108 protein-coding genes and 3 tRNA genes (2 of these 111 cut by a window edge) are annotated in these 115343 nt (G+C 29.4%); 57 read left to right on the forward strand and 54 right to left on the reverse strand.

Annotated elements, in window-relative coordinates; all coding sequences use genetic code 11:
* The 4 genes in view from BX611_RS08215 to kduI are tightly spaced (at most 27 nt apart) and all read right to left on the reverse strand, a layout consistent with a single transcriptional unit that may run on beyond the window.
* On the reverse strand, nucleotides 1-269 hold the start of the coding sequence (locus tag BX611_RS08215) for a sugar kinase (protein WP_115880023.1). The gene continues 772 nt to the left of window position 1, outside the view; 269 of the gene's 1041 nt are visible here — the first part of the coding sequence; the start codon lies at nucleotides 267-269; the stop codon falls past the left edge of the window.
* 27 nt (nucleotides 270-296) lie between these two features.
* Nucleotides 297-1697 carry a glucuronate isomerase gene (gene uxaC, locus BX611_RS08220; RefSeq protein ID WP_115880025.1) on the reverse strand — a complete coding sequence of 467 codons (1401 nt, stop codon included), beginning with the start codon at nucleotides 1695-1697 and terminating at the stop codon, nucleotides 297-299.
* Between the two features lie 19 nt (nucleotides 1698-1716).
* Nucleotides 1717-2505, reverse strand: a complete 789-nt coding sequence (locus tag BX611_RS08225; RefSeq protein WP_115880027.1) for a gluconate 5-dehydrogenase — start codon at nucleotides 2503-2505, stop codon at nucleotides 1717-1719.
* A gap of 13 nt (nucleotides 2506-2518) precedes the next feature.
* Complete coding sequence (gene kduI / locus BX611_RS08230) at nucleotides 2519-3358, reverse strand: 5-dehydro-4-deoxy-D-glucuronate isomerase (RefSeq protein WP_115880029.1); 840 nt, start codon at nucleotides 3356-3358, stop codon at nucleotides 2519-2521.
* 347 nt (nucleotides 3359-3705) lie between these two features.
* On the opposite strand from kduI, the gene BX611_RS08235 reads away from it, so the two are divergent.
* From BX611_RS08235 to BX611_RS15300, 9 genes are all read left to right on the forward strand, one after another.
* Nucleotides 3706-4518, forward strand: coding sequence for an SDR family oxidoreductase (locus BX611_RS08235; RefSeq protein WP_115880031.1), 813 nt, complete (start codon nucleotides 3706-3708; stop codon nucleotides 4516-4518).
* A 267-nt stretch (nucleotides 4519-4785) separates the two neighbouring features.
* Nucleotides 4786-6048 (forward strand): tyrosine-type recombinase/integrase, encoded by a 1263-nt coding sequence (locus BX611_RS08240; protein WP_115880033.1) that lies wholly within the window; start codon nucleotides 4786-4788, stop codon nucleotides 6046-6048.
* A 15-nt stretch (nucleotides 6049-6063) separates the two neighbouring features.
* Nucleotides 6064-7026, forward strand: a complete 963-nt coding sequence (locus BX611_RS08245; protein WP_115880035.1) for a hypothetical protein — start codon at nucleotides 6064-6066, stop codon at nucleotides 7024-7026.
* A 132-nt stretch (nucleotides 7027-7158) separates the two neighbouring features.
* Complete coding sequence (locus tag BX611_RS08250; protein ID WP_115880037.1) at nucleotides 7159-7494, forward strand: helix-turn-helix domain-containing protein; 336 nt, start codon at nucleotides 7159-7161, stop codon at nucleotides 7492-7494.
* Nucleotides 7494-8867: a DUF3987 domain-containing protein gene (locus BX611_RS08255; protein ID WP_115880039.1), complete on the forward strand. Its 1374-nt coding sequence runs from the start codon at nucleotides 7494-7496 to the stop codon at nucleotides 8865-8867. Before BX611_RS08250 ends, BX611_RS08255 begins: the two co-directional genes overlap by 1 nt.
* A 216-nt stretch (nucleotides 8868-9083) precedes the next feature.
* Nucleotides 9084-9674, forward strand: a complete 591-nt coding sequence (locus BX611_RS08260; protein ID WP_115880041.1) for a DUF1643 domain-containing protein — start codon at nucleotides 9084-9086, stop codon at nucleotides 9672-9674.
* A 189-nt stretch (nucleotides 9675-9863) separates the two neighbouring features.
* Complete coding sequence (locus BX611_RS08265) at nucleotides 9864-11468, forward strand: site-specific DNA-methyltransferase (RefSeq protein ID WP_162879988.1); 1605 nt, start codon at nucleotides 9864-9866, stop codon at nucleotides 11466-11468.
* Between the two features lie 2 nt (nucleotides 11469-11470).
* Complete coding sequence (locus tag BX611_RS08270) at nucleotides 11471-12289, forward strand: NotI family restriction endonuclease (protein ID WP_115880045.1); 819 nt, start codon at nucleotides 11471-11473, stop codon at nucleotides 12287-12289.
* Nucleotides 12290-13439: 1150 nt separating this feature from the next.
* On the forward strand, nucleotides 13440-13844 hold the full coding sequence (locus BX611_RS15300; protein ID WP_115880047.1) for a DUF6943 family protein: 405 nt from the start codon (nucleotides 13440-13442) through the stop codon (nucleotides 13842-13844).
* Between the two features lie 663 nt (nucleotides 13845-14507).
* Here BX611_RS15300 and BX611_RS08280 read toward each other — a convergent pair.
* The 5 genes from BX611_RS08280 to BX611_RS08300 form a co-directional block, all read right to left on the reverse strand.
* Nucleotides 14508-14581 (reverse strand) — tRNA-Arg (locus BX611_RS08280).
* Nucleotides 14582-14588: 7 nt separating this feature from the next.
* Nucleotides 14589-14663: transfer RNA gene (locus BX611_RS08285), tRNA-Pro, on the reverse strand.
* 22 nt (nucleotides 14664-14685) lie between these two features.
* Nucleotides 14686-14769, reverse strand: a tRNA-Ser gene (locus BX611_RS08290).
* Between the two features lie 103 nt (nucleotides 14770-14872).
* Entirely contained in the window at nucleotides 14873-16927 is a 2055-nt protein-coding gene (locus tag BX611_RS08295) for an HD family phosphohydrolase (RefSeq protein WP_115880049.1), read from the reverse strand.
* A 55-nt stretch (nucleotides 16928-16982) separates the two neighbouring features.
* Nucleotides 16983-18359: a hypothetical protein gene (locus BX611_RS08300; RefSeq protein WP_115880051.1), complete on the reverse strand. Its 1377-nt coding sequence runs from the start codon at nucleotides 18357-18359 to the stop codon at nucleotides 16983-16985.
* Nucleotides 18360-18502: 143 nt separating this feature from the next.
* Here BX611_RS08300 and BX611_RS08305 point away from each other — a divergent pair, with 143 nt between their 5' ends.
* Together BX611_RS08305 and BX611_RS08310 are read left to right on the forward strand one after the other, a co-directional pair.
* A complete protein-coding gene (locus BX611_RS08305; protein ID WP_115880053.1) occupies nucleotides 18503-19678 on the forward strand; it encodes an acetyl-CoA C-acyltransferase in 1176 nt (391 codons plus the stop codon).
* 9 nt (nucleotides 19679-19687) lie between these two features.
* A complete protein-coding gene (locus BX611_RS08310) occupies nucleotides 19688-20458 on the forward strand; it encodes a C40 family peptidase (RefSeq protein ID WP_115880055.1) in 771 nt (256 codons plus the stop codon).
* A 50-nt stretch (nucleotides 20459-20508) separates the two neighbouring features.
* Here BX611_RS08310 and BX611_RS08315 read toward each other — a convergent pair whose 3' ends face one another.
* Entirely contained in the window at nucleotides 20509-21786 is a 1278-nt protein-coding gene (locus tag BX611_RS08315) for a tetratricopeptide repeat protein (RefSeq protein WP_115880057.1), read from the reverse strand.
* A 21-nt stretch (nucleotides 21787-21807) separates the two neighbouring features.
* Nucleotides 21808-24321, reverse strand: coding sequence for a DNA gyrase subunit A (gyrA, locus tag BX611_RS08320; protein ID WP_115880059.1), 2514 nt, complete (start codon nucleotides 24319-24321; stop codon nucleotides 21808-21810).
* A gap of 258 nt (nucleotides 24322-24579) precedes the next feature.
* Between gyrA and BX611_RS08325 the strand changes: the two genes are divergently transcribed.
* Together BX611_RS08325 and BX611_RS08330 are read left to right on the forward strand one after the other, a co-directional pair.
* Entirely contained in the window at nucleotides 24580-27120 is a 2541-nt protein-coding gene (locus BX611_RS08325; RefSeq protein WP_115880061.1) for an ATP-dependent Clp protease ATP-binding subunit, read from the forward strand.
* Between the two features lie 124 nt (nucleotides 27121-27244).
* On the forward strand, nucleotides 27245-27604 hold the full coding sequence (locus tag BX611_RS08330) for a PLDc N-terminal domain-containing protein (protein WP_115880063.1): 360 nt from the start codon (nucleotides 27245-27247) through the stop codon (nucleotides 27602-27604).
* On the opposite strand, the gene BX611_RS08335 is transcribed toward BX611_RS08330, so the two are convergent.
* From BX611_RS08335 to BX611_RS08395, 13 genes are all read right to left on the reverse strand, one after another.
* On the reverse strand, nucleotides 27605-28561 hold the full coding sequence (locus tag BX611_RS08335; RefSeq protein ID WP_115880065.1) for a glycosyltransferase: 957 nt from the start codon (nucleotides 28559-28561) through the stop codon (nucleotides 27605-27607). It abuts the gene before it with no gap.
* Between the two features lie 108 nt (nucleotides 28562-28669).
* Nucleotides 28670-30409, reverse strand: a complete 1740-nt coding sequence (locus BX611_RS08340; protein ID WP_115880067.1) for an acyl-CoA dehydrogenase family protein — start codon at nucleotides 30407-30409, stop codon at nucleotides 28670-28672.
* Between the two features lie 169 nt (nucleotides 30410-30578).
* A complete protein-coding gene (locus BX611_RS08345; protein WP_115880069.1) occupies nucleotides 30579-31607 on the reverse strand; it encodes an electron transfer flavoprotein subunit alpha/FixB family protein in 1029 nt (342 codons plus the stop codon).
* A 15-nt stretch (nucleotides 31608-31622) separates the two neighbouring features.
* Nucleotides 31623-32498: an electron transfer flavoprotein subunit beta/FixA family protein gene (locus tag BX611_RS08350; RefSeq protein ID WP_115880071.1), complete on the reverse strand. Its 876-nt coding sequence runs from the start codon at nucleotides 32496-32498 to the stop codon at nucleotides 31623-31625.
* Nucleotides 32499-32681: 183 nt separating this feature from the next.
* Complete coding sequence (locus BX611_RS08355) at nucleotides 32682-33542, reverse strand: enoyl-ACP reductase FabI (protein WP_115880073.1); 861 nt, start codon at nucleotides 33540-33542, stop codon at nucleotides 32682-32684.
* Between the two features lie 51 nt (nucleotides 33543-33593).
* Nucleotides 33594-35246 (reverse strand): DNA repair protein RecN, encoded by a 1653-nt coding sequence (recN, locus tag BX611_RS08360; RefSeq protein WP_115880075.1) that lies wholly within the window; start codon nucleotides 35244-35246, stop codon nucleotides 33594-33596.
* A 23-nt stretch (nucleotides 35247-35269) separates the two neighbouring features.
* Nucleotides 35270-36157, reverse strand: coding sequence for a type IX secretion system protein PorD (gene porD / locus BX611_RS08365; RefSeq protein WP_115880077.1), 888 nt, complete (start codon nucleotides 36155-36157; stop codon nucleotides 35270-35272).
* Nucleotides 36150-37361 carry a bifunctional phosphopantothenoylcysteine decarboxylase/phosphopantothenate--cysteine ligase CoaBC gene (coaBC, locus tag BX611_RS08370; protein WP_115880079.1) on the reverse strand — a complete coding sequence of 404 codons (1212 nt, stop codon included), beginning with the start codon at nucleotides 37359-37361 and terminating at the stop codon, nucleotides 36150-36152. The genes porD and coaBC overlap by 8 nt, the downstream gene beginning before the upstream one ends.
* A 1-nt stretch (nucleotide 37362) precedes the next feature.
* On the reverse strand, nucleotides 37363-37692 hold the full coding sequence (locus BX611_RS08375) for a DNA-directed RNA polymerase subunit omega (RefSeq protein ID WP_115880081.1): 330 nt from the start codon (nucleotides 37690-37692) through the stop codon (nucleotides 37363-37365).
* Nucleotides 37682-38509, reverse strand: coding sequence for an outer membrane protein assembly factor BamD (locus BX611_RS08380; protein WP_115880084.1), 828 nt, complete (start codon nucleotides 38507-38509; stop codon nucleotides 37682-37684). The genes BX611_RS08375 and BX611_RS08380 overlap by 11 nt, the downstream gene beginning before the upstream one ends.
* A 120-nt stretch (nucleotides 38510-38629) precedes the next feature.
* Nucleotides 38630-39148, reverse strand: coding sequence for a ferritin (locus BX611_RS08385; protein WP_115880086.1), 519 nt, complete (start codon nucleotides 39146-39148; stop codon nucleotides 38630-38632).
* Between the two features lie 47 nt (nucleotides 39149-39195).
* Entirely contained in the window at nucleotides 39196-40071 is an 876-nt protein-coding gene (gene dapA, locus BX611_RS08390) for a 4-hydroxy-tetrahydrodipicolinate synthase (protein WP_115880088.1), read from the reverse strand.
* A complete protein-coding gene (locus BX611_RS08395) occupies nucleotides 40071-40592 on the reverse strand; it encodes a DUF6913 domain-containing protein (RefSeq protein ID WP_115880090.1) in 522 nt (173 codons plus the stop codon). Before BX611_RS08395 ends, dapA begins: the two co-directional genes overlap by 1 nt.
* 52 nt (nucleotides 40593-40644) lie before the next feature.
* Here BX611_RS08395 and BX611_RS08400 point away from each other — a divergent pair, with 52 nt between their 5' ends.
* From BX611_RS08400 to BX611_RS08415, 4 genes are all read left to right on the forward strand, one after another.
* Nucleotides 40645-41397, forward strand: coding sequence for a 5'-nucleotidase C-terminal domain-containing protein (locus tag BX611_RS08400; protein ID WP_115880092.1), 753 nt, complete (start codon nucleotides 40645-40647; stop codon nucleotides 41395-41397).
* Nucleotides 41398-41401: 4 nt separating this feature from the next.
* Nucleotides 41402-42310 carry a bifunctional metallophosphatase/5'-nucleotidase gene (locus tag BX611_RS08405; protein ID WP_115880512.1) on the forward strand — a complete coding sequence of 303 codons (909 nt, stop codon included), beginning with the start codon at nucleotides 41402-41404 and terminating at the stop codon, nucleotides 42308-42310.
* A gap of 19 nt (nucleotides 42311-42329) precedes the next feature.
* Complete coding sequence (locus tag BX611_RS08410) at nucleotides 42330-43370, forward strand: GMP reductase (RefSeq protein ID WP_115880094.1); 1041 nt, start codon at nucleotides 42330-42332, stop codon at nucleotides 43368-43370.
* 61 nt (nucleotides 43371-43431) lie between these two features.
* Complete coding sequence (locus BX611_RS08415; RefSeq protein WP_115880096.1) at nucleotides 43432-43815, forward strand: DoxX family protein; 384 nt, start codon at nucleotides 43432-43434, stop codon at nucleotides 43813-43815.
* Here the strand turns inward: BX611_RS08415 and BX611_RS08420 are convergent.
* Both BX611_RS08420 and BX611_RS08425 read right to left on the reverse strand, forming a co-directional pair.
* Complete coding sequence (locus tag BX611_RS08420) at nucleotides 43812-44468, reverse strand: lysoplasmalogenase (RefSeq protein ID WP_115880098.1); 657 nt, start codon at nucleotides 44466-44468, stop codon at nucleotides 43812-43814. The two genes, BX611_RS08415 and BX611_RS08420, sit on opposite strands and share 4 nt — an antisense overlap.
* Nucleotides 44469-44480: 12 nt before the next feature.
* The gene (locus BX611_RS08425) at nucleotides 44481-46376 is read right to left on the reverse strand and encodes a hypothetical protein (RefSeq protein ID WP_115880100.1); all 1896 of its coding nucleotides are present in this window, start codon (nucleotides 46374-46376) and stop codon (nucleotides 44481-44483) included.
* Nucleotides 46377-46615: 239 nt separating this feature from the next.
* Here BX611_RS08425 and BX611_RS08430 point away from each other — a divergent pair, with 239 nt between their 5' ends.
* The 11 genes from BX611_RS08430 (at nucleotide 46616) to BX611_RS08480 (ending at nucleotide 57184) form a co-directional block, all read left to right on the forward strand.
* Complete coding sequence (locus BX611_RS08430; RefSeq protein WP_115880102.1) at nucleotides 46616-48859, forward strand: molybdopterin-containing oxidoreductase family protein; 2244 nt, start codon at nucleotides 46616-46618, stop codon at nucleotides 48857-48859.
* A complete protein-coding gene (locus BX611_RS08435) occupies nucleotides 48856-49389 on the forward strand; it encodes a 4Fe-4S dicluster domain-containing protein (RefSeq protein WP_115880104.1) in 534 nt (177 codons plus the stop codon). Before BX611_RS08430 ends, BX611_RS08435 begins: the two co-directional genes overlap by 4 nt.
* Nucleotides 49390-49399: 10 nt before the next feature.
* Nucleotides 49400-50341: an NrfD/PsrC family molybdoenzyme membrane anchor subunit gene (gene nrfD / locus BX611_RS08440; protein ID WP_115880106.1), complete on the forward strand. Its 942-nt coding sequence runs from the start codon at nucleotides 49400-49402 to the stop codon at nucleotides 50339-50341.
* A 10-nt stretch (nucleotides 50342-50351) separates the two neighbouring features.
* A complete protein-coding gene (locus BX611_RS08445; protein WP_115880108.1) occupies nucleotides 50352-50882 on the forward strand; it encodes a YeeE/YedE thiosulfate transporter family protein in 531 nt (176 codons plus the stop codon).
* Between the two features lie 20 nt (nucleotides 50883-50902).
* On the forward strand, nucleotides 50903-51493 hold the full coding sequence (locus BX611_RS08450; protein WP_115880110.1) for a YeeE/YedE thiosulfate transporter family protein: 591 nt from the start codon (nucleotides 50903-50905) through the stop codon (nucleotides 51491-51493).
* A 17-nt stretch (nucleotides 51494-51510) separates the two neighbouring features.
* Nucleotides 51511-52173: a rhodanese-like domain-containing protein gene (locus BX611_RS08455; RefSeq protein WP_115880112.1), complete on the forward strand. Its 663-nt coding sequence runs from the start codon at nucleotides 51511-51513 to the stop codon at nucleotides 52171-52173.
* Nucleotides 52174-52276: 103 nt separating this feature from the next.
* Nucleotides 52277-52894: a rhodanese-like domain-containing protein gene (locus BX611_RS08460; RefSeq protein ID WP_115880114.1), complete on the forward strand. Its 618-nt coding sequence runs from the start codon at nucleotides 52277-52279 to the stop codon at nucleotides 52892-52894.
* Between the two features lie 338 nt (nucleotides 52895-53232).
* Complete coding sequence (locus tag BX611_RS08465) at nucleotides 53233-54219, forward strand: rhodanese-like domain-containing protein (protein WP_115880116.1); 987 nt, start codon at nucleotides 53233-53235, stop codon at nucleotides 54217-54219.
* Nucleotides 54220-54262: 43 nt separating this feature from the next.
* The gene (locus tag BX611_RS08470) at nucleotides 54263-55264 is read left to right on the forward strand and encodes a rhodanese-like domain-containing protein (RefSeq protein WP_115880118.1); all 1002 of its coding nucleotides are present in this window, start codon (nucleotides 54263-54265) and stop codon (nucleotides 55262-55264) included.
* A gap of 113 nt (nucleotides 55265-55377) precedes the next feature.
* Nucleotides 55378-56427 (forward strand): porin, encoded by a 1050-nt coding sequence (locus tag BX611_RS08475; RefSeq protein ID WP_115880120.1) that lies wholly within the window; start codon nucleotides 55378-55380, stop codon nucleotides 56425-56427.
* Between the two features lie 103 nt (nucleotides 56428-56530).
* On the forward strand, nucleotides 56531-57184 hold the full coding sequence (locus tag BX611_RS08480; RefSeq protein WP_115880122.1) for a Crp/Fnr family transcriptional regulator: 654 nt from the start codon (nucleotides 56531-56533) through the stop codon (nucleotides 57182-57184).
* 21 nt (nucleotides 57185-57205) lie between these two features.
* On the opposite strand, the gene ligA is transcribed toward BX611_RS08480, so the two are convergent.
* Entirely contained in the window at nucleotides 57206-59209 is a 2004-nt protein-coding gene (ligA, locus tag BX611_RS08485) for an NAD-dependent DNA ligase LigA (protein ID WP_115880124.1), read from the reverse strand.
* A 211-nt stretch (nucleotides 59210-59420) separates the two neighbouring features.
* Between ligA and sqr the strand changes: the two genes are divergently transcribed.
* From sqr to BX611_RS08500, 3 genes are read left to right on the forward strand one after another with little or no spacing between them, the layout of a single operon-like run.
* Nucleotides 59421-60671: a type III sulfide quinone reductase, selenoprotein subtype gene (gene sqr / locus BX611_RS08490; protein WP_115880126.1), complete on the forward strand. Its 1251-nt coding sequence runs from the start codon at nucleotides 59421-59423 to the stop codon at nucleotides 60669-60671.
* Between the two features lie 29 nt (nucleotides 60672-60700).
* Nucleotides 60701-61012, forward strand: coding sequence for a TusE/DsrC/DsvC family sulfur relay protein (locus BX611_RS08495; RefSeq protein WP_115880128.1), 312 nt, complete (start codon nucleotides 60701-60703; stop codon nucleotides 61010-61012).
* 44 nt (nucleotides 61013-61056) lie between these two features.
* Nucleotides 61057-61557 (forward strand): DsrE/DsrF/DrsH-like family protein, encoded by a 501-nt coding sequence (locus BX611_RS08500; RefSeq protein WP_115880130.1) that lies wholly within the window; start codon nucleotides 61057-61059, stop codon nucleotides 61555-61557.
* Nucleotides 61558-61607: 50 nt separating this feature from the next.
* On the opposite strand, the gene BX611_RS08505 is transcribed toward BX611_RS08500, so the two are convergent.
* Nucleotides 61608-62507 carry a DMT family transporter gene (locus BX611_RS08505; protein WP_115880132.1) on the reverse strand — a complete coding sequence of 300 codons (900 nt, stop codon included), beginning with the start codon at nucleotides 62505-62507 and terminating at the stop codon, nucleotides 61608-61610.
* Between the two features lie 125 nt (nucleotides 62508-62632).
* Nucleotides 62633-64042, reverse strand: coding sequence for a trypsin-like peptidase domain-containing protein (locus tag BX611_RS08510; protein ID WP_115880134.1), 1410 nt, complete (start codon nucleotides 64040-64042; stop codon nucleotides 62633-62635).
* A 161-nt stretch (nucleotides 64043-64203) separates the two neighbouring features.
* Between BX611_RS08510 and dapF the strand changes: the two genes are divergently transcribed.
* The 4 genes from dapF to BX611_RS08530 all read left to right on the forward strand — a co-directional run bounded on the left by dapF (nucleotide 64204) and on the right by BX611_RS08530 (nucleotide 67362).
* Complete coding sequence (gene dapF / locus BX611_RS08515) at nucleotides 64204-64983, forward strand: diaminopimelate epimerase (RefSeq protein ID WP_115880136.1); 780 nt, start codon at nucleotides 64204-64206, stop codon at nucleotides 64981-64983.
* Nucleotides 64983-65504, forward strand: coding sequence for a GNAT family N-acetyltransferase (locus BX611_RS08520; protein WP_115880138.1), 522 nt, complete (start codon nucleotides 64983-64985; stop codon nucleotides 65502-65504). The genes dapF and BX611_RS08520 overlap by 1 nt, the downstream gene beginning before the upstream one ends.
* A gap of 1 nt (nucleotide 65505) precedes the next feature.
* Nucleotides 65506-66540 carry an endolytic transglycosylase MltG gene (gene mltG / locus BX611_RS08525; protein ID WP_115880140.1) on the forward strand — a complete coding sequence of 345 codons (1035 nt, stop codon included), beginning with the start codon at nucleotides 65506-65508 and terminating at the stop codon, nucleotides 66538-66540.
* A 204-nt stretch (nucleotides 66541-66744) separates the two neighbouring features.
* Nucleotides 66745-67362, forward strand: a complete 618-nt coding sequence (locus tag BX611_RS08530; RefSeq protein ID WP_115880142.1) for a lysozyme family protein — start codon at nucleotides 66745-66747, stop codon at nucleotides 67360-67362.
* Between the two features lie 54 nt (nucleotides 67363-67416).
* Here the strand turns inward: BX611_RS08530 and BX611_RS08535 are convergent, their stop codons facing one another.
* Genes BX611_RS08535 through dnaA form a run of 3 tightly spaced genes read right to left on the reverse strand, consistent with a single transcriptional unit; the run spans nucleotide 67417 to nucleotide 70024 of the window.
* Nucleotides 67417-68133 carry an SAM-dependent methyltransferase gene (locus BX611_RS08535; protein WP_115880144.1) on the reverse strand — a complete coding sequence of 239 codons (717 nt, stop codon included), beginning with the start codon at nucleotides 68131-68133 and terminating at the stop codon, nucleotides 67417-67419.
* A complete protein-coding gene (locus BX611_RS08540) occupies nucleotides 68126-68587 on the reverse strand; it encodes a low molecular weight protein-tyrosine-phosphatase (protein ID WP_115880146.1) in 462 nt (153 codons plus the stop codon). The genes BX611_RS08535 and BX611_RS08540 overlap by 8 nt, the downstream gene beginning before the upstream one ends.
* A gap of 9 nt (nucleotides 68588-68596) precedes the next feature.
* A complete protein-coding gene (dnaA, locus tag BX611_RS08545; protein WP_115880148.1) occupies nucleotides 68597-70024 on the reverse strand; it encodes a chromosomal replication initiator protein DnaA in 1428 nt (475 codons plus the stop codon).
* 166 nt (nucleotides 70025-70190) lie between these two features.
* Here dnaA and BX611_RS08550 point away from each other — a divergent pair, with 166 nt between their 5' ends.
* Nucleotides 70191-70607, forward strand: coding sequence for an acyl-CoA thioesterase (locus BX611_RS08550; RefSeq protein WP_115880150.1), 417 nt, complete (start codon nucleotides 70191-70193; stop codon nucleotides 70605-70607).
* On the opposite strand, the gene BX611_RS08555 is transcribed toward BX611_RS08550, so the two are convergent.
* Entirely contained in the window at nucleotides 70594-71202 is a 609-nt protein-coding gene (locus BX611_RS08555; RefSeq protein ID WP_115880514.1) for an IMPACT family protein, read from the reverse strand. The two genes, BX611_RS08550 and BX611_RS08555, sit on opposite strands and share 14 nt — an antisense overlap.
* Nucleotides 71203-71292: 90 nt before the next feature.
* On the opposite strand from BX611_RS08555, the gene BX611_RS08560 reads away from it, so the two are divergent.
* A complete protein-coding gene (locus BX611_RS08560) occupies nucleotides 71293-72345 on the forward strand; it encodes an isoaspartyl peptidase/L-asparaginase family protein (RefSeq protein WP_115880152.1) in 1053 nt (350 codons plus the stop codon).
* Here BX611_RS08560 and ribD read toward each other — a convergent pair whose 3' ends face one another.
* Entirely contained in the window at nucleotides 72346-73395 is a 1050-nt protein-coding gene (gene ribD / locus BX611_RS08565) for a bifunctional diaminohydroxyphosphoribosylaminopyrimidine deaminase/5-amino-6-(5-phosphoribosylamino)uracil reductase RibD (RefSeq protein WP_115880516.1), read from the reverse strand. It abuts the gene before it with no gap.
* Between the two features lie 22 nt (nucleotides 73396-73417).
* Between ribD and BX611_RS08570 the strand changes: the two genes are divergently transcribed.
* The 8 genes from BX611_RS08570 to BX611_RS08605 all read left to right on the forward strand — a co-directional run bounded on the left by BX611_RS08570 (nucleotide 73418) and on the right by BX611_RS08605 (nucleotide 81202).
* Nucleotides 73418-73909, forward strand: a complete 492-nt coding sequence (locus tag BX611_RS08570) for a GNAT family N-acetyltransferase (RefSeq protein WP_115880154.1) — start codon at nucleotides 73418-73420, stop codon at nucleotides 73907-73909.
* Nucleotides 73909-74754: a peptide chain release factor N(5)-glutamine methyltransferase gene (gene prmC / locus BX611_RS08575; RefSeq protein WP_115880156.1), complete on the forward strand. Its 846-nt coding sequence runs from the start codon at nucleotides 73909-73911 to the stop codon at nucleotides 74752-74754. The genes BX611_RS08570 and prmC overlap by 1 nt, the downstream gene beginning before the upstream one ends.
* Before the next feature lie 118 nt (nucleotides 74755-74872).
* Nucleotides 74873-75550 carry a tRNA (guanosine(37)-N1)-methyltransferase TrmD gene (gene trmD, locus BX611_RS08580; protein WP_115880158.1) on the forward strand — a complete coding sequence of 226 codons (678 nt, stop codon included), beginning with the start codon at nucleotides 74873-74875 and terminating at the stop codon, nucleotides 75548-75550.
* An 87-nt stretch (nucleotides 75551-75637) separates the two neighbouring features.
* On the forward strand, nucleotides 75638-75988 hold the full coding sequence (gene rplS, locus BX611_RS08585; protein ID WP_115880160.1) for a 50S ribosomal protein L19: 351 nt from the start codon (nucleotides 75638-75640) through the stop codon (nucleotides 75986-75988).
* A 780-nt stretch (nucleotides 75989-76768) separates the two neighbouring features.
* Nucleotides 76769-79015 (forward strand): NADP-dependent isocitrate dehydrogenase, encoded by a 2247-nt coding sequence (locus tag BX611_RS08590; protein ID WP_115880162.1) that lies wholly within the window; start codon nucleotides 76769-76771, stop codon nucleotides 79013-79015.
* Between the two features lie 98 nt (nucleotides 79016-79113).
* A complete protein-coding gene (gene murQ, locus BX611_RS08595; RefSeq protein WP_115880164.1) occupies nucleotides 79114-79932 on the forward strand; it encodes an N-acetylmuramic acid 6-phosphate etherase in 819 nt (272 codons plus the stop codon).
* Nucleotides 79922-80146: a DUF6095 family protein gene (locus BX611_RS08600; RefSeq protein WP_115880166.1), complete on the forward strand. Its 225-nt coding sequence runs from the start codon at nucleotides 79922-79924 to the stop codon at nucleotides 80144-80146. Before murQ ends, BX611_RS08600 begins: the two co-directional genes overlap by 11 nt.
* Nucleotides 80147-81202, forward strand: coding sequence for an ATP-grasp domain-containing protein (locus tag BX611_RS08605; protein ID WP_115880168.1), 1056 nt, complete (start codon nucleotides 80147-80149; stop codon nucleotides 81200-81202). It abuts the gene before it with no gap.
* Here the strand turns inward: BX611_RS08605 and BX611_RS08610 are convergent.
* Nucleotides 81195-81689, reverse strand: a complete 495-nt coding sequence (locus tag BX611_RS08610; protein ID WP_115880170.1) for a DinB family protein — start codon at nucleotides 81687-81689, stop codon at nucleotides 81195-81197. The genes BX611_RS08605 and BX611_RS08610 overlap by 8 nt on opposite strands.
* A 43-nt stretch (nucleotides 81690-81732) precedes the next feature.
* Nucleotides 81733-82347 carry a glutamate dehydrogenase gene (locus BX611_RS08615; protein WP_115880172.1) on the reverse strand — a complete coding sequence of 205 codons (615 nt, stop codon included), beginning with the start codon at nucleotides 82345-82347 and terminating at the stop codon, nucleotides 81733-81735.
* 279 nt (nucleotides 82348-82626) lie between these two features.
* On the opposite strand from BX611_RS08615, the gene BX611_RS08620 reads away from it, so the two are divergent.
* Nucleotides 82627-83112 carry a hypothetical protein gene (locus tag BX611_RS08620; protein WP_115880174.1) on the forward strand — a complete coding sequence of 162 codons (486 nt, stop codon included), beginning with the start codon at nucleotides 82627-82629 and terminating at the stop codon, nucleotides 83110-83112.
* Between the two features lie 48 nt (nucleotides 83113-83160).
* Here the strand turns inward: BX611_RS08620 and BX611_RS08625 are convergent, their stop codons facing one another.
* From BX611_RS08625 to BX611_RS08640, 4 genes are read right to left on the reverse strand one after another with little or no spacing between them, the layout of a single operon-like run.
* Nucleotides 83161-84612 carry an oligosaccharide flippase family protein gene (locus BX611_RS08625; RefSeq protein WP_115880176.1) on the reverse strand — a complete coding sequence of 484 codons (1452 nt, stop codon included), beginning with the start codon at nucleotides 84610-84612 and terminating at the stop codon, nucleotides 83161-83163.
* Nucleotides 84612-85691: a non-hydrolyzing UDP-N-acetylglucosamine 2-epimerase gene (wecB, locus tag BX611_RS08630; RefSeq protein ID WP_115880178.1), complete on the reverse strand. Its 1080-nt coding sequence runs from the start codon at nucleotides 85689-85691 to the stop codon at nucleotides 84612-84614. The genes BX611_RS08625 and wecB overlap by 1 nt, the downstream gene beginning before the upstream one ends.
* Nucleotides 85688-86962: a glycosyltransferase family 4 protein gene (locus tag BX611_RS08635; RefSeq protein WP_115880180.1), complete on the reverse strand. Its 1275-nt coding sequence runs from the start codon at nucleotides 86960-86962 to the stop codon at nucleotides 85688-85690. Before BX611_RS08635 ends, wecB begins: the two co-directional genes overlap by 4 nt.
* A complete protein-coding gene (locus tag BX611_RS08640) occupies nucleotides 86959-88113 on the reverse strand; it encodes a polysaccharide pyruvyl transferase family protein (protein ID WP_162879990.1) in 1155 nt (384 codons plus the stop codon). Before BX611_RS08640 ends, BX611_RS08635 begins: the two co-directional genes overlap by 4 nt.
* Before the next feature lie 161 nt (nucleotides 88114-88274).
* Between BX611_RS08640 and BX611_RS08645 the strand changes: the two genes are divergently transcribed.
* Nucleotides 88275-89327, forward strand: coding sequence for a glycosyltransferase (locus BX611_RS08645; RefSeq protein WP_115880184.1), 1053 nt, complete (start codon nucleotides 88275-88277; stop codon nucleotides 89325-89327).
* A 6-nt stretch (nucleotides 89328-89333) separates the two neighbouring features.
* Here BX611_RS08645 and BX611_RS08650 read toward each other — a convergent pair whose 3' ends face one another.
* On the reverse strand, nucleotides 89334-91763 hold the full coding sequence (locus BX611_RS08650) for a YfhO family protein (RefSeq protein WP_115880186.1): 2430 nt from the start codon (nucleotides 91761-91763) through the stop codon (nucleotides 89334-89336).
* Nucleotides 91764-91768: 5 nt separating this feature from the next.
* Complete coding sequence (locus tag BX611_RS08655; RefSeq protein WP_115880188.1) at nucleotides 91769-92026, reverse strand: DUF4834 domain-containing protein; 258 nt, start codon at nucleotides 92024-92026, stop codon at nucleotides 91769-91771.
* 102 nt (nucleotides 92027-92128) lie between these two features.
* On the opposite strand from BX611_RS08655, the gene BX611_RS08660 reads away from it, so the two are divergent.
* From BX611_RS08660 to BX611_RS08685, 6 genes are read left to right on the forward strand one after another with little or no spacing between them, the layout of a single operon-like run.
* Nucleotides 92129-93073 (forward strand): transporter, encoded by a 945-nt coding sequence (locus tag BX611_RS08660; RefSeq protein ID WP_115880190.1) that lies wholly within the window; start codon nucleotides 92129-92131, stop codon nucleotides 93071-93073.
* Nucleotides 93074-93088: 15 nt separating this feature from the next.
* Nucleotides 93089-94207 (forward strand): GTP cyclohydrolase, encoded by a 1119-nt coding sequence (locus BX611_RS08665; protein ID WP_115880192.1) that lies wholly within the window; start codon nucleotides 93089-93091, stop codon nucleotides 94205-94207.
* On the forward strand, nucleotides 94208-94915 hold the full coding sequence (locus tag BX611_RS08670; RefSeq protein WP_115880194.1) for a 16S rRNA (uracil(1498)-N(3))-methyltransferase: 708 nt from the start codon (nucleotides 94208-94210) through the stop codon (nucleotides 94913-94915).
* A 4-nt stretch (nucleotides 94916-94919) separates the two neighbouring features.
* A complete protein-coding gene (locus BX611_RS08675; RefSeq protein ID WP_115880196.1) occupies nucleotides 94920-95612 on the forward strand; it encodes a DUF4159 domain-containing protein in 693 nt (230 codons plus the stop codon).
* Between the two features lies 1 nt (nucleotide 95613).
* Entirely contained in the window at nucleotides 95614-96519 is a 906-nt protein-coding gene (locus BX611_RS08680; RefSeq protein WP_115880198.1) for a bile acid:sodium symporter family protein, read from the forward strand.
* Nucleotides 96520-96523: 4 nt separating this feature from the next.
* A complete protein-coding gene (locus BX611_RS08685; protein ID WP_162879991.1) occupies nucleotides 96524-97576 on the forward strand; it encodes a lysophospholipid acyltransferase family protein in 1053 nt (350 codons plus the stop codon).
* Here BX611_RS08685 and BX611_RS08690 read toward each other — a convergent pair.
* The 12 genes from BX611_RS08690 to BX611_RS08745 form a co-directional block, all read right to left on the reverse strand.
* Complete coding sequence (locus BX611_RS08690) at nucleotides 97566-100484, reverse strand: glycoside hydrolase family 3 N-terminal domain-containing protein (RefSeq protein WP_181897240.1); 2919 nt, start codon at nucleotides 100482-100484, stop codon at nucleotides 97566-97568. The two genes, BX611_RS08685 and BX611_RS08690, sit on opposite strands and share 11 nt — an antisense overlap.
* A 30-nt stretch (nucleotides 100485-100514) precedes the next feature.
* The gene (locus tag BX611_RS08695) at nucleotides 100515-101003 is read right to left on the reverse strand and encodes an ABC transporter ATPase (protein ID WP_115880202.1); all 489 of its coding nucleotides are present in this window, start codon (nucleotides 101001-101003) and stop codon (nucleotides 100515-100517) included.
* Nucleotides 101004-101005: 2 nt separating this feature from the next.
* Entirely contained in the window at nucleotides 101006-101824 is an 819-nt protein-coding gene (locus BX611_RS08700) for a 3'-5' exonuclease (RefSeq protein ID WP_115880205.1), read from the reverse strand.
* Nucleotides 101825-102047: 223 nt separating this feature from the next.
* Nucleotides 102048-102896: a PPK2 family polyphosphate kinase gene (locus tag BX611_RS08705; protein ID WP_115880207.1), complete on the reverse strand. Its 849-nt coding sequence runs from the start codon at nucleotides 102894-102896 to the stop codon at nucleotides 102048-102050.
* 97 nt (nucleotides 102897-102993) lie between these two features.
* Entirely contained in the window at nucleotides 102994-103251 is a 258-nt protein-coding gene (locus tag BX611_RS08710) for a DUF6952 family protein (RefSeq protein ID WP_115880209.1), read from the reverse strand.
* Nucleotides 103232-103546: a thioredoxin family protein gene (locus BX611_RS08715; protein WP_115880211.1), complete on the reverse strand. Its 315-nt coding sequence runs from the start codon at nucleotides 103544-103546 to the stop codon at nucleotides 103232-103234. The genes BX611_RS08710 and BX611_RS08715 overlap by 20 nt, the downstream gene beginning before the upstream one ends.
* Before the next feature lie 10 nt (nucleotides 103547-103556).
* Nucleotides 103557-104198 carry a peroxiredoxin gene (locus tag BX611_RS08720; RefSeq protein WP_115880213.1) on the reverse strand — a complete coding sequence of 214 codons (642 nt, stop codon included), beginning with the start codon at nucleotides 104196-104198 and terminating at the stop codon, nucleotides 103557-103559.
* 144 nt (nucleotides 104199-104342) lie between these two features.
* Nucleotides 104343-105506, reverse strand: a complete 1164-nt coding sequence (locus tag BX611_RS08725; RefSeq protein WP_115880215.1) for a sigma-54-dependent transcriptional regulator — start codon at nucleotides 105504-105506, stop codon at nucleotides 104343-104345.
* Nucleotides 105507-105553: 47 nt separating this feature from the next.
* Entirely contained in the window at nucleotides 105554-106384 is an 831-nt protein-coding gene (locus BX611_RS08730) for a mechanosensitive ion channel family protein (protein ID WP_115880217.1), read from the reverse strand.
* Between the two features lie 29 nt (nucleotides 106385-106413).
* On the reverse strand, nucleotides 106414-107727 hold the full coding sequence (locus tag BX611_RS08735; protein WP_115880219.1) for an ABC transporter permease: 1314 nt from the start codon (nucleotides 107725-107727) through the stop codon (nucleotides 106414-106416).
* Entirely contained in the window at nucleotides 107720-108649 is a 930-nt protein-coding gene (locus tag BX611_RS08740) for an ABC transporter ATP-binding protein (protein ID WP_115880221.1), read from the reverse strand. The genes BX611_RS08735 and BX611_RS08740 overlap by 8 nt, the downstream gene beginning before the upstream one ends.
* 70 nt (nucleotides 108650-108719) lie before the next feature.
* Nucleotides 108720-109412 (reverse strand): hypothetical protein, encoded by a 693-nt coding sequence (locus BX611_RS08745; RefSeq protein ID WP_115880223.1) that lies wholly within the window; start codon nucleotides 109410-109412, stop codon nucleotides 108720-108722.
* A 127-nt stretch (nucleotides 109413-109539) separates the two neighbouring features.
* Here BX611_RS08745 and BX611_RS08750 point away from each other — a divergent pair, with 127 nt between their 5' ends.
* The 4 genes from BX611_RS08750 to BX611_RS08765 form a co-directional block, all read left to right on the forward strand.
* Nucleotides 109540-109992: a MarR family winged helix-turn-helix transcriptional regulator gene (locus BX611_RS08750; RefSeq protein WP_115880225.1), complete on the forward strand. Its 453-nt coding sequence runs from the start codon at nucleotides 109540-109542 to the stop codon at nucleotides 109990-109992.
* Between the two features lie 12 nt (nucleotides 109993-110004).
* Complete coding sequence (locus BX611_RS08755; RefSeq protein WP_115880227.1) at nucleotides 110005-112404, forward strand: 3-hydroxyacyl-CoA dehydrogenase/enoyl-CoA hydratase family protein; 2400 nt, start codon at nucleotides 110005-110007, stop codon at nucleotides 112402-112404.
* Nucleotides 112405-112490: 86 nt separating this feature from the next.
* Nucleotides 112491-113675 (forward strand): acetyl-CoA C-acyltransferase, encoded by a 1185-nt coding sequence (locus tag BX611_RS08760; RefSeq protein WP_115880229.1) that lies wholly within the window; start codon nucleotides 112491-112493, stop codon nucleotides 113673-113675.
* A 22-nt stretch (nucleotides 113676-113697) separates the two neighbouring features.
* A protein-coding gene (locus BX611_RS08765) for an acyl-CoA dehydrogenase family protein (RefSeq protein ID WP_115880231.1) crosses the window boundary here: on the forward strand, nucleotides 113698-115343 show its 5' portion. 148 nt of this gene lie beyond the right edge of the window; the window shows 1646 of its 1794 coding nt (coding positions 1-1646); the start codon lies at nucleotides 113698-113700; its stop codon lies beyond the right edge, outside the window.

The following is a 115343-nucleotide window of genomic DNA, read 5'->3' on the forward strand; positions in this document are numbered from 1 at the left end:
AAATAGATTCCTAAACGATCTCCACCCCAAACAATTTTATCTATTCCAACACCTCTTTTACGCATTTCCATCATAGCACATTCTCCAATATCATTTTTTGGTAAACGTGTTACAAAATCTACAGAAACTCCATAGTTTGCCAAAGAAACTGCTACATTTGATTCTCCTCCTCCATAAACAACATCAAAATTATCGGCTTGTGAAAATCTTAAAAATCCTTGTGGAGCCAATCTCAACATGATTTCTCCAAATGTTACTACTTTACTCATTGTAAATTATATATTAAATTCTTTATTTTAAAATTTGAAATATTCTTTTGCGTTATTATAACTAATATCTGAAACCATTTTCCCAATCCATTCCATATCATTTGGCAGCTCCCCTTTTTTAATTTCCTCACCTAAAAGATTACAAAGAATTCTTCTAAAATATTCGTGCCTAGGAAATGATAAAAAGCTTCTAGAATCGGTTAGCATACCAATAAAACAACTAATTAGCCCCATATTAGAAAGTGCATTTAATTGTTTTGTCATTCCATCTTTTTGATCTAAAAACCACCAGCCAGAACCATATTGAACTTTACCTTTTAAACTTCCATCATTAAAGTTTCCTATCATTGTAGCCATTACTTCGTTGTCTGCTGGATTTAAATTATAAAGAATAGTTTTGGTTAATTTATCTTTGCTATCTAATGCATTTAAAAAATTTGATAATTTTTGAGCCTGAGAATAATCCCCAATAGAATCCCAACCTGTGTCTGGCCCTAAAACTCTTAGCATACGAGCATTGTTATTTCTTAAAGCTCCTAAATGAAATTGTTGCACCCAACCAAACTTGTGATATGTTTCTGCCAGAAATAATAAAATTGCACTTTGAAATTTCAAAACTTCGTTATTGGTTATTGATTTATTTGCTCTTTTCTTTTCAAAAATCGATTTTATTTCACTTTCTTTAAATTCCTCAAAATAAATTTGATTTAATCCGTGATCGCAAAGTTTACAGCCATTATCATCAAAATATGCAATTCTTTTTGCTAATGCATCACGTAAGTCTTGATAGGAATTTATTGAAATATCAGCTGATTTCCCAAGTAAATCAATATAAGTATTATAGCCTTCTTCATCAATTAATATTGCTTTATCTGGTCTAAAAGCTGTACTCACTTTTAAATTTAGATTGCTTTCTTTAATTTTCTGATGATGCTCTAAAGTATCTATTGGATCTTCAGTTGTACAAACAACTTCTACATTTACTTTATGCAATAAATTTTGAACACTATAAGCTTCTGTATTTAATTTTTCTTTCGTTTCTTGATAAATTTTTTCTGCGGAATTTTCATTCAATAAATCATAAATATCAAAATACCTTGCTAATTCTAAATGTGTCCAATGATACAATGGATTTCTCATTGTATATGGAACTGTTTTTGCCCAACTTAAAAATTTATCTTTATCTGATGCTCCACCTGTTATAAATTCTTCATTTATACCTAATGTACGCATTGCACGCCATTTGTAATGATCACCATTAATCCAAACATTTGTTATATTATCAAATATTATATTTTCTGAAATTTGTTGGGGAGGTAAATGATTGTGATAATCAATTATTGGTTGATTTTTTGCATAGTTATGATATAATTCTTCTGCGAATTTATTTCCCAGTAAAAAATCATCATGTATAAATTTTGCACTCATTTTATATAATTACTTTAAATTATTCTTCATTTGAAGGCTTACCAATTGTAGCTAAAATACCTCCATCTACATAAATGATTTGTCCGTTTACAAAATCGCTGGCTTTTGATGCTAAAAATACAGCAGCACCTGCTAAATCTTCAGGATTTCCCCAGCGTGCTGCTGGAGTACGGTTGATAATAAATTCATTAAATGGATGCCCATCAACCCTTATAGGAGCAGTTTGTGAAGTTGCAAAATAACCTGGTCCAATACCATTTGTTTGAATATTATATTTTGCCCATTCTGTTGCCATGTTTTTAGTTAACATTTTTAACCCTCCTTTGGAAGCTGCGTAAGCAGAAACTGTATTTCTACCTAATTCACTCATCATAGAATTAATGTTAATAATTTTTCCTGCGCGGCGAGTTATCATTTTTCTACCAACATATTTAGAAACAATAAAAGGCCCTACTAAATTAACATCAATTACAGCCCTAAAATCTTCCGATTCCATATCTTCCATTGGAATTCTTTTAATAATCCCTGCATTGTTAATCAGAATATCAATTGGACCTACTTCTTTTTCTATAATATCAATATATTTCTCAACTTCTTTATCATTGGTAACATCAAAAACATACGTGTTGACTTTTAATCCTTCACTTTCATATTCTTTTTTTGCTACTTCAAGCATGTCAGGTGAATAATTATTTACAATTAGTTCTGCTCCCGCATGACCTAGAGCTTTTGCCATTGCCATTCCTAAACCATGAACTCCACCAGTAATTAAAGCTCTTTTACCTGTTAAATCAAATAAATTTTTCATTGTAATATTATGTTTATCTCAATTCAGTTATTTTAGCTACATCCATATCGTTATAATCTAGGTTTTCACCTGCCATTCCCCATATAAATGTATAATTTGAAGTTCCTGAACCACAATGAATTGACCAAGGTGGAGAAATTACAGCCTGATGATTATTCATCCAAATGTGACGTGTTTCTTGTGGTTGCCCCATAAAATGACAAACAGCTTGATTTTCTGGAATGTCTAAATAAAAATAAACCTCCATTCTACGGTCATGAACGTGAGCTGGCATTGTATTCCATACACTTCCTGTTTTAAGCTCTGTCATTCCCATTTGCAATTGACACGTGGTAATAATTCCACCAATAATCATTTGGTTTACAGTTCTATGATTTGCCGTTTCCAAAGATCCCAATTCTAATTTATTAGCTTCAGCTTTGCTCACTTTTTTTGTTGGAAAACTTTTATGTGCCGGTGCAGAATTTATATAATAAAGAGCCGGATTCTTAACATCTTCACTTTTAAAAATCACATCTTTATTTCCACTTCCAATATATAATGCATCTTTAAAACCTAATTCACAAGAAGTTCCATCTACTTCTACACTTCCATTTCCTCCTACATTTATAATTCCAATTTCTCTTCTTTCTAAGAAGTATTCAGCCTTTAAAGGATCAATAGTTTCAAGTTTTAATGGCTCTAATGGAACAGCAGAACCAGCAATATACCTATCGTAATGAGAATAGGTAAGATTAATTTTACCTGCTTCCATTAAATTTTCAATTAAAAACTCTTCTCTTAATTGTGCCGTATCATATTGTTTTACAGCTTGTGGGCTAGAAGCGTAGCGCGATTCGTAAGTTGTTGACATAGTATTATTTTTAAAATGTAATCGATTACACAAATGTAATGGAAATTATTTTAAATGCAAATTTTATCTATATACATTTCATTTTTTAAATAAAAAAATCAAGAAATTATTAATATAATGGTAATAAATATTACCATTATAAAATATTTAAATTTCAATAAAAATTTAAAAACAACCTTAGCTTCATTTACTCATTATTTTTTATTTTATTTTTGTTACCAAAATATTAAGATTAATTTCGAATATTATTGGTAAAATATTTTTAAAATAATGTTTTCCTTGAGCTAAATTGAAATCGAATATTTTTATAAAATCATTTCAAATTTATCAAATTAAAATTTAAAAAAATGCTTAATCATAACTATAAAAACAAAGTAGCAGTAATAACTGGCGGAGGAGGTTCATTAGGTGGTGCAATGGCTAAAGGGCTTGCCCTTGAAGGTATTAAGGTTGTATTAATTGGAAGAACTTTAAGTTCACTTCAAATTAAATCGGAAGACATTAACAATTTAGGCGGGGAAGCAATAGCAATGGCTGCGGATGTTTTAGACCTCGAAAAATTAAAAGATGTAAAAAAAGCTATACTTAATAAATGGGGCAGAATTGATATACTTGTTAATGCAGCAGGCGGGAATTTAAAAGGAGCTACAATAATGCCTGAAGACAATTTTTTTGATATAAACACAAATGATTTTAATTCTGTTACAGATTTAAATCTTAACGGTACTCTGTTACCTACAATTGCTTTTGGGAGTGAAATTGTAAAACAAAAAAATGGAAATATAATAAATATTTCTTCCATTACAGCTCAACACGTTTTAACAAGAGTTGTTGGTTATTCCGCCGCTAAAGCTGCTATTGAAAACTTCACAAAATGGCTTGCAATTGAAATGGCACAAAAACATAGTAATAATACCAGAGTAAATGCTATTGCCCCTGGTTTTTTTATTGGAAACCAAAATAAAAGTTTATTATTAAATAATGATGGGTCTCTTACAGAAAGAGGAAAAACAATTGTTAAAAACACACCTATGAAACGTTTTGGCGAACCAGAAGAGTTGGTAAGTACATTATTATGGTTATGTAGCGACTCATCTAGTTTTGTAAATGGAATTGTAGTTCCAGTAGATGGTGGATTTAGTGCGTTTTCTGGTGTATAGTTAAATAATAATCTCCCGTAAAACAAAAAAGCCTTACTAAAAATAGTAAGGCTTTTTGTGATCGCGATAGGATTCGAACCTATGACCGTCTGCTTAGAAGTTATCCTACCGCACTTCATTCTACTTCACTCTAATCGCTTTAACTACTGTTTTACAATTACTTACACTTTTCAACTTAATTTTACTTCACTTATAAAAGTGTTTATTTACTAAAATATTATGCAAATATTATGCAAATGATTACATTTAACTTTTCAAACTAATGCTATGGATTTTAGAATTTCACTATATCTTGACAAAAGAAAGTCAAAGAAGAATACTCCTAACCTATTCCCTGTTAAATTACAGCTCTATTCTGTAATCACCAAGAAGCAAAAATTTTTTGGTACAGGTATAGACTTATCTAAGGATGATTTTGAAGATATATTCAATTCAGATAAAAGTGTACGAGGTAAAAAAAATGAAATAAAAGTATTCCTTCAGAACATTCTAAGTAGAGCTAACAAAGTTGCTATGGACTTATCCCCTTTTTCATTTGAATCCTTTGAAAAAAAGATGTTCAGAAGAAAAGGTGCTAGTATTAATATTCAATATCACTATAACAACAAGATAGATGTACTAACTAAAAACGATCAAATTTCTACTGCTAGTAACTATCGCTTAAGTCTTAAGTCCTTGAACAATTTTTTAATTGCTAAATCTAAGGGTAACATTAAAAATTTAACATTTTACGATATTACAACTGACTGGTTAAATAAATATGAAAGTTATATGATTAAAGACGTTGATAAAAGCAGAACTACTGTTTCAATGTACCTAAGAGCATTAAGAACTATTTTCAATGATGCCATCAATGAAAATGAAATTAAACGTGAAACCTATCCTTTTGGCAAAGGAAAAGGCAAATATCAAATTCCAACATCAACAGGAACTAAGAAGGCTCTTTCAAGAGAACAGTTGAAAATTTTATTTAACGCTAATACAATCACTCCTGAAGAAGAAAGGGCTAAAGATTTCTGGTTTTTTAGTTACGCCTGTAGTGGTATGAATATTAAAGATATTGCACTTTTGAAGTATAAAAACATTGATGATGGAAATATCAGATATTACAGAGCCAAAACTATCAATACAAAAAAAGGAAATCTAAAAGAAATTAATGTTCCGCTGAATGATTATGCAAGAGGAGTTATACTTAAATATGGTAATGAACATAAAAACCCTGATCAAGTTATATTTCCTATATTATTAAATGAAGACGATGCTTTGAAACAACGGCGCAAGGTTAAAAACTTTACCAGTCTTATAAACCTTCACTTTAATAAAGTTGCAAAAAGAGAAGGATTTGAATTTAAAATAAGTTCGTACTGGGCCCGCCACTCCTTTGCAACTGTCTCTATACAAAAAGGTGCTTCAATGGAATTTATAAGCGAAGCTCTAAACCATAGTAGCCTTAGTGTTACAAAAAACTATTTTGCTGGATTTGAAGACAAGGATAAGAAAGAATTTGCTGATAAACTGATGGACTTTTAAAAAAATAACGCTGCTATGTATAATTTCACGGATCTAATTGCTAAATCATATATTGAGTACACAATAAGAAGAAACGATAATATTGCACATTTTTTCTATTATAATTTTCTAAGATTTACCTATTCAAGAAATTCAAAACCTATTTTTGGACAAAATGAATTTTTTAAATTATTAATCAATGAAATTAATAGTTTAATCAATATAACATATTCCAGTAATCAATACATTGAGAAGTTTGAGGATAAATATTTTGAAACAATAAGGTTAGAAAAAGATTTTGAATCTTATGAACGATCCAAACAGAAAGAAGATCAATTGATAGCGGATGATTTAGGTTTTATAGGTGAAGTTAAACGTAATAACTGGGAAAAGTGTACAAATGCAAAGGAATTAATTAAGGCGTTAGAAAATGGGTTAATCTTAAGCGATCCTATAACATTTATTTCAGAGATTAAAGAAATACAATCTGGAGATCTTGTTCTAAGAAAATCAAAGCTAGAATATTTAAAATCTGAAGCTGAAAGAGCTAGCGATGCAGAAAGTATTGAAGATCTTGACACTAATGTTTCCTCTACGACTATCTTAATAAAATCTAACAGTGATACAGAAACCTTTATTAAGGTTAATGAGGCTTTTAGATTCACACTAACTGACGATCCTTGGCAGAAGAAGCAAATATTATCTCATCAAGATTATAACAGCCTTGTTATTTGGGTAACTGAATACTTTGAAAAAAGTTTTACGATACCTGAAATTAAGGAACCTATTAAGAAATTATACACAGCTAAGGGAAATATTGTCCAAGCGTTTAAAGATTTATTTGCCGAATTACACCCAAGTTTATCTAAATCCAAACCTGAAAGCTATTTTAAGTTAATAAGTTCGTGTTTTGTTCTATTTAGTGATAAGACACGCAAACAAATTGACGGGGCAAAACCCTCTAAAGATTATGATTATATAGTAAAGAAAATTCCTTAAAACAATAATTCCCGTAAACTCGTATTTTATTCTCGTAAACTCGTAACATAATTCGTTATATATCAGTAAGTTACTTATGTAATTTTGCCGTGTCAACGCAATTAAGCGTCTGACATAAAAATATAATCAATTATGTTAAAATTAACAATCGACTCACTGCCTGAAGCAGTGCAAGAGTTAAATGCAAAGATGGACATTATTACTATGTTGCTCCAATCTGCGAAACCTACTGAAAAGAAAAACGATCTTCTTAACATTCAAGAAGCAGCAACTTTTTTAAACTTATCTAAAGCTACTTTGTACAACAAGGTTAGCAAAAGAGAACTACCTGTTATGAAACAAGGCAAAAGACTTTATTTCTCTAGAGAAGAACTTACTAGCTACATTAAGTCGGGGAAGGTTCTTTCAGACCGAGAGATTGAAGATCAAGCCAACAATTATTTATCTAACTATAAAAAAATTGCATAATGGATAATTCGACAAATAAAAATCAAGGTAATGAAGATAAATTACCTACTTTTCCAGACACCTTATATCCTCAACTTCCTCAATTTCTGCAAGACGCTGTTTCACACGCAACTTCAAATCAGGAAAGAGATATGCTTTTATTAGGCGCAATTACAAGTATCAGTTCGTGCATCCCAAAAGTTTATGGTATTTATGATAAGGATAAAGTCTATTCAAATTTGTATTTATTTGTAACAGCTCCTGCTTCCTCAGGAAAAGGGAAATTAAATAAGTCAAGGTTGATCATAAATAAAATACATAAATCTTTAAGAGCTGAAATGGAATCTCTAAATGAGGATTACAAAAAAGATCTTGCATATTATAATAAGAACAAGAAAAATAATAGTGACTTAGTTAGACCAAAAAAACCAACAGAAAAAATGTTGTTTATTCCCGCTAATAATAGTAGTACAGGGATGTTTCAATTACTCAATGATAATGATGAAAAGGGTATTATTTTCGAAACAGAAGGAGATACCTTAACACAAGCATTTAAGTCAGATTATGGAGATTATAGTGATGGATTTAGAAAAGCATTTCATCACGAACCAATAACATATTTCAGAAGAACTGATCGGGAGTATGTTGAGATTGAAAAACCAAAATTATCTGTAGTATTATCCGGAACACCTGGGCAGGTTATTTCTTTAATACCAAGAGCTGAAGATGGCCTATTTAGTAGGTTTATGTTTTATTATCTTGTTATGAAATCTGAATGGATTAACCCATATGATAAAAGTGATACTGAGGATCTTGATTTAAAATACAAGAAATTAGGGGATAACTTCTTTGAGTTTTATAAATTGCTTAATGATAGCGATGAAATCAAAATTAGTATTAGTGATGTTCAAGGTGAGAAATCATTTGAATACTTCTCTAAATTACAAGCAAAGTATGAAAATATCGATTCAGATGGATTTATTGCTAATGTAAGACGATTGGGACTTATTTCTTTTAGGCTTATAATGATTCTAACAACACTTAGAATAATGGAAGATGGTAGTGATGTACCTAATGAAAGAGAATGTTCAGATATTGATTATGATAGCGTTCTTAAAATGATCCCAATTCTTACACATCATAGTCGTAAAGTATTTTTTACTTTGAATAAAGTAGAGAAACCAGCTGGTCATAAAAGTTCGAAGGAAGAGTTTATTGAAGCATTACCGAAAACATTTTCTCGGAAAGATTATATTAGTATCGCAAAAAACAAAGGGATTAAAGATAAAACAGCCGAAGGTTATATATCAAAATTAGTGAAGGACGGCATCTTATATAAAAAGTCGCACAATAATTATATAAATACTTTATTTCCAGAAGATGGGGAATCTTAGGAAGTTGAGGAAATAAAGGAAATATCCTTAAAACCCTCAGAATCCTGTAATTCCTAAGTAGTCCAAATGGCAATAAAAAAACCCACTTCTTTAGAGAGGTGGGTAAATTGCTATGAAAAAGATCGACAAACTAATAGTCTGTCTTCCAGTAACAAATATAATATAAATCACTATAAATTCCTATGATAATTTATTAATTTAGCATAAATAAAATCAATGAAAAATAAATTCAAAATTACCGGCCTTTTCTACGAATTACAAGGCTATAAATTCCGAAAGTACTTAGATATTAAAAAAGTAAAAAAAAGCCCTAAAACACCTGATTTAATGGTAGTAATGATGAACCCTGGTAGCTCCAGAAGTATTGACGGAATAGATAATAATACCATAGCTTCTGAAGCTATACCTGACAGAACTCAGAGCCAGATAATGGAGGTGATGTTGAATGCTGGATATGAATATTGCAGAGTTTTAAACCTATCAGATATCCGTGAGCCAAAGAGTAATTTGTTTTATAAGAAAATGGCAGAGTTAGAGGCTAAAGGTATTGCACACTCTATATTTGATGATAGCAGAAAAGAAGATTTTAACAGCTTATGGATACCTAATATCCCTGTAATCTATGGCTGGGGAGTAAATGATCATTTAAAGCCTTTAGCTGTAAAAGCTATAGCGGCGTGTAATGCTTCAAACACCTACGGTATTTTAAAGCCTAATACTAATTGGGCTTATTACCATCCACTACCTCCAATATATATAAAGCAAAAAGAATGGGTTGAAGTTGTCTCGAAGCAATTAATACTTTGATTAGCCCATTAGTAATTTTAATCGGCTTAATATTAGTTCTACATCAATAAGTAGCTTTACTTTTCAATTAGTTTATCAATTAAATAATTTTTTTATGTAAAAAATCTAAATCTTGAATTGTAACCAAAAAAGAAAATTAAAATGACTAAATTAGCCGCTTAAGTTTTACATTTTTATATTACAAAGATTTTGATAAAAGAAAAATTAATTAGTCCCAATAAGTTACCATTTTTACAATCACAGATTCTACAAATTATATATATAGACATTAGTCTGAACCAAAAAACATCGTTAGAAAATATTTACAAGGTTACGGATTATAAACCAAACAGTAAGATCTTAAATGATGCGATCAAAGCGTTAAATACTAAAAAATTTCTAATTGGTGATTTAGATAAAGGTTATGCTATTCCTGAAGAAAGATTAGGGTTATTCAATTCTATTATTAAAAAGAATGATTATGTTCACAAGATTTATTCGGAGAATATTCTTTCATTAGAATATTCGAATCGAAGAAGGAAAAACAAATTACATAATAAAACTACACTTTTTAACAACGATAATCATAGTAATAGTACAATTAGTCAGTATAATAATGGCGGTATATGTCATAGATGGTATAATTATCTAGAAGATTTCCCATACTATTTAATTGAAGAAAAAATTAAAGAATATGGATTAAATGAATCTTCCCTCATAGTAGAACCATTTGCAGGAAGTGGAACGACAAATGTTTCATCTAAAATGTTTAATATTAGGTCTTATGGTTTTGATGCTAACCCATTAATGGCATTTATTTCTGAGGTAAAAACAAATTGGGATATTGATTTAACAACATTTAAAAAAGAAGTTTTAAGAATCTCAAAAAAATTTTTAAAGGATATTCATCATTTTGACACTTTAAATATTGACAAAGATTTTCTTGATAAAATGCCAAAAAAGGAACTCAATCAATGGTTAAGCTTAGGTTTACAAAAAGAGGTAGTTTTATTGAAAAATCACATCAAAACAATAAAAAATAAAGGAATTAGAAAACTGTTATTGTTATCGATGTCACGTTCAGCTCTTGATGCTTCATTTGTGGCCTTTTGTCCAGGCACGACTTTTTATCCTTTTAGAGATAAAGATGAATTTTGGGATATTTTTACTGATAAAGTTGTAGAAGTATACAATGATTTAATAAAACTTCAGCAATTAAATATAGATTTTAAAGATGTTCAAATAATTAATGACTCTTGTCTTAATGCATCCAAATATATAGAGCAAAAGTCAATTGATTTTTTAGTTACTTCACCACCATACCCAAATGATCTCGAATATACTCGCCAAACTCGGTTGGAATTATATCTTTTAGATTTTGTCGAGAATATGGACGATGTTCAACAGATTAAAAGAAAAATGGTAAAAGGGAGTACTAAATTGATTTATAAAGAAAGTAATTCTGCTGAACATATAAAGAAATTTAAAAGTGTTATGGAAATTTCTGATTTAATTTATGAGCAAACAAAAGATAAAAATTGGGGATTTGATTACCCTAGAATGGTTAGAGAGTATTTTGGTGATATGTATTTATGCTTAAAAGAGTTTCTTCCTTTAATGAAAGAAGATGGACACTTTTTATTGGTTGTTGGTGATCAAACAATTAAGGGAGTATATATTCCTGTATGTGATATTTTGATTGAAATGGCTAATAAGCTTGGTTATTCTGAAGGAAAAAAAGAACTTTTTAGAATAAGAAGAAGTACTGGTCATAACGTTGATCTACCAGAAGAAATAGTAATATTAAAAAAATAATTATGAGAAATCCAAATGAAATTTTCACTTATCCACTCGACAATGATAGTGATAATGCACAGGAAGCAGTTAACTACTACAATTGTCGGTTCACTGGAAAAATATGTGACAAGCAAAGTAGAATGATAAACTACCCGATGGGTGTTTGCTCTGTAAATCATAGTGGGAAAAAACCGATAATTTGCCCGAATAGATTCCTAGAGGATAATATTGTCTTTACTAACATTTGTATTAGTGCATTTGGTAGCACCGACAATGTTCTTTTGTTTAAAGAAGTTAGACTAAAAGATGTTGGGACTTTTGACTTTGTTTTAGTAAAGCATAAACCTATTAGTAGTGAAGTTGAAGATTTTTGTATAGTAGAGTTTCAGTCAGATTCTACTACGGGAACTGGTAAACTGGTTAATGCTTTGAAAGATTTTATGAATGGAGATGACTTAAAGAATAAAAATTATAGTTTTGGTATGAATACATATAATACTATAAAATTATCTTATATTCAAATGTTAATTAAAGGGCAAGTTATGGAATCTTGGGATAAAAAAATATTTTGGGTTATGCAAGATTTTGTATTTGACAATATGGTAGATAGATTTAATTTAGCTGATTTAGATTATACCGAAGAAGACAATACTAAATATCATATTTATGATTTAGAACTAAAGGATAATTTATATAATCTAAAGTTAATTAGAAAAAAATCAACAACAATATCAAACCTTATAAAAGCATTTACGCATCAACCTACACCAAGTATTGATAGTTTTATTAATAAATTAGAAGAGAAAATAGAATTAAAATTAGGTTTATCCTTTAAGTAATTGAATAAAAAATGATACAACTCTTGGCTAGATGTATATAACTGACAAACATTCGTTGGGTAATATGGAGTTCCTCAGTCGATCCACTTAATTTCGTAAAGCATAATTAAAAATTCTCCTACGTCTAATTTGTACTTAACATTCGTTCTACTACAATTTGTGCTCCAGCTGGTGCTCATTGTAGCTCTCTCATTTGCTTTTCTTCATACGCTACTCTATTCGGAGACACATAGCTTACTTTACTCTTAAGATCTTCTAAGGATATGCTACGCAAGACCTTTTATTAAGAGGAAACCGCTATTTCATACTGACCGAGCCCGCTTTTTCCCTCAACCTATTTGGTGATCACAGTTTTTGATAGCATCCATTTTGCATAGAATTTAACCACTTCTTTCATTCGTTATTAAAACCTATTGCAAACGCACACAAGAGCAGCGCACTCATTCAGCTATTTCAGCCAACTCTAAAGTAGTTTTAACATCAACAGTTATTCTATATCCTCAACTTCCTTAGTTTCCTCAAAATCCTCACCCTCATTAAACTAAGATAACTGTAAGATGTACACCTACACTCCATCCTTCAATAGCTTCCTTCAATTACAGCACTTGTCTTTCCAGCCGCTTCAAAAACAGCGCCACCAGCGTGTACCACGTAGTTAGAAAAAATATTTATTCGGAACTCAACATATTATTCTTTTCTAACAGTTTCGGTCAGCTCGTGCTGGGCTCGGCTCTGCTTCGCAATTACCCTCTTTTAAATAAGGAGCATTGGTATTCATTTGTTAAGAGTAAATTATACTACTGAGGATATTAAGGAAGTTGAGGATTCTGAGGATATTAGTTGATAGCAATTACCTTCTGTAGTAATTATTCATACTAGATAAACATTCTAACATTTAATTGTTGACAGAAATAAAAAGTCGGCAAAATTAAGTTATTACCATCTCCAGCCGCCTCATTTTGTAAAAGGTCAAGCCCTGCGGGTTTTGGAGAAAATCTCCACCTTAATACAAAATGCTTCCAAAACAACTTTATAAATCAGGTAGTATTTTCTCCAATAACCTTGTACAAAAGCCACATAACAAGCATAGCCTTTTTTCTATTTCGATTCAAAATTAAAAATGAACCATTAACATTTAAAAGTAAATAGTATGCTAAACTACACGATCAAATCCTACAAGAAAGGTAGCACCTACAATCAACCACATTACTTCATTCAAAATAAAGGTTTGAATAGTGGTAGAGCTCTTCATAACCCGATACCTAATTGCTTCGTTGTAACTACAGAGACAAATGAACAGCGAGAAATACTATACTATTTATGTCAATCATTACAGGTAGGAGAGTGTTTTAAATATTACATCATTGGGAGCGTTATTCCTTTCATTCGCATAGATGATGTAAGAAAAGTCCTTAATACAGCTCTACAGAATTATGAAAAAGATAATTGGGAGCTAAAAGTTAGAAAGTTAATGAAAATAATCAACTATGAAGATAATCTAAAGCAACAACTTAAAACGATAGGACAGTTAAAAATTGCATTACTTCGAACCTGATAGTAACAGGTTATTTACACATACTAAAAAGTACCCGCCACCTATTTATGCCACCCCCTTTTGATTATTAGTTTTTTATTATATGATATTCGAGGGGTAGTGCACTTCTGTGAGGCTATTTTCACCCCATATACCGATGTTATATCTGTTCCTCCTTATTATTGTAGTTCTTACTCCTAAGCTTTAATAGATACCTTAAAAAGAAGCTATAAGAGCCCCATAATTCAACAGCCTTACCTATAAAATAATCTCTTAATTTACATCTACAGGTTGCTTTTATATCTATACTACTAAATTTCAACAGGGAGTATATGAGCGATCCACATAAAGCCACACTCTCCCTGTAGCCCCCCGGTCGAACGACTATGGAAAAAGGAATTATATACAACTTCGAAGGTAGGTCGATTATATGCAGTTAAGTCCAAACGGGTGTAGGGGTAGCATTCATATAAAATACTTTTACACTTGTTTAAGAAATTAGACTTCTAGTGATTGATAATAACACGTCAACTATTGATTGAGTCTTAAGATTAGTTGTTTATGGAGTTTTAAACAAAGGTGGGTAGGGTTGTTTAAACTTCTTAACAAAGATTTATTATGCAAATATTATGCAACTTAAAAACAAGAAAGGCTTCACATTTCTGTAAAGCCTTGATTCTCTTGTGATCGCGACAGGATTCGAACCTGTGACCGTCTGCTTAGAAGGCAGATGCTCTATCCAGCTGAGCTACGCGACCATTATTGTCGGGGTGGCAGGATTCGAACCTGCGACCTCCGCGTCCCAAACGCGGCGCGATAACCGGGCTACGCTACACCCCGAAAATGGTTATCTTAAATTTTGCGGAGAGACAGGGATTCGAACCCTGGCGACAGTTACCCGTCGACAGATTAGCAATCTGCTCCATTACCACTCTGGCACCTCTCCTAAAAAATATGCTTATGAACTTATTTTTGCGAGTGCAAATGTAACATTAGAAATGCATTTACACAACATTTTTCAATTTTTTTTAAATAAAATATTAAGTTAATTATTCAGGGTATTCAATTCTAAGATGATAAATGTTCTTTAACTTCTTTTTTAATACTTTTTTTATGGTCTGTAATTCTTTAAATGTTATATCTGCATTCATAAATTGCCCCTCCTCCATTTGTTTATTTACAATTTTTTCAACTAAATTATCAAAAGCCTGAGCACTTGGCTCTTTAATACTTTTTGATGCTGCTTCAACAGAATCACACATCATTAAAATTGCAGTTTCTTTTGAAAAAGGTATTGGTCCTGGATATTGAAAATTAGACACATCTGCCCTTCCTCCACTAAGTTCCTCCTCTTTTTTATAAAAATAATATACCAATGTAGTACCATGATGTGTTCTAATAAAATCAATTATTCTATCTGGTAATCTATGTTTTTTCGCTAATTCTACACCTTCAATTATATGATTAATAATTATTTGAGCACTATCTTTTGGTGTTAATTCATTATGTGGATTTACATTTGTAGATTGATTTTCAGTATAATACATTGGATTTATCATCTTACCAATATCATGGTACAAAGCTCCTGTACGAACTAGCATTGAATTTGCATTTATTTCATTTGCCGATGCTTCTGCTAAATTAGCAACTTGTAACGAGTGTTGAAAAGTACCTGGTGCTTTCTCAGCTAATTCACGCAAAAGCTTTGAGTTTGTATTAGAAAGTTCTTTTAAAGACTCATCTGAAACTAATCCAAATAATCTTTCAAACACATAAATTAATGGTAAAACAAATAGTGTAGCGCCACCATTTATAGAGAAATAAATAAACTTTTCCCAATCTAAATTTTGTGCATTTCCTTCCTGAATTATTGAAAAAGCAAAATAAGATACAAAATAAACAAAGGTTATTTGAATTACAGAAATAAACAAATTAGCTCTTTTATACAATTCAGAAATTGTTAAAATAGTTACTATCCCAGCTATTATTTGCAGAAAAATAAATTCAAAGCTATTTGGTACAATAAAACCTAATAATAATACAGTTAAAACGTGGGTAAATAATCCCAATCTCGCATCAAAAAAGGCTTTTAAAACCAATGGCAGAATTACAATTGGAGCTACATATATATATTTAGCATCATATTTAACTATTAAAGTAATTAATAAAACAATTAAAATAATATTAAAAAATATGAAAGTAACCTTCGTATTATTTTCAAAAATATCTAGCCTATATTTTCTTAAAAACAGTAATAACATTAGAAATGCTAATGCTACTAAAATTGTATATCCAAAAACAATCCAATTATAATTGGACTTGCTCCAAACCTGCGATTCAAATTCGCTTTTAATGGAATTTAAAATTATTAATTTATCTCCTTCAACAATATCACCCTTAAAAATAATTCGCTCATTTTCAGCAACCAAACCTTTGGTATAAGAAATTTTGCTTAAATTTTCTTGAAGTACTCTTTCCGTAAAAATGGTATCAAACTTTACATTGGGTTTTAGTTCTTCATAAATAATATTCAGAACAATATTTTCTTCTTGTGTAAACGGTTGAACCCCTATTTTTGAATTAATAAAACTTAAAATTTGTGAAGATTTAAATAACTTATCAGCTTCAATATCTTGACTTTTATTACCCATTTTTAAGGTAATAAGTTGATTGTTATTTTTTATATTATTTTGAGTTTCTATATAACCAAATTCATAAATATCAGTTACAACTTTATTTACTAATTCTCTAAGTTTAACTTTTTCTTCTTCAATTAATTCTGAATTCAATAAAGCATTTTCAATTTTTTCATCAATTGATTTTCTAACTTGTAAAACAACATTTTCATCATATTCATAAAACTGCTTTGAAGATTCTGTTACCTGCTGTTTTTCAAGAGCAATTTCATCTTCAGTTTTTTGAATAGCAAAATCAAATGGAGCATAGTAATTTTCATACTCCCAAGGTTTTCCTTTCTGAAATTCGTATTTAAACTGTCCTCCTTTTGGAAATAAATAAACCACCAAAACTATAGTAGCCACGTATAAAAACAACTTATATATTAAGGAGTGATTTACAAGTAATTTATTAATGATTTTTTTCACGAAGTATCCGTTTGCAAGTCAAAAATAACAATAATTATTCTATTTGCAATCGCTTTTATTTTTTTAATAACTCTTCAAGCCTCACAGGTAAGTTTTTATGTGTCCAACTACTGTAATTAGTATATCCAATTTTAGTGTGTATAGCATCTGTTTTATTAATAATTTTTTGGATTATAGATTCGGGCTGAATTTTAGTATCAGATATTTCTTTTACAATACTATTTAACTGTTCTGCAACCTTACTGCGAATGTTATTATTATGGTTTGTTAACCATAATTTAAAAGCCTCTTCGGTTAAATGCTTGTCTATAATTTTTTCTGTCATTTGCTGTCCGTGCTTTTTAGATTCCTGTATATTTCCTCTTCCAGTTACAGCATTACCAATTGCAAACACATTTTCGAAACCAAAAACATGATAATCTGCTTCTTCTCTCATTTTTAACGAAGTATATTCATATTGTAACCCATCTATTTTCTCAGGAACACTTCCAATAGACGAAATAACCATTTCAGTTTTAATGTTAAAAAAGCTATTTTCTATGGGTTTAATTTTACCATTTTCAACTTGTACTTTCTGAAAAACAACTTCTGTTAATTTATTTTCCTTTTCAACAAAATTAACAGGAATACTTAATGGAATAAATTCAAATAAATATTTTTCCTGATACTTATTTAATAATTTTTCTGAAACATTTTCAGCTATTTCAATGCTTTCTTTTGTATCATCTTTTGGAGTTTTTAAAGGCATATCTTTAGCTGTTCTTCTATAAATAAGCTTAGCCTTTCCAATCTCTAATTCATTAAAATCTACATTATATTCTTCTAAAATAGTATTTATTCCCTCCTTTTCTAATGTAAATAAATCTACTTCAATTCCTTTTTTAACAAATAGTTGCTTTTTAACAAGTTCAATCATTACAATTTTAACTACATCTAAAGATGCCAATCCTCCACCAACAACAATGGTATTATTTTTTATGGTATAATTAAGACCATCATAATCTTTTTCATGTTTATGATTAAACCAATAAATAAATGAATTTTGATATATCAATTCTTTATCTAAAAACTTATCAATTTCTAAAATTGGCAAACCTCTATCCTGCCAGGCACCATTTGCCAAAATAATTGCTGAAAAACCCCAATTATTAACCAAATCTAAAAAATCAATATCCTTTCCAATTTTAGTATTTGGTACAAACCGAATATTTTCTTGGTCTAATTTTGAATCTATCTCATTTATTTGTCTATTCCTTAAGTTTATATGCCAGTTAGGTAAACCATCCTCAATTTTGCCATAAGGCAATTTATTCATTTCAAAAACAACAACCCTAAAACCATTTTTTGCAAGAATATTTGCTGCCTCTGAACCTGAAATTGACCCTCCAATAATTGCTACGTAATGCTTTTTAAATGCTGTTGCTGAATTCATAAAATCTTTTGTTTTTTTATTAATTTAGAAATTTATAAAACTAAAACTTATTTTAAGTGATATATATTACAAAATTAAACTCTATTCTAAAAATGGATAGATTCCTTAATTTTGATTAAATTCGCAATTGAAAATATATTAATATGAAAGAAGTTGTAATTGTTTCCGTAGCTAGAACTCCTATAGGTAGCTTTTTAGGAAGTTTAGCAAATATATCTGCTACAAAACTTGGAGCCATTGCCATAAAAGGTGCTTTAGATAAAATAAATTTAGATCCTAATTTAGTTGATGAAGTTTTCATGGGAAATGTTATTTCTGCAGGACTGGGACAAGCTCCAGCTAAACAAGCTGCAATTTTTGCAGGGATTCCAAACACGGTACCTTGTACTACAATTAATAAAGTTTGTGCATCCGGAATGAAATCTATAATGTTTGCAGCTCAAGCTATTAAAACTGGAGATGCAGAAATTGTTATTGCAGGAGGTATGGAAAATATGAGTAGTATTCCTCATTATATTTCTGGAAGAAAAGCAACTAAACTTGGAAACATAAATGTTGTAGATGGACTTTTAGTTGATGGTTTAACTGATGTTTACGATCAAAAACATATGGGAACTTGTGGTGATTTATGCGCTAATGAATATAATTTCACCAGAGAAGATCAAGATAATTTTGCAATAGAATCTTACAATCGTTCAGCTAAGGCTTGGAAAAACAGCAATTTTAAAGATGAAATTGTTCCTGTTGAAATTCCTCAAAGAAAAGGAGAGCCAATTATATTTTTAGAAGATGAAGAATATAAAAATATTAATAAAGATAAAATATCAACATTAAGACCTGTTTTTAGTAAAGATGGTACAGTAACAGCAGCAAATGCTTCTACTTTAAATGATGGTGCTGCTGCATTGGTTTTAATGAGTATTGATAAAGCAAAAGAATTAAACTTAAAACCTTTAGCTAAAATTAGAGGCTATGCCGATGCTGCTCAGGAACCAAAATGGTTTACCACTGCACCTGCAAAAGCGTTACCTAAAGCATATAGTAAAGCAGGATTAAAGCAAGAAGATGTTGATTATTTTGAATTAAACGAAGCTTTTTCCGTTGTTGGTTTGGCAAATATTAAATTATTAGGTTTGGATGCTAATAAAGTAAATGTAAACGGTGGAGCTGTTTCCTTAGGGCATCCATTAGGTATGTCTGGTGCACGAATTGTGATTGCACTTACTTCAATATTAAAACAGAATAATGCTAAAATTGGTGCTGCTGGAATATGTAATGGAGGTGGTGGAGCAAGCGCAATTATAATTGAACGAATGTAATTTTAGTTTATGCAATACGGTATATGTAATTTAAGTATTATTCCTGTTAGAATTGAGCAAAATGACGCTTCAGAAATGGTTACACAATTGCTTTTTGGTGAACATTTTAAGGTTTTAGAAGCTCAAAAAAAATGGAGCAAAATTAGAAATGCTTTTGATAATTATGAAGGCTGGATTGACAATAAACAATACGAACAAATAACCGAAGAAACTTACAGTAACCTAGAAAACACTACAATTTCTTTAGCTGCTGATTTAATTGATTTTGCAACTGATGAAAATAACCAATTTTCTACTGTATGTATTGGTTCTAACCTTCCTTTTTATAACAACCAAAATCTTATTTTAAACACTACTAAATTTCATTATGAGGGAGAAATCTTTACTAAAAAACTATCCAAAGAATCTATAATAGAAATTGCCTACAAGTTTTTAAACACACCTTATTTATGGGGTGGAAAAACCCCTTTTGGAATTGATTGTTCTGGGTTTACACAAATGGTTTATAAGTTATGTGGTTATAAATTATTAAGAGACGCATCTCAACAAGCAACTCAGGGTGAAGTATTAAGCTTTATTGAAGAAAGTGAACCAGGAGATTTAGCTTTTTTTGATAATAATGAGGGTATTATTACTCATGTAGGTATTATTATGAAAGACAATTATATAATTCACGCACATGGAAAAGTTAGAATTGATATGATTGACCATAGTGGTATTTTTAATTTAGATAACCAAAAACATACCCATAAATTAAGGGTAATCAAAAAAATAATCTAAAAAAAAACCTCTCGAAATCGAGAGGTTTTTTTTTAGATTATTTTCAAATCTTATTGCTTTAATTGCTCATAAACAGCTTTTATAGTATCTAACTTATCTGTCATTTCAAGGTTTTCATATAAGCCCATTAATGTTTGAATTATACTTAAGTTTTCACTACTAATCTCATAAGCTTTCTCATAATAAGGAAGTGCTTCCTTATAAATTTCAAATTGTTGTGCTTGTAATTTATCGTACTTATCAAAATCAGATAAACTCTTATTCATCTCTTCAATTATTGGACCTGCTTTTTCTATAATTGCTGCTCCAATATTATTATAAGCATCTGCATAATCAGGCTTTAATTCTATTGCTTTTTCAAAATTAGCTATTGCTTCATCAATATTTCCCTGATTCATATTCATTACTCCAACGTTGTAATATAATGTTGGCTCAGTTGGGTTTAAATTAATTGCTTCTTCTAATTTTTCTTTAAATTTAGCATTATCACCAGCTCTATAATAAAGGTTAGCTTCATCAATTAATAAAGAATAACTGTTTGGAAACTCTTCTCTTCCTTTAGCAATTACTTCTAAAGCTTTTTCTGGATTTTCAAGCATTGCATAATTATTTGAAAGGTTTTTAAAGATCATTTCACGTCTAGAATCTTTAATTTCTTCTCTTCCATTTTCAACAATACCTAATTTAACTTGTAAATCCATTGTTTTTTTATCTGGATATGTAACTTCTTTACCATCATCTTTATTATTAGCTACGTAAATTGTTGAAATTCCTGTATAATTTAAATCTAATAATTTTTCATACGTATTTTTAGAAGTTTCATAGTCTTGTCCGTAAAAATAAATCAATGCTGCATTATCTAAGAAAGTAGTGTCTTTAGGGCTTAAAGCATATACTTGAGAAAATCCTTTAGCTGCTTTAATATAATCTGCAGGTTCTTTAGTTTGAACTGCTGTTTCATAATCACTTGAAGCCTTTGCTGCAGTATTTTGAATTAAAGTATTAATTAAACCTCCTACTTCATTCGTATATTTAGGTTTATTTGATTCTTTTTCAAAATCTAATAATTCATTAAAAGCTACACCTACTTCTTCAACATTTTCATTTGCTCCATTTTGATATAAAGCCATTCCTTTTAAATAATAAAATTTAGCTTTTGTTTTTTGGTCTGCACCTCCAATTAAACTTTCAGCTTGGTTAAGCGCGGCTATTGCAGATGAAAAATCACTACTTTTAATGGCTTTTTCTGCAGTTTTTAATTCATCCTTTTGTCCGAACACTGTCATACTAATTAAAAAAGCAGACAGAATTAATAATTGTTTTCTCATTTTAATTGATTTATTCTTAAATTATTCTTGATTTGTATTCTCTTCATTATTATTTTCAATTTCCGTGCCATTTTCATTTTCATCAATTTCTTCGTCTTCTTCGTGCATCACTTTTGCAACTGCTGCAATAGAATCATTATCTTTAATATTAATTAATTTAACACCTTGTGTTGCACGTCCCATAACACGTAAATCTGAAACTGCCAATCTAATTGTAATACCTGATTTATTTATAATCATTAAATCATCTTCATCAGTTACATTTTTAATTGCTACTAAATTTCCGGTTTTTTCGGTTACATTAATTGTTTTAACACCTTTACCTCCACGGTTTGTTATTCTATAATCTTCTAAACTTGACCTTTTACCATAACCATTTTCTGAAACAACAAGTATATTGCTATCTAAATCATTTACAGCAATCATTCCAATAACTTCATCTTTTTTATTTGATAAAGTGATCCCACGCACACCAGAAGCATTCCTACCCATTGGACGTGTTTTGCCTTCTTCAAATCTAATTGATTTACCTGATTTTAAGGCAAGCATAACTTGGCTATCACCGGTTGTTAATTTTGCTTCTAATAATTCATCACCTTCTTTTATGGTAATGGCATTTATACCGTTAGTTCTTGGACGAGAATATTGCTCTAAAGAAGTCTTTTTAACTTGACCTTTTTTAGTTGCCATTATCACATAATGGTTATTTACATATTCTTCATTTTTAAGATCTTCTGTAACTAAAAATGCTTTTACTTTATCATCTTGTTCCAGGTTAATTAAATTGACAAGCGCTCTTCCTTTTGAAGTTTTACTACCTTCTGGAATTTCATAAACTCGCATCCAAAATACTTTTCCTTTTTGAGTAAAAAACAACATATATTGGTGATTGGTTCCAATAAATAAATGTTCTAAGAAATCTTCATTTCTGGTAGCCACTCCTTTTTGTCCTCTACCACCTCTATTTTGAACTTTATACTCATCTAAATTAGTACGTTTAACATAACCTGCATGAGAAATTGTAACAACAACATTAGAATTTGGAATCATATCTTCAATAGATAAATCTCCACCGGCATATTCAATTACCGATCTTCTATCATCACCATATTTGTCTCTAATTGCTATAAGTTCTTCTTTAATTATATTATAACGTCTTACTTCATCGGATAAAATATCTTTTAAATCTGCTATTAATTTAACAATCTCATCATACTCTGCACGTAATTTATCTTGCTCTAAACCAGTTAATTGACGTAAACGCATTTCAACAATTGCTTTGGCTTGAATTTCGGTAAGCTCAAAACGAGTCATTAAACTTTCACGTGCTTCATCAGCATTTGAAGAGGCTCTAATTATTTTTATTACCTCATCAATATTGTCACTTGCAATAATTAAACCTTCTAAAATATGAGCTCTAGCCTCTGCTTTTTTAAGTTCAAATTCTGTTCTTCTAACAATTACTTCATGTCTGTGTTCAACAAAATAATGAATTAATTGTTTTAGGTTTAATTGTTCTGGACGCCCATTAACTAAGGCAATATTATTAACGCTAAACGATGTTTGAAGCGCAGTATATTTATATAATTTATTTAAAACAATGTTTGGAATTGCATCACGCTTTAAAATATAAACAACACGCATTCCATTTCTATCAGATTCATCTCTAATATTGGCAATACCTTCTAATTTTTTTTCGTTAACTAAGTCAGCAGTTTTTTTAATCATATCTGCTTTGTTAACCTGATATGGAATCTCGGTAACAATTATACATTCTCTGCCTTGAACTTCTTCAATAACAGCTTTAGCACGCATTACTATTCTTCCCCTACCAGTTTCAAATGCATCTTTTACACCTTCATAACCATAAATAATTCCTCCAGTTGGAAAATCTGGAGCTTTTATATATTGCATTAATTCAGAAATTTCAATTTCTCTGTTATCAATATATGCTAGTGTTCCATCAATTACCTCTGTTAAATTATGAGGTGCCATATTTGTAGCCATACCCACTGCAATACCAGAAGCTCCATTAACTAACAAATTTGGAATTCTAGTTGGTAAAACTGTAGGTTCGTTTAAAGTATCATCAAAGTTTAGTTTATGATCAACTGTATCCTTTTCAATATCAGAAAGCATTTCTTCAGATATTTTTTGCATACGCACCTCAGTATAACGCATTGCTGCAGGACTATCACCATCAACAGAACCAAAGTTACCTTGTCCATCAACCATCATATAACGTACACTCCAGTCTTGTGCCATTCTAACCATAGAATCGTACACTGAAGTATCTCCATGCGGATGATACTTACCCAATACTTCCCCAACTACTCTTGCTGATTTTTTATAGGATCCTGTTGCTTTTATACCTAATTCGTGCATCCCATACAAAACTCTTCTGTGTACAGGTTTTAAACCATCTCGTACATCTGGTAATGCTCTTGAAACAATTACTGACATTGAATAATCAATGTAAGCAGATTTCATTTCATCTTCAATATTTATTGGTATCAGTTTTTCTCCGTCTGCCATATGTTTTTTAATTTATTTTAGTGTCATATTTTAACAAAGCAATATACAATTTTTCACTTTTTTACAACCAATTTGTCAGGTTGTTTTTATATTTTTTATTAACAATAAACCCTATATAATTATACAGTTTAACACACTGAATATCAATACTTAAATCACTAAAAAAAACACTTTTTTATCAAATAATTAAAAAGTGGTGTTGTTTTTGCACTAAAAAAAGAAAAAAATCAGTTAATTTTACAATATAAACATAATACAATGGACGATAATTTTTCACCAAAAGTTAAAGATGTAATTGCATACAGCAAGGAAGAAGCATTACGTTTAGGACACGATTTTATAGGAACTGAACACTTAATGTTAGGTCTTATTAGAAAGGGGACTGGAAAAGCTATAGACATTTTAAATTCATTAGATATTAATCTTGATCATTTACGAAAAAAAATTGAAGGATTAAGCCCTATAAATTCCGTAATTGAAACTTCTTCTAATGAAAAGAAAAGCTTACGCTTAACAAGACAAGCTGAAAAAGCTTTAAAAACAACTTTTTTAGAAGCTAAATTATATCAAAGTGAATCCGTAAATACTGCACATTTACTTTTGTGTATTTTACGAAATGAAAATGACCCAACAACCAAGTTGTTACACAATTTTGACGCCACTTATGAAGACGTTAAAACTGTTTACAAACAATTATTTTTAAATGAAGAAATAAATTTACCAAGCGCTGAAAACAAATCTGATGATGATTTTGATACTCCAAAATCCAATCCGTTTGAACAGCCAAAAGGAGAGCAAACTCCTCAAAAGAAATCAAAAACACCTGTTTTAGATAATTTTGGACGTGATTTAACGCGTTTAGCTGAAGAAGGTGCCTTAGATCCTGTTGTTGGAAGAAAAAAAGAAATAGAGCGCGTATCTCAAATTTTAAGCCGTAGAAAAAAGAACAATCCAATGTTAATTGGTGAACCAGGTGTTGGTAAATCTGCAATTGCAGAAGGTTTGGCTTTACGTATTATTCAGCGAAAAGTATCTCGAATCTTATTTAACAAACGAATTGTTTCTTTAGATTTAGCAAGTTTGGTTGCAGGAACAAAATACAGGGGCCAGTTTGAAGAACGTATGAAAGCTTTAATGAATGAATTAGAAAAAAATGATGATATTATTTTATTTATTGATGAAATTCATACCATAGTAGGTGCTGGTGGAGCAACGGGCTCATTAGACGCTTCAAATATGTTAAAACCTGCTTTAGCACGCGGAGAAATTCAATGTATTGGAGCTACAACTTTAGATGAGTTCAGAACCAATATTGAAAAAGATGGCGCTTTAGAAAGAAGATTTCAAAAAGTAATTGTTGAGCCTACTTCTGTTGAAGAAACCATTCAAATTTTAAATAATATAAAAGATAAATATGAGGATCATCATATGGTTACATACACAGATGATGCTATTAAAGCTTGTGTAAAATTAACCAATAGGTATATGACAGATCGTTTTCTTCCAGATAAAGCAATTGATGCTATGGATGAAGCCGGATCTCGAATTCATATTACAAATATTGTGGTTCCAAAAGAGGTACTTCAACTTGAAAAAGAATTAGAAAAAATTAAAAGCGATAAAACTGCTGCTGTAAATGGACAAAAATATGAAGAAGCTGCAAGATTACGCGATGATGAAAAACGCTTAGAAAATTCTTTACAAATTGAACAAAAAAAATGGGAAGAAGCTTCTAAATTAAACCGCGAAGTTGTTACCGAAGATAATGTTGCTGAAGTTGTTTCTATGATGACAGGTATTCCTGTAAATAGAGTTGCTGAAGCAGAAAGCCATAGATTGCATGACCTTCCAAATTTAATTAAAGGAAAAGTTATTGGTCAGGATGAAGCTGTTTCAAAGGTTGTAAAAGCCATTCAACGTAATCGTGTTGGACTTAAAGATCCAAATAAGCCAATTGGTTCATTTATCTTTTTAGGTCAAACAGGAGTTGGTAAAACTCAGCTAGCCAAAGTGTTGGCAACCGAATTATTTGATAGCGAAGATGCACTTGTAAGAATTGATATGAGTGAGTATATGGAAAAATTTGCCATTTCGAGATTAATTGGTGCACCTCCGGGTTATGTAGGCTATGAAGAAGGTGGGCAATTGACTGAAAAAATAAGACGTAAGCCTTATGCTGTTGTTTTATTAGACGAGATAGAAAAAGCACATCCTGATGTGTTTAATATGTTGCTTCAAATTTTAGATGATGGTCATATTACTGATAGTCTTGGCAGAAAAATTGACTTTAGAAATACAATTATCATAATGACATCTAACATTGGTTCTCGTCAGTTAAAAGACTTTGGAGCTGGTGTTGGTTTTGGAACCGCTTCTAAAAAAGAACAAGCAGATGAAAACGCTAAAAAAGTAATTGAAAATGCACTTAAAAAATCTTTTGCTCCTGAATTTTTAAACAGAATTGATGATGTAATTGTATTTAATGCTTTAGAACGCGAAGATATTCACTCAATTATTGATATTGAATTAAAAAAATTAGTTAATCGTATTGAAGATTTAGGTTACAATCTTAAATTAACAGATGAAGCTAAAGACTATATTGCAGATAAAGGATTTGATAAGCAATATGGCGCAAGACCTTTAAAACGTGCAATTCAAAAATATATTGAAGATGCCTTAGCTGAAGAAATAGTAAATTCTAAATTAACTGAAGGCGATACTATTTTTATGGATTTAAACAAAGATAAATCTGAATTAACAATTAAAATTACTAAAGGCAAAAAAAAGGTTGAGGAATAACCCTAATCTTTTTTGTAGCAACATAATTTATCCAGATATTTTTGAAAATATCTGGATTTTTTTTTGTGATATTTAATAAGTAATTATTTAGTAAATTTATTGAAGTAATTTTAATTATATAATTATGAAATCTTCAACAAAATTTTGGTTATCTATTTTTACTTTTTTACCAATTGTATTTTTAGTACTCCTTTTTATTTTCTTTTTCACTGTTTTCTTTGAGAATATTATGGAATTAGAACATAATCATGGTGAAATCCCAATAGCATTTTTACAATCTTTAACTTGGTTTATTCTGTTGATTGTTTTTATGGCAATTATAAGTTTAGGAATAAAAATTTACTATATCGTACATACCAATAACAATCCAGAAAACGATACAAATAAAAAAGTGATGTGGACTTTGATTCTTATTTTTACAGGAATTATTGGAAGTATTATTTATTATTTTGTTGAAATTATTCCTTTAAAGACTATTAAATAATTAATTCTTAGCTAACAATCCTTTTAAAAAGCCTAATCCGTAACCGGCAAATTGTATTAAAGTTGTTAATATACTTACAATAGCTACATTTATATTTTTGTTTTTTATAAATGAGTGAATGAGTATTATTATAAAATAAGTTGCAAAAAACAAGGCGAATACTTTAATTTTAAAAATTAACATCATTATTATTGAAAAAGCCAATCCTAAAATAAATAAAGAAGGAAACCAGTAAGTTAATTTAGCTGTTTCAGGATATTTTCTATTTAAAAAAGGTCTGCCTTTTCCAAACGCAAAAGTTTGTTTAAAAAATTGTTGAAATGTGGACCTTCTTTTATGGTATACAAAAGCGTTTTCAATAAATTGGGTTTCAAAATTATGTTCCCATAAACGAAACGTTAAATCAATATCTTCACCAATTTTCATTTTACTAAAACCTTTGCTAACCTCAAAAGCTTTCTTAGAAATTCCTAAATTAAAACTTCTAGGTTGAAATTTATCCACTGCTTTTTTACTACCGCGAATTCCTCCAGTAGTAAAAAAGGAAGTCATACTATAATTAATTGCTTTTTGAATTGTTGTAAAAGATTGGTGCGCAGCATCTGCCCCTCCAAAAGCATCGGTATAATTTTCTTGAAGTGCCTTTTCAACTTCAACTAAATAATTTGGTGGAATAATACAATCCGAATCAAAAATAATAAAGTAATTTCCTGAAGCTTGTTGCATTCCAAAATTTCGGCTAGCTCCTGCTCCACTATTTTCTTTGAAGAAATATTTTAAATTTAATTTTTCGGAATATTTTTTTAGAATTTTATCGGCTTTTATAGTGGAACCATCTTCAACTACAATAACTTCAAAACTTTTTTGAAAAGTTTGCTTTGTTAAACTCTGCAACAATTCATCAATTTCTTGAGGACGATTATAAACAGGAATAATAATTGAAAATTGGTACTCCACCAGTTAGCTTTTTAAGAAATTCAAATTTACAGTTTTTAATACAACTAAAAAGAAAAACCTACTTTGAAAATTTAAAGTAGGTTTTAGAACAGTTAATTTAAATTTAAATTAAGCTAAAGAAGTTTCCTCCAAAATTTCAGTTTGAACCAACTTGTACAAGCTTAAGTTTTCAATATCAAAATTTGATATATAATCAGACTTTTCTTTATTTTCTGAACTCGCTAAATTGATAAATAATTTGGCAGATTTACTAAATTTCTCATCACGTTGACTATTTAAAACCAATAAATAACCCATAATTATATTACCAGCCATTTCAACCAATCTTCTAGAATGAAAATCTAATAATTCCGTATTATGTGTTTCAATAACTTTTTGGGAAACTTGCTCATAATTAGCTGTCATTTCCTGAAGTTTTGCTTGTAAAAATTTATTCTCTTCAGAAATTTTAGCATCGTAATTTTTTATTTGCTCCAAAAATACGCCAGTTGTTACTCCTTTTATAGCTGCAACTGCTTGTAATTGTGTTGTTCCTTCATAAATTGAAGTTATTCTGGCATCTCTATAGATTCGTTCAATAGGAAAATCTTTCATAAAACCAGTTCCTCCGTGAATTTGTAAAGAATCATACGCAATTACATTACAAGCTTCACTAGCAGTTAGTTTTAAAAGTGGCGTAAAAACATTGGCTAATTTTGCATAACCTTTCATTTCCATACGTTCTTCTTTTTCTAAAGAACGTTCTTGCATTACATCTTCATAAACTTTTGTAACATCTACAAACCGTGTTGTTTCATACAATAATGAACGTAAAGCATCAATACGCACACGCATATTGGTAATCATTTCATAAACTGCCGGAAAATTCACAATTACTTTTCCAAATTGCGCTCTTTCTTCAGCATACTTTAAAGCTTCTCTATAAGCAGCATCTGCAATACCAACTGATTGTGCTCCTACACCTAAACGTGCAGAATTCATTAAAGCCATTACATATTTTATTAAACCAAATCGCTCCTTACCAACCAGTTCTGCAGGTGCATTTTTAAACACCAATTCACATGTTGGAGAACCTTTAATTCCTAATTTTTTTTCTAAATGACGTACTTCAACAGCGTGATCATTTCTATCATAAATAAACATTGAGAGTCCTCTAGCATCAGTAGTTCCTTCTTCAGAACGTGCCAACACCAACGAAATGTCTGCATCACCATTGGTAATAAAACGCTTAACACCGTTTAAATACCATTTTTTATCTTCTTCATTAAATGTTGCTTTTAATTTTACAGATTGCAAATCGGAACCTGCATCTGGCTCTGTTAAAACCATTGCAGCAGTAGCACCATCTCTATTAAAACGAGGTAAATATTTTTCTCGTTGTGCTTCACTACCAAATTCATAAATAGTTTCTGCACAATCTTGCAATCCCCAAATATTAGCAAAGCCAGCATCGGCTCTTGCAACCATTTCAGCAGCCATTACATAAGGCAGCAAAGGAAAATTTAATCCATCATACTTTCTTGGCAAGGACATACCAATTAAACCTGCATCGTGCAATGCTTTGTAATCTGCAGTAGTTCCTTTTGCATAAACTACTTCATTGTTTTCAATATGAGGACCTTCAATATCAACACCTTCAGCATTTTTTGCAATAGTATCGGCACAAATTTCACCAACAATTTCTAATATTTTTTCATAAGTATCAATTGCATCTTCGTGATTTAAAGGAGCATATTCATATTTTTCTGATTCTGAAAAATTTCGTTCTTTTAATGCAACTATCTTTTTTACTATAGGATGCTCTAAATGAAACCTGAAATCTGGAGTATCTTTAAAAAAATTATCCATTTTGTATATTTTATATTATTAAGTGACGCTCTAAAAAATAAAAATTTAGTCAACCTGAATTTATTTCAGGATCTCATTAAAAGAATTGAAAACATGGTGAGATTCTGAAACAAGTTCAGAGTGACGATTTATATACATTTTAGATAATCTCATTAATTTAGTTATTATTCTATTTAGCGTTCTGTTTGTAATATTTAATCATTTTTGGAACAACTACGCCCAAATCTCCGTGTATTACATAATCTGCTAATTTATTTATTGGGGCTTCCGGATCATTATTTATTGAAATAATCATTGAAGCATCCTGCATTCCTGCAGTGTGTTGAATGGCACCTGAAATACCAGCAGCTATATATAATTTTGGACGAACAGTAGTTCCGGTTTGTCCAATTTGACGGTCGTGCTCAATAAAACCTGCATCAACAGCCGCCCTTGAACCGCCAACTTCACCACCTAACAATTCAGCCAATTCAATTAAGTAATCAAAATTTTCTTTAGAACCAACACCATAACCACCCGCAACAATAATTGGAGCATCTTTTAGGTTTACACCAGATTCTTTAATTTCACGATCAATAATTTCAACTACAAAATCTTCTTTATTTAAAATTGAATTTACATCAACTTCAACTATTTCTGTACTATAGTGTTCATCAAAAATTTCTTTTTTCATAACGCCTTCACGTACCGTTGCCATTTGTGGGTGCATATCCCAATTGATGATATTTGCCATAATACTTCCACCAAAAGCAGGACGAATAGCGTATAATAAATCTTTATATTCTTTCTTTTCCTTTTTTACAAAATGATCTCCAATATCTAAAATAGTACAATCCGCAGTTAGCCCACAATTTAATTTTGAAGCTAATCTTGGCGCTAAATCTCTTCCAACTGAAGTTGCTCCAAATAACACAATTTGTGGATCTTCTTCGTTTAAAATATATGAAGCCAATGCCGCATGTGGTAATGTTTGATAAGGCTCTAACTTTAAACCATTTCCAACAAATAACTTATCAACACCATAAGGTGCTATTTGACTTTCAATACCATTTAAATTTGCACCAAAAATCATGGCTTCTAGCGGACTTCCTAATTTTTCAGCCAATCGCTTTCCTGCTGACAATAATTCCTGACTTATATCTGCTACTTTTTGATTTTCAACTTCGCAATAGACTAATACGCTTTTCTTTTTTTCCATTTTTAAAGTTTTAAATTACCCTATAGTATGGTGTTCAATTAATTCTTTTATCATCATTTCAATATCGGCATCAGATTCTGATAAAATTTTTGCTTCATTTGCTGTTAAAACAATGTTTTCTACGCTTTTAACTTTAGTTGGAGAACCATTTAAGCCAATTTTTTCCAAATTAGCTTCAATATCTTCAACACTCCACTCTGGTATTGTTAAATAGGGCCTTTTTTCATGAAGCAAAAGCAACATTTCATCAGCTGAGCGCAACTCGGTTTTAGTTCGTGCATATTTGTATTGCATTACTTTTTTTGCGTGTCGTGATCTACAAGCTGGTGAAGAACCATGAACAGTCATTAAACAAGGATAAGGTGCGGCAACAGTTTCTATACCTTTAGACAAACGTCTTCTTGCAACTATTTTATCATCATTAATTTCTAAAATTTCTTCAACATAGGTAACTTGCGGAATGTTTAATTTATCGGCACATTGTGGTCCAACTTGAGCGGTATCTCCATCAATAGCTTGTCTTCCACCCAAAACTAAATCGTAGGGTGCTAACTTTTTAATTCCTTTAACTAAAGTATAACTAGTTGCAAGTGTATCAGCACCACCAAATCTTCTATCAGAGATCATAACACCATAATCTGCACCTCTATAATAGCCTTCACGAATAATGTCTGCAGCCTTTTGAGGTCCCATTGTTAATAATGTTACCGTTGTTCCTGGAATTCTATCTTTAATGTTTAATGCTAATTCTAATGCGTGTAAATCGTCTGGATTAAAAACCGTAGAAAGTTTACCTCTATTTACAGTACCATCTGGTTTCATGGCATCTGGACCCACATGACGTGTGTCCGGCACTTGCTTTGCAAGTACTACAATTTTAAGTGGTCTCATAGAATAATATTACTTGTATATTTTTGATTCTTTCAAAATTAAAGCAAATTTTTCATGAAAACGATGACAATACTCATACTTCTAAAATTTATATTTTTAGTTGAGGCAATAATTTTAAACAATAAAAAAAGCGATGATTTTAAAATCATCGCTTTTTTTATTATTCTATAAATTTTTAACTTTCTATTTAATGTTCTTTTTTGGTTCTTCAACAACTTCCTCTGGTTGATAATCTTTCATAAAATCTTCCATAATAGCTGTGCTTACCCCCATATTAGAAAAACCACCATCGTGAAATAAGTTTTGAAGTGTAACTTTTTTGGTTAAATCCGAAAACATTGAAATAGTATAATCAGCACATTCCAATGCAGTAGCATTTCCTAGAGGTGACATTTTTTCAGCGTAAGCAATAAAACCATCAAAACCTTTAACACCACTACCTGCAGTAGTTGGAGTTGGAGATTGCGAAATTGTATTTACTCTTACCTTTTTATCACGACCAAAGAAATAACCAAAACTACGTGCAACAGATTCTAAATAGGCTTTATTGTCTGCCATATCATTATAATCTGGAAAAACACGTTGTGCAGCCATATATGATAAAGCTACAATACTTCCCCACTCATTCATTGCATCTTTTTTGTATAACATACTCATAACTCTATGAAAAGATAAAGCAGATACATCAAAACCTGTTTTTGTGAAATTATAATCTTGATTCGTATAGTGATTTCCTCTTCTAACATTTACAGACATTCCAATTGAATGTAGAACAAAATCAATTTTTCCACCTAAAATTTCCATAGATTTATCAATTAAGTCTTCTAAATCCATCATAGATGTAGCATCTGCAGGTATTACTTGTGATCCTGTTTTTTCAGCTAATTCTGAAATAGTTCCTAAACGCAATGCAACGGGTGCATTGGTTAAAACAAATGTTGCTCCCTCTTCATGAGCTCTTTCAGCAACTTTCCAGGCAATAGATTTTGAATCTAATGCTCCAAAAATTATCCCTTTTTTACCTTTTAATAAATTATACATAATTTTAAGTTTGTTTTCGATTTTTATTTAATTGGGTGCAAATATAGTGAATTCCTAATTTAAGAGTTGTTTTGCGTGTTCAATGGCTGTTTTTGAAATATTTTTCCCACTTAACATTTCTGCAATTTCCTCAATTCGCTCATTTTCATTTAATTGCATTAATTTTGTTTCAATGTTGTTATTAATATCTTGTTTATATACTTTATAATGTTGTTGACCTTTAGCTGCAATTTGAGGTAAATGTGTTATGGTAATAACTTGCATATTACTACTCATTTCATGCATAATATCAGCCATTTTTTGTGAAACATCTCCAGAAACACCTGTATCAATTTCATCAAAAATAATAGTAGGCAATTTTGAATACTCTGAAAGAATTGCTTTAACGGCTAACATTATTCGAGATAACTCACCACCTGATGCTATTTTTTTAAGTTCCCCAAAATTAACTCCTTTATTGGCTGAAATTAACAAATGTAATTCGTCTTTTCCATTAGAAAAATAACTTTTTGTATGCTTAATATTAAATTTAAAACGGGTATTTTCCATTCCTAAATTAGAAAGGATTGTTTCTAACTTTTTAATTAAAACTGGAATTGCTTTTTCCCGCTCCTTAAATATAGTTTGTGCTAATAAATCAATTTTATCAGCCACTTCATTAACTTCCTTTTCTTTGGCTTTAATTTGTGCCGAAGAATTTTCTACTGCATCCACTTTAACAGAAAGGTCTTCTTTAATAACTAATAATTCATCAATTGAAGTTACATTATGTTTCTTTTGCAAATTGTAAACTAATTGCAACCTGTTATTTAATTTTTCTAATTCCGAAGGATCGAATTCAATATTTTCATTTAAATTTTCAATTTCATTAGCAATATCGTCTAATTCAATTTTTAAACTTAAAACACGTTCATACAATTCCTTATACTCACTAGCAAATGTTTTAATTTTATTTAAACTATATGTAAAAGTAACCAATAACGCTTGTAAACCAATTTCTTCATTTACTGCTAAATCCTGTGCTTCAGTTAGGTTTAATTTAATTTCTTCAATATTATTTTCTTTATCTAGCTGCTGTTCTAAAATAGCTTGTTCATTACTTTTAAAACTTGCTTTTTCCAACTCTTCATATAAATGCAAATTATATTCGTATTGTTCTTGAGCAATTACTTGATTTTTTTTAAGTTCTTTTAATTCTTTGTTTAATTTATTAAATAATTGTAAACCTCTTTTATACGATTCAATTTTAGCATTGTTATTTACTAAAGCATCTAGAATTTGAAATTGAAAATTAACATCCGATAATTGCAACGTTTGATGTTGAGAATGTACATCAATCAACTTTTCACTTAAGCTTTGTAAATTTTGTAATGTTGTTGGTGTATCATTTATAAACGCACGTGATTTTCCGCTAGGAAGAATTTCACGCCTTATTATAGTTTCATTTTCAAAATCAATATCATTTTCATTAAAAAAACTTTCTAAATGATAATTTGCAATTGAAAATTGAGCTTCAATTACACATTTATTAGTCGTGTCTTTTAATGTAGAAGAATCAGCTCGCTTGCCCAAAACTAATCCTAAAGCACCTAAAAGAATGGATTTACCTGCACCAGTTTCTCCTGTAATTATAGATAAATTATCTTGAAAACTGACAGATAAACTTTCAATTAAAGCGTAATTTTTTATGGAAAGATTTATTAGCATTCTTTAAGTTTGAAATTAAGAATTTACTTTATTGCTTCCCATTTAGAAGCGTTTATAGGGGAAATTCTCAATAAGTCATCTTTTAATTTAGAAGTATCAAATCTTGGACCGTCAGAAAAAACATCTACAATTTCATCGGCTTTTGAATCCATAAAAATTCTTAATAAAAAAGCGTTAGGTCTAGAATCATAAATAGCTTTTAAAGTTAAAACTGACTCATATATAGCTTGTTTTGCCATTTTTTTATCCTTGCTCATCATATCTAATCCATTGAAATGATAATCAAACATTGCTTTTCTAAACATACTATATGTTGGTGATAAAAGATTATCAATTAACGTAAATCGTGTTTTAGAACCATCATTTTGATTCCACCCAGCATAACCACTTTGCTGAGATAAAACAACTATATCTTGTGCTTTTGTAAAATAAGGAGTACCTGCATTTAATGCAAATGAATCGGCATCCATACCTAAAATAATATGCACATAAAAACTTATTACTGAAACTAAATTAGATTCAAATGAGTTTGCATTATATTGTAAAGGTTCAAATTCTGTATATTGAAATGAAAAATTATCATCTTTAAAATTAAAAACTGGTGTCTCGTATGTGGAATTGTAAACAGGACGCGAAGATTGTATTTGAATATGACCTTTAAAATCTGTTCCTGTTTGTTCCAAAACTGTAATTGTTAAATTACAATTAATTAATTCTTGTGGCTTATAATTAAAATTAGTCCAACGCTTTTGATTTACAAATTCATTTAATGAAGTTTCTAAGGTTGAAAATATTTGTTTATTTGAACCGGGAATTTTATCTGCATTAACTGTTATTGTGCAATTTAATTCCTGACCATTTAAATGAATAGCGGTAACTAATATTAAAAGCAATTGAATTATTTTACGCATAAATACTGTTCAAAATTTCATTAAAAATATCCTGAGCCACTTTAGCTTTAGATTTTAGTCCAAATTCCGAAATTTTTTCGAATTTATCAATAATTGTAACTTTATTTGTTGTTTTTTTAAATCCGGCACCTTTATCTTGTAGTGAATTTAGTACAATTAAATCTAAATTTTTAGAAATAAGTTTCTTTTTAGCATTTTTAATTTCATCGTTTGTTTCTAACGCAAAGCCAACTAAAAACTGCTGTTTTTTAATTTTACCTAATGAAGCTAAAATATCATGAGTTTTTACCAATTCAATAGACATTGAATCTGATGCTTTTTTTATTTTTTGATTGGCAATACTTTTTGGCTTGTAATCTGCTACTGCTGCCGATAAAATTGCAATATTTACAGTATTGTATATTTTATGAACTTCATTATACATTTCTTCAGCACTTACAACATCAATTCTTTGTATTAAAGAATTAGAGACTATTTCATTTGAAGGTCCAGAAATTAAAAAAACTTCTGCGCCTAAATTGGCAGCTTCTTTTGCTAATTCAAAACCCATTTTACCTGAAGAATGATTTCCTATAAAACGAACCGGATCAATAGCTTCGTATGTTGGACCAGCGGTTATTAATACTTTTTTATTGAAAAGTGGCAATCCTTTAACAATATCTTTTTCAATAAAGGAAACAATATTTTCAGGTTCTTCCATGCGTCCCTCACCTTCTAAACCACTTGCTAAAAATCCTGTTGAAGGAGGAATAAACACATTTCCAAAACTTTGTAAGCTTTCTATACTTTTTTTTGTTGAGGGGTGTTTATACATATCTAAATCCATAGCAGGAGCAAAATAAACCTTACATTTTGCTGATAAGTAAGTAGCTAGTAATAGATTATCACAAACTCCATTTGCCATTTTAGACAATGTATTTGCTGTTGCAGGTGCAACAACCATATAATCTGCCCAAAGCCCTAAATCAACATGGCTGTTCCATTCTTCATTTTCTTCATCTTTATCAAAAAAGGTAGAATAAACAGGGTTTTGGGAAAGTGTAGATAATGTTAACGGTGTAACAAAATCTTTAGAAGCAGGTGTCATAACAACTTTAACGTGTGCACCTGCCTTAATAAAAAGTCGCACTAAATGTGCCGTTTTATAAGCAGCAATACCGGCTGTAACGCCTAAAAGTATATTTTTACCGCTTAAAATAGACATATTATTCTTGTGTGTCTACTTCAGGATTTCTATAATAAATTTTACCTTCTAACCATTCTTCTACAGCAATTGCAGTTGGTTTTGGTAATTTTTCATAAAATTTAGAAACTTCAATTTGCTCTTTATTTTCAAAAACCTCATCTAAACTATCAGTATAAGTAGCAAACTCTTCTAATTTTTCAATTAGTTCACTTTTTAAATCACCACTAATTTGTTCGGCTCTTTTTGCTATAATTGTAATAGCCTCATAAATATTGTTTGTTGGAGCTTCAATTTTGTTCTTATCATAAGTAACTGTTGTTGAAGCTGCTTTTGTGTTTTTATAATCCATTTGTTTCCGTTTTAAATGCTAATAAAGAGTTTAACTCCTCGTCTAAGTTTTTTACTAATTTTTCTGTTTCCTCTAAATATTCTGATTTTGGAAAACTTCTTTTAAACCTTTCTTGTGCTTTTTTTGCTTCGTTAAGTCTAGTTTCTTTTTTCAAAATATAACTATTTATTCCTAATTCATAAGCCGATTTAAACTTTAAATACATTGCTTCCTCTTTAAAAGAAGTACCTAAAAATTCAGCTAATAAATTATCAAATGCAACAATTGCTGCAATATAGTATTCTCTATGATAATAGTTTTTTGCTATTTCAAAAGATTTTTTCTCTAACTTATATGTAAGTTCTTTAATATTTTTATTTGCTTCTGCTGCATTCTCAGATTCTGGATAATTATATAAAAAGTTCTGTAAAGCTGTAATAGCTTCCTTTGTATCTTTTTGATCTAAACTATAAACCGGTGATGCCAAAAAATGACTATGTGCTGAAAGATATGCAGATTCTTCTAATTTTGAACTTTTTGGATAGTTTTTTACAAACTTATCAAAATAATATGCCGCTAATGTGTACTGTTTTGTATTATAATGAGATTGAGCAACCATAAATTGAATACGCTCCATTTGAGGTTTTCCCCTGTAAGATGGAGTAATTTTTTCAAATAATTGTATGGCTTTATTATACTTTTGATCTTCATATAATTTTGAAGCCATTGTATATTGTTCTTCAACCTTACCTTTATTTAATACTTTTTGATATTCACCACAAGATGTAACACCAACAGTAACTAATAAAATGAGTATATAAATTTTATTTTTAAGCATTTGGCAAAATTAGTTATTTATTATGGATTATTAAAATGATTTTTTATTCAATAGTAAACCACAAAAATAACTTGCTTTTACAATAAATATTGCTCAACAATCTTAATTGTTTGTTAATTATTATGCGCTTGGTGGAGCAATAGAACTAACTACTGTTAACTGTTTAATATCATTATCAAACAAATACAAACCTCCTTTGTCGTCACCAATTAAGTTAATTTTATCTAAAATAGTTCTTGCTTGTGCTTCTTCTTCAATTTGTTCAGCAACATACCATTGTAAAAAGTTATGTGTTGCATAATCCTTCTCTTCTAAAGTAATATGAACCAAATCATTAATAGTTTGAGAAACAAAAACTTCATGTTTAAATAAGGTTTCAAACATTTGTTTAATTGAACCAAACTCTAATTCAGGCTCACTTAACTCAGAAACTTTTGCATGTCCGCCACGTTCATTTATATATTTAAACATTTTTAGCATATGCTGGCGTTCTTCGTCTGAAGCATCGTACATAAATTGAGAAACTCCTTCCAAACCTTGATTTTCAGCATAAGAAGCCATTGCTAAATAAATTTGTGAAGATTCTGCTTCAATTCTAATTTGCTTATTTAAAGCAGCTTGCATATTTTCTGATAACATAATTTTATTTTTTAATTTTCACTTAGTTTAAATACGGAGTAAAATTACTAATAATTATCAATAAAGTTATTTATTTTTTGCTGTAAAATTTCAGTTGCATTTACTAAAGGCAAACGAACGTTTGCTGAACAAATATTAACCTTTTGCAATAATGCTTTTATTCCAGCAGGGTTACATTCTTCAAAAATATAATCTATACTATCCATTATTTTATAATGCAACTTGTTTGCCTCAATAACATCCTTCTTTAAACCTAACTGAATCATTTCAGAAAAATCTTTTGGTAAACCTTGTCCAATAACAGATATTACACCCGAACCACCGGCTAAAGTCATTGGTAAAGCAATCATATCATCACCTGAAATAACCATAAAATTTGTTGGTTTATTCTTAATTATACGCATAGCTTGCACTAAATCTCCCGCAGCTTCTTTAACAGCAACAATATTTTCGAAATCGTTTGCTAACCTTAAAACGGTTGCTGGTTCCATATTTTTACCTGTTCTACCTGGCACATTATAAACTATTACAGGTTTTGGACTCGCCTCAGAAATTGCTTTAAAATGTTGGTATATTCCTTCTTGTGTTGGTTTATTATAATATGGCGAAACTGATAGTATAGCTGAAAACACGCTTAAATCTGTAGTTTTAATTTCATTAATAACAGCCATCGTATTATTTCCTCCTATTCCTAAAACTAAAGGCAATCTACCATTATTTACTTTTATAATAGTTTGTTTTACTTTTTCTTTTTCTTCATTTGTTAAGGTTGCAGGTTCACCAGTTGTTCCTAAAACCACCAAATAATTTACGCCATTATCAATTTGAAAGTTAACCAAACGTTCCAACCCTTCAAAATCGACAGATTTATCATTTTTAAAAGGCGTTACTAATGCTACTCCAGTCCCTAACAATTCCTTCATTATATTTTATTTAAAATCACTAAATATTTTTTTAACTCTATATTAAATAAGCTTATGTTTTCTGATTCACAGTCTATTATCAAATCGTACAACCGATTATCAAAAATAGCAAATCCTACTCTAAAAGCCTCTTTGCAATGCAATATTAATAGGTTGTTGTATAAATTATCAATTTTGCTGTAGTTAATTAACAAATCATATTTTTTTGTTAAAATACTTTTTAACGCTTGCGATTTAATTTTACCAAACCATCCAAAATCTTTTGGAGTGAAAATATTTTTATCAATAGTTTCTTTTTTTACTTTTGATTGAAAAACTACAAGTTCAATATTATGTAATGTATTTCCAAAATTATTTTTCAAGTTCTCCAAAATAATTTCTTTATCAGAAATATTATCTAATAAAACTAATATGTTTTTTACTTTTTCTGAAGTACTTTTATTTGAATTATCTACAAATTCTTTTATTTTTTTGTTGAAAAATATTTGATTGCTTTTTCGTTTAATTCCTGTAAAAATCATCTATATTTACGGTTGAGTGACAAAATTAATTAAAATCGTTAGTATTTTAACAATGAAAAAAATTATTATTTCCCTTTTTACAATTTTAGCACTATTTAGTTGTAAAAATGAACCACAAAACTTAGTTAAAATTCAAGGAAAATTACTTCCTGTTTCTGAAGAAATAACCTCTAAAAAAGAAATTACAGATTTTATTCAACCCTATAAACAAAAAGTTGAAAGTGAAATGAATACTGTTTTAAGTTTTACTGAAATAGATTTAGTAAGAACTGATGGTGAATTAGAAAGTAGCCTTGGAAATTTAATGGCCGATTTATGTTTTAAACGAGCAAATCCTGTTTTTAATTCTAGAACTGGCAAAAATATTGATTTTGCACTATTTAATTATGGTGGAATAAGAGCTGGAATTACTAAAGGTGATATAAAAACAGAAAACGCTTTTCAATTAATGCCTTTTGAAAATAGTTTGGTTGTTGTTGAACTTACGGCTGATAAAATTAAAGAACTCGTAAATTATTTAATTGCTGAACAAAGAGCGCATCCAGTATCTAAACAGTTTAATTTAAAAATCTCAAAAAATGGATACGATTTAAACATAAATAACAAACCATTTGATAACTCTAAAACCTATTATGTTTTAACATCTGATTATTTGCAAAATGGTGGAGATAATATGATTTTTTTAAAAAATCCTGTTAATATTGAGAATCTAGATTATAAAGTAAGGAACGCCATAATTGATTTTTTTAAAGAAACGGATACTGTAAAAGTAACTTTAGATGGAAGATTTAAAACTGAAAAATAAGATTATGAAAAGGAGAAATTTTATACAACAATCATCAGCTGCAGCAGCATTCTTAACTTTAGGAGGTTTATCTTTAGAATCTTTCGCAAAAAAAACAACCAAGCATATTACCATTTTACACACTAATGATGTACACAGCCATATAGAGCCATTTCCAGCTGACCATTATAAAAGTCCAAATCTAGGAGGTGTTGCCAGAAGAGCTACGTTAGTTGAAAACATTCGAAAAGAAAATCCAAACACACTTTTATTAGATGCCGGAGATATTTTTCAAGGCACCCCCTATTTTAATTTTTATGGTGGTGAATTGGAATTTAAGTTAATGAGTATGCTTAAATATGATGCCGCAACAATAGGAAATCACGATTTTGATAATGGAATTGACGGATTGTACGCGCAATTGCCACATGCGCAATTCGATTTTCTATCTGCCAACTACGATTTTAAAAATACCGTTTTAAATACCCATGTAAAACCTTATAAAATTTTTATAAAAGACGGAATTAAAATCGGAGTTTTTGGGTTAGGAATAAAACTTACCGGATTGGTAGACCCAAGAATGTTTAAAGAGACTAATTATTTAGACCCTGTTGAAATTGCCCAAGACATGAGTCGGATTTTAAAAGAAAATGAAAAATGTGACTTGGTAATTTGCCTATCTCATTTAGGTTACAATTATAAAACAGATAAAATTGGAGATTTAGAACTGGCTTCAAAAACAAAAAACATTGATTTAATTATTGGTGGGCATACACACACATTTTTACCTAAACCAACAATTACAAAAAACAGTGTTGGAGAAAATGTGTTGGTAAACCAAGTTGGCTGTTATGGTTTAAATGTTGGAAGAATAGATTTTTATTTTGATAGTGATAAAAATGTTGCAAGTAAAGGAAAAAGTATAATTGTTTAAATAGATTAAAAGAAACCTCATGAGAATTGAAACTGGATTAAAACTAGGCTTTAAAGATGTTATGATAAGACCAAAACGGTCTACTTTAAGTTCTAGATCCCAAGTAACTTTAGATAGAAATTTTACATTTTTACATAGCAAATACAAATGGAATGGAGTACCAATAATGGCTGCCAATATGGATACAGTTGGTACTTTTGAAATGGTAAAAGCATTGGCAAAACATAAAATATTTACAGCTATTCATAAACATTATACTATAAAAGAATGGAATGATTTTATGAATTCCGTAAATTCTGAACTTACCGATTATTTTGCAGTAAGTACTGGAACTGGAACTCCGGACTCAAAAAAACTGGCAACTATAATGGAAAATCATCCTGAAATAAAATTTATTTGTATTGATGTTGCCAACGGGTATTCTGAACATTTTGTAAATTTTGTAAAACAAACTCGTAAAAAATATCCCGATAAAGTTATTATGGCTGGTAACGTAGTTACTGGTGAAATGGTAGAGGAATTATTGTTAGCAGGTGCAGATATTATTAAAGTTGGTATTGGTCCAGGTTCGGTATGTACAACGCGTGTAAAAACCGGTGTTGGCTATCCACAACTTTCTGCAATTATTGAATGTGCAGATGCTGCTCATGGATTAGGTGGACAAATTGTTTCAGATGGGGGATGTAAAATTCCTGGAGATATTGCTAAAGCATTTGGTGGCGGTGCAGATTTTGTAATGTTAGGTGGAATGCTTGCCGGACATACAGAAAGCGGTGGAAAAACTATTGAAATTAATGGTGGGAAATACAAGCAATTTTATGGAATGAGCTCAGAAACTGCTATGAATAAACACGTTGGTGGAGTTGCAGAATATAGAGCCTCAGAAGGTAAAACTGTTGAAATACCTTATAGAGGTGCTGTTGAAAATACTGTACAAGATTTTCTTGGTGGTTTACGCTCAACATGTACATATGTAGGTGCAAGCAAATTAAAAGAACTTACAAAGAGAACTACTTTTATTAGGGTTCAGGAACAACATAACGAGATTTTTTCGAAGTAAAGAAACTCTAAACTTGTAATATTTAAAAACTTTTTCGTCTAAACCAGAAAGTTTTTAAATTATGAATACCAAACTATTTCTCATTATCAGAATAATTATTGCATTAATTCTGATTCAAACACTATTCTTTAAATTTACAGCACATCCTGATAGTGTTTTTATTTTTTCAAAAGTTGGTTTAGAACCTTATGGAAGAATATTAATAGGTGTTTTGGAATTAATTGCAGCAATTTTAATTTTAATACCTAAAAGTATTTGGGTAGGAGCTTTATTATCTCTTGGAGTAATAAGTGGTGCTGTAATTATGCATTTAACTAAACTTGGTATTGATGTGAATAACGATGGTGGCAAATTGTTTTATATGGCTATTGTTGTATTAATTTCAAGTGTTCTTGTTTTATGGAATGAACGTAAGAAAATTCCAGTAATTGGAAATAAGTTTTAGTTATTTCCTTTTTCTTCCAATACCATTGAACGGTAAATTAGATACTGTGCAATTATATAAGTTATCATTATAGTAATTTCAAACAAATGTGTTGCATTATAAAATTTATTAATTGCTAAAACTGAATCTGAAATCATAAATACTATAGCTCCAACTAACATTAAAAACGATTTTTTAGTTTTTCTGTTTTGAAAATCAATTAAGGAAACTGTTCCAAAAGTTGAAATTGTTAAACCATAAATAATTACAGGTATCAACATTTCATTTAATGCGTCTTTTAAACCAAAAATCAGTATCAAAAAAACCAATGAAAATGGAATTACTGATGAAATTATTTTCAAAAAAGAAGTTTTTTGAATGCGTCTTAAAACTATACTTATAAATATAAAATGTGTTATTAAAAAAGAAACTAAACCCATAATAAATAAAGTTTGCCCCGAGTAAAGTAAAAACACATCTCCAAAAAATGAAAAAATTAAAGCTAATAAATACCATTTATTTATAACAAATACACTACTTGAATACAAAAACAATAAAGACAATAAAATAAAAGGTTTAAAAATAAAAATAAGATCAGGCACCTTAAAAATAATTCCAACTATATCTAAAATTGAAACAAGTACAAATACTAAAAAGGCTATTTTTTTTATCATTTTAATTAGCAATTAATTCCAAGTAGGCAAGATACAACTTTTGTTTAATTTTTTTAATAATGGATTTATTCCATCAATTAAACTTTGTTGCATTACTTTAGAATCTTCGCTATGGCATTGCAAACAAGCCCCAACTAGCAATAATTGTTGCTGTTCCTTAACCATAAACGGCCTAAAATCTGTTCTTGTTGAATTTACTATGCCTTTTTTTGTTTGTTTCAAAAAAGGTATCCACGCGTCTTCCGGTAAATTATCATAAGTATTTTTCGCATATTCTGGAGTAAATATCCATACCCCTTTTCCATTTTTTATTTCATAATCCAAATCACCTTTTCCATAACCTAAAGTTGCAGAATTTGTATGACAACTTTTACAATCTCTTACTTCTTTAACAGTTGTATGTGGAGAATTTGGCGCATACAACCTATGAAAAGAAACATCTTCACCTAAGTCTTTTCCAGCATAACTACCTTTATCTATAGTTAAAATCATTCCAGGTACTGCTGGCTCAATATATTTTCCTTCTGAATTTTCTCGAACTCCCATTGCGGGTAACGATGAAGAAAACTCTGCAACAAATTCTTTCCATTGCCCCTTTCCATATTTTTTATCTAACAAATCAAAGGCTCTTGGTTCATCTTTATCAAATTCATTATGACAACCTATACAACGTGATGTCCAAGAAGAGTGACACGTTGAACAACTCACATTTTTATGGGCATTATCTCTGGAGCAAACTTGTGACTGTGGTTTAAGTTCGTGAATTTTACCATCTTTTTTACCAATTAAAAACGCTTTTCCTAAAGAATCTATAAAAGTATTCACCAAAGGATGCTTATCTTTTTCAACTGCAATAATCTGTTTATCAGTGTGTTTATAATCTCTATGTAAAAAAACCAATAAACTTTCTGCATCTAAAGAATCATACGGTATTGTATTAGGTTTTTCTTTAAAATGACAATCCGCACACTGTAATTTTACAGCTTGCTCTTCGTGTGTATATTGTTTTCCATCACCCATAACTTCATGTGAAGAGTGACAATCTACACACAACATCCCTTTTGTATGATGTAAATCTTCTTCAATATATTTATATACCCTTTTGTCTTCTAAAACTCTAAAACCATCTTTATTAACAACTTCGCTTTCATCTAGCATAGTTTCCTGCCAACCTTCATAATTGGTTGAAATTCTACTCGACCTGCTATGGCAACCAAAACAATGTTCATTTTTAACAAAAATATTGGTTGCAGGATGAAATTCAGGCAATTCCTTTTTATTAGATTCTAAATAAGTATTAAGTTCCTTTTTTGCTTCTTCAGAATAATTTAAATGACATGCATTACAACCTCCACCTCTACTTAACTGTGTTATTGGTCCAAATTCATTTTTTTGAGCACCTAAATGACAATTTGCACATAAATCTCTTAAATGTTTATCTGATGCAGAATTTTGTATTTGTTGAATATGATATTGATAATTTGGAGAATCCGCTTCACCAAAAACATACTTATCTATGGCAACAATCCCACTATTTGTAGTCATTAATGAATTTTCAATTTTATGCAACTCATTTGGGTGACATTTTCCACAAGTTTTTGAAGCATCAGATAAATTTCCTGGAATTAAAACCATTCCTTTATGTGATTCATCTTTATCTGTTGAAGCTGTATTTCCTAAATGGCAACTTGCACAACCTATAAATTCTGGATTATGATATGCTGAATATCCTTTTGTATTTTGATGACATTGCAAACAAGATTCTTTTGTAACTGATTCAATTTTAGAATATTCAGTCTCTTTCTCTAAAATCATTTGTTCATGCTGTCTATTTCTAAGAAAAAACAATAATGTAATTCCTATAAAAATTATTAAAACAAACCAGGTTTTCGCTTTTTTTGATCTCATAAAAAAATGTTATTACAAATTTACAATAAATTAAGTTTCCTATCTACATCATACTAAACATGTAAAGGTCTGATATACAAATCCTAATTAATTTAATGTCACATTAGTTACAAATAAAAAATTGATTATCAATTAATTATGTAACCATTGTTACTATCTCAATGTTGCTTTTATGACTTTTGTCATATTCTAAAATTCAATCTGTAAATACCTTTACACCTGAAAAAATAATTAAACTTATGACTACTTCAAGAAGAAAATTTATAAAAATTTCTGCATTAGGTTTGGGTGGTGTTGCTGCAACAACAAGTGCACTAAATATGTTTGGAGCAAATTCATATTTAGACACACTTGTAAAAGAGAATGTTGCTAAAACATTTAAAAGAACACCAACATATTGCGAAGTTTGTTTTTGGAAGTGTGCCGCTTGGACATATACCGATGAAGAAGGTGCAATTAAAAAAATTATTGGAAATGAGAATGATCCACATTGTTATGGACGTTTGTGTCCTAGAGGAACAGGTGGAGTTGGTATGTATAATGATGATGACCGCTTAAAAACTCCTTTAATTAGAACAACTGTAAATGGTGAACAAACATTTAGAGAAGCTAGCTGGGAAGAAGCACTAGATTTAATTGCTTTAAAATTTAAAAACATTAAAGAAACTTACGGTCCAGAAGCTTTTGCACTTATTAAACATGGTGCTCCAGGTGCACATTTAGAACATTTATTTAAAGCTTATGGCTCCGATACTATTGCTGAACCTGCTTATGCACAATGTAGAGGTCCGCGTGAAACAGGGTTTGCTTTAACTTTTGGATCTTGGGTAGGTTCTCCAGAACCAACCGATATTAGAGATACAAAATGTTTAGTACTAATTGGTTCACACATTGGTGAAAACATGCACAATTCTCAAGTTCAGGAAATGTCTGATGCAATTGATAATGGAGCAACAATTATTACCGTTGACCCTCGTTTTTCTACCGCAGCTAGTAAATCTAAATTCTGGTTACCAATTAAACCAGCTACAGATATTGCATTAATGCTTGCTTGGATGAATGTACTAATTGAAGAAGATATTTATGATAAAGAATATATTGCAAAATATGCAAATGGTTTTAATGAATTAAAAGAACATGTAAGTCAATTCACTCCTGAATGGGCCTATGGTATTACAGGAATTAAACCAAATGAAATTAGGGAAACTGCTAGAACAATGGCAAATGCAGCACCTTCAGTTATTATACATCCAGGACGCCACGTTGTATGGTACGGAGATGATTCTCAAAGAGCACGAACTATGGCAATGTTAAATGCCTTATTAGGTTCTTGGGGGCGCAGAGGTGGTTTCTACTTTAAAGAAAGTATAAAAGTACCTAAGTTTCCACACCCTCCTTATCACCACCCAAAATGGGGTTGGAAAGAAATTGGAGAAAAATACCCGTTAGCACAAATGGGTATTACTACTGAAGTTTTAAAAGCTGCTATACCAAGTGAAGACAATAAATATCCTGTAAAAGCAATGATGGTTGCAGGTACTAATATTACCAAATCAATTCCTAATAAAAAATTATTGGAAGAAGCTATTGAAGCTTTAGAATTTATGGTAGTTATTGATACTATGCCAATGGATGTTACAGGTTACGCCGATGTAGTATTGCCTGAATGTACTTATTTAGAACGTTATGATGGTATTAGATCTGCTACCAACAGAGAACCTTCAATTGCTGTAAGAGTTCCTGCTGTTGAACCTAAATATGATTCTAAACCAGTTTGGTGGATGGCCAAACAAATTGGTGAACGCCTTGGATTAGGAGAATATTTTAACTACAACGACTTTAAAGAAGTAATAGATTGGCAATTAAAACAAATGGGAAGCTCTTTAGAGGAAATGGAAAAAATAGGTGTTAAAAATTTCACTCGTAAATCTGGCCCTCTTTACATTAATGAAGATGAAACTTATGTTTTCCCAACAATAAGTGGTAAAATTGAGTTATACTCTCAAGAATTAAAAGATTTAGGTTTTGATGCAATGCCAAATTACACAAAACATCCAGAACCACCTCAAGGTTTTTATAGATTAAATTACGGTAGAGCACCTATGCACACGTTTAGTAGAACTGCAAATAATCCTAATTTAAATGATTTAAAGAAAGAAAATGATCTTTGGGTAAACCCAAAAGTTGCGAGAATTCTTGGTATAAAAACCGGACAAGCAGTTTGGTTAAGAAATCAAGATGATGTTATTTCTAGTTTTTCTATAAAAGTTAGAGTTACTGAAAGAGTTCGTTGGGATTCTGTATATATGGTTCACGGATTTGGTCATAAAGAAAAAAGATTAACTCGTGCCTTTGGTAAAGGTATCAACGATACGGAATTAATTTCAAAAGTAGCAATAGACCCAATTATGGGAGGAACAGGAATGAGAGGAAATTTTGTTGAAATTATAACTAAGAACCCACATAAAAATATTGAGATATGAGATATGCAATGGTTATAGACACATTAAAATGTGTTGGTTGTAGCGACTGCGTAGTTGCTTGTCAAACAGAAAACGATGTCCCAGTTGGATATTGTAGAGATTGGATTACCGAAACTGTAAATGGTGCATATCCAAGTATTGAATTAGAACTAAAATCAGAACGTTGCAACCATTGTGATAATGCTCCTTGTGTACGTTGTTGTCCTACAGGTGCAAGTCATCAATTAGACAATGGAATTGTACTAGTTACCGGCGATGAATGTATTGGTTGTGGTGCTTGTATTGAATCTTGTCCGTATGATGCCAGATACCAACACCCAGATGGATATGTTGATAAATGTACATTTTGTCATCACCGTTTAGAAAAAGGACAGCTTCCTGCGTGTGTTTCAGTATGTCCAACTAAGTGTATGTATTTTGGTGATTTAGACAATCCAAACAGTGAAGTTTCTCAATTATTGAAAAACAGAAAATATAAAACCTTAGCTCCTGAAGCAGGAACAAAACCTCAAGTTTATTATTTAATATAAAAATTAGATTATGCAAGAAGAATTATTTACAAGTGGAAGAAACATACCACATATAGATCCTTCATTAGAAATATGGCACTGGCCAATATCAGTATATTTATTTTTAGGAGGATTGGCAGCTGGGCTATTATTTTTTGCCGGTATAGTAACAGTTTTAGGTAAAGATAAAGAATATCCTGCAGCTGTAAAATTTGCTTCAATTGTTTCTCCAATAGCCTTAACATTAGGTTTACTAGCTTTATTTTATGATTTAACTCATAAATTATATTTCTGGAGATTATATACAACAATTAGAATTGAATCTCCAATGAGTTGGGGTGCTTGGGTATTATTAATAATTACACCTATATCATTTTTATGGGTAATTAGTTATTATTCTGAATTATTCCCAAAATGGAAATTAAATTTCAAATTTTTTGATGATTTTGAAAATTTCTTAAAAAAACAAAGAAAAAATATGGCAATTGCTTTAATACCATTGTCAATTATTTTAGGAGTTTATACTGGTATATTATTATCTGCATTTAATGCAAGACCTTTATGGAACAATGCTATTTTAGGCCCTTTATTTTTAACATCTGGATTATCAACTGGTGCTGCAACAATTATTTTGTTAGCAAAAAGTAAAAAAGAAAGACATTTATTTAGCAAAATAGATTTAGCTTTAATTGTACTTGAATTAGGTTTAATTGTTCATATGCTTATGGGAATGTACGCTGGTTCTGAAGTTCAACTTGAAGCCATGCAATTACTTGTTGGTGGAGAATTCACTTTAATGTTTTTTGGTTTTGTAATAATTTTAGGGTTAATAATTCCTGCAATATTAGAATTAACTGAAATTATTGGCTATAAAGTACCCGTTGCAATTCCGGCAATATTAATATTAATTGGCGGGTTAGTTTTTAGATTTGTAATGGTTGAAGCAGGACAAATAACAAGATACCTATATTAAAATAGAAAAAATGAAAATAGACAATCAAAAAAATAGACACGTTTATTGGAATCCTTACTTTGGTGGGTTTCTTTTAGGGATAATAATCTTGTTCACCTTTTATATGACAGGAAGAGGTTTAGGAGCAAGTGGTGCAATGAAAAGTAGTGTTGTTGCAATTGTTGATACAGTTACTCCCGAACATGCTGAAGCTAATGCGTATTATAGCAAATTTATAAAAGATAACGAATCTCCAATGAATACTTGGCTGGTTTTTGAAGCCTTAGGAGTTTTAATTGGAGCCTTTATTTCTGGTGGATTATCAGGTAGAATTGGCTGGAGAACCCAACATTCACCTAAAATTACAAGCAAACGTAGATTAGCATTTGCTTTGGGTGGCGGTATACTATTTGGTTTAGGAGCTCAAATAGCACGAGGGTGCACCAGTGGTGCAGCACTTAGTGGTATGGCTGTTTTATCAACTGGTGGATTTATTACAATGCTCGCCATTTTTGGAACTGGTTATTTAGTAGCGTATTTCTTTAGAAAAAATTGGATTTAATTATTAAAAAATAAAAATATATGGGACCTTTAATTCCTAACGGTGTAATTCCTTATGAGTGGAACAGCATAATTGCCATAATAATTGGTATTGCTTTCGGATTTGTTTTAGAAGCTTCTGGTTTTTCTTCTTCAAGAAAATTAGCAGGCGTATTTTATGGATATGATTTTGCAGTACTTAAAGTATTTTTTACCGCAGCTTTAGTAGCCTTAATTGGTATTTTATATATGGATTATTTAGGCTATATAGATATGAGTAAATTATATGTTCATCCAACTTATTTATGGGGAGCAATTATTGGTGGTGCTGTAATGGGAATTGGATTTGTAGCCGGTGGTTTTTGCCCTGGAACAAGTTTATGTGCAGTTGCCATTGGTAAAATTGATGCGATAATTTATGTAATTGGTATTATGATTGGTGTATTTATTTTTTCAGAATTATACATATTATTTCAACCAATTTACGAAGGATATTTTGAAGGTAATATTACCTTAATGGATTCTTTAGGTGTTAACCGTTATTGGTTTGTATTTATATTTACCATAATAGCAATTATAGCATTTATAGTTTCAGACATTATTCGTAAAAAACAAAAAAAAATATTTTATTAATTATTAATTAAAGAAACATGGTTAATAGAAAATTAGCAAAATTATCAAAATTCAGGTATGCAGTATTAGCAGCAATATTACTAATATTATCTGCCGGATTGGTATTATTACCTAAATATGAAAAACATGAAGGTATAAACCCTGAAGAACTTTTAAGTAATGCTATTAGTCCTGAAAGGTATATTACTTCAGATCAATTAGCAAACAGAATTATAAATCAAGATCCTTCGTTACTATTAATTGACGTTCGTACTGCTGAACATTATAATAATTACAGTTTACTAAACGCTATTAATATTCCTTTAAAAAATTTATTAGATGAAGAATCTAAAGCATATTTATACCAAGATGCTTATGATATAGTACTGTATTCAAACGATAACTTTTATGCAGATCAGGCATGGGTTTTATGTAACAGATTGGAATATAAAAACTTATACGTTCTAAAAGGTGGTATTAACAATTGGTTTAACACTATAATTAACCCACCTAAACCAACGGAAAATATGCCTGCTGAAGATTTTGAATTATTTTCAAACAGAAAAGCTGCAAGCATGTTTTTTGGAGTTGCATATCCTGAACAAGCTAAAAAGAAACCTGTAGAGGTAAAAAAAGTAATTCCAAAAAAAATAATACCTGTTAAAAAGAAAAAGAAAATGCCCGTTGAAGGTGGATGTTAAAATTTTAATAAACTAACTAATCAATATGAAATGAGCATACCTAAATATTCAATATATAGTATGTGAATTCCATCTGACAAACAAAATAAATAAAAATAAACAGATGAAAGAATTAGAAAAAACAAAAAGAATATCAATTGCTTCAGTGTTATTCATTTTAGTTATAATTATTGGGCTCTTAGCTTATAAAAGACCAAAGCATTTGTATAGCGAAAATACCATAAGTACACTTGAAAAAATTTCAACAAACGAATATTTTGTTACTTTAAATGATATAAATACACCAGATAATGTATTAGTTGATATTAGAAATCAGTTTGAATATGAAAAAGGACATTTAGAAAATGCTATTAATATTTATGCTCCTGAAATATTAACAGATGAAAATTCTGAGATATTCGAAAAATTAAAAACTGATAATAAAACAATAATTTTGTATGGTAATACTCCTAGTGATGTTGTTTCGCCATATATGATTTTATATCAATTAGGAATAGATAATATTAAAATACTATCTTCAGAAATAACATATTTTGAAAACAATTTAATTTCTAAAGATGTAGCGATTGAAAAATACCAAAATGATGTGAATGCATTTATACAAGAATCAATAAAAAAAGCAGCAATTGAGGTAAAACCAAAACCTGATATTGTTAAAACTCCTAAAAAAATTATACCAATTAAAAAGAAGAAAAAAATGCCTGTTGAAGGCGGTTGTTAGTTTTAATTATTGTAAAGCTGCTTTAGAAATAAAGCAGCTTTTTTTTGTTCTTTTTTTATTCATAAACTTCTTTTTTGAACTATAATTTTAAAAATAATTTGATCATTTAAAATAAAAAAATCCTTCAAATTATATCGCTCAAAAAACCCACATATCACAAGCTTGCAAACAAACACTTATTTATCTATAAATCAATCACTTATATATGTAACATAAGTAACTAAAGAGAACAATTATATATAAGTATTTAATGATAAAAGTCATAAAAAGAAAACGTTTTCGTAGGTAATTTTGATGTAACAATTAGTACATATTTATAAATTAAAATTTCTTATAGAATGAAAAAAATAACATCCTATTTAGTGGTTCTTTTTATAGCTACAACTATACTGAGTAGTTTTAAAAAAAATGAACAATCTATTCAAACTGAACCTTCAGAGTTTGAATTATTAGTTAAATATTTAGAAGAAAATGGAAACTTTATTAATAGTGATTTAGCACCTGCTATAATTTTGGCATCCGAAATTAAAGACAATGTTAAAAACGACAAATATTTAGTTTTAGATATTAGAAGTGAAAGTTGGTTTGAGTATGGACATATTAAAAATGCTAAAAACGCTGTAGGTCCTGAACTACTAAATTATTTTGAAAACGAAATTGATCCTTCAAATTTTGATAAAATAACAATTGTGTGTTATTCTGGTCAATCTGCCGCATATTATGCTAGTTTATTACGAATTGCCGGCTATAATAATGTATATAGTTTAAAATGGGGAATGAGCTCTTGGGCAGATGAGTTTGCACAAAATATTTGGGTTAAAAACTCAACAAATACATATGCTGACCAATTAGAAACTACCGTAAATACAATGCCTGAAAAAGGAGACATTCCAATTATTGAAACGGGGAAAATTGAAGGAAAAGAAATATTAAAAGAACGTATTAAAGAAGCTTTTGCAAAGCCTTATAAAGAGTATATTGTTAAGGCTGAAACTGTATTTGAAAACCCATCAGACTATTTTATAGTTAATTATATGGACGAAGAAAAATACAATTTTGGACATATTCCAGGAGCGGTTCAATACCAACCAAAAACATTAGCAACTTCAACAAATCTAAATACTTTACCTACAAATAAAAAAGTATTAGTTAACTGTTTAACCGGACAAAATGCAGCATATACTGTAGCATATCTTAATGTTTTAGGTTATGATGTAGCAAATTTAGGCTACGGATCTAATAGTTATATGAATACTGTTTTAACTGAAAAAGGTTGGGAAGGTTTTAATTCAGAAGAAATACAAAATTATCCTGTTGTAGAATAATCAAAGCCGAAAGGCAAACTATATAAACATAAACAAACAAATCATGAAAAAATTATCAATATTTTTTATTGCTCTTTTCTTAGTACCTACACTTTTTTTAACATCATGTGATAAAGGTGACGACACTCTAATAGATGCAACTCCTTCATTTACTTTAATGAAAGATTATGTAATTAATAATAATTTAGATATTAATAAAATAATTACCAATGCAGACGGTGAAAAATTTGTTGCTGGTCCACCAGCAACTGCTGCAGATGTACCTGCTTATATTGCAAAATACACTATTTTAGATATTAGAAGTTCCGACGCTTTTAAAGCTGGACATATTGAAGGTGCAAAAAATATAACTTTTGCTAATATTTTAACTGAAGCTGCTGCTGCAAGTAAACCAATATTAATGGTTTGTTATACTGGACAAACTGCTTGTTATGCAACCGCATTAATGCGTATGTACGGATATTCTCATACACAAGCGTTAAAATGGGGTATGTCTGGATGGAACGCAACCACAGCTGGACCTTGGAATGGAAAAATTGGTGCAAACGAAGCTGATGGACATGCAAATTGGACTTACGGAGGCGCTCCAACAAATAATGTATTTACTGATCCTGTAATCTCAACTTTATCAACTGACGGTTCAATTATATTTAAATCTCGTGTAGAAGCAGCTGTTGCTGCAGGTTTTAAAACTGCAACAGGTACAGATGTATTAAGCAACCCTACTAATTATTTTATAAACAACTATTTTTCTGAAGCAGATTATAGTGCTTTTGGACATATAAACGGTGCAAATAGAATTTTACCGTTAACATTAGCAGATAACAGCTACAAAGGTATAGACCCTAATGCAAAAGTTGTTACTTATTGTTATACCGGACAAACATCAGCAATTGTTACTGCATGTTTAAATGTTTTAGGTTATGACGCTTATAGTTTAACATTTGGTATGAATGGAATGTTTAATACAAATACAGCTTGGGCTTCAAACCAATGGGGTGCAGATAGCAAACCAAAAGATTTACCACTAATTTCAGATAACTAATAATACTATTTAAACTTAAGCCCTAAAAACTTATAAAACTCTCTAATTAAAGTATTATAGATGTTTTATAAACCAATAAGTAACAGTTTTTAGGGCTTTTAAAAAATTTTAATATGAGAACAAAAATAATTATCCTATTTGCAATAATATTTGCACTTCAATTTAATACAACTTATGCTCAAGGGTGTGAAGATGATGCCGGAACAACAGCAACTGCATCAGGAGTTCCTTCAACTAGTAGCTCAACATTTTTTGGGTATATTCAACCAGAATATGATACACATTTTACCGATCCAAGCTCAAACACTTTTAAATTTAAAAGAGCTCGTTTTGGGGTTCGTGGTAGAGTAAACAGATCTTTCTCTTACTATGTAATGTTAGAAACTAGTGATTTTATTGCTTCAGATGGTAATGTTTATTTAATGGACGCTTTTGTTACTTTTGACAAACACGAATGGACTAAATTTTCTGTTGGTTCTTTTAAACAACCTTTTGGTTTAGAAGTAACTACAGCTTGCCATAGTTTAACCACTATAGACCGTTCAATTGTTTCAGATCAATTGGTAGCTCCACAAAGAGATTTAGGTTTAATGATGTTAGGTGGAACAAGTAAAACTAAATTCAGATATTCTGTAGCTTTAATGAATGGTACTGGACTAGGGTTAAAAGACAACAATACTAAAAAAGATTTTATTGGTAGAGCTTCTTATAAAGTACTCGATTTTATGACTGTTGGTGGTAGTTTTAGATATGGTTACCCAAACAACAATGATAAAGACAGAAAAACTTATGGCGCTGAGGTTGTATTAACATACAATGCACTTAAAGTTCAAGGAGAATACATCCATGATGAAGGTGATTATAACAGAGCTGCAGAAGGTGGTTGTGGATCTGTTCCTTTAGAATTAGGTGATACAAGAGCTGGAGCTTATGTTATGGCAACCTATGATGTAAGTGAAAAATTTCAACCAGTGTTTAAATACGAATATTTTGATCAAGACTTAGATATTAAAAAAATAGGTTATCAGGAAATGATGACAATTGGTGCAAATTATTTTATAAATAAAAACACCAGGCTACAAGTAAATTATCAAAATAAAATTGAAACCGGGTTAAGTGTAGATAACGATGCCCTTTTAATGCAATTACAAGTTAAATTTTAAGAACAGAATACTTTAATTTAATTAAAAAACTCCTGATGAAAATCAGGAGTTTTTTTATTCATATTGTGTAAATTTGTTATTCGAGCATTTAAATTACAAAATTATGACGAATGATAAAGTTGTTTTACGAGAAAAATTAAATGATTATTACTCATTAATTTTTGAAGATGAATTAATTAATGAAATTATTGATGTTGGAATTTTACAAACTATTAAAAGTAACGAACTTTTAATAGACATAGGTGATAAAATGACACATGTTCCCTTAATTTTACAAGGTGCCGTAAAAATAATTCGAGAAGATAATAATGGAGACGAAATTGCTTTATACTTTTTAGAAAAAGGAGATACCTGCGCAATTTCTTTTATAAACTGTATCAATCAAACTAAAAGTATGTTTAGAGGTGTTACAGAAAAAGAGACAGAAGGAATCTTTATCCCTGTTAGTAAAATTGATGAATGGCTTATAAAATATAAATCTTGGAGACATTTTATTATTGATTCTTACCATATGCGGTTAATAGAAATGGTTGAATCTATTGATAGTTTAGCTTTTATGAAATTGGATGACAGGTTGCATAAATATTTAACAGACAAGGTTAAAATAATGAAAGACAACACTTTAATTATTACTCATCAAGAAATTGCTGATGATATTAATACGTCTCGGGTTGTTGTATCCAGATTACTTAAAATTCTTGAAAAAGAGGGTAAAATTAAAATTAGACGTAACAGAATTATAATTGACCATATATAATTTTAGTTTAAAATTTTAAGCTCAATTAATCATTTCTAAATAATCGTTTTCAGAAATAATTGGAATTCCTAAGGTTTCAGCTTTTTGAAGCTTGCTTGGTCCCATATTATCACCTGCAATAATATAACTTGTTTTTTTAGAAATTGAACTTGCTACCTTACCTCCATTATCTTCAATAGATTTTTTTAAATCGTTTCTATTAAAAATTGTAAATACACCCGAAACTACAAATATCTCACCTTGTAGTTTATCTGTTTTTCCTTCTTGTGATTCTGCAGATAATTCTAATTGTACACCGTAATTTTTTAATCTTTCAATTAAAATTATATTAATTTCATTACTAAAAAAGTCTAAAACACTTTGAGCTATTTTCTCTCCAATTTCATCAACATTAATTAAATCATCAAAAGTTGCTTTTTTTAATGCGTCAATATTTTTATAGTGTTTTGCTAATTTTTTAGCAACTGTTTCACCTACAAATCTTATTCCAATTGCAAATAACACTTTTTCAAAAGGTATTTCCTTTGATTTTTCAATTCCCGCAATTATATTTTGCGCAGATTTTTCGGCCATTCTTTCCAACGGGATAATTTGAGCTTCAGTTAATTCGTATAAATCCGCATAATTACTAATCAATCCTTCTTTAAACAACAATTCAATAGTTTCTGCTCCCAAGCCATCAATATTCATTGCTTTTCTACTAATAAAATGCTGAATTCTACCCGTTATTTGTGTTGGACAACCATATTCATTTGGACAATAATGTTTTGCATCACCCTCATTTCTAATCAATTCCGTATTACAGTCAGGGCAATGTGTAATGTACTCTGTAGGCTGAGAATTTAAAGGTCTTTTTGTTAAATCAACCCCAACAATTTTAGGAATAATTTCACCTCCTTTTTCAACAAAAACAGTATCACCTATCCTAACATCTAACTTTTTAATTTGATCTGCATTGTGTAAAGAAGCTCTTTTTACAATAGTTCCTGCAAGTTGAACGGGTTCTAAATTTGCTACAGGTGTAATAGCTCCTGTTCTACCGACTTGATACGTTATTTCTTTTAAAATAGTGCTTTCCTGTTCAGCTTTATATTTATAAGCAATTGCCCATCTTGGTGCTTTTGCAGTATAGCCTAACTCATCCTGCTGTTCCAAAGAATTAACTTTAACAACCACGCCATCAGTTTCATAAGGTAAATCAAAACGCTTTGTATCCCATTTTTCAATAAACATTAAAACTTCGTCAATGGTTTTACAAACCTCCATAGTTTTTGGAACTTTAAAACCTAATTGCCTTGCGTTTTCAAGAGCTTCAAAATGTGTTTTATTTGGATTGTTAGTTGCTAAAACATGATACAGCAAACAATCTAAAGGTCTTTTAGAAACTTCAGCACTATCTTGTAATTTTAAACTTCCACTTGCTGTATTTCTAGGATTACTATATGGATCTTCACCGGCCTCTACTCTTTCTGTATTCATTTTATTAAATCCAGCTAAAGGCAAAATAATTTCACCCCTAATTTCAAAACTTTTAATAAAATTCCCTTTTAAAACCAACGGAATGGATTTTATGGTTTTTATATTGGTTGTAACATCATCACCCTGAAAACCATCACCCCTAGTTACTGCACTCACTAAAATACCATTTTCGTATGATAAATTAATAGAAGCTCCATCGTATTTGAGTTCGCAGGAATATTGAATATTATCCGTTTCTAAAATCTTTTTTATACGTTTTTCCCACTCTAAAATATCTTCTTTCGAATATGAATTATCTAAAGAATACATTCTATTTTTATGAACTACAGTATTAAAACTTTTAGTGATTTCACCACCAACTCTCTGTGTTGGAGAATTTGGATCAAAAAATTGAGGATTTTCAGCTTCTAATTTTTCTAATTCTTTCAATTTTAAATCAAACTCATAATCAGAAATCACAGGACTATCCAATACATAATAATTATAATTATGCATTCGTAATTCATCTCTTAGCTCATTTATTTTTTGTTCAATGGAAACTGGCATATATCACTTTTTACTGGGCTAAAAGTAATCATATTTTTTATAATTTTTAACTTTTAAATAAGGTGATTATCTTCCAAATTTACAAGCATAAATGTAACTAAGGTTACATATTAAAATGATTAATATCATATTAATCATTATGCAACTATAGTAACTTTACTGTGTAATTAAAGATACACAAATAACAATTTACACATATAAATAGTTACATATGAAAAACTTACTAATTTTAGGCGCTGGTACTTCAGGAACAATGATGGCAAATCACTTAAGGTCTAAACTCTACCTTAATGAATGGAAAATTACTATTGTTGATCAGTATAAAACTCATTACTATCAACCTGGTTTTTTATTTTTACCTTTTGATACTTATACAGAAAAGCAAGTAAAAAAAGTTGGAAAGAAATTTATACCTAAAGATGTAATTTACATTCAAAAGAAAATTGAACAAATTTTCCCAGAAGAAAATAAAGTACAACTGGAAGATGAAACTTTAGACTATGATGTGCTTATTGTTGCAACAGGATCTAAAATTGCTCCTGAAGAAACTGAAGGATTAGTTGGTCCTCTTTGGAAAAAAGACATCTTTGATTTTTACACTTTTGAAGGATCTTTAGCTTTGCGAAATAAACTTAGAGATTGGGAAGGTGGAAAATTAGTAGTTCATATTACTGAAATGCCAATAAAATGTCCTGTTGCACCTCTAGAATTTGCATTTTTAGCAGATTCATATTTTAGAGAAAAAGGAATGAGAGACAAGGTTGAAATTACTTATGTTACTCCACTAACAGGTGCTTTTACAAAACCAACTTGTTCTACCGCCCTATCATATCTTTTAAAAGAAAAAGGGATTCACATGGAATCTGATTTTGCAATAGAACACGTAGATAATGATACAAAGGAAATTGTAGATTATGAAGATAGAAGAATTCCTTTTGATTTACTTGTAACAATCCCAACAAATATGGGTGATGAAGTTATTGAAAAATCCGGTTTAGGAGATGATTTAAATTTTATACCAACAGATCATAATACGTTACAATCTTTAGCACATGAAAATATTTTTGTAATTGGTGATGCAACTAATGTTCCAGCTTCAAAAGCAGGTTCAGTAGCACATTTTGAGGCTGAAACTTTAACTGATAATATACTTTTATATATTGATGGATATCCATTAAAAAAAGAATTTGATGGGCACGCAAACTGCTTTATTGAAACTGGGAATAAGAAAGCCTTATTAATTGATTTTAATTACGTAACAGAACCAGTTCATGGTACTTTTCCATTCTCAAAAATTGGCCCCCTAAAATTATTAAAAGAAAGTGTTTTCAACCACTGGGGAAAATTAGCATTTAGATGGATTTACTGGAATATGTTATTAAAGGGAATTCCAATTCCTTTTGTACATAGAAATATGAGCTTTAAAGGTAAAGTTTTTGATATAAAACCAGAAAATAAATAATTATAAACTAAATAAAACAACTTAATATTATGTCAGTAAAAACAATAGCAGGAGTAGCTGTAAACGTCTCAGAAGATGGTTACTTAGAAGATATGACTCAATGGAACGAAGAAATAGCAAAAGAAATAGCAAAAGAAATTGGAATAGAATTAACACCAAAACACTTTGAAGTAATTAAGTATTTACGCGAAAAAACTGAGGCTAAAGAAGCTTTAACAATTAGAAAAGTTGGAAAATCAGGTATTGTTGATATTAAAGAATTGTATAAATTGTTTCCAAAGGGACCATTGAAATTCTCATCAAAAATTGCAGGAATTCCAAAACCAACTAGCTGTATATAAAGCACTAAACTAGTTTAATTTATAAAATATTAAAATTTAAAAAAATGAGTACTGAAAAAAAACCTTTAGAAAAAGTTTGCTTAATATGTGCCAAAGGAAGTTTAGAAGACGTTTATGCTAGTTTAGTAATGGCTAATGGAGCGGTTATGGAAGGTATTGAAACCAAATTGTTTTTTACTTTTTTTGGTTTAGACGGAATTACTAAAAAAGCAATGAACCATTTACATACTGCAACAACTGGTAACCCAGCAATGCGTATGCCAGGCGGATTGCCTTTTCCAACAATGTTAGGTGGACTTCCAGGTGTTGAATCTGCGGTTTCAAGTATGATGCGTAAACAAATGGAAGCATTAGATATGCCTCCTGTAGATGAATTTTTAGAAATGATAACTGCCGGTGGTGGTGAAATTTTTGCGTGTAAATTAGCAGTTGATATGTTTAAACTTGAAAAAGAAGATTTATCAGACGAAGTATCTGATATTATAACAATTGGTGAATTTTATGAAATGTGTGATGGTGACAGAACACAAATTATATTTACTTAAAAAAGATTTAAATAAAAAAAAAGCTGAAACAAAATGTTTCAGCTTTTTTTTTAAACTCTAAACTTTTTAAACCTACCCAAGGCAATTAATAAAAGCCCTAAAATTGTTACTATTCCTCCTGCTAATGCAATAACCGGAGGAAATTGATTAAAATAAAGATACGACCCCAACAAAACAAACAGCCCTTTTGTACTTGCAATAATAGCTCTTCTAGAAAGTGGAATATATTGTAATGCTAAATACCCGGAAATAACTGTTAAAAAAGGTCCCAAAAGAGAACCTATAAAAATATTTCTAACCGCCCTGGTTGAAATAACTAATGAATCATTCAAAAAATTTAAAGCTAAAATTGAAAAAATTAAAAGGAATAAACTCCTATTAACAGTTAAGATAATTGGGTTTATTTTTTTTATCTTTTTTTTAATAATTACAGCACTAATTGCTGCAAAAGAACTTGAGTAAAGTACGTATTGAGAGCCATTAATAAACATATTTTTAAAATTTGTATTTGGTTTATAGCTAATAATAAAAGCTCCTAACAAAGCCAAAATCATTCCAACAAATTCGATTTTAGAAAAACGCTCCTGAAGTAATATAAAACTTAATATTATTATAAATACTGGAGAAATATTTCCGATAAAAGAAACAATTGTTGGGTTTGAGATAGTATGTATTGCTTTAAAAAAATAATAGGTTCCTATAACTTCAATAAAACCTAAGAAAATTAAAACTAAATAACATGTACCAGAAAGTTCTTTAAAAGACTTAAATACATTTTTATATATACCATAAATTAAAATCCAAATTAAACCAAATGAAAACCAATAAACTCCAAATTGAGCTAAACTAACTTCTGTTAAAGCAGCTTTACTAAAAATATATACATTGGAAACTGCAATTACGGAAATCAACGCCCATAAAAATCCTTTAACTGAATTTGAAATTTTCATTTAATAAAGTTAAAACTATAACCGTTGGTATAGTGCTACTTATGTTGCTGAAAATATTAAAAATATCTATAAATAAAAAAACCTCTCAAATTAATGAAAGGCTTTAATAAAAATCAACCAAACAATTATCTAAATATATAACGTTCTAATTCCCCTTCTAAATTAAGCATTTCTATTCGGAGAACTTCCCCTTCAGTTTTTGTGGAAATCACTTCATTAACATCATCTACAGAATAAACCTTTCTACCATTAATTGAGGTAATTATATACCCCTTTTTAATATTATACGATAACAATTCTTTATTAGTAATACCCGTAATTTTTACTCCGTTTTCAATTTTAAGTTTTTTCAATTCTTTTGCATCTAAATTCTTCAATTCTAAACCTAGTGAATTTACTACAGTAATTTCGTTTTTACTTAAAACTACATTGGTTGTCATTTCTTTACCATTTCTAACAAACAAAACTTTAATAGTATCTCCCGGTCTTTTTGTATTTAAAAATCCTGTTAAATCGGCAAACGATGTAATTTTAACTCCATCAACATTTATAATTACATCATCTTTTTGCAAACCAGCTATATCAGCTCCAGATTTTTCAATAACACTTGCAATATAAAACCCTTCTGACAAATCTAAATCTAAATTTTCAGCAACTTTTCCGTTTAACTCACCTCCCTGAACACCTAAAATAGCCTTTTGAACATTTCCGAATTCCATTAAATCTTCAATAACTTTTTTAGCAATATTAGAAGGAACCGCAAAAGAATACCCAATAAAAGAGCCCGTTCTAGTAGATATTGCTGTATTAATTCCTATTAACTCTCCTCTAATATTTACTAACGCTCCACCACTATTTCCAGGGTTTACAGCAGCATCTGTTTGTATAAACGAATCTGTAATTCCTCCATTACCTTCTAAATCCCTTCCTTTAGCACTTATTATTCCTGCAGTTACAGTTGAAGTTAAATTATAAGGATTCCCAACTGCCAAAACCCATTCTCCAACCTTAATATTATCAGAGTTTGCAAATGTTATATATGGTAATTTTTTCTCATCAATTTTAAGCAGTGCAATATCATTAATAGCGTCAGTACCAACTAGATTAGCTTTATAAACCTTTTTATTATTTAAAGTTACATCAATATCTGTTGCGCCTTTAACAACATGATTATTTGTAATTATATAACCATCAGAAGAAAAAATAACTCCGCTTCCTGTTCCTATCTGTGAATATTGTTTTGTTCCACTCCCCTGCCCATAAAAGAACTCTGCAAAAGGATCCCTAATTGTTTTATAAGAAGTATTTTTTACATGAACAACAGCATTTAATGTTTTCTCTGCTGCAACTGTAAAATCTGTATTTTCTATGGATGCTCCAACTAAATTTGTATAATTTGCTGCAACTGTAACAGGTTTAGATTCTGTAGCTTTTTCAATTACTACTTGCGGCTTTTCTATAAATAATTTATAAGCACCTAAAGTTAATGTGCCTCCTAAAGCCGAAAAAAGGACAATACTTATTATTTTTTTCATTGTATATATTTTTTTAATTAACACTCAAAATTATAATATTATTATATTCAAAAAAATGCTTTAACGCTTTATTAACGCTCATTTAACCAATTTTAACATTTAGTGATTTTACATTAAATTTTTATAAAAAAAACTATTCTGAATTTACTACATTTGCACTAATGAGTTTACACTTTTACAAATATCAGGGTACTGGAAATGATTTTATTATGATAGATAATAGAAGCCTTTCTTTTAAAAAAACAAACACAGATTTAATTAATAAATTGTGCGATAGACGTTTTGGAATAGGTGCTGATGGCTTAATTTTACTTGAACCTTCTGAATTAGCAGATTTTAAAATGATTTATTTTAATGCCGATGGAAATGAAGGTAGTATGTGTGGTAATGGAGGAAGATGTATTGTTGCTTTTGCAAAACAATTAAATATTATTAAAAATGAAACCACTTTTGATGCTGTTGATGGATTGCATTATGCGACTATAAAAGAAGGTATTGTTAGTCTTAAAATGATTAACGTAAAATCAATTGAAAACTCAAATTCACATTCATTTTTAAATACTGGATCTCCACACCATATAAGTTTTTCTGAAAATATTGATAAAATAAATGTAAAAGAATTAGGCGCTGAAATTAGGTATGGAGCCCCGTATTTTAATGAAGGTACCAATGTTAATTTTGCTGAAAAAATAAGTGACAATTCTTTTAAAGTTAGAACCTATGAACGTGGAGTTGAAGATGAAACTTTAGCCTGTGGAACTGGTGTTACAGCTGTAGCAATTGCAGCCCATAATACACGTTTAACCAACAACAATTCCATTAATATTAAGGTGTTAGGCGGTGATTTAGAAGTTTCCTTTGATAAAGAAAATGACACTTATAAAAATGTGTTTTTAAAAGGACCCGCTATGTTTGTTTTTGAAGGATATATTTCGATTTAATGGCTACATTAATTGGTGAAAATATTATATTACGTGCTTTAGAACCTGAAGATTTAAACTTTTTATTTTCTACTGAAAACAACGAAAGTTTTTGGGAAATTAGTAATACACAACTACCTTTTTCAAAATACATTCTTAAAAAATATATTGAAAACGCACATCAGGATATTTATGAAGCGAAACAATACAGATTTGTAATTTGTAATTATAACAACAATCCTGTTGGTATGATAGATTTATTTAATTTTAACCCTCAGCATAACAGAGTTGGAGTTGGTATTTTATTATTACCTGAATATCAAAATAATGGGTTTGGTTTTGAAGCCTTAAAACTAATAATTGAATATGCTTTTATGCATTTAAACGTGCACCAACTATTTGCAAATATCACTTCTGATAACCTTAAAAGTATTTCTCTTTTTGAAAAATTCAATTTTAAACAAGTTGGAATTAAAAAAGATTGGATTTTTTCAAATTCAACTTATAAAGATGAAATCTTATATCAATTAATTAAACCTTAATATGAATTTAAAAAAACTTATTCTTTTAATTATCAGCTTATTATTTATAATAGCAGGTGTATTAGCTTTTAATTTTTACAATAAAATTTATAAAGCAAATACTGTTAAAGAAGGTTTTTTATATATTCCTACAAATACAACTTTTAACGAAGTAGAAAATTTAGTTCGCCCTTATTTAAAAAGAGTAAAACCTTTTGTATGGGTGGCAACTAAAAAGAACTATCCAAATACAATAAAACCTGGAAAGTACCTTATTTCAGAAGGAATGAATAATAATGAATTAGTAAATTTATTAAGAAGTGGTAAACAAACTCCAGTTAAATTATCATTTAACAATCAGGAGACTTTTGAAAAATTAGCAGGTAGAATTTCTCAACAAATAGAGGCTGATTCAATTTCTTTATTAAAAAGTTTTACTGATTTGCAATTTATTCAACAAAATGGTTTCAACCAATATACAGCAATTGGAATGTATATTCCGAATACATATGAGTTTTTTTGGAATACTTCAGCTGATGCATTTAGAAAAAAAATGCTGCGAGAATACAATGCCTTTTGGAACAACACAAGATTGGAAAAAGCAAAAAATCAACGTCTAAGTCCAAATGAAGTTATTACTTTAGCCTCAATTGTACAAAAAGAAACTGCGGTGGTTAGTGAAAGACCTATTGTTGCGGGGTTGTATTTAAATAGACTACATAATAAATGGCCATTACAAGCTGATCCAACAGTAATTTTTGCCCTAAAAAGTAAATTAGGAGAAGATACTCTTATTAAAAGAGTGTTAAAAAAGGATTTACAAATTGACTCACCTTATAACACTTATAAAAATATTGGATTACCACCTGGACCTATTACAATGCCCGACCTAACTTCGGTAGAAGCTGTTTTAAATGCTAAAAAACATGACTACTACTATATGTGTGCAAGTGTTACAAATATTGGTCAACACGAATTCGCGAAAACGTTATCGCAACACAACAAAAATGCCGTTAAGTACCAAAATTGGTTAAACAAACAAGGCGTAAATAGGTAAAACTACAAGCACTCAATATATTATTTTTATATATTTTTTAACAAATAATTATTTTTAAATAATTATTTTTAGTTATTATCACAATTTTAAAAGTTTTGTTAAATATTTCTTAATTAAAATATTTTTACATAAATTTGTTGCTTAATATAAAATATATTATACCTTTGCACCCCGAAATTTGAAAGGAACTAAAGCCTTTAAATTATGAGAAAAGTAATAATATTTTTAAGTTTACTACTTGTTGTCGTTATAATTTCAGCATTTTCTGAAGACACAAACAACACGAACAACTCAACCAATTTTACCGAATCAATTAACTTTGTACCTACTGAACAGGAAGTTATTTCTAAAGAATATAACATTCCATTTATTGGTAATTCATTTAACGGTTTTAGAGATGCCATAGCATTTAAAGAATCACAAGGAAGATATCACGTTGTTAACACATTAGGCTATTTAGGCAAATATCAATTTGGGAAATCAACTTTAAAAAGGTTTAAAATACACAACACACAAGAATTTTTAAATACACCCGAACTACAAGAAGAAGCTTTTTTAGCACTATGTTCTTTAAACAAGTGGATTTTAAGAAAAGACATTAAAAGAAGTGTGGGTAAAAAAATTAATGGTGTTGAAATTACTGAATCTGGAATTTTAGCTGCTGCACATTTAGCTGGAGCAGGAAATGTAAAAAAATACTTAAGAAGTTATGGTGAATACACATTTAAAGATGCTTATGGTTCATCAATTCAACATTATATAAGAGAGTTTTCTGGCTATAATACTTCATTTATTATAGCAAATAGAAAGCCTGTTGTTTAAAAAAAGATTACTTAAAATAAAAAAAGAGCTTAAATAATTATTTAAGCTCTTTTTTTATTCTTTATGAATTATAAATATTGTAGGTTTTTTATGCAAATCAGGATGTTCATTTTTCCAATCTTTTACTTCAAGAGTTCTAATATATTCGTCCTCTAAAGTTATGTTACATGCAATACAAAGCTTTGCTGTAGGTGTTAATGTACTTTTTAAATCAGTAAACATTTTTTCATTTCTATAAGGAGTTTCAATAAATATTTGAGATTGATTTTTTTCTTTTGAAAGTTTTTCTAAACTTTTTATTGTTTTTTTTCTTTCAGAAGTGTCAATTGGTAAATACCCATTAAATGTAAAGTGCTGACCGTTAAAACCTGAAGCCATCATAGCCAAAATAATTGAAGAAGGTCCTACTAAAGGAATTACTCTAATTCCTTTTTCATGTGCTAATTTTACAATTTCAGCACCAGGATCTGCGATTGCTGGAACACCAGCCTCAGAAAGTAAGCCAACAGAAACGCCTGTTTCACAAATATCTAAATAACTCCTAACCTCCAGTTGATCTGCATATTTATCTAACTTTAAAATAGTTAAAGAAGGTTGAGACTTTCTTGGAGTAATTCTCTTTATAAATTTTCGAGCTGTTTTTTCATTTTCAACAATAAAACAATCTAATTCTTCTATTATTTTTTTTACAGATAAAGGAAGTACTTCTAATGGCTCATTATCTCCTAAAGTAGTTGGTATTAAATATAATTTACCCTTTTGACTATCCATTCGAATTTATTTTTTTTGCAATCTCATCACAAGCCTCATCTAACATTTTAAATACATTTTTAAAACCGAAATCCCCACCGTAATACGGATCTGGAACATCTAAATTTTCATTTGGAAAAACTTCATTTAAAATTAATTTAACTTTTAGTTTATCTGCCTCATTTCTAGCTAAAGAAATTACATTAGAATAATTAGAATTATCCATCACATAAATAAAATCAAACAAATCAAAATCTTCAACAGTAAACTTTCTTGCTTTTTGGTCAGAAATATCAATACCATTTGTTTTTGCTATTGAAATAGAGCGTTTATCAGGCTTTTCACCAACATGATATGCACCCGTTCCAGCAGAATCTACAAAAGTTTTAAAGCTAAAAATTTTCGACTTTAATATTCCTTCCGCTAATGGTGAACGACAAATATTGCCGAGACAAACCATTAATACTTTAGTCATTTATTTAATTTAAAATGTAAGTTTTTTTGTTAACTCATCCACATACCTTCTAAACTGCTTGTCAGTTTCTGTTAAATTATCAACAGTTTTACAAGCGTGCAGTACCGTAGCATGGTCTCTTTTACCGATTTGAGACCCAATACTTGCCAATGAAGCTTTAGTCATTCTTTTTGCAAAATACATTGCTAATTGACGCGCTTGAACAATGTGCCTTTTACGTGTTTTGGATTGCAAAGTTGCCACATCCAATTCAAAATAATTAGAAACAATTTTCTGAATATAATCTATAGAAACTTCACGCTTAGTATTTTTAACAAACTTATCTACAATTTGCTTAGTTAAGGAAAGTGTAAATTCTTTTCTATTAAAAGAAGCTTGCGCAATCATAGAAATTAAGACACCTTCTAATTCACGTACATTCGATTTTATGTGCTTGGCAATATATTCAACAATTTCAGTAGGCATTTCCACACCATCTCTAAATAATTTATTTTCTAAAATAGAAACTCTTGTTTCATAATCAGGAGCTTGAAGCTCAGCTGACAATCCCCACTTAAATCTAGACAACAAACGTTGTTCAATATCCTGCATATCAACAGGAGCTTTGTCTGAAGTTAAAATTACTTGTTTCCCATTTTGATGCAAATGGTTAAAAATATGAAAGAATACATCTTGGGTTCCTGTTTTACCAGACAAAAATTGAACATCATCAATAATCAAAGCATCAATCATTTGATAAAAATGAATAAAATCATTTCGTGTATTCCCTTTTACAGAATCAATATATTGCTGTGTAAATTTTTCTGAAGAAATATATAATACCGTTTTGTCTGGATATTTATCTTTAATTTCAACACCTATCGCGTGTGCAATATGCGTTTTTCCCAATCCAACTCCTCCATAAATTAATAAAGGATTAAAAGAAGTCCCTCCAGGTTTATTAGCAACAGCCATACCAGCTGAACGCGCTAAACGGTTGGAATCTCCTTCAACAAAACTTTCAAAATTGTAATTTGGATTAAGTTGAGATTCAATTTTTACTTTTTGAATTCCTGGAATAATAAACGGATTTTTTAATTCACGCTTATTAAAATCAATTGGAACTGTAACACCTTGAGATTTTATAGGGTTTCTATTTGAACTTGGAAATTTTACAGTATGCGGATTATTACTACTGTAGTTATTTTCCATCCTAACATCATAAATCAACTTTGCATCATCACCAAGTTGTTTTACCAAAGCAACTCTTAATAACTTAATATAATGCTCTTCCAACCATTCGTAGAAAAATTTACTAGGAACTTGAATAGTTAATGCCTCACCTGATAACTTTATTGGTTTAATAGGCTCAAACCAAGTTTTATACGCTTGTTGCTTAATATTATCTTGAATAAAAGATAAACATTCCGTCCAAACTGATGATGCAGTTTTACTCATTGGTATTCTAAATAGTATTTAAAGTTAATTAGTTGCTCAAAAAAAGAGTAAACTATGGTTATTCTTTGGTTGTACAAAAATGTGAATATTTTTTAGCATAAAAAAATAAAATATCTATTGATTATTAATTTTTTTTTACGTAAATAACATCTCATAAATATACAAAATGATTTCAGATAAAATTGAATTTAGAGTAAGGTATGGTGAAACCGACCAAATGAGTTACGCATATCATGGTAATTATGCTCAATACTTTGAAATGGGAAGAATAGAATGGCTAAGGAAATTAGGGGTTTCATACAAAAAAATGGAAGAAACTGGCATTATGTTACCTGTAATTAATCTAAATATAAATTACTTAAAACCTGCAAAATACGATGATTTATTAACGTTAAAAACAACTTTATCTAAACTTCCAAGTGCTCGGATTCAATTTGATTACGAAATACATAATGAAAAAGGTGAACTTTTAACTACCGCAACAACAACTTTGGTGTTTGTAAACATGAAAACAAACAGACCAACACGTGCACCAGAATATTTATTGAATAAACTAAAAGAAAGCAATATTAAATTTGTTTAATTTTTAAACATCTTAAATCTTCAAAATACTTTTTAACTTTTTTGGCATTCTTTTTTCTTACTGAAATTAGAAAATCACAATTCAATTCCATTTTTTGATTCAAAATATCTAAATTATTTTCTTTAATAATTCGCATCACTTTATTCATGTGTTGATATTCAAAAATCAATTGAAATTCAATATTAATAGTTTTTTCAACTATTACAGCTTCATCTAAAATTATTTTAGCAGCAGTTTTATAAGCAGTAATTAAGCCTCCAACACCTAATTTAGTTCCTCCAAAATAACGAACCACCACCACTAAAACATTTGTAAGTTCGTTGGATAAAATTTGACCGTAAATTGGTTGTCCGGCAGAATTATTAGGTTCACCATCATCATTAACTCTATAACGCACTTCCTCAATACCTAATTGCCATGCATAACACCAATGCCTTGCTGTATGATGTTTCTTTTTTAGCTCACCAATTAATTCTTTAACATCTTCTTCTGAAGAAATTGGAAAAACAAAACCTATAAATTTGCTTCCTTTTTCTTTATACAAAGTATCACCTTTAGCAATTTCAATGGTTTTATATGTATCTTTTTCTGCGATATTCAAAATTTTAAGTTACAAATATATCAAAAGCATTTTTTTTATTTTCCATTTTAAAATGAATATATTTGAATATAAAATTAATCTCTAATGAAAAAACTAAACTTATTATTAGTTGCACTTCTTTTAATTGTTTCTTGTAAAGAAAAAACTACCAAAGAAGATATTGAAACTAAAAGAGAACCAAATTCATTTGCCATTGTAATTCACGGAGGAGCTGGAGGAATTAAACGTGAATATTTTACAGAAGAACAACAAGAAGCTTATGCACAAAAATTACAAGAAGCTATAGATGCTGGTTATGCTGTTTTAGAAAAAGGTGGGATTTCACTTGATGCCGTTCAGGCTGCAATAAATGTAATGGAAGATTCTCCACTATTTAATGCCGGAAAAGGTGCTGTATATAATAGTGAAGGAAATCAGGAAATGGATGCTGCAATAATGGACGGAAAAACATTAAACGCTGGAGCAATTGCTGGTGTTAACCATATTAAAAATCCTATTCTAGCGGCTAGAATTGTGATGGATAGTTCATCTCATGTATTACTTTCAGGAAAAGGTGCTGAAATTATGGCAAAATCCTTCGGTATTGAGATGGTTGACAGTTCTTACTTTTTTACAGAAAAAAGAATGAATCAGCTTAAAAAAATACAAGGAAAAGAAAAAACAGAACTTGATCATACTGCTTTTTTAATAAAAAACGAATTAATTGACGATCATAAATATGGTACTGTTGGTGCAGTTGCTATGGATAAAACTGGAAATATTGCAGCAGGAACTTCTACTGGAGGCATGACCAATAAAAAATATGGACGAGTGGGCGATGTTCCAATTATAGGTGCCGGTACGTATGCTAATAATTTAACTTGTGGAATTTCAGCTACAGGAACTGGAGAATTTTTTATTAGAACAGTTGCTTCTCACGAAGTTTCAAGCTTAATTAAATACAAAAACTTTACACCAGCTGAAGCCTTAAACGACGTTTTATTCAATCAAATAGGACCTTTAGGTGGAGAAGGTGGAATGATTTTATTAGACAAAAATGGCGATGTATATTGGGATTTTAATTCTACAGGAATGTTTAGAGCCTATAAAAAATCTGACGGAACATCAAAAGTTGAAATGTTTGAAAAAACAGAGTAGCTACTTATTTTTATAAATAAACAAAGTATCATTTGAAATTTTTCTAATTTCTGATGATACTTTTTGTAATTCTGGTGCTTTTATTCCTTTTTTAAAATTAATAGCTCCTACAAAAACAAAGGCCTCATCCCATAAATTAGCATTAATAAAACTTTGTAAAGTTTGCGCTCCACCTTCAACAATAACAGATTGAATTTCATATTTATATAAAACTTCACAAACTTGGGTTGGTACATTTTTACTAAAATCTATTTTTTCAAAAAACAATTTTTTAGTCAAATCTTTATCATTTTTAACTTCATTTAAAATAATGGTTTTAACACTTCCATCATATAAATTATAAGAAACAGGAATTTTCAATTTTCTATCTAAAACTACCCTCACTGGATTTTCACCTTCCCAACTTCTAACCGTTAAACTAGGATTATCATTTAACGCAGTTTTTGTTCCAACAAAAATAGCTTGTTCATCAGCTCTCATTTTATGCACGTACTGTTGGGAATATTGGTTAGATATCCAATTAGGCGAAATATCAGCTGGTTCACTCCTATTTTTATCTATAAATCCATCATTAGTTTCAGCCCATTTTAAAACAATAAAAGGCCGCTTTAATTTATGAAATGTAAAAAATCGTTTATTTAAATTATAGCATTCATTTTGTAACACTCCAACAATTACATCACATCCATTTTGTTGTAAATGTAAAACACCTCTTCCGCTAACTTTACTGTTACTGTCTATGATTCCAATAACTGCTTTTTTAATGCCACTTTCTACAATTAAATTGGCACAAGGTGGCGTTTTTCCATAATGAGAACAAGGCTCTAAACTCACATAAATAGTTGCTTTTTTTAATAATGATTTATCTTTAACTGAGTTAATAGCATTTACCTCAGCATGTGGTTCACCTGCTTTTTTATGCCAACCTTCACCAATAATAGTTTCATTATAAACAATTACACAACCAACCATAGGATTCGGATAGGTAGCTCCCAAACCATTTTTAGCTAATTGAATGCAGCGTTTTATATATTTTTCATGTAAATTCACGGCGTAAAAATAGTATTTTAAAATGACTCTTAACAACTTTAAAATCAGAGAAATTATACCTGAAGATAATGCAAAAATAGCTAAAGCAATTCGTGATGTTTTAATTGAATATGGTGTTCCCAAAGTAGGAACAGCCTATGCCGATACCATTTTAGATACGTTGTTTGAAGCTTATAATTTTGAAAAATCTGTCTATTTTATAATTGAAAAAGATGGTGAAATTTTCGGAGGAGCAGGCATTAAACAATTAGACAATTACACAGGAAAAGTATGTGAATTGCAAAAAATGTATTTTTTACCTGAAGCAAGAGGAATTGGATTAGGAAGCAAAATGATGCAAACCTGTTTGCAAAAAGCAAGAGATTTTGGTTTTGAAAAATGCTATTTAGAAACCTTACCTTATATGCAGGATGCCAGAAAACTTTATAGGAAAGTAGGTTTTAAAGATTTGGATGCACCTATGGGAGATACAGGTCATTATTCATGTAATTTATGGATGCTTAAAGATTTATAATGCAACTTCTAGAATTTAAAAACATTTTTTTTAAAGAACTTTCTGATGTGTATCCACAAACTGAAATTCAATCGTTTTTTAATATTTTAATTGAATTTAAGTTGAATTTAAGTAGAATTGAAGTTGCCCTTCAACCCGATTTTAATATTGATAAAAATGAATTAGACTTTCTGCAAAAAGCATTGTTAAATTTAAAAAAACAAATTCCAATCCAATATATTATAGGTGAAACAGAATTTTATGGATTGCCTTTTATTGTTAACAAAAATGTATTAATTCCCCGTCCAGAAACTGAGGAACTTGTAAGTTGGATTCTCACTTCGACTCCGCTCAGCGATCAAATAAAAATTTTAGACATTGGAACCGGAAGTGGTTGTATTCCAATTTCCTTGGCTAAAAATTTACCAAATGCTGAAATTTATGCACTTGATATTTCTAAAGAAGCGTTAAAAATTGCAAAAAAAAATGCTTTAAAAAATAATGTCACCATACATTTTATTGAAGCTGATATACTTACTTTAAATGAATTACCTCAATATTTTGATATTATAATTAGCAATCCACCATATGTTCGCGAATTGGAAAAAGAACAAATGCACCAAAATGTACTGGCAAACGAACCTCATTTAGCATTGTTTGTAGAAAATGAAAATCCGTTGTTATTTTATGATAAAATTGCTGAATTAGCAAAAAAATACCTTACAAAAAATGGTAAATTATTTTTTGAAATCAATCAATATTTGGGAAATGAAACTATTGAACTTTTACAATCAAAAGGCTTTAAAAACATACAATTAAAAAAAGATATTTTTGAAGTTGATAGAATGGTAAAAGCAACTATTTAAGGTTGAGTTTTTAGTTGTTAGTTACAAATTTTAACCTTAACTCTTTAAACCTTTATGTCTTAGGTTTTTTAAACTTTAAAAACTTTCTAAAAATTAACTTAAAAACTATCTTTGCACTATGCGAATTGATATTATTACCGTTTCACCAGAATTAATTAAAAGTCCGTTTGAATATTCAATTATTAAACGAGCTATTGATAAAAAATTGGTTGAAGTTCACTTTCACGACTTAAGAACCTATGCTTTAAACGATTACGGAAAAATTGATGATTATCAATTTGGAGGAGGAGCCGGTATGGTTTTAATGATTGAACCTATAGATAAATGTATTTCTAAATTAAAATTGGAGCGTAATTATGATGAAATAATTTATATGACACCTGACGCACCAACATTAAATCAACAAACTGCCAACACTTTATCACTAAAAGAAAATATAATTATTCTTTGTGGGCATTACAAAGGTGTAGATCAGCGTGTACGTGATATGCTTATTACCAAAGAAATTTCCATTGGAGATTATGTCTTAAGTGGAGGTGAATTAGGTGCTGCAGTTTTATGTGACGCAGTTATTAGATTAATTCCAGGCGTTTTAGGAGATGAAACTTCTGCATTAACTGATAGTTTTCAAGACGATTTATTGTCGCCTCCAGTTTACACTAGACCCTCTGAATACAAAGGACTTAAAGCACCAGAAATACTTTTATCTGGTAATTTTCCAAAGATTGAAGAATGGCGTAATGAAAAAGCATTGGAAAGAACAAAAAAAATTAGACCCGATTTGTTGGAAGACTAAACTTTTTTATTAAATTTGCACTCTCAAAATTAACCTCTGACGAAAATCGTGAATGTTGATTTATGAAAAACCATTAAAAAACTTAAAATGGAAAGTTTAGTAAAATTTGTACAAGACGAGTATGTAACTAAAAATGAATTCCCTCAATTTCAAGCTGGAGATTCTATTACAGTTTATTATGAAATTAAAGAAGGACAAAAAACTCGTACACAGTTCTTTAAAGGAACCGTTATTCAAAGAAGAGGAACTGGAGCTTCAGAAACATTTACAATTAGAAAAATGTCTGGAACAGTTGGTGTAGAACGTATTTTTCCTGTAAATTTACCAGCCATTCAAAAAATTGAAGTTAACAAACACGGTAGAGTTCGTAGAGCACGTATTTTCTACTTTAGAGGTTTAACTGGTAAAAAAGCAAGAATTGCAGAAAAGAGACGATAATAAGTCTTTTTTTAATAAAATTACAAAACCCGTTTCAAAAATGAAACGGTTTTTTTGTTATTAACAAATGTTCATAACCCGAGTTCATATCTTGTTGATATTAAATCAACTATAAATTTGCATATTTAAAATTTAGCTGCTTATTTTACAAAAGAATTAAACGAAAGAATATGTCTGCAACATTTAAGATGTAACTTTTTAAAGTTAAGACAATTTTTAAGTGAAATTCGAAATGTTCTTGAACAGCGTTTTTAAAATCTAAACTTTAAAAGAGTAATGTGCCCAAGTATTTAGCATGAATAAACGGATACAAGGTTTTAAAGACATTTTTAAAATAACACTTTAAAGCAAGTAATTTAATGTAAATTACAACAAAGTTTTAGGAGTTATTTTAAAAGAAACAACTGGTTTAATAAGGGGGTTAATTTGTAAGAAAAAAGACTCTTTTAACTGATACAATTAATTATGTGGTTTTTGTAAAAAAATTGCAAAACGGTTAAAAACTATCATTAAAAACTTATTAAAAGAAGTATTTCAGCAAAAAGCCATAATAATGAGAAATCAATATTATGGCTTTTGTTTTATTCCCATTATCATTCTACTAATTTAAAGTTGCTTATTTTAAGTAAAATCCAAAATAATTACCTTATTTATAACGTTTTCGAAAGGGATTTTATTCCAATATTTATTACATTTGCACATTCGAAATTTTAAAATAAATTCAAACACTCTAAATTATCTTAATTAAGCTAATTACAGTTTTAAAACCTACAATATATTATGAGTAAAACATCTAAAATATTTTATACTAAAACAGATGAAGCTCCTGCTTTAGCCACCTATTCTTTTTTACCAATTGTAAAAGCATTTGTAAAACCATCAAATATTGAGATAGAAACTAAAGATATTTCACTAGCAAGTAGAATTTTAGCAGTATTTCCAGAGTATCTAACACCAGAACAAAAAGTTGAAGACGCATTGTCTGAGTTGGGTGAACTAGCAAAAGATCCAGAAGCTAATATTATTAAACTACCTAATATTTCTGCTTCCGTACCTCAGTTAAAAGCTGCAATAAATGAATTGCAATCTTTAGGGTTTGCTATTCCTAATTATCCAGAAGAAGTTACAACTCCTGAAGAAAAAAGCATTCAGGATAGATATAATAAAATAAAAGGTTCTGCTGTGAACCCAGTTTTACGTGAAGGAAATTCTGATCGTAGAGCACCAAAAGCAGTAAAAAATTATGCCAAGAAAAATCCACATTCAATGGGTGCTTGGTCTAAAGATTCTAAAACACACGTAGCTACAATGGATCACGGTGATTTTAGAACCAATGAAAAATCTATAACTGTTTCAAAAGCAGGAACTATAAATATTGAATTTGTTGATAAAAATGGTTCAGTTACAATTTTAAAAGAAAAATTGGCATTATTAGAAGGTGAAATAATTGATGCTACCGTTATGAATAAAAAAGCACTTCTAAATTTTTTAGAGGAGCAAATTAAAGATGCTAAAAATAAAAATGTCTTGTTTTCTTTACATATGAAAGCAACAATGATGAAAGTATCTGATCCAATTATTTTTGGACATGCAGTTACTACTTTCTTTAAAGATGTTTTTGATAAATATGGACCAATTTTAGATGAAATTGGTGTAGATGTAAATAATGGATTTGGTGATTTATTAAACAAAATTGAGAGATTACCAGAAAATGAAAGAACTAAAATTGAAGCAGCCATTAAATCTTGTTTTGAAAATGGACCTTCACTTGCAATGGTTAATTCAGATAAAGGAATTACAAACTTACATGTACCAAGTGATGTAATTATTGATGCTTCAATGCCTGCAATGATTCGTACTTCTGGTCAAATGTGGAATGCTGAAGGAAAACAACAAGACACCAAAGCTGTTATTCCAGATAGTAGTTATGCCAGTATTTACCAAGCAACAATAGATTTCTGTAAAGAGAATGGAGCGTTTGATCCTACAACTATGGGAACAGTTCCAAACGTAGGTTTAATGGCTCAAAAAGCTGAAGAATATGGATCGCACGACAAAACTTTTGAAATTAAAGGTGATGGTAAAGTTCAGGTAATTGATGAAGCTGGAAACATTTTAATTGAGCACAATGTAGAAAATGGAGATATTTGGAGAATGTGCCAGGTAAAAGATGCCCCTATTCAAGATTGGGTGAAATTGGCTGTAAAAAGAGCTAAGGCTTCAAATACACCTGCTGTTTTTTGGCTTGATAAAAATAGAGCTCATGATGCACAACTAATAGAAAAGGTAAATAAATATTTACCAAATTACGATACAACCGGGTTGGATATTAAAATAATGCCTCCTTATGAAGCTACATTATTTACTCTAAAAAGATTAAAAGCCGGATTAGACACAATTTCTGTTACTGGTAATGTATTACGTGACTTTTTAACGGATTTATTTCCAATTTTAGAGGTTGGTACAAGTGCAAAAATGTTATCAATAGTTCCTTTAATGAATGGTGGTGGATTATTTGAAACAGGTGCTGGAGGTTCTGCACCAAAACATGTTCAGCAATTTATTGAGGAAGGACACTTACGATGGGATTCTTTAGGTGAATTTTTAGCACTAGCAGTCTCTTTAGAACATTTAGGAGAAACAAATAATAATTCAAAAGCTTTAATTCTAGCAGAAACATTAGATGATGCTACAGATAAATTTTTAGATAATAGAAAATCTCCTTCAAGAGTAGCTGGTGAGTTGGATAACAGAGGAAGTCATTTTTATTTAGCATTATATTGGGCACAAGCATTAGCAGCACAAAATAAAGATATAGAGTTAAAGGATTTATTCACTAAAGTTTCCAAAGAATTAGAAAACAACGAAGAAACTATTATTAACGAACTTAATAATGCACAAGGATCGCATGTAAATATTGGTGGATATTACCAACCAAATGAAACTTTAATAACAAATGCAATGCGACCAAGCAAAACATTTAACCATATTATTGAATCTATTTCTCAGGCAAAACAATTAGTATAATTTAAGTTCACTTAAAAAATACAATAATTTTATTGTTAAATAAATTAAATATTAAGCTTCAACTAAAATTAGTTGAAGCTTTTTTTTACATTTGAAATATGGCTTTTACAAAAACAACAGAACAAGCATCAAATTACAACCATTTAGAAAAAATGACTGTTTTTGAACTTTTGAATAATATAAATTCAGAAGATAAAACTATCCCTACAGCCGTAAATAAAGTGATTCCAACAATTGAAAAACTTGTGATTTCAATTGTTGAAAGAATGAAAAAAGGTGGGCGCCTTTTTTATGTTGGTGCCGGAACAAGCGGTAGATTAGGAATTTTAGATGCCTCCGAATGCCCACCAACATTTGGTGTGCCTCATACTATGGTTATTGGCATTATTGCCGGAGGAGATTCTGCCATTAGAAAAGCAGTAGAATTTGCCGAAGATTCTACAACACAATGCTGGAATGATTTAATAGAATATAATATAAACAGTAACGATACCGTAATAGGAATTGCCGCTTCAGGAACAACCCCTTATGTAATTAGTGGTTTAGAAAAGTGCAATGAAAAAGGCATTTTAACCGGATGCATTACTTGTAACTTGGGAAGCCCTTTAAGTAAGGTTTCACAGAATCCTATTGAAGTTGTTGTTGGGCCAGAATTTGTAACAGGAAGCTCGAGAATGAAAGCAGGAACAGCCCAAAAACTAGTTTTAAATATGATTTCAACAAGTGTTATGATTCAACTTGGAAAAATTAAAGGAAACAAAATGATTGATATGCAATTATCTAACAATAAATTAGTTGATAGAGGTACCAAAATGATAATGGATGAATTAAATATTTCAGAAAAAGAAGCCTATATGTTACTTTTAAAGCATCAAAGTGTTCGAAAGGCCATAAACAATTTTAATAATGGGAACTAATAAAAAAGAGCTAATTAGAGGCTTAAAATATGAATTAGCAGCTTTGCCTTTGTTATTAATTGCTCCAATTTTAATTACTATAGGATTTAAAGCTATAAAACTACAAAACAATTATTTATGGATTGTTGTTGGAATTACTTTAGCAATTTCAGCAATTATACTTGGTTTTTTAGGAATTAGAATTATTTTGAATGCGTTTTTTAACTCAAAATAAATGAAGATTTCAAAGTTGAAAAATGTATTAAATTGGGAATATTGGCCCTCCTATATGTTTTATGTTCCTGTTTTACCATATGCCTGTTATTTAGCAATAAAATCAAGAAGTTTTGGTTTCTTTTCTGCAGTAAATCCTGCAATTGAAGGATCTGGAAATGGTTTGGAATCAAAATTTAAAACAATTGCGTTATTGCCTTCAAAGTACAAACCTAAAAGTATTTTTATTCCTAAAAATAAATCTTTTAATAATATTCTTACCGAAATAAAAACAGCAGCTATTGAATTTCCATTAATAATTAAACCAGATATTGGATTTAGAGGCTTATTGGTTAAAAAGATAAATTCGAAAGTTGAACTTAACGAATATTTAAAAAAATATAATTCTATAAACTTAATTATTCAAGAATTTATTGATTATAAAAATGAATGTGGTATTTTTTATTATAGAATTCCTGGTGAAAAAAATGGAGAAATTACATCGGTTACATTAAAAAAGTACTTAACCGTTTTAGGTGATGGTAAATCAACACTTTTAACCTTAATTAAAACGAACGAAAGAGCTAAAAAATACTTGAATTTAGTTTTAGAATTAAATAAGGAAAAGCAACATGAAATTCCTAATAATAAAGAAGAAGTAATTTTAAATATAATAGGAAATCATTCAAAAGGAACACAGTTTTTAAATGGCAATCATTTAATTAGCAATAAGTTAAATTGTATTTTAGATGAATTAAATTCAGAAATCAAAGGCTGGTATTATGGTAGAATTGATGTTAAATACAATACCTTTGAAGAATTATTAGAAGGCAAAAACTTAAAGATTTTGGAGATTAATGGTGTAATATCCGAACCAACACATATATATGATGCCGATAATGGAAGCTATTTAAAAGCATTAAAATCCATAAAAAAACATTGGAAAATAATCTATAATATTGGAGTTAAAAACAATACATTAAATAATATTGAATTTACTAATTTTGAATATTTAATAACTGTTTACTTTAGGTATAAAAAGTATTTAAAAGAAATTAAAAAGTTAAGTGCTAATTGATATTCTTTAATTTTGGAGTTGTAGGATTAAACCCAAAATCGTCATCTGGTAATTCTATACCTAATTGTGAAATTACATAACCTACACTTGCAAAATGATGAATTGCGTGGCTATGAGCTTGGATTAAAACACCTGCTAACGTATAATTAGCAGTAATTATACCCAAACCTAAATCATCTGAAACCTTAATAATTTTATTAAAATCCTGATTTTTTAACGAATTTAGTTTTAATAAAGTTTCATTAAAATACTCTAAACCATATTTAGTATAATTTTCTGATTGCAAGTTTCGTTTTCTATTAATCAAATTTATTTCATTCACTGGTAAACCTTCAAAAATACAGTCAAAAACATCTAAAATATGCCGCATATGACTTCCAATACTTGAGTAATATGGCGCTATTGATGTATTGCTGTAATCTTCATCTGAAATATATTGCAAAAGTTGAATACCTCTTTGTAAATTTTTCTCAATAGCTGTAATCATAATTTCACTTAATAATTTAGGTTTTGTAAATATAAAAATAAATTTATGGTAAAATCTTTATCAATGTAAAAATTGCTAAAAACAAAAACAATAAACTCAATATAAAATTGATGTTTTTAGCTATAAATGAAACTTTACCATTAATAATATTTGCAAAAATCATATAGGTATAGAAAATTAAAAAAGAGCCTAAACTTGCGCCAAAAACAAATAATATAATATAAGGTTGTTCTATAATTATTTTGCTTTTAGATGATAAATAAATACTAATTCCTAAATAAAATGGAATAGCCAACATATTAATTGATGACATTAAAATTCCTTTGATAAAAAAATTACCTTTTTTATTGGTCGTTTTAGGTTTTAAATCCTTTCGGGAAAGCATAAAGAAAAAAACAGCAAGTGCAAAAAAAATAAATATTGCAGCTATTTTTAAATTGGCTATAACCTTTGGATTTTTAGTAAAATAATCAGCAAAATACAATGCAATTCCTGCCTGAAAAAACACAACCAAAGAAGCTCCAATTGAGAATTTTAAGGCTTCATACTTACCAGTATTCATACTTATTTTAAGAGCTGTCATATTTAACATTCCGGGAGAAATTAAACCCAAATATGCCATTAAAATACCGTAAAAGATATGATAGAAATAATCCATTTAAGAATCTTAAATTACTTTTTTAAAAGGCGAATATATTAATTATAAATGAGTTTTAATTGTAATATTAATTACAAAAAAGAAATAAATTAAGCATAAATAGAAATTTCCACAAATAACATATATTATTGTTTATCAATATATTAAACTCTAAAAATAGATACTGTAAGTATACACAAATTATTAAAATCCTTTTTTTGGCACGCTCTTTGAAAATTTCAACATAAGTGTAAGCCGAAAAACTTAAAGAGTAGGTATAACCTTTTAAAACCATTAATTATGAAAAAAGGATTACTATTTATTATGACAATGATTATGATGGTTTCTACCGCTGAAGCCAAAATAATTGATCACAGAGATGACAAATTATGTGCCAAGCGAACAACAAAGGTGCAACCAATAGTTTTTGTTGAAAAAGGAGTTAAATTTTCAATATTACCTAATGGAAAATTTAAATTCAAAAAATTAAATTCTAAAAATTCTTTAAGAGCAAAAAACCTTCATTGGAAAAACCAAAGAGGTTTAAATGCCTTAAGAGACCGTAAAGGAAGAATTGTTAAAGTAGGAAAGGTGAATATCTTTTACAGTAGAAATAACAAAATTACCCAAATAGGTTCAGTTGATTTAACCTATAAACACGGGCGATTAAAAAAAGTTGGTAACTTATATATTTTGCAAAGACCAAATGGTAATTTTAAATACATTGGTCACGTTAAAAAGTACAATAAACGTTATATGCTAAAAAGACCAATAATTTGGTCGTAAATAACAATTATTAAATAAAAAAGCTTACAAATTGTGGGCTTTTTTATTTTAGAAATATTTAGAAACTAGGCTATTTAAATCTTTAGAAATATGTAATTTATTTATAATAAATAAGTATATAACTGTAATAAGCACACCTTTTATAGCTATATTAATTAAGGGAAAGAATTCAAAATTCCAAAAATAAAACAGAAAAAAAACAGCAGAAACTATCAACACTATTTTTACAGTATTTGTACTAAATGGTTGTATATTTAATTTTGACTTTATATAAAAAATTTTAATAGAACTATATGTTAAAACCACAATAAGTGTTGCTAAAGCAGCTCCATTTATTCCTACCAAGCTAATAAGCCAACGGTTTAAAATTATAACAGTTAAAGCCATTGCTAAGGACATATAAAAAAATATTTTATAGTATTTAGAATTCATTAAAATCGCATTTCCAGTACCTAAAGCCAATTCCATTAACTTTGCAATTGAGATAATTAAAACAATCCAAATACCTTTTGTATACTGAGGTTTGTTTATTAATTCATATAAATCTGTAATATTTAAGTTAATTAATAAAAACAACAACCCTCCTACTACTAATAAATTAATTGAAGTTTGTTTGTACAATTTTTCAACTTCAGGAATATTATTATTATTCATTTCTTTAGCTGTAATTGGACTTGTAATTTGTTGCATTGCCCTAGTTGGAATTGCCACTACACTTGCAATATATATACCCACTGAATAATAAGCCACTTCTGCAATTTTTTCTATTTGTGGAATCATAAACTTATCAATTTCCAATAAAATTCCTGAAGCTGAACCTGCAATAATAATATAAAATGAAAAAGATAGTAGTTCCTTTAAATTAGAAGGTATTTTAAATACCAATTTTGGCATGTAAATGTATAAGGCATATAGTTTCATTATTAGTGTTCTAACTCCATAAACAATAACTATTGCATAAATAAATTGCTCATTTGTTATCCAATTAAAATACACAGCTACTAATAAAAAAGAAGTGCAAATACGTGTAAATATTTCTTTAATAAAATTTCCAAAAACAGAGTTAAACTGTACTTTAGTCCAAGAATAAAATACTTCAAAATAACCCATAAAAATGGCAACAATAAAAATTAAATAAGAGTAACTTTTAATTAATGGGTTTTCTGCTGATAGCCAGTTTGAAATAAATTCATACAAAAAAACACCTACAAAAGCTAAAGGAATAATAACTACTAAAGGCAAAACTAGGGTTGCTATTAAAAAACCATCTTTTTCAATCTTAGTTTTATATGAAGAATAATATTTTATAATGGTTTGGTGGATTCCAAAAACCAATAAAGGCATAATAATATTAGCCGTGGAAAGTAAAAAAGTAATTAATCCAAAATAATCTTCGTGTAAAAAATTGGTAAATAAAAACAGTACATTAATTCCTCCAATAGCAAAACCTAAAAAAAGGATTAAGGTGTTATTAAAAGACTGTTTTAAAACAATTCCCATTATAATAATTTAAAAATTTCATCATACATCTTCTCCCCTACATTATTTCCATATAAATTTATTGAAAAATCAACTGTTGAGTTTTGAAAACCTTTAAAAGAATCAACCATTTTTTGTGAATCACTTCCAACGATTTTTGCAAATCCATTTGAAACCAACTCAACCCATTCAGTTTCTTCACGTGCAATTATGCAATGTTTTTTATTGAAAAAAGCCTCTTTTTGAAGTCCGCCACTATCAGTTATTACCAAATTACAATTTTTCAGTAACTCTAACATATCAAAATAGCCAACAGGGTTAATTATTTTCAGGTTATAAAAAAGTTTATTTTTTTCTAAAATTGCCTTTGTTCTTGGATGCAAAGGAAGTATAACTTGTTTTACTTTACTTATAGCCTCCAAACCTTGAAATATAGATTTCAAATTTTCTAAATCATCTGTATTTTCTTGACGGTGAATAGTGGCTAAAACAAATGCATCCTTTTGAAGATTTAAGTTATTAATAATTGAAGACTTTTCTCCGGATACTTTGCTGTAATATTCAACAGCATCTTTCATAATATCACCACTTTTCTTAATTTTACAAGGAATATTTTCAAAGCCTTCATTTTGTAAATTTTCAACTGCAGTATCAGTTGGACACAATAATAAATCGGAAATTCTATCGGTTAAAATTCGATTAACTTCCTCTGGCATTTTCATATTAAAAGAACGCAAACCAGCTTCAACATGAGCAACTTTTATGTCCATTTTTTTAGCTGCCAAAGCTCCTGCCAATGTTGAATTTGTATCACCATAAACCACAACCAGATCGGGTTTTTCATTTAAGAGAACCTCCTCAATCTTAATCAACATTTGACCTGTCATTGCTCCGTGACTTAACCCATTTATTGCCAAATTGTATTTTGGCTTGGGTATATCCATTTCATTAAAAAATATGTCACTCATATTTGCATCGTAATGTTGCCCTGTATGTATAATAATTTCTTCAATACCTTTGTGTTTAGAAATTACTCTACTTAAAACAGCTGCTTTTACAAACTGAGGTCTTGCACCTAATATGGTTACAATTTTTTTCATTCAATCATTTCGTTTAATAGTTCCGATACTTTTTTTGTCAACTCTTTTCTGTGAAACTGTTCAATATTATTTGATTCAACAACTAAATCCTTTAACTTATATTTTGAATACAAATCTAATATAGCTCTTTTTAATTCATTCTTTTCGTTAAAATCAACAACAATTCCAGCATTTGTATTTTTCAATATTTCAGCCAAATCTCCATTTTTTGGAGCAATTGCTAATATTGGACGTTTAGCCATTAAATATTCAAAAATTTTACCTGTAATAATCCCTTTTGCACTTGGCACATTATTTACAATCAATAATAAAACTTGTGATTTTTTTTGATAATTAACAACCTCTTTATGTGAAACATAACTTATTAACTGAATATTATTTTTAAGGTTTTTTTCTGAAATAGCTCTTAAAACAGATTCATCAACTTTACCTATTAACTTTAATTTAAAATCTTTCACAAACTCTTCATTTTCAATACAAATATCAGCTAAAACATCCCACAACATTTTTGGGTTTCTATCCGCATTCATCAACCCAATGTGGGTAATTGTAAATTTTGAGTCTAATTCAGTTTCAGTAGTTGTTATTTCTCCATCAAATCCATTTGTTACAGTTACCACATTATTACTAAAATTGGCATAACTTTCATACATTGTATTACCTACAACCAATACTTTATCGGCATTTTTTAAAACTTCCTGTTCTAAATAGTGGTGTTTTTTAATAGCTTTTTTAGACAGCGGCAATTGATGAAAATAATCAATTTCTGTCCAAGGGTCTCTAAAATCTGCCATCCATTTTATACCCAATTGCTGTTTTAACTTTAGGCCAATTAAATGCATACTATGTGGCGGACCTGTAGTAATTATGGCGTCAATTTTATTTTCAGATAAATAACGCTTCAAAAATTTTACTGAAGGCACTATCCAAAATTTTCGAGCATCTGGTATAAAATAATTTGCCCTAATATATTGTAATATTTTTCCAAAAAAAGTAGGATTTGGATTTAAAAAACCAGCACTTTCATTTTTCTTTTTCCCTAAAAATGAAAGCAAATTATTTGGTTCCCAAATAGGTTGTCTTAAAATTTCAATTCCTTTTGGAATTTCACTTTCTAAGCTTTCATCTAAAATTGGATAATTGGGGTTCTCAACAGTATAAACAATAGGTTCAATTCCAAAATCTCGAAAATATTTTACAAATTTCAACCAACGTTGCACTCCCGAACCTCCAGCTGGTGGCCAATAATATGTTATAACTAAAACTTTCAAATACTTGTTATTTTATTTATAAAAAATTTAAAATCCGCTATTGCTTCTTTATGAATTTTAGGAACTATTAATTTTAAATCGTTTCTAATTTTATCAGAATTATCAATAAAATTATTAAATGCAATTCGTGCTTTTTCTGGGTCTTCATTATAATCAATAGAATAATCTGAAAGCCCTAAATACTCGAAACACTCCTTCCCTTTCACCTCATAGCTGATGTTAAACGCTGGAATATTTTTTGTTAAAGAAGTAATACACATATGCAATCTTGTACCAACAACAAACTCATATTCTTCTAATTTTTTATAAAAATCATTGAATAAAAAGTAATCATTTAAAACTGAAACTTTATTTTGATATGCTGGTTCTAAACAATCATAAATTTCTTGTGCTAGTTTAGAATCATCCTTATATATTTTTAATCCCTGGCAGGTTGATAAAAAATCGATAGTACATCCCTTATTAATACACGTTTTCACAAACTCAATAATTATATTTTTAAAGGAGGTTTTATTTCGAGCGTCATAGTTCCATTCTCTTACAGAAATTGCCACTTTTTTAGATGTTGCTTTTTCAATATTTTGATGCTCTAATAAAAATGCGGCATCTTTTGTTAATTTGAATTTATTTTTAGCAATGTTTAAATCGTTTAAAATTTTAAACGAATAGTTATCTCTAACATATAATAAATCTATTGAATGCTTCATTAATTTCTTAAAAAAGATAGCATCTTTAGCATTTAAAGGTCCAATAGATTGGGAATAAATAGCTGTTTTCTTTCCAAAAAACTTAGCTATTTTATAAATTGACAAACTATTTTTAATTGTATAATTTGAATTAATATACCCACCAGGAGTTCCAATAATTACATCTGCTTTTCTATAAGCTTTTGAAAAAATAAATAAAACTGGAAGTATAATGGGCTTTAAAAATGGCAATTTCATAAAAATTTTATGTTGGCCCAGTTCTTTTACAAAAGGTATTTGAGGGTACAATTCTTTTGCCATTTTATAATAATAAGTCGCAATTTGCACTTGAAAACCAGCCTTAATAATTTGCGTATATAACGAATAAAACAATGCCACATCACCATTATTTAAAGGCACTACGTTATTAATTAATATATTTATCTTTTTGGATTTTCCTTGCACTTTTATAATTTTAAGAAATTGCTCTAATATTAAAAATAAATGAACTACAAAGCTTTAAACATTATCTAAAACTCATTGGCTAATTTATAACTTTTCAGTAAATTCGTGACTAGATAAAATACTATATTTATTATTTATTTCAACAATAGAACATCTACTAAATGACCAATCAACAAAAGGAAAAAGATGCCGTTTTAATGTTATATGTTTTATATGCTACATTTGTAAGAAGGGATGTTGAAATTTTAGAAAAGCGGTATAAAGTAGATTTATATCAATTTAATACTTCAAAGAAATTTTATCTTTTTTATGCATTTATAAAACAGTTTTTCTTTTTACTTTTTAAGTTACATACGTACAAAGCTATAGTTATTCAATCATCTGGATATCTTTCGTTTTTACCTGTTATTTTTGGCAAAATAGTAAAAAAACCAATTATAATTATAGCTATTGGTACTGATTGTGCTAAACTTCCAGAAATTAATTATGGTGCACACACTAAAAAAATATTAGCTTGGTTTACTAATTTTTCATTTAAAAATGCTTCATTAATATTACCCGTTCATAAAAGTTTAGAGAAAAGTTATTACAGTTATAAAAAAGTAAAATTCCCAAATCAAGGAATTAGATCTTTCAATAAGAAAATTAAAACTGAAATTATTGAAATGGTGAACGGTTATGATACCAAAAAATGGCAAAATAAAAATTCAGAACGCATTAAAAACTCATTTTTATCCGTCACTTTTGCAATTGATGAAATAGGTTTTTATAGAAAAGGTATCGACTTAATAATTGAAGCTGCGAAGCTTTTTCCAGATTACTATTTTACAATTGTCGGCAAAGTTTATTTAAAAGAAAAATGTCCTGAAAATGTACATTTAATTAACAATGTAGATCAAAAAGAGTTGCTAGAAATTTATAATAAACACACCTATTATTTTCAGCTTTCTATGTTTGAAGGTTTTCCAAATGCATTGTGCGAAGCAATGCTTTGTGGCTGTATTCCAATTGGAAGTAATGTTGCCGGAATTCCAGATATTATTGGGGATAACGGTTATATTTTGAAGCAAAAAAACGTTGATTTATTGAAAGAATTGATTGAAAATTTATCAAATAATAAGTTAACCCCAAATGATGCAAGAACTCAAATTACTGCTAATTTTCCTTTAAAAAGAAGAGAAAATGAGTTTTTGAGTCATCTTAAAAATCAATAATCTAACTTATTTTTTTTTCTTTTTTTCAACAAAAAACCAGCCAATTGGAATTAATAAAAGTAAGAAATACGAAATTAAGGTAATTGTATTTCCTTTTTTAATTACTGCTGGTTCAAATTTAAATTCAATTTTATGAGTTCCTGCTGGAATTTCCATTCCTCGTAAAACATAATTAACTCTAAAATGTGGTGTTAACTTCCCATCAACATATGCATTCCAACCATTTTTGTAATACATTTCTGAAAATACAGCAAACTGATTTTGAGCTGAATTTGATTCATAAACCAACTCATTAGCTTTGTATAAAGTCAGTTTAATAGTGGCGGTTGAATCTAAAGGGTATTGTGTTTTAAAATCACTTGAAATAATGCTAGATTCAATTACAGCTGAAGTTTTTGTATTTAAACTATCTAAAGCTGTGATTTCTTCATTTGCATTTGCAACAACAGCTATTTTACTTACAAACCAAGCATTTCCATTGGCACCTTCATTTAATTCGTACCCAACTTCACCTTCTTCATTAGCACCAATTAAATATTTGGTGTTTAGCATATTTAAAACTTCTCCATTTCCTTTAGAAATATGAAAATCGTACAATTCCTGATAACGCCTTGGTTTTGCCGCGTGGTAGCCTCCTATAGAATTATGAAAATACGAAGTTGTTCCATCTGCCATTATGTTTTTTGTAAAATTAGCTACACGATAATAACTTTTATCGTTCATAATTTCTTTATCAATTGATGAAGCTTGAAACGGCTTGTCAACTTTTCTTGCAGCTACAAAAAAGTCATTATTTACATATCTTTTATCAACATTCACAAGGTCAAAAAGTAGGATAACTACAAATCCAATTAAAACTACATTTTTATTTATTTTTTCCTTTAAAAATAACCAAATTACACTTGCAACAATTAAAACAATAACTAATGAACGAACACTATCGTTAAAGAACAACGTTCTTCTATCTGCTGTAATTGCATCTAAAAACCCTGAGATCTGTTCATCAATTTGAACATCTATTGGTGTTTCAAAAGAAAACAATCCTGTTCCTCCAATTGTAAAAATAAGTGCCAAACCACCAATAATTAATGTTGTATATTTTAATGCATTTAACTTAACTTCTTTTTTTATTTCAGAAGAAAAAAGCTTCGAAACACCTATAATTGCTAACAATGGAATAGTAAGTTCTGCTATAACTTGTATGGATGATACTGCTCTAAATTTGTTATATAATGGCACATAATTAATAAAGAAATCTGTTAACACCGGAAAATTCTTTCCCCAACTCATTAAAATTGAAAAAATAGTAGCCGCTACCAACCAGTTTTTTAATGTACCTTTTACTAAAAATAAAGCCAATACAAACAAGAAAATAAAAAATGCTCCAATATATGCTGGTGCCGCAACAATTGGCTGATTACCCCAATACATTGATGAAATACGCATTAAATAGTTAGCATCTTTTGGGTCTAATCCTTTATTTACAGCATTTTGTAAAAAACTTTGAAGTTCGCTATTTTCAACTTCTTCATGACTTGTTCCTCCCATAAATCTTGGAATAAACAAATTAAAAGTTTCAGCAATTCCGTAACTATATTCTGTAATATAATCTTTAGATAAGCCAGAAGTTGCTTCTTTAAAAGATCCATCAGCATTTATGGTTAATTCGCTTTTACCACGTGTACTTTCTTTAGAATATTCACTTGTAGCCATTAAGTGTGTTGCATTTGTACCAACAGCTAAAATTACTGCGACCACTAAAATTCCAACACTTTTAATAAAATGAGGAAGTTCTTTTTGTTTAATTGATTCTACTAACTGAACAATACCAAAAATTATTACCAAAAACAGTAAATAATAGGTCATTTGAATATGACTGGCGCTTAATTCCAAAGCCATTGCCAAAGCTGTTAATACAAAACCAAGAATGTATTTTCTTTGAAATACCAACAATATGCCCGACAATACTAGTGGAAAATAGGCTATTGCATGTGCTTTTGCATTATGCCCAACCCCTAAAATAATTACTAAATAAGTTGAAAGTCCAAAACCCAAAGAACCTATAATTGCAAGCTTCCATTCAACTTTTAAGACTAATAAAAGTATAAAAAAACTTAAAAAATATAGAAATAAATAATCGGCCGGTCTCGGTAAAAACCTTATAAGATTATCTAATTTATTTATAAAATCGTAGGAATAATATGCACTTACTGCGTAAGCTGGCATTCCTCCAAAAGTAGCATTGGTCCAATAAGGTTCAGTTTTATTTTCTTTTCTAAAATCAACAATTTCTTTTGATGAACCTTTAAACTGTGTAATATCACTTTGTTGAATTTTTTTACCTTCTAAAACTGGAGAAAAATAGGCAACTGAAACTAACATAAACGTTACAATTGCAATTAAATAAGGTGCTACTTTTTTTATTGAAAAATTCATATAAATTAATCCTTTACTTCTTCATAATCTACATAGTCACCCACATCTTTATTACTTTCTTTAGGTTCAACAGGTTTTTTTGCTATTACAGTTTCCCCTACTTTACCAGCTGTTTCTTCGTATTTATTTTGTTGTTGCTCTTTATATTTCTTTTCAACATTATTAATCACTTTTTTCAAGAAAATAGGTGCTATATACCTACTAAAAAACTTGAACGCGTAATAAATAATAACAAGAATCGCTATTGTTCTTAATAATCCCATTTAATACGTTTTTTATATAATTTTCAAAAATAACAATTTGCCAGTAACTAAAACGTTTATTTATATAAAATCTTATATTTGACAATCTAACAAAACTAAATTATGAAAAGAGTTTTTCTACTTGTTTTAGCAATTTTTACCATACAAATAGCTTCATCTCAATACACAGAAATTATAAACTCTAAGCGTCCGGGTTTTTCAGACAGTCCTTATAGTGTTGGTACAAATATATATCAATTTGAAACTGGTTTTTTTTATAATAACAGTGATAACCCATTATACACTTCTCCTTCAAATACTTATGGTGGTGAGTTACTTTTTAGATATGGAAAATTTTCTGAAAAATTGGAATTTGATTTAAATTTAGCTTATCAAATTGATGAATTATCACATCATCCTAATGGGCATATAAACGGAATTAGTGACTTAACCATTGGAGCAAAATATTTATTAAGACAACAAGAATTTACTGATAAATCTAAAGAAATAAGAAGTTATAAACGCAGAATGGCTTTTGATTGGAAACGGTTAATCCCATCTATTGGAGTATACGCCGGTGTTCACACAAAATTTGTTAGTAAAGATTATAAAGAAGATGATATTAGCTATAAACTAGCTTTATTATTGCAAAATGATTTTACTGACAGATTAGTAGTTTTAACCAATTTAATTGCAGATAAATACACTACAGATGATGAGTTCTACAAGTATATTGTTACTATGACTTATGCAATTAATGAACAATGGTCTTTTTTTATTGAAAACCAAGGAAGATACCAAGAAACATTTGCTCCCAAATATCAATTTGGAACAGGTTTAGCATATTTAATTAATGAAAACCTTCAAATTGATGCTTCTGCAAGAACCAATTTTTTTGATGATTATTCATATTATTACTTTTCATCAGGTGTAGCCTGGAGATTGGATAGGCATTATGATACTTTTATAATGAAAGACGCTCCAAACCAAACAACTGGAAAAAAGAAAAAAAGAAAAGGTTTTTTTGGTAGATTATTTGGTAATTTATTTCATAAAAAAAGAAAATAATTACATCTTACACCTATGATTACAATTAAAGAAATGACCTCAAAAAAGGAACTAAAAATATTTATTAAGTTCCCTTTTAAACTTTATAAAAACAATAATTTTTGGGTACCTCCAATTATTAATGACGAAGTGGAGACTTTCGACAAGAATATAAATCCAGTTTTTAAACACGCTGAAGCTCTTTTTTTTGTGGCAATAAAAAACAATGAAGTTGTTGGTAGAGTTGCTGCCATTATAAATTATACCGAATTAAATAAGCAAAAAGTTAATAAAATGCGATTTGGTTGGTTCGATTTTATAGATGATATTGAAGTTTCAAAAATGCTGCTAAAAAAGGTTGAAGAAATTGGAAATCAGCATCATTTAGAATTTATGGAGGGTCCTGTTGGATTTTCTAATCTTGATAAAGTTGGTGTTTTAACCGAAGGGTTTAATCATATTGGAACTATGATTACTTGGTACAATTATCCATATTATAAAACGCATTTTGAAAAACTAGGTTTTAAAGTAGAAAAGGAATATTTAGAAAATAAATTTCCATTTAAAAATGTAATTTCAGCACCTTTACAAAGAGTTAGTAAAATTATAGAAGAGCGTTACAGTTTAATTCCTTTAAATTTTACAAAAACAAAAAACATTATGCCTTATGTAGATAAGATGTTCGATTTGTTTAATAAAAGTTATGCTGCACTCCCTTCGTTTGTTCCAATATCTGAAATTGAAATTGCCTATTTTAAAAAGAAATACATTTCATTTATTAATCCTGAATATATAAAATTTGTGATTGATAAAGATGATAATATGGTTGCTTTTGCAATTACAATGCCTTCATTTTCTAAAGCATTACAAAAAGCAAAAGGAAAGTTATTACCTTTTGGATTGTTTCATTTATTAAAAGCTAAAAAAGAAAGTAAAGATGTAATTTTCTATTTAATTGGTGTGCATCCAGACTATCAAAACAAAGGAATTCACGCACTTATTTTTAATGAATACCAAAAATCTTTTGAAAAAAGAGGAATCATTAACTGTATTAGAACTCCTGAACTTGCAACTAACACAAAAATTGCTGCAGTTTGGAAAAATTTTAGTCCGGTTACATACAAAAAACGTTGTACTTATAGAAAGGATATTTAAATGCAATTATTTTACAATTCAAATATAAATTCAAAAACTGAACAATTTTCGTTTGATAAAACTGAGAGCAGACATATTGTACGCGTATTACGTAAAAAAGAAGGAGATACTATTTTTATTACAAATGGATTAGGAACACTTTTTACTTCTAAAATAGTAATTGCAAACGATAAAAGATGTTTGGTGAAAATTACCAATAGTGAAGACAAACCCAAACCTTGGAACTATTATTTGCACATTGCCATTGCACCTACTAAATTAAATGATCGTTTTGAATGGTTTTTAGAAAAAGCTACAGAAATTGGAATTGATGAAATAACTCCAATTATTTGTGACCATTCAGAAAGGAAAATATTGAAATTAGATAGAATGGAAAAGATAGTACATGCTGCAGCAAAGCAATCCTTAAAATTTCATTTTCCGAAGTTAAATGAACCCGTAACATTCAATCAGTTTATAAAATCTGATTTTAAAGGTCTGTTATTTATTGCACATTGTGAAGATACTGATAAAAAATCATTAAAATCACAGTTAAAACCTACATCAAATACAACCATACTTATTGGTCCAGAAGGCGATTTTTCAACTAAAGAAATTGAACAAAGTTTGGAACATAAATTTATTCCTGTATCTTTGGGAGAAAGCCGGTTACGTACAGAAACTGCTGGTATTGTAGCAGCACATAGCGTAGCGTTTGTTAATGAGTAGTTGAATGAGAATTTTTCAAATAACACAAATTTTATTCCATTCTCAAAAGTTGAAAGTACTACTTTTTACTTTTGCCTTTTCCCTGTTACCTTTTACCGCTGTTTATACCCAACAAGTAGCTATTTTAAAGTATAATGGTGGTGGCGATTGGTATGCAAACCCAACAGCATTGCCAAACTTAATTGAATTTAGTAATAATGCCATACATACTTCTATAAAAACCAATCCCGAAACTGTGGAAGCAAACAGTTTGGATGTTTTTAATTATCCAATTCTTTTTATGACCGGACATGGAAATGTAATTTTTTCAGAAGATGCCATTAATAATCTAAAAACCTATTTAATTTCTGGAGGTTTTTTGCATATTTCTGATAATTATGGACTCGATAAATTTGTGAGAAGAGAAATTAAAAGAATTTTTCCTACTTTAGATTTTCAGGAAATTCCGTTTAATCACCCAATTTACCATCAAACATTTGATTTTAATGAAGGTGTACCAAAAATTCATGAACACGATAATAAACCTCCACAAGGTTTTGGATTATTTTATGAAGGAAGATTGGTTTGTTTTTATGATTATGAATCAGATTTAAGTGATGGTTGGGAAGATGAAGAGGTACATAACGATTCCTATGAAATTAGAGAAAAAGCATTAAAAATGGGTGCAAATATTATTGAATACGCATTTAAAAACTAATATGATAGAAAACTTAGATACCCTAGAAATAAATTTTGACACCGAAGGACTTTGGGTTTTAAACATCACTTTAGCAATTATAATGTTTGGAGTTTCTCTTGGAATTACAATGGACGATTTTAGACGTTTATTTAAAAATCCAAAAATATTATTAACAGGTATAATTTCTCAATTTATAATATTACCATTTGTAACTTTTATTTTTATAAAATTAGTAAACCCTATGCCAAGTATTGCTTTAGGTATGATGATGGTTGCTGCCTGTCCTGGTGGGAATATTTCAAATTTTATGACTCAAATGGCAAAAGGAAATGCTGCTTTATCAGTTAGTTTAACTGCATTTGCAACATTGGTTTCATTAGTTATGACTCCATTTAATCTTGAATTTTATGGTAATTTATACGCTCCTACGGCTGAAATTCTACAAAGAGTTCAACTAAACCCTTGGACGTTAGTTGAGCTTGTTACACTTATTTTAGGTGTTCCATTACTTTTAGGCATGTGGGTTCGAAACCGAAAACCAATTTGGGCAACCAAACTTTCAAAAGTTTTAAAACCACTCTCATTAATTATATTTATGATATTTATAATTATTGCCTTTTATGACAATTTTGATATTTTTATAAACTATGTACATTATGTATTAATTTTGGTTATTGCTCACAATGTTTTAGCATTACTAACTGGTTTTTATTTTGCAAAAGCAATGAAACTTTCATACAAAGATCAAAAAACACTTTCAATAGAAACCGGAATTCAAAACTCTGGATTAGGTTTGCTACTTATATTTAGTTTTTTTAATGGTTTAGGAGGTATGGCTTTATTAGTTGCCTTTTGGGCCATTTGGGATATTTTTTCAGGTGTAGCACTTGCTAGTTATTGGTCTAAACAAAAAATTAAAGGATAAAACTTTGAAGCATTTTTGGTATAATACTGTAAAAATTATTGTAAGCATAGGCCTTTTCTTTACTCATAAAAAAATTAAAGTTTATGGTAAAGAAAATATTCCCAAAAAAGGTCCCATACTATTTATTGGAAATCATCAAAATGCATTATTAGATGCTATTTTAATACCAACAACTACAGATAGAAATATTCATTTTTTAACTAGAGCCAGTGCTTTTAAAAACAAACTAGCTGATAAAATTTTAAGGTCACTAAATATGATTCCTGTTTATAGAATTAGGGATGGAATTAACAGTGTTGAGAAAAATATTGCTGTTTTTGAACAATGTTTTGAAATTTTAAAAAAAGAAAAAGCAATTCAAATATTTGCAGAAGGTGAACACCACAAATACAGACATATAATACCTTTAAAAAAAGGTTTTGCTCGCATTATTTTAGGAACTTTACAAAAATATCCTGATTTAAATATTCAAATTATTCCGGTGGGAATTAACTACGATTCTCATTTAAATTTTCCTTCCAGTGTTTCTATTTATTACGGAAAACCAATTCAGGCAAATGCTTATATTAATGTTGACAATCCAGATTTAAAATTCAAAACTATTTTAAATAAAGTGGCTTCAGAATTAAAAGAACTAACAACCCATATTGATAATCTTGAAAAACACGATGAAATTATTGATAAATTAAAAGCTGTTAGAGCCAATTTTTTAGATCCAATTGAAACTAATAAAATGCTAAAAAAGTTAGATTCATTTTCTCAAAAAAAATTAAAAGAAGAAAAGGAAATAAACTGGTTTACTCCTATTCACCTATTTACTAAAATAAATAGCATTTTCCCGCTATTAATATGGAAAAAATTAAAGCCAAAAATTAAAGATATTATTTTTACAAATACCTATAGATTTGCACTGATTCTTACAATATTTCCTCTTTTTTATTTAATTCAGTCTGGGGTAATTAGTTATTTTTTAAACTATAAAGTTGGCTTAATTTATTTAGGAATATGTATTATTACAGGACTTATAACTTCAAAAACAATGAAAGTTACTCAATAAGCGCATCTTGTATAAATTGCTGAATTTCAGTTCTAATATTATATTTTATCAATCCTGTATTTTCCATAGTTGGATATACCCTATTAGATAAAAATACATATACAATTTCTGATTCTGGATCTGCCCAACAAAACGTACCAGTAAAACCACTATGCCCAAAACTAGCATCTGAAACACAGCCACAAGTCGCTTTTTCTACTTCCTTTATTTGAGGTTTGTCAAATCCAATCCCTTTTCTAACACTGTCATTGGCATAATAACGATGATTAAATTTATCTATAGTTTTAGACTTAAAATATCGTTTTCCACCATAAAAACCCTTTTGAAGATACATCTGCATTATTTTAGCAACATCATTTGCATTTGAAAATAAACCCGCATGTCCACCAATTCCACCTTGCATTGCAGCACCCATATCGTGCACGTAACCTTGCACTAACTGGTTTCTATAATAATCATCCTTTTCTGTTGGTACAATTTTAGTTTTTGGAAATTTATGAAGTGGTAAATAGCCTGTATTGTTTGCTCCTAAAGTTTTGTAAAATCGCTCTTGAGTCAAGTCATCTAAATTCTTTTTATAATAATTTTCAATAAAATCTTTAAATAAGAAAAAAGATAAGTCGCTATATTTATAACCTATATTTAACCGTTGCTCAGCATTTGCAATTCTATCAAATATTGAATCTTTATAATCTTTTGTTAAATACAAATTTTTGGCAACTTCAATGGGAAACTTCTTTGACCCTTTATCTCGGTAATACGCATTAGAAGGTTTTTTTGTAACGCTGTCCAACGTGCTAATATAAAAAGGAATCCAAGCTTTTAACCTTCCATAATGAGACAATACTTCTTTTACAGTTAATGAATCTTTATTCGTGTTTTTCAACTTTGGTAGTAAACTACCTAAAGTACTTTCCAATTGTAAAGTTCCCTTTTCTTCTAACTCCATAATTAATGGCAATGAAGCCAATATTTTTGTCATTGAAGCAATATCATAAATATCATTATTTTTAACAGGAACTGTATCTTCATCTGTATGATATCCAAAACTTTTATTATAAACCACTTTACCTTTTCTGGCCACTAAAACTTGTAACCCAGGTGCCATTTTATCCTTAATAACAACACTTGCAATTGAATCAATTCTTTTTAACTTTTCACTACTTAATCCAACATCTTCAGGAATAGAATAAGCCAATCTTTTTAATGAAGTTGACATTAAACCGTGTCCTTCAGAAAAAACATTTTTAATTGAAACAGGTAATTTTCCTTTTGTTTCAAGAGCTCCAAAAATCATTTGTGCAGAAATTTCCTGAGCTAATTTACTATTTTGATATGATAAAAGGAGTCCGTTTATATTTTCAAAAGTTTTAATTTGTAATAAACTATAAGGACTGGCAAAAACATCTAAAATTACCGTATTTGTTCTTGCAATTTCTTGCAACCAAACAAGTTCATTATCTTTAAACTTAAAACTTTTCCAAGGATTACTGTTAGATTTATGATACCCAATAATAATTAAATTATATCGCTTTAATTTTGAAATTAATTCATCTAAATTATTAGCCGAAACCTCATCAACATTTGTATAATTTTTTAGCATTTCAACAAAGTCATTGTTTTCAGCATCCCCTAATTTAACATAAGCTATCTTTTTTTTATCTAAATTTTGAATAGGAAAAACAAGTGATTCATTTTTTAAAAGCGTGATAGAATTTTCAACTAATTTTCTATGTAATAATTCATCTTTTATTGAGTTTAAATCTTCATTTAAGTTTTCTAATTCAATAAATTGAAAATTATTTAAACCTGCCCAATATTTAGCTTTTAATATTTTTTTTACTGAATAATTTAAACGCTCTTCTGTAAAAACCTTTTCGGATAATGCATTTTTAATTTTTGCTATTGCTACTGGAACATTTTCTGGAATTAATAACATATCATTTCCTGCTAAAAATGCAGCTAAATCAACATCTCCAGGTTGGGCATAATTAGCTGCACCTTTCATATTTAAGGCATCTGTTAAAATTAACCCTTGAAAGCCCATTTTTTCTTTTAATAAACCTGTAATTACTTTTTCAGACAATGATGTAGGTAATTCAGCATCTGGTTCTAAAGCTTTAACGCTTAAATGAGCAACCATAACACTTGTTAAATTATTTTGAAATAACTTTTTGTATGGATACAATTCTATTGAATCTAGTCTTTCAATGTCAAAATCTAAAACCGGCAATAATTTATGAGAATCGGAAGCCGTATCTCCATGACCTGGAAAATGTTTTGCATTTGCCAACACATATTGACTTTGCATTCCTTGCACAAAAGCCAAGGCTTTATCTGTAACATTATCTCTATTTTCTCCAAAAGATCGATTTCCAATTATTGGATTTTCTGGATTTGTATTTACATCAACAACAGGTGCAAAATTAATATGAATCCCCAATCGTTTACAATGTTTACCTACCTGAACTCCAAAAGCAGTTATTAAGGAATTATCTTTAATTGCCCCAAGTGTCATATTCCAAGGAAAACGGTAGGTATTTTTTAAACGCATGTCCAACCCCCATTCACCATCAAAACCTATAAGTAATGGTATTTTAGAAACCGACTGGTATTTATTATTTAATGCTGCTTGTTTTTCAGGGGTTCCCTGCATAAAAATTAAACCGCCAATATGGTGTTTTTCAACTAGGCTTTTAATAAATGTTTCGTGTTTCTCATCTTTATTTGAATAGGCTTGTACCATAAATAACTGACCGATTTTTTCATCAATGGTCATATTATTTATTAAAGTATCAACCCATTTGTTTTGCGCTAAAGTATCTTTCGTTTTTAATGGATCAAATTGTTGTGCCTTTAAAAAGAAAACATTCAACAACAGTAATAATAAAAGATTTTTTTTAATCATATTATAAATTAGATAACAACACTGGTGAAATTATTGCGCCAAAAATCGCTTATGCCAGCTTCTATCGGCTGTTACTTCCCAATTGTACTCAAAATCTTCTTTTGTATTTACCATATTATTAAAAACTATGGTGTTTGAAGTAATTTTTTCTTGTTTAGCATATTTTTGAAATTCGGCCATACTAACAATATTTATATTGCTATTATCTTTAAACGAAATATTTAATTTATTTGTTAAATCAACCGAAAATTCTTGCTCAATATTTTTAATTAAATTTACTGAAGCATCTATTGAACAACCTGAAACATCATTAAAATTTTCATCAACTGCCAAAATTATAAATTGGTTGTATTTTATTTTATATGAACCTTTTAAATCTTCTCCGTGGCGTTGCCAATTAGACACAAAACTTTCTATTTTAATTTTAATTTTGGCTATTTCATTTTCAGAAAACTCACGATTAGATTGGTATATCCAAACTCTTGATGAATTTTCTAATTTTTCAAAACTGACTAACATATTTAAAATTTTTGATTGAATTTATTTTGTAAATCTTCTAAGGTATTTTCTTTTTTATTAAAAAATGTTTTCTCTTTAATTTCAGTTAAAACTTTCTTGGTATATAGTGGAAAATCAGCATTTTGAATCCAAGAAAAATAACCTTTATCTTTTTTTAATATTTCAGCAACTTTCTGACCTTTATATTTTCCAAATGTAAAAATTTCTTCATCTTCATCATTAAACATTATAAAACCTGCAAAATCAGCTCTTTTATTATGTGTTGAATATTCATTTAAAAAATTAATGTCGTTTTCTAAATCATCATATTTTTCTAATTGTGCTTTTAATATTTCATAAGTTGCAAGTGTATCTGCTTCAGCAGAATGCGCATTTTCTAAATCTTTATCACAATAAAATTTATAACCGGCACTTAAAGTTCTTTCTTCTTTTTTATGAAAAATAACCTGAACGTCAACTGCTACCCTATCCTTCATATCAAAATTTACTTTAGCTCTAAGCATTTCTTCTGCTAACAAAGGAATATCAAATCTGTTTGAATTAAAACCTGCTAAATCACAACCTTCAATTAATTTACTCACTTCAGATGCTAATTCATTAAAAGTAGGCTCTGTTACAACTCTTTCATTTGTAATGCCATGAATATCTGAAGCTTCTTTTGGTATTTCCATTTCTGGATTTACCAACCAGGTTTTACTTTCTTTATTTCCATTTGGATATACTTTTAATATTGAAATTTCTACAATTCTATCTTTTGCAATATTAATTCCTGTTGTTTCTAAATCGAAAAAAATGATGGGTTTTGTTAAGTTTAATTCCATAGGTTAATTCTTTTTTTTGAATTGTAAATATACAATTTGTAATTTACGATTTTAGGAATATACTAATTGATTTCTTAAATATTTTAACATAAATTTTAAGAATTAAAAATTTCAAAAAGTTAAGTTTGAAAAATTATTTATTTGAAGTTAATTTTTAATTTCTATTTGTGAATCTGAGTCTTTTGAAGGCTTGCCATACTAAATTTAACTTACAAAAAATTAATTATTCAACTTCAAGTTGTTTCTTATAGTTTTCAATTTCAATTTTATATTTCTCAGGCAATTCAGGTTCCATAAAATTATACTGCTCCAAAGTATTTAAAATAGTTTGTGCAACTATTAAACGTGCGGTTGCTTTATCATCAGCAGGAATTACAAACCATGGTGCATTTTCTGTTGAAGTTTTGTTTAATAAATCTTCATAACAAAACTGGTACTTATCCCAAAGTTTACGTTCTTTTAAATCTCCTGGTGAAAATTTCCAGTTCTTTTCCTTTAATCGTAACCGGCGTAATAACCTGTTTTTTTGCTCTTCTTTAGAAAGATTTAAAAAGAATTTTAAAATAATAGTTCCATTATTAGCAATGTTTTTTTCGAAATTTTTAATTTCTTCCATTCGGTTATTGTAAAAATCAGCATTTAAATCGGCTACACTTTTTACTGAAGGAATATTTTCACCAAAAATATATTCCGGATGTACACGAGTAACCAACACATTTTCATAATGTGTTCTATTAAAAACACCAATTTTTCCTTTTGCTGGTAATGCAATATAATGACGCCACAAATAATCGTGTTTTAATTCTAATTCAGTAGGAACTTTAAAGCTATGCACCTCAACACCTTGAGTATTTACATTTTTAAAAACTTCTTTTATTAAACTGTCTTTCCCAGAAGTATCCATTCCTTGCAAACAAATTAACACTGCATACTTGCCTTCTGCATACATAGTATCTTGCAGTTTGCTAATTTCTTTACGTATCTTTTTCAACTTTTTTCTAGCTTTTTCATCAACCTCTTTTGTTGTAAAATCGCTTAAGTTTATTTGTGCTGTTACTTTGTAGTTGTCCATTTTAAAAATATTTAGCTAAATATATAAAAATTAAGGAAACAAAAAATCCCAAGCTTTCACTTGGGATTTTCATTTGATTTAATTAGTAGTTATTATTTTAAGAATCGATGGATCCTAAAACTCTTTTCATAAAAGTATTTAATGCTTCCTTTTTGGGCATACCTTCCTTTACCATTTTATCAACTTCAATTGCTCCATATAAATTAGAAATAATTTCACCAATTACATCCAACTCTTCATCTTTTAGTGAAGGAACTTCCGTTAAAGCTTCCAAAGTTTCAATGGTTTCAATCACATAATCCTGATCGTTTTCTTCAATAAAATTAGTTAAATGTTTAATTACTGGTAACTTCATCTACTAAATCTTTTAAAATTTCAAATTTATTTGTTTGCACTTGATTTACAAAAGTTCCGCCTTTAAAAGTTGCAAATGTTGGTAAATTATCTACTGTTGCTAATTTTCGAGTATTAGGAAACTTTTCAGCATCTGCAAGTACAAAAACAGCATCTGGATTTTCTGTAGCTAGTTTTTTAAACTTAGGTTTCATAATTCTACAGTTACCACACCAAGTAGCAGCATATTGTACAACTACAGTTTTATTATCGGCTACGATTTGTTCTAAATTATCTTCTGTTAATTCTTGAAACATAATTTTTTTTTTAATGTGAAGCTAAATATTCAGCTGTCCCTTTTCTATCAGCTTTCATTGCATCTTTTCCTTCTTCCCAGTTTGCTGGACAAACTTCTCCTTTTTCTTGTACGTGAGTTAAAGCATCAATAAGACGTAAATACTCGTTAACATTTCTACCTAAAGGCATATTATTAATACTCTCGTGTTGTACTAAACCATCTTCATCAATTAAATATGTAGCTCTATAAGATACATTATCTCCTACCACTTGAACTGTTCCAGTTGCTTCATCATAAGTTTCATCAGTTATATCTAAAATACCTAATATACTTGATAAGTTACGATTGCTATCTGCTAAAATTGGGTAAGTAACACCTTCTATACCACCATTATCTTTTGATGTATTCAACCAAGCAAAGTGTACTTCAGGAGTATCACAAGAAGCTCCAATTACAACGGTATTTCTTTTTTCAAATTCACCTAATGCTGCTTGAAAAGCGTGTAATTCAGTTGGGCAAACAAATGTAAAATCTTTTGGATACCAAAATAATAATACTTTCTTTTTGTTATTTACTGCTTCTTCTAATACATTTACTTTAAATGTATCACCCATTTCATTCATTGCATCTACATTTAAATCTGGAAATTTTTTACCTACTGCTGTTGCCATTTTTTATTTTATTTATTTATTAGTATTCTTTTTAAACACTACAAATATAGTATGTAAATACATTATAAATAAAAAATCCTATGCTAATTATTTATATCAACATAGAATTTATTTATAATTTTACTACTAAGCAATCAATTTTAACTATTTACTAGCAAAAAGCTTTACATCATTTTCAGAAACTTCTTTTTCACCTAAAATTATTAATCTTTCAACTACATTTCTAAGCTCACGAATATTACCTGTCCAATCGTACTCTTGCAGTAATTTAACAGCTTCATCTGAAAAAGATTTTACGGCATTACCCTGTTCTTGTGCTACTTGTTCTGCGAAGAAATTTATTAACAAAGGAATATCTTCTCGCCTATCATTTAAAGCAGGAACTTCAATTAATATAACTGCAAGCCTATGGTATAAATCTTCTCTAAACCTTCCTTCATCAATTTCTTTTTTCAAATTTTTATTAGTAGCTGCTATTACTCTAACATTTACTTTTATGTCTTTATCACTACCTACTCTTGAGATTTTATTTTCTTGTAAAGCTCTTAATACCTTTGCTTGAGCTGAAAGACTCATGTCTCCTATTTCGTCTAAAAAAATAGTTCCACCATTAGCAGCTTCAAATTTACCTGCTCTATCTTTATTTGCACCTGTAAAAGAACCTTTAACATGTCCAAATAATTCACTTTCAATTAATTCTGAAGGTATTGCTGCACAATTAACCTCAACCATTGGTGCTTTTGTCCTATCACTTTTTTCGTGTAACCAATGTGCAACTAGTTCTTTACCGGTTCCGTTTGGTCCCGTAATTAATACACGAGCATCTGTTGGTGCTACTTTTTCAATCATGTTTTTTATATGAGATATAGCATCACTATTACCTATCATCTCATATTTTTTACTTACTTTTTTCTTTAAAAGTTTGTTTTCAACAACCAATTCTTTTCTGTCCAGCGCATTTCTAACAGTATTAAGTAAACGATTTAAATCTGGTGGTTTTGAAATATAATCAAAAGCACCTAAACGCATAGTGTTTACAGCTGTGTCTAAATCTCCGTGCCCAGAAATCATAACCATTGGTATTTCTGGTTTTATTTTTTTTACTTTTTCAAGTACTTCTACACCATCCATTTTTGGCATTTTTATATCACAAAGTACCAAATCAAAATCTGATTTTGTAATCATTTCAACACCAACCAAACCATCTTCTGCTTCTTCAACTTGATAGGTATCGTTTTCTTCTGAAATTATTTTTTTTAATACTCTGCGAATTGCAGCTTCATCTTCAATTATTAATATTTTTGGCATTTTTTTTATTTTTTATTGAATGTACAAGAATTAAGCCAACTTTTAAATTACTGTTTGTTTTGAAATAAATGCACGTCTCTCTGAGGAAATGGAATTGAAATGTTATTTTTTCTAAATAATGCATCAATTTCAAAACGAATATCACTTTTTGGTACACCCGCTTCAAAACTATTATTTAACGTAAAAACCAGTTTAAAATCTAATGAACTTTCTCCAAAATTTATAAATAAAACTGTAGGTTCTGGTACTTTTAAAACCAAGGGATGATCATTTGCAGCTTGTAATAACAATTTTTTTACCAATTGAACATCACTTCCATAAGCAACACCAACCAAAACGTTTTCTCTAGTTTCAGTTCCGTTTTCTGTCCAGTTATACAAACTATTAGTTAAATATAAATGGTTGGGTATAACTAGCACTTTATTGTCTATAGTTACTGCTCTTGTAGTACGCAATTTAATTTCTTCAACCCTACCCACTTTTCCATCCAATTCAATAATATCTCCTACATGAACCGATTGATCAATTAGGATAAAAACACCTGAAATTATATCTTGAAATAATGTTTGTAATGCCAAACCTACACCTACTAATAAGGCCGCAGATGCTGCAAAAATTGCTGTTACATTAACTCCTATATTATGAAATGTAGTTAAAATAATAACAACATAAATAAACCATTTACTATATGAAAATAATGAAACAAATTTTATTTTATCTTCATTTGGCAATTTTCTGGTTATTAATTTTCTAGCTAATTTTAGAATTAAAGATGTAATAAACAATGCCGCAATAACAACTAAAATTGCCTTAATACTAATATGTACATCTTTACTAAAAGTAAAATCGTAATTTAAAAAATCAATAAACTTTTCCATAAAAATAATTTAAAATGAATAGGTTATATTTAATATTTCAACCATTTATAAAGTTCTTTATAGGTTGGCTTCTTCCCGTACATTAAAATACCAACTCTATAAATTTTGGCTGCAAACCAAACTATTGCTATAAAGGTAATAATTAAAAGCAGCATTGATGTTAGTATTTGCCACCAAGGAACTCCAAAAGGAATCCGCATTAACATTACAATTGGAGATGTTAATGGAAACAATGAGAATCCTAATGCAATTGGACCGTGTGGGTTTTCAATAACTGAAAAACCAACATAAATTGCTATTATTAAAGGCATTAAAACTGGCATCATAAATTGTTGCGTATCCGTTTCACTATCAACAGCTGCACCTATTGCAGCATAAATTGAACTGTAAATTAAATAACCTCCAATAAAATAAATAATAAATGAGAAAAACATAGTTAAAATTGGCAGGTTTTTTATCTCTTGTAATGCCAATTGTAACTCACTAGCAGATGACGACTGTACTTGCTGAATCATTTCCGGATTCATTTGCCCCATTGCTGATCCTGAGCTTGCAGCTTCAATACCAAAAATATATGTAATTGCAAATAGTAATAAACCTGCCGAAATCATCCAAATAATAAATTGTAAAACCCCCGCTAAAGCATTTCCTAATATTTTACCTAGCATTAATTGAAATGGTTTTACAGATGAAATTATTATTTCAATTATTCTACTTGTTTTTTCTTCAATTACACTCCGCATTACTGATGTGCCATAAATTATTATAAACATAAAAATAAGATACCCAAATCCTCCGCCTGTTACCATTCGCAAAACACTTCCAATTTTTGAAGATTTTTCTCCAATAAAATTCTCTGTTTCTATTTGAACTGTAGTTTCTGTTGCTTTTATTTTATCAACATCAAAATGAAGTTGTTCAATTTTAAGGTTCCTTATCTTTTTTTCTAATTTATTTTCAATACTACTTAATAAGTTTAAACTTGGCGTATCTTCTGAATAAAAGGCAATTCCTTTAGATAGATTTACTAAACTGTCGCTTTTAGGAATGTATAAAACTCCATAATAATGTCCTTCAGTTTGTTTACGAGCTTCCTCTATTCCTAAAGCAGTAAGATCTATATATTTTGTAGAATTTGAATCTGTAAATACTGATGCTAATAAATTAGATTCATCTACAAATGCAACTGTTCTAACTTCTTCACTATTTTTTTGATTTAAAAATATAATTAACATCATAAGCCCAACCATTAACAGCGGACTTAAAACAGTCATTACTATAAATGACTTGTTTTTAACTTTTGCTAAAAACTCTCTTTTTATTATTAATTTTAATTTATCCATTGTTTGCTACGGCTTTTAAAAATATATCGTTTGCACTTGGAATAATTTCGGTAAAATGATTTAATTGTGCTTTATTGTTTAAAAACCGAATTAAGTCTTTTGAAGTATCTCCATTATTTAATGTAACAATTAGTCTTAATTCATCATCTAATTGCGGATTAACTGATTTTTCAGTTTTATAATGTTCATTTAATTTGTTTAACAATTGTTCTTTTTCAGTTGAAATTAACCCAACTTCAAATTGATTGGTTTTAAATTCCTGCTTTATTTCGCTTAATTTACCATCTAAAATTTTATTAGATTTATTAATAAGTGCAATATAATCGCATAATTCTTCTACCGATTCCATCCTGTGGGTTGAAAATATAATACTGGCACCATCATCACGTAATTTTAAAATTTCGTCTTTAATTAAATTCGCATTTATTGGGTCGAAACCACTAAAAGGCTCATCAAAAATTAATAATTTAGGAGCATGCATTACAGTTACAATAAACTGTACTTTTTGCGCCATACCTTTTGAAAGTTCTTGAATTTTTTTATCCCACCAATCACTAATCTCAAATTTTTCAAACCAATATTTTAATTTCTTTTTTGCATCTGATTTAGACAATCCTTTTAATTGTGCTAAATACAATGCTTGTTCACCAACCTTCATACTTTTATACAATCCTCTTTCTTCAGGCAAATATCCAATTTGATGCACATGCTGTGGCTTAAGCGGTTCTCCATCTAAAAAAATGTTTCCACTATCTTGTAAAGTAATTTGATTTATTATTCTAATTAGCGAGGTTTTTCCAGCTCCATTTGGACCTAATAATCCAAATACACTCCCTTTTGGAACTGAAATTGAAACGTTGTTTAATGCTGTAAAATTACCGTAGTTTTTACATACATTTTCAACCGTTAAAATTGTATTCATTCTTTTGTTTTTGATTCGACAAACGAAAGTAAAATTAATTTAATTGAAATTGGTTAAACTCTTCATAAAATTAATGAAGTTTGTCTATATATTTACGTTGAATGGTTTTCAAAAATTCAATTGTAGCCTTTGGTTTTACAATACGCAACATTTCGGTAATACCACCATTTGTATAAAAAATACCCTTTGCAATATCGTAGTTTTTGTCTGAAATATTGTTTTTTATTTCAAATGTATAAGTTCTAAATTCATCCCAAGTCATTAGTTCCGGTACTTCTACATAATAAACATCATCCTCATCTTTAGATTCATAAATACCAGCCTCCAATTCATTAATATTGAAAAATTTATTAATTCTTATTAAAGCATCTGTATCTTTAAACTTTTCGCTTTTTGCAAATTCAAAACCGGCATCTTGATAATACTGTTGAATTTGTTTTATTTCATGATATCTATTTATTCCTTTAATTCTAATTCCATTTAATTTTCTTGAATTAATAGTTACTTCACACTTAGCTCCAGATAATTTTAAATCATATTTTTCATTAATTCTCCTTGTAGCCCTTAAAATTTTTTCGAAGGAATTAGGTTCTTTGGTTACAAAAATTATTGATGTTGGTTTTTCTACCTCTGTAAATCTTCCATAATAATTTTTATAAGGATTAGGAACATTGATTACAAAAGTTTTTGGAATTTTATTTTCATCAACTGTATCAATATTTTCTTGAATATTTATTTTTCCAATAAGTTCTTTTGTAGCCATAATTTTAGGTTAATGATTCGTTTTTTAAACTTATCCTTTTTTTTTTTAATAACCAAAAAAATTACGGTCAAAACTATTTTTTATTAATTTATTATGCGTGCATAGTATTTTTTTATATATTTGGTAAATGCAAAAAGAACAAACAATAGACCATGCATTAAGAGCCACTTGGCAAGCGGTTGCAAAAATGTATAATGAACAAGCAGTAAAACACGATAGTACAATGGCAATGGCTTTTGTATTACTAAATATAGACTCTAAAAATGGAACACCATCTACAGCTTTAGGCCCACAAATGGGAATGGAACCAACAAGTCTTTCTCGCATTTTAAAAAGCATGGAAGAAAAAGGAGCTATTTATAGAGAAAAAAACCCCGATGATGGAAGAAGTGTACTTATTAAATTAACTGATTTTGGAATTGAAAAAAGGGATATTTCACGCCAACATGTTATTCAATTTAACGAAACAGTTAAAAATCATATTTCAGAAGAAAAAATAAAACATTTTTTTGAAGTTACTGAAACTATAAACAAATTAATTGCTAATAAAACAATTTTTGAATATGAACCTACTAAATAAAAATATATAATAATGAAAAGACCAATAAAAAAAGTAGCAGTAATAGGTTCCGGAATTATGGGATCTGGTATTGCATGTCATTTCGCAAATATTGGTGTAGAAGTTTTATTGCTTGATATTATTCCTCGTGAATTAACAGATATTGAAAAAGCAAAAGGACTTACACTAGAACACAAAGTTGTTAGAAACAGGTTGGTTAATGACAGTTTAAAAGCTTCGCTAAAATCTAAACCATCACCTATTTACAACCAAAAATTTGCTGATAGAATTTCTACTGGAAATTTAGATGACGATTTGCACAAAATTAAAGATGTAGATTGGGTACTAGAAGTTGTTGTTGAAAGATTAGATATTAAACAATCCGTTTTTGAAAAAATTGAGAAATACCGTAAACCAGGTACTTTAATAACTTCAAACACTTCAGGAATTCCCATTAGTTATATGAATAAAGGAAGAAGTGACGATTTTCAAAAACATTTTGCTGTAACTCACTTTTTTAATCCACCACGGTATTTAAAATTATTTGAAGTGGTTCCAGGTCCTAATTGTAAACAAGAAGTTACGGACTTTTTAATGATGTATGGTGAAAAATTCTTAGGAAAAACTTCGGTTTTAGCTAAAGATACTCCTGCTTTTATTGGAAACAGAGTTGGAATTTTTGGTATTATGAGTTTGTTCCACCAAGTAAAAGAACTAGGTTTAACTGTTGAAGAAGTTGACAAATTAACCGGTCCAGTTATTGGTCGTCCAAAATCAGCAACATTTAGAACTGTTGATGTAGTTGGTTTAGATACTTTGGTGCATGTAGCAAATGGTATTTACGAAAATTGTCCTGATGATGAGGCTCATGAATTATTTAAACTGCCTTCTTTCATTGAAAAAATGATGGAAAACAAATGGCTAGGAAGCAAAACAGGACAAGGTTTTTACAAAAAAGTAGTTGAAAATGGAAAAAAATCTATTCAATCTCTAGATTTAAATACTTTAGAATACCGTCCAAATAAAAGAGCCAAATTTACAACTTTGGAAATGACTAAAACTATCGATAAAGTTATTGATCGTTTTAAAATATTAGTGAAAGGAAAAGACAAAGCTGGTGAATTCTACAGAAAGAATTTTGCAGCTATGTTTGGTTACGTTCAAAATAGAATTCCTGAAATTTCCGATGAATTGTATCGTTTAGATGATGCTATGAAAGCTGGTTTTGGATGGGAACACGGACCTTTCCAAATTTGGGATGCTATTGGTGTTGAAAAAGGGATTGAACTAATGCAAGCAGAAAACATTCCTGTTGCTTCTTGGGTAACTGAAATGGTTACAAGTGGAAATAAATCTTTTTATTCTGTAAAAGATGGAGCTAAATATTATTATGCAATTCCATCAAAAAAACAAGAAAAAATTCCTGGACAAGATAGTTTTATCATTCTTGATAATATTAGAGAAGCAAAAACAATTTGGTCTAATGCAGGCGCTTCTATTCAACATTTAGGAGATGGTGTTTTAAATGTAGAATTCCAATCTAAAATGAATACTTTAGGAGGTGAAGTTTTACAAGCCATAAATAAAGGAATTGATTTAGCCGAATCTGAATATGATGCAGTAATTTTAGGAAATCAAGCAGCTAATTTTTCTGTTGGTGCAAATTTAGCAATGGCATTTATGATGGCTGTTGAACAAGAATATGATGAACTAAACTACTCCGTTAAATATTTCCAAGATACAGTAATGCGTTTGCGCTATTCTTCTTGTCCTACTATTATTGCTCCTCACGGTTATACATTTGGTGGAGCCTGTGAAATGAGTATGCATGCTGACAAAGTTGTTGCAGCTGCAGAGACCTATATTGGTTTGGTTGAATTTGGTGTTGGAATTATCCCTGGGGGTGCTGGTTCAAAAGAAATGGCTTTAAGAGCTTCTGAGGGGTTATTAAAAGATGACGTTAAATTAAATAAACTTCGTGATTATTTTATAAACGTTGCTATGGCAAAAGTTGCCACTTCTGCACATGAAGCTTACGACTTAGGATTTCTAAAAGAATATAAAGATATTGTTGTTGTAAATAAAGACCGTCAAATTGCTACAGCTAAACGACATGCAATTCAATTATTAGAAGATGGCTATACACAACCTGTTCCCAAAAAAGCGTTGGTTTATGGTCAGCAAGCATTAGGTATGTTTTTAGTTGGTACTGATAGTTTAGAAAAAGGACACTACGCTTCTGAACACGATAAAAAAATAGCCAATAAATTAGGTTATGTTATGGCAGGTGGAGATTTATCTGAACCAACTTATGTTTCAGAAGATTACTTACTAAATCTTGAACGTGAAGCGTTTATGAGTTTAATGACCGAACGTAAAACTTTAGAGCGTATTGAGCATATGTTAAAAACAGGAAAACCATTACGTAATTAGAGTTTGAAAGTTAAAAGTTTAAAAGTCGAAAGTTTTTTGATTTTTGTAACTGACAACTAAAAACCAACAACTAAAAACTAAAATACATGAAAACAGCATATATAGTACAAGGATATAGAACAGCGGTTGGAAAAGCTCCAAGAGGTGTTTTTAGGTTTAAAAGACCTGATGAGTTAGCCGCTGAAACAATAGAACATTTATTAAAAGATGTTCCTCAATTAGATAAACATAGAATTGATGATGTAATTGTTGGAAACGCCATGCCTGAAGCTGAACAAGGTTTAAACATGGGAAGATTAATTTCGTTAATGGGATTAAAAATTGAGGATGTTCCCGGTATGACAGTGAACCGTTATTGTGCATCAGGACTAGAAACAGTTAGTATTGCAGTAGCTAAAATTCAATCAGGAATGGCTGATTGCATTATTGCAGGTGGTGTGGAAAGTATGAGTTATATTCCTATGGGAGGTTACCGTCCAGTTCCAAATTATAAATCTGCAAAAGAAGGCCATGAAGATTATTATTGGGGAATGGGATTAACTGCTGAAGCGGTTGCAAAACAATTTAAAGTTTCTCGTGAAGATCAAGATGAATTTTCTTTTAAATCGCATATGAAAGCTTTAAATGCGCAAGCCGAAGGAAAGTTTAATGATGACATTGTTCCAATTACCGTTGAAAATATTTTTTTAGATGAAAACGGTAAAAAACAAACTAAAAATTATACAGTTTCTTCTGATGAAGGACCAAGAAAAGGAACTTCAATTGAAGCTTTGGCTAAATTACGACCTGTTTTTGCAGCTGATGGAAGTGTAACAGCTGGCAATTCATCTCAAATGAGTGATGGAGCTTCATTTTTATTAGTAATGAGTGAAGAAATGGTAAAAGAATTAAATATTGAACCAATTGCTCGTATGGTTTCTTTTGCTGCCGTTGGCGTTGAGCCTAGAATTATGGGAATTGGTCCTGTAAAAGCGATTCCGAAGGCATTAAAACAAGCAAATCTTACTTTAAACGATATTGATTTAATTGAATTAAATGAGGCATTCGCCTCTCAATCATTAGCTGTGATGCGTGAATTAAATATCAATCAAGATATTGTAAATGTTAATGGTGGTGCTATTGCATTAGGTCATCCGCTTGGTTGTACCGGAGCAAAACTTTCGGTACAATTATTTAACGAAATGCGCAGACGAAAAAACAAATATGGTATTGTTACCATGTGTGTTGGTACAGGACAAGGTGCCGCAGGAGTTTACGAGTTATTAAAATAAAATTAAAATCTAAAAAATAAAAATGGTAACAATAAAAGGAGGAGAATTCCTAGTAAAAGAAATTAAATCTGAAGATATTTTTGTTTCAGAAGAATTTAATGAAGAACAAAAAATGATGAAAGATGCGGTTATAGAATTTATAGACCGTGAAGTTTGGCCAAATAAAGAACGTTTCGAAAATAAAGATTATGCTTTAACTGAAGAAGTTATGCGTAAAGCAGGAGAAATGGGATTTTTAGGCGTTTCAATTCCTGAACAATATGGAGGAATTGGAATGGGATTTGTTTCAACCATGTTAGTTACTGATTATATTTCATCGGCAACGGGTTCTGTTGGAACTGCATTTGGTGCACATACTGGAATTGGAACAATGCCAATATTTTTATATGGAACTGAAGAACAAAAGCAAAAATATTTACCTTTTTTAACATCTGGTGAAAAATTTGGTGCTTATTGTTTAACAGAACCTGGAGCTGGTAGTGATGCTAATTCCGGTAAAACAACTGCGGAATTAACTTCTGATGGAAAACATTATAAAATTAACGGACAAAAAATGTGGATTTCAAACGCAGGTTTTGCCGAAATTTTTATCGTTTTTGCTCGTATTGAAGATGATAAAAATATTACCGCATTTATAATGGAATTTGATAAAAATAATCCAAATGGGGTTACTTTAGGTGAAGAAGAACATAAATTAGGTATTACTTCTTCATCAACGCGACAAGTGTTTTTTAGTGATACTTTAATTCCTGTTGAAAATATGCTTTCTGAAAGAGGGAAAGGTTTTAAAATTGCCTTAAATTCTCTAAATGTTGGTCGTATTAAATTAGGTGCGGCTTGTTTAGACGCAAGCAGAAGAATTATTACTGAATCTGTAACTTATGGAAATGAACGTAAACAATTTAAAACCGCCATTTCTAATTTTGGAGCAATTCAAAAAAAATACGCTGAAATGAGTGCTAAAACATTCACTTTAGATGCTGCTTGTTATAGAGCTGCAAAAGACATTCAAAATATGATTGATGCAGGTTTAGAAGCAGGAAAATCGCATCAAGATGCTGAATTAGATGCTTTTCAAGAATATGCAATAGAATGCGCCATAATTAAAGTCTTTGGTTCTGAAGTTTCTCAATTTGTTTCGGATGAAGGTATCCAAATTTTTGGAGGTATGGGATTTTCAAAAGACACACCAATGGAAAGTGCCTGGAGAGACGCAAGAATTACCAGAATCTATGAAGGTACAAATGAAATAAACAGACTTTTAACTGTTGGAATGTTGCTTAAAAAAGCAATGAAAGCTGAAATTGACTTATTAACTCCTGCAATGGAAGTTGGAAATAGTTTAATGGGAATTCCATCTTTTGATACTCCAGATTTTTCAGAATTATTATCAGAGGAAAAAGCTATGGTTGCTAAATTGAAAAAAGCATTTTTAATGATTTCTGGAAAAGCAGTCCAAACTTATGGTATGGAATTAGAAAGCCATCAACAATTAATTTTAGCTGCTGCTGAAGTTATGATTGAAATTTACATGGCTGAATCGGCTATTTTAAAAGCTGAAAAAGTTGCAAAATTAACTTCAGAAACAGATGCTGAATGTCAAATTGCGATGGCACAATTAAACTTGTTTAATGCTGTTGAAAAATCGGCAACAATGGGAAAAGAAGC

Source organism: Lutibacter oceani (assembly GCF_003384935.1).
In the GTDB taxonomy this organism is placed as follows: Bacteria; Bacteroidota; Bacteroidia; order Flavobacteriales; family Flavobacteriaceae; genus Lutibacter; species Lutibacter oceani.

Excerpts from the sequence above, each read along its gene's own strand:
- uxaC (WP_115880025.1), bottom strand. The coding sequence starts at position 1,697 with ATGAGTGCAAAATTTATACATGATGATTTTTTACTGGGAAATAAATTC.
- BX611_RS08225 (WP_115880027.1), bottom strand. The coding sequence starts at position 2,505 with ATGAAAAATTTATTTGATTTAACAGGTAAAAGAGCTTTAATTACTGGT.
- kduI (WP_115880029.1), bottom strand. The coding sequence starts at position 3,358 with ATGTCAACAACTTACGAATCGCGCTACGCTTCTAGCCCACAAGCTGTA.
- BX611_RS08235 (WP_115880031.1), top strand. The coding sequence starts at position 3,706 with ATGCTTAATCATAACTATAAAAACAAAGTAGCAGTAATAACTGGCGGA.
- BX611_RS08240 (WP_115880033.1), top strand. The coding sequence starts at position 4,786 with ATGGATTTTAGAATTTCACTATATCTTGACAAAAGAAAGTCAAAGAAG.
- BX611_RS08245 (WP_115880035.1), top strand. The coding sequence starts at position 6,064 with ATGTATAATTTCACGGATCTAATTGCTAAATCATATATTGAGTACACA.
- BX611_RS08250 (WP_115880037.1), top strand. The coding sequence starts at position 7,159 with ATGTTAAAATTAACAATCGACTCACTGCCTGAAGCAGTGCAAGAGTTA.
- BX611_RS08255 (WP_115880039.1), top strand. The coding sequence starts at position 7,494 with ATGGATAATTCGACAAATAAAAATCAAGGTAATGAAGATAAATTACCT.
- BX611_RS08260 (WP_115880041.1), top strand. The coding sequence starts at position 9,084 with ATGAAAAATAAATTCAAAATTACCGGCCTTTTCTACGAATTACAAGGC.
- BX611_RS08270 (WP_115880045.1), top strand. The coding sequence starts at position 11,471 with ATGAGAAATCCAAATGAAATTTTCACTTATCCACTCGACAATGATAGT.
- BX611_RS15300 (WP_115880047.1), top strand. The coding sequence starts at position 13,440 with ATGCTAAACTACACGATCAAATCCTACAAGAAAGGTAGCACCTACAAT.
- BX611_RS08300 (WP_115880051.1), bottom strand. The coding sequence starts at position 18,359 with ATGAATTCAGCAACAGCATTTAAAAAGCATTACGTAGCAATTATTGGA.
- BX611_RS08305 (WP_115880053.1), top strand. The coding sequence starts at position 18,503 with ATGAAAGAAGTTGTAATTGTTTCCGTAGCTAGAACTCCTATAGGTAGC.
- BX611_RS08310 (WP_115880055.1), top strand. The coding sequence starts at position 19,688 with ATGCAATACGGTATATGTAATTTAAGTATTATTCCTGTTAGAATTGAG.
- BX611_RS08315 (WP_115880057.1), bottom strand. The coding sequence starts at position 21,786 with ATGAGAAAACAATTATTAATTCTGTCTGCTTTTTTAATTAGTATGACA.
- gyrA (WP_115880059.1), bottom strand. The coding sequence starts at position 24,321 with ATGGCAGACGGAGAAAAACTGATACCAATAAATATTGAAGATGAAATG.
- BX611_RS08325 (WP_115880061.1), top strand. The coding sequence starts at position 24,580 with ATGGACGATAATTTTTCACCAAAAGTTAAAGATGTAATTGCATACAGC.
- BX611_RS08330 (WP_115880063.1), top strand. The coding sequence starts at position 27,245 with ATGAAATCTTCAACAAAATTTTGGTTATCTATTTTTACTTTTTTACCA.
- BX611_RS08340 (WP_115880067.1), bottom strand. The coding sequence starts at position 30,409 with ATGGATAATTTTTTTAAAGATACTCCAGATTTCAGGTTTCATTTAGAG.
- BX611_RS08345 (WP_115880069.1), bottom strand. The coding sequence starts at position 31,607 with ATGGAAAAAAAGAAAAGCGTATTAGTCTATTGCGAAGTTGAAAATCAA.
- BX611_RS08350 (WP_115880071.1), bottom strand. The coding sequence starts at position 32,498 with ATGAGACCACTTAAAATTGTAGTACTTGCAAAGCAAGTGCCGGACACA.
- recN (WP_115880075.1), bottom strand. The coding sequence starts at position 35,246 with ATGCTAATAAATCTTTCCATAAAAAATTACGCTTTAATTGAAAGTTTA.
- porD (WP_115880077.1), bottom strand. The coding sequence starts at position 36,157 with ATGCGTAAAATAATTCAATTGCTTTTAATATTAGTTACCGCTATTCAT.
- coaBC (WP_115880079.1), bottom strand. The coding sequence starts at position 37,361 with ATGTCTATTTTAAGCGGTAAAAATATACTTTTAGGCGTTACAGCCGGT.
- BX611_RS08375 (WP_115880081.1), bottom strand. The coding sequence starts at position 37,692 with ATGGATTATAAAAACACAAAAGCAGCTTCAACAACAGTTACTTATGAT.
- BX611_RS08380 (WP_115880084.1), bottom strand. The coding sequence starts at position 38,509 with ATGCTTAAAAATAAAATTTATATACTCATTTTATTAGTTACTGTTGGT.
- BX611_RS08385 (WP_115880086.1), bottom strand. The coding sequence starts at position 39,148 with ATGTTATCAGAAAATATGCAAGCTGCTTTAAATAAGCAAATTAGAATT.
- dapA (WP_115880088.1), bottom strand. The coding sequence starts at position 40,071 with ATGAAGGAATTGTTAGGGACTGGAGTAGCATTAGTAACGCCTTTTAAA.
- BX611_RS08395 (WP_115880090.1), bottom strand. The coding sequence starts at position 40,592 with ATGATTTTTACAGGAATTAAACGAAAAAGCAATCAAATATTTTTCAAC.
- BX611_RS08400 (WP_115880092.1), top strand. The coding sequence starts at position 40,645 with ATGAAAAAAATTATTATTTCCCTTTTTACAATTTTAGCACTATTTAGT.
- BX611_RS08405 (WP_115880512.1), top strand. The coding sequence starts at position 41,402 with ATGAAAAGGAGAAATTTTATACAACAATCATCAGCTGCAGCAGCATTC.
- BX611_RS08410 (WP_115880094.1), top strand. The coding sequence starts at position 42,330 with ATGAGAATTGAAACTGGATTAAAACTAGGCTTTAAAGATGTTATGATA.
- BX611_RS08415 (WP_115880096.1), top strand. The coding sequence starts at position 43,432 with ATGAATACCAAACTATTTCTCATTATCAGAATAATTATTGCATTAATT.
- BX611_RS08420 (WP_115880098.1), bottom strand. The coding sequence starts at position 44,468 with ATGATAAAAAAAATAGCCTTTTTAGTATTTGTACTTGTTTCAATTTTA.
- BX611_RS08425 (WP_115880100.1), bottom strand. The coding sequence starts at position 46,376 with ATGAGATCAAAAAAAGCGAAAACCTGGTTTGTTTTAATAATTTTTATA.
- BX611_RS08430 (WP_115880102.1), top strand. The coding sequence starts at position 46,616 with ATGACTACTTCAAGAAGAAAATTTATAAAAATTTCTGCATTAGGTTTG.
- BX611_RS08435 (WP_115880104.1), top strand. The coding sequence starts at position 48,856 with ATGAGATATGCAATGGTTATAGACACATTAAAATGTGTTGGTTGTAGC.
- nrfD (WP_115880106.1), top strand. The coding sequence starts at position 49,400 with ATGCAAGAAGAATTATTTACAAGTGGAAGAAACATACCACATATAGAT.
- BX611_RS08445 (WP_115880108.1), top strand. The coding sequence starts at position 50,352 with ATGAAAATAGACAATCAAAAAAATAGACACGTTTATTGGAATCCTTAC.
- BX611_RS08450 (WP_115880110.1), top strand. The coding sequence starts at position 50,903 with ATGGGACCTTTAATTCCTAACGGTGTAATTCCTTATGAGTGGAACAGC.
- BX611_RS08455 (WP_115880112.1), top strand. The coding sequence starts at position 51,511 with ATGGTTAATAGAAAATTAGCAAAATTATCAAAATTCAGGTATGCAGTA.
- BX611_RS08460 (WP_115880114.1), top strand. The coding sequence starts at position 52,277 with ATGAAAGAATTAGAAAAAACAAAAAGAATATCAATTGCTTCAGTGTTA.
- BX611_RS08465 (WP_115880116.1), top strand. The coding sequence starts at position 53,233 with ATGAAAAAAATAACATCCTATTTAGTGGTTCTTTTTATAGCTACAACT.
- BX611_RS08470 (WP_115880118.1), top strand. The coding sequence starts at position 54,263 with ATGAAAAAATTATCAATATTTTTTATTGCTCTTTTCTTAGTACCTACA.
- BX611_RS08475 (WP_115880120.1), top strand. The coding sequence starts at position 55,378 with ATGAGAACAAAAATAATTATCCTATTTGCAATAATATTTGCACTTCAA.
- BX611_RS08480 (WP_115880122.1), top strand. The coding sequence starts at position 56,531 with ATGACGAATGATAAAGTTGTTTTACGAGAAAAATTAAATGATTATTAC.
- ligA (WP_115880124.1), bottom strand. The coding sequence starts at position 59,209 with ATGCCAGTTTCCATTGAACAAAAAATAAATGAGCTAAGAGATGAATTA.
- sqr (WP_115880126.1), top strand. The coding sequence starts at position 59,421 with ATGAAAAACTTACTAATTTTAGGCGCTGGTACTTCAGGAACAATGATG.
- BX611_RS08495 (WP_115880128.1), top strand. The coding sequence starts at position 60,701 with ATGTCAGTAAAAACAATAGCAGGAGTAGCTGTAAACGTCTCAGAAGAT.
- BX611_RS08500 (WP_115880130.1), top strand. The coding sequence starts at position 61,057 with ATGAGTACTGAAAAAAAACCTTTAGAAAAAGTTTGCTTAATATGTGCC.
- BX611_RS08505 (WP_115880132.1), bottom strand. The coding sequence starts at position 62,507 with ATGAAAATTTCAAATTCAGTTAAAGGATTTTTATGGGCGTTGATTTCC.
- BX611_RS08510 (WP_115880134.1), bottom strand. The coding sequence starts at position 64,042 with ATGAAAAAAATAATAAGTATTGTCCTTTTTTCGGCTTTAGGAGGCACA.
- dapF (WP_115880136.1), top strand. The coding sequence starts at position 64,204 with ATGAGTTTACACTTTTACAAATATCAGGGTACTGGAAATGATTTTATT.
- BX611_RS08520 (WP_115880138.1), top strand. The coding sequence starts at position 64,983 with ATGGCTACATTAATTGGTGAAAATATTATATTACGTGCTTTAGAACCT.
- mltG (WP_115880140.1), top strand. The coding sequence starts at position 65,506 with ATGAATTTAAAAAAACTTATTCTTTTAATTATCAGCTTATTATTTATA.
- BX611_RS08530 (WP_115880142.1), top strand. The coding sequence starts at position 66,745 with ATGAGAAAAGTAATAATATTTTTAAGTTTACTACTTGTTGTCGTTATA.
- BX611_RS08535 (WP_115880144.1), bottom strand. The coding sequence starts at position 68,133 with ATGGATAGTCAAAAGGGTAAATTATATTTAATACCAACTACTTTAGGA.
- BX611_RS08540 (WP_115880146.1), bottom strand. The coding sequence starts at position 68,587 with ATGACTAAAGTATTAATGGTTTGTCTCGGCAATATTTGTCGTTCACCA.
- dnaA (WP_115880148.1), bottom strand. The coding sequence starts at position 70,024 with ATGAGTAAAACTGCATCATCAGTTTGGACGGAATGTTTATCTTTTATT.
- BX611_RS08550 (WP_115880150.1), top strand. The coding sequence starts at position 70,191 with ATGATTTCAGATAAAATTGAATTTAGAGTAAGGTATGGTGAAACCGAC.
- BX611_RS08560 (WP_115880152.1), top strand. The coding sequence starts at position 71,293 with ATGAAAAAACTAAACTTATTATTAGTTGCACTTCTTTTAATTGTTTCT.
- BX611_RS08570 (WP_115880154.1), top strand. The coding sequence starts at position 73,418 with ATGACTCTTAACAACTTTAAAATCAGAGAAATTATACCTGAAGATAAT.
- prmC (WP_115880156.1), top strand. The coding sequence starts at position 73,909 with ATGCAACTTCTAGAATTTAAAAACATTTTTTTTAAAGAACTTTCTGAT.
- trmD (WP_115880158.1), top strand. The coding sequence starts at position 74,873 with ATGCGAATTGATATTATTACCGTTTCACCAGAATTAATTAAAAGTCCG.
- rplS (WP_115880160.1), top strand. The coding sequence starts at position 75,638 with ATGGAAAGTTTAGTAAAATTTGTACAAGACGAGTATGTAACTAAAAAT.
- BX611_RS08590 (WP_115880162.1), top strand. The coding sequence starts at position 76,769 with ATGAGTAAAACATCTAAAATATTTTATACTAAAACAGATGAAGCTCCT.
- murQ (WP_115880164.1), top strand. The coding sequence starts at position 79,114 with ATGGCTTTTACAAAAACAACAGAACAAGCATCAAATTACAACCATTTA.
- BX611_RS08600 (WP_115880166.1), top strand. The coding sequence starts at position 79,922 with ATGGGAACTAATAAAAAAGAGCTAATTAGAGGCTTAAAATATGAATTA.
- BX611_RS08605 (WP_115880168.1), top strand. The coding sequence starts at position 80,147 with ATGAAGATTTCAAAGTTGAAAAATGTATTAAATTGGGAATATTGGCCC.
- BX611_RS08610 (WP_115880170.1), bottom strand. The coding sequence starts at position 81,689 with ATGATTACAGCTATTGAGAAAAATTTACAAAGAGGTATTCAACTTTTG.
- BX611_RS08615 (WP_115880172.1), bottom strand. The coding sequence starts at position 82,347 with ATGGATTATTTCTATCATATCTTTTACGGTATTTTAATGGCATATTTG.
- BX611_RS08620 (WP_115880174.1), top strand. The coding sequence starts at position 82,627 with ATGAAAAAAGGATTACTATTTATTATGACAATGATTATGATGGTTTCT.
- BX611_RS08625 (WP_115880176.1), bottom strand. The coding sequence starts at position 84,612 with ATGGGAATTGTTTTAAAACAGTCTTTTAATAACACCTTAATCCTTTTT.
- wecB (WP_115880178.1), bottom strand. The coding sequence starts at position 85,691 with ATGAAAAAAATTGTAACCATATTAGGTGCAAGACCTCAGTTTGTAAAA.
- BX611_RS08645 (WP_115880184.1), top strand. The coding sequence starts at position 88,275 with ATGACCAATCAACAAAAGGAAAAAGATGCCGTTTTAATGTTATATGTT.
- BX611_RS08650 (WP_115880186.1), bottom strand. The coding sequence starts at position 91,763 with ATGAATTTTTCAATAAAAAAAGTAGCACCTTATTTAATTGCAATTGTA.
- BX611_RS08655 (WP_115880188.1), bottom strand. The coding sequence starts at position 92,026 with ATGGGATTATTAAGAACAATAGCGATTCTTGTTATTATTTATTACGCG.
- BX611_RS08660 (WP_115880190.1), top strand. The coding sequence starts at position 92,129 with ATGAAAAGAGTTTTTCTACTTGTTTTAGCAATTTTTACCATACAAATA.
- BX611_RS08665 (WP_115880192.1), top strand. The coding sequence starts at position 93,089 with ATGATTACAATTAAAGAAATGACCTCAAAAAAGGAACTAAAAATATTT.
- BX611_RS08670 (WP_115880194.1), top strand. The coding sequence starts at position 94,208 with ATGCAATTATTTTACAATTCAAATATAAATTCAAAAACTGAACAATTT.
- BX611_RS08675 (WP_115880196.1), top strand. The coding sequence starts at position 94,920 with ATGAGAATTTTTCAAATAACACAAATTTTATTCCATTCTCAAAAGTTG.
- BX611_RS08680 (WP_115880198.1), top strand. The coding sequence starts at position 95,614 with ATGATAGAAAACTTAGATACCCTAGAAATAAATTTTGACACCGAAGGA.
- BX611_RS08690 (WP_181897240.1), bottom strand. The coding sequence starts at position 100,484 with ATGATTAAAAAAAATCTTTTATTATTACTGTTGTTGAATGTTTTCTTT.
- BX611_RS08695 (WP_115880202.1), bottom strand. The coding sequence starts at position 101,003 with ATGTTAGTCAGTTTTGAAAAATTAGAAAATTCATCAAGAGTTTGGATA.
- BX611_RS08700 (WP_115880205.1), bottom strand. The coding sequence starts at position 101,824 with ATGGAATTAAACTTAACAAAACCCATCATTTTTTTCGATTTAGAAACA.
- BX611_RS08705 (WP_115880207.1), bottom strand. The coding sequence starts at position 102,896 with ATGGACAACTACAAAGTAACAGCACAAATAAACTTAAGCGATTTTACA.
- BX611_RS08710 (WP_115880209.1), bottom strand. The coding sequence starts at position 103,251 with ATGAAGTTACCAGTAATTAAACATTTAACTAATTTTATTGAAGAAAAC.
- BX611_RS08715 (WP_115880211.1), bottom strand. The coding sequence starts at position 103,546 with ATGTTTCAAGAATTAACAGAAGATAATTTAGAACAAATCGTAGCCGAT.
- BX611_RS08720 (WP_115880213.1), bottom strand. The coding sequence starts at position 104,198 with ATGGCAACAGCAGTAGGTAAAAAATTTCCAGATTTAAATGTAGATGCA.
- BX611_RS08725 (WP_115880215.1), bottom strand. The coding sequence starts at position 105,506 with ATGCCAAAAATATTAATAATTGAAGATGAAGCTGCAATTCGCAGAGTA.
- BX611_RS08730 (WP_115880217.1), bottom strand. The coding sequence starts at position 106,384 with ATGGAAAAGTTTATTGATTTTTTAAATTACGATTTTACTTTTAGTAAA.
- BX611_RS08735 (WP_115880219.1), bottom strand. The coding sequence starts at position 107,727 with ATGGATAAATTAAAATTAATAATAAAAAGAGAGTTTTTAGCAAAAGTT.
- BX611_RS08740 (WP_115880221.1), bottom strand. The coding sequence starts at position 108,649 with ATGAATACAATTTTAACGGTTGAAAATGTATGTAAAAACTACGGTAAT.
- BX611_RS08745 (WP_115880223.1), bottom strand. The coding sequence starts at position 109,412 with ATGGCTACAAAAGAACTTATTGGAAAAATAAATATTCAAGAAAATATT.
- BX611_RS08750 (WP_115880225.1), top strand. The coding sequence starts at position 109,540 with ATGCAAAAAGAACAAACAATAGACCATGCATTAAGAGCCACTTGGCAA.
- BX611_RS08755 (WP_115880227.1), top strand. The coding sequence starts at position 110,005 with ATGAAAAGACCAATAAAAAAAGTAGCAGTAATAGGTTCCGGAATTATG.
- BX611_RS08760 (WP_115880229.1), top strand. The coding sequence starts at position 112,491 with ATGAAAACAGCATATATAGTACAAGGATATAGAACAGCGGTTGGAAAA.